Consider the following 114,717-nt stretch of genomic DNA (forward strand, 5'->3'; position numbering starts at 1 on the left):
GGCGCGCGAGGCGCCGGACGTGGGCCTCGACCAGGCCGGTGAGCCGCTGAACCGGTCCGCCCTCACCGTCGAGCAGGAGCAGGTCCGCCTGCGGATCCTCGGTCATCCGCAGCGCGATCGCGTAGAGGATCTCCTCTTTGGAGTGGAAGTGGTTGTAGAGACTCGCACCTCGCATGCCCACGGCCTCGGCGATGTCACGCATCCCCGCGTTGGCGTACCCGTGTTCGGCGAAGTAGCGCGCCGCGGCCTCCGCGATCTCGTCCCGGCGGGTGCGTGGACGCTCCTCCGCCACCCGACCCGGGACGACCTCGGCAGCGACCGCAGTGGGGTCGTCAGCCCTGAGGGGTTCCATAGGCTCTCCTCAACTCGCGCTTGAGCAACTTGCCCTGGGCGTCGGTCGGCAGTTCGTCGACGAGATACACCGCCTTGGGCACCTTGTACGATGCCAGTTCGGATCGGCAGTGCTCGCGAATGTCCTCCGCGGACACCGAGGTACCCGCGCGGAGCACGACGAAACCGGTGACCGCCTCGGACCAGTACGGGTCGGGCAGACCCACGACCGCGGCCCGTTCCACGTCGGGATGCGCCTGCAGCACACGCTCGACCTCCTGGGAGGCGACGTTGTATCCGCCGGTCTTGATCATGTCCTTGCGCCGGTCGCGGAAGAACATGTTGCCCTCGTCGTCGATGCGCACGATGTCGCCGGTGTGGACCCAGCCGCCCTCGAGGACCTGCGCCGTCTTCTCCGGGTCCTTGAAGTACCCGAGCATGACCGACGGTGTGCGGCAGAGCAGTTCGCCTTCCTCGGCATCATTGCCGTCGGCGTCGACGACACGCACCTCGAGATGGCCGACCGGCCGGCCGATCCAGGTCGGGTCCGCACCGGGCACGTCCTCGAGCCGCTTGAACCACCCGACCGACCCCAACTGGGTGAGTTCGGACTGGCCCCAGTACGTTCCCCACACCGATTCCGGGGTGGCGGAGGCCCATGCGTCGACCGCATGCGGCGACACCTGGCCGCCGTAGGTGAGACAGCGGCGGACCGTGCCGACGGTGTCGGGCCCAAAGTCGGGGTGGTTGGCCAAGGCGATGAAGAAGGTCGGGGTCTGGGCGAGCACCGAGATCTTCTCGTCGCGGATCATCCGCAGGGACGTCGCCGGGTCGACCGCGGCCGGCAGCACGAGCGTGGCGCCCAGCAGGGTCAGGGACGTGAGCGAGCCGATCCCGGCGATCGTGTGGAAAGGCATGACGTACAGCCAGACGTCGTCGTTCTGGCAGCGCAGTCCCCACGTGTACGCCGGGGCCGTGGAGATCAGGTAGTTGCGGTGCGCGATCTCCACGCCCTTCGGCGTCGACTCGGTACCGCTGGTGTAGACGATCATGGCCAGATCGTGTTCGTCGACGTCGGCGTCGGGCTCGGCGTCCTCGGCCCGCCCGACGAGGTCGTCGAAGGAGTTCCACGAGTTCGACGCCGACTCCCCGACGACGAGGACCGAGATCCCGAGGCTGTCGGCGATCGGCCCGGCGAGCGAGGCCAGGTCGCGCTCGACAACGAGCACCGCGGGCTCCAGATGACCCAGCTGCTGGGCGATCTCCTTCTCGCGGAACATCGGGCTGACCCCGGAGTACGCCGCCCCGAGCTTCAGCGTGCCGTAGTAGGTGGCTACGGACTCGACGCGGTTGCGGCTCATCACCGCGACGCGGTCGCCGCGTCGGACACCGAGGTCGGCGAGGACGTGCGCGACCCGGTTGGCCATCCCGTTGAGCTCGCGATAGCTGGTCGACGTGCGGCCGCCGTCGGCGTCGTACGCGATGATCGCGGGCTTGCCACCCTGCGAACGTGACAGCCTGCGCAGCTGGTCACCGATGGTCGCGCGACCCAGCGGCGAGGTCTGGATCTCGGTCAAGGTGCGGTCCGAGGCCATGACGGGGGCACTCACGCGAACATCCGGTTGTCGAAGCGGTCGAGGTAGGCGATGTCCTCGACCGGGCTGCGGGTGAGCTTGCGCGGGAAGCCGTCTCGCGGGTAGCCGACGGCGATGTGCGCGGCGGTGATGTAGTCGTCCGGGATGCCGAGCAGTTCCTTGACGTCGTTCTCGGCCGCACAGAGCAGGGTCGTGAGTGCGGTGGCGACGCCCTGCTGGCGGAGCGCGAGTGTCAGGTTCTGCACACTCGGGTAGATCGACGCACCGCCGACGACACTGAGCCGGCCGAGCTCGTGATCGGTGGGGTGCAGTCCCTCCATCTCGGCGCACACCACGACGAGCGCGGGCACCTCGGCGAGGTGGTGTGCGAAGTAGTTCGCGCTCTCGATGGTCTTGGGGACGGCGCCGACCTTCTTCGATCCCTCGAGGATCGAGTTGTAGTACGGCTCCCAGAACGGCAGGTAGAGGTCGGCGAGGGCCTTCTTGGTGGCGTCGTCGCGGACCACGACCCAGCGGACGGGCTGGCGGTTGCCGCCCTGCGGGCCGAAGCGCGCGTCGTCGAACGCCTGGTAGAACACCTCGTCCTCGACCGGCTTGTCGCTGAAGTAGCGGCAGGTGCCCGTCGTGCGCATTGCCTCGCTGAGTTCCATGTCAACCTCCGTGATCACTAACCGTTGTTAGTATGACTGAGCACACAGTTCCATACCGGATCGGAGGCGTCAAGCGCCGATTGATGGGAGATCACCGGTGTTGACGGGACGGGACTAACAGTGGTTAGTTGCATCTATGACATCAGTTTCCCTCCGTCCGGAGACGCGCCCCACCACCTCGGAGATCCGTTCGGCCGTCGCCGCGGGCAACATCCCGACACTGCTGGCCGTGTTGGTGGAGATGACCGGCGATCGCCGGTGGCTGAGTGACCGATACCGTCCGACGCGCAGTCGCGGCATGGACGACAACTCCACGGGCGGGCTGCCCGAGGAGGTGCAGGCCGAGATCCACGACGCCGTCGTCGAGGCCCTGGAGAACTGGTACGAGCAGGGTTCACCCGCACGCGAACCGGCCGACGAGGAACTGGTCGCCGCCTTGATGTCCTTCACCGCCGGCGAGCCGGTGGCGCCGGAATTCGGCCCCATGATGAGTGAGATCGTGCGGGGCGACCTCCGCGGCAGCCACCTGTCGACGCTGCCCGCGGACCTCGGCACGACGATGACCGCCCTCGTCATCGGCGCGGGCGTGGCCGGGATGCTGATCTCCACCCAGCTCGCGGAGGCCGGCATCGAGCACACCGTTCTCGAGAAGAACGACGACGTCGGCGGTTCCTGGTACGAGAACCACTACCCCGGCGCCGGTGTGGACACCCCGAGCTACCTGTACTCGATCTCGTCCTTCGACCACGACTGGTCGACCCACTTCGGCAAACGCGACGAGGTCCAGGGCTACCTGCAGGCCTTCGCCGACCGCCACGCGGTGCGCGACCGCGTCCGGTTCGGCACCGAGGTCCTCTCCGCCACCTATGATTCCGCCGCCCAGCAGTGGATCGTCCGGGTCCGGGACCGGGACGGGAGTCAGAGCACCCTCACCTCGCGGATTCTCATCAGTGCCGTCGGAATCCTCAATCGCCCCAAGCTCCCCCAGCTGAGCGGCATGGACTCCTTCGCCGGCCGCATGTTCCACTCCGCCGACTGGCCCACGGAACTCGACGAGCCCGGCGCCCTGGCCGGCAAACGCGTCGCCATCGTCGGCTCCGGCGCCTCGGCGATGCAGATCGGTCCCGCCATCGCCGGCAAGGTCGGGTCGCTGACGATCTTCCAGCGGTCCCCGCAGTGGATCGCCCCCAACGACGACTACTTCGCCCCCGTCGGCGACGGCGTGCACTGGCTGATGAACAACCTGCCCGGCTACCGCGAGTGGTATCGCGCCCGGCTGTCCTGGATCTTCAACGACAAGGTCCACTCCACCCTGCACGTCGATCCCGAATGGCCCGAGCCCACCGCATCGATCAACGCCGTGAATCACGGTCACCGCGAGTTCTACCTGCGCTACATGCGCGCCGAACTGGGCGACCGCGACGACCTGATCGAGCTGTCGACACCCGACTACCCGCCCTTCGGCAAGCGGATGCTGTTGGACAACGGCTGGTTCCGCATGTTGCGGCAGCCGAACGTCGAGCTGGTGGGCCACGGCGTGGACTCCGTCACCGCCACCGGTCTCGTCGACAGCACCGGCCGGGCGCACGACTTCGACATCATCGTGTTCGCGACCGGTTTCCACAGCGACCGCTACCTGTACCCGATGGACGTCGTCGGTCGCAGCGGCAAGACGACGGTCGAGGCCTGGGGCGATCACGACGCGTACGCCTACCTCGGCATCACCGCACCCGACTTCCCCAACCTGTTCATCCTGACCGGCCCCAACACCGCACTCGGACACGGCGGAAGCTTCATCAGCATCCTCGAGTACCAGGTGCGCTACGTCTGCGACGCCATCCGCGCCATGATCGAGAACCGACTCGGCGCACTCGAGGTGCGCCGCGACGTCACCGACGAGTACAACGACGCCGTCGACCGCGCGCACGCGCAGATGGTGTGGACGCACCCGGCGATGACCAACTGGTACCGCAACCCCGAGGGTCGTGTCGTGGCGGTACTCCCGTGGCGGATCGTCGACTACTGGGCCAGGACCCGCCACGTCGATCTCGCCGACTTCCATGCGGAACCGATCAGCGCCGAAACCATCCCGGACGAGCCGCTCGATCCCTGACGGCGCGCCGCGGAGTGGCAGGACTACGGTGTCAGCCATGACCTCCGTACCGCTGATCACCCCGGATGAACTGCATGCCCGTCTCGGCGAGGGACGTCTGCGCATCGTCGACGCGACGGTTCATCTCAGCTTCGACGCCGACGGTGCGCACGTCGCCTCCGGCCGCGATTCGTACCTGCAGGGACACCTGCCCGGTGCGGTGTTCGTCGACCAGATCGCCGGGCTGTCCGATCCGGACGGCGAGGCCCCGTTCGCGGCGGCGTCGTCGGAGAAGTTCGCCGCGGCCGTCGGCGAGGCCGGCATCGGTGACGACTCGACGGTCGTCGTCTACGACACCGTCAACGGCATCTGGGCGACCCGACTGTGGTGGCAGTTCGGTCTCGAAGGATTCGACGACGTCGTGGTCCTCGACGGCGGATTCGACGCCTGGGCGAAGGCCGGACTCCCCACCGAAACAGGCGAATCAACCCATCCGGCAGCAACTTTCACCGCACGACGCCGGCCGGAACGCATCGCGTCGACCGACGAGGTCGCCGCGGCCACCGCGGATTCGTCGGTTCTGTTGGTCAACGCGCTCGACCGGGAATCGTTCTCCGGCGGTCACATCCCGAGCAGCGTCAATGTCCCGTTCGGCGAACTCGTCGACGAATCCGGCGCCCTCAGGCCGCTCGACGAGCTGCGCGGTCTGTTCACCGAGGTCGGCGCCCTCGACCCCACGGTGCGTCCGGTCACTTACTGCGGCGGCGGGATCGCCGCCACCGCAGCGGCTTTCGCTTTGCGGGCACTCGGACGGAACGACGTCGCGGTGTACGACGGATCGATGAACGCCTGGACCGCCGATCCGGCACGCCCCCTGGCATCGGCCGACTCCCGGCCATGACGTCCCCCGCGGTGACCGTCGAACTCGTCACCGATCCCGACCGGGCGGCGGCGGTCGCCGAGGTGGCCGGTGCGACCTTCCCGCTGGCCTGCCCGCCACACGCCGCCGCCGAGGACATCGCCGAGTTCATCGCGACCAACCTCGGCGAGAAGAACTTCCGCGGCTACATCACCGACCCGGACGCCGACGTGCTCGTCGCCCGGGACGGAGAGGACGGAGCGATCCTGGGCTACGCGCTGGTGCTGCACGGCGATCCGTCGGATCCCGTTGTCGCGGCGGTCGTTCCCGATCGGCCGGCGACCGAGGTGTCGAAGATGTACGTACTCCCCGACCACCATTCGCGTCCCGGCCTCAGCCCGTCACGTGGGCTGATGAACGCAGCACTCGACCGCGCCCGCGATCGCGGTAGCGCAGTGGTCTGGCTCGGTGTGAACCAGCTCAACGAACGGGCCCAGAAGTTCTACACCAAGACGGGTTTCAGCCGTGCCGGGGTGCGGACCTTCGACCTCGGCGGCAGCGTGGAACACGACTACGTGTTCACCCAGAAGCTGTAGCGGCTAATCGCCGGCGCTGAAATCTGCCCCCGTGATGCGGCCCCTGAAATCGACCCAGCACAGCTGGTCCGACGACACTATGTCAGTCGACTCACTCCACCGGGCGGTTTCCAGGGGCGCTTTTCGGAGAAGGCCGTAAGTGCCTGTCAGACGGCCGATTCGGCGAAGCGCGACAGCGCCAGCAGACGAGAGGTCGCGCGCAGGTACTTCTTGCGGTAACCGCCGGCGAGCATCTCGTCGGTGAAGATCTCGTCCAGCTTGGCGCCGGACACCGTCACCGGGATGTGCGCGTCGTAGAGGCGGTCGGCGAGCACCACCAGCCGCAGGGCGACCGACTGATCCTTGGCGGGGTGCACACCGGTGATGCACACCAGCGAGATGCCGTCGACGAGATCCTTGTACTTCGACGGGTGGAGCGTGCTCAGGTGATCGCACAGGGCGTCGAAGTCGTCGAGGGTCGCACCCTCGGTGGATTCGGCGATGTCGACCAGCTCACCCTCGGTGCGCGGGTCCGGAGCGGGCGGGAGGTCGCGGTGGCGATAGTCGGGGCCGTCGACGCGGATGGTCTCGAACACGGCGGACAGCTTGCGGATCTCGCGCAGGAAGTCCTGCGCCGCGAAGCGGCCCTCGCCGAGCTGGCCGGGCAGGGTGTTCGAGGTGGCGACGACCGACACGCCCTTCGCGGTGAGCTCGGTGAGCAGCCGGGACACCAGCATCGTGTCGCCGGGATCGTCGAGTTCGAACTCGTCGATGCACAGCACCGTGTGCTGCGAGAGCCGCTCGACGGCGTTCACGAACCCCAGCGCGCCGACCACGTGGGTCACCTCGACGAACGTCGCGAACGACTTCGGCTCCGGCATCGAGTGGTAGATCGAGGCGAGCAGGTGGGTCTTGCCGACGCCGAACCCACCGTCGAGGTACAGCCCGATCCCCTGCGAGGGCGCCTTGCGCGAGAACAGGCCCTTCTTGCCCGAGCGCGCCTTCGACGCGCGGGCGACGAAGTCGCGGGCCTTGGCCACCGCCTGGGCCTGCGACGGCTCCTTCGGATCGGGGATGTAGGAGTCGAAACTCACGTCGTCGAAGGTCGACGGAGGCACCATCTCGTCGATGAGTGCATCCGGCGAGGTCGCAGGGTTGCGATCGCAAAGTCGGGCCGCCATGTGTGGAGAGTAGCGATCCACGGAATGATGGATGCATGTTCCACCTGCAGAAAGCGACCCAGGTCACATCCGCAGATGCCGACCGGGAGGGGCCCGAGCCCCTCCTCGCGCTGGCCGAACACTATCGGTACCCCCCACGTCCGGCGGCGGGTCCCGGCGCCGCGGCACCGTTCGTCCGGGCCAACATGGTGTCCTCGATCGACGGCGCGGCAACGCACGACGGGAAGTCCGGCGGCCTCGGCGGCGACGGCGACAAGACCGTCTTCCGCGTGCTGCGCGGACTCGCCGACGTGGTCCTCGTGGGTGCCGGAACCGCGATCACCGAGGGTTATCGCCAGCCGAAACCCGACGATGCGTTCGCCGAGCTCCGGGAGGAGAACGGACAGGAACCCGCCCCCGCGCTCGCCCTGGTGTCGCGCTCGCTCTCGGTGCCGCCCGACTACCCACCGCTGAGCCACCCCGACACCGTGGTGCTCACCTGCGCGTCGGCTCCGGCGGATCGTCGCGCCGCGCTCGTCGACGCCGGCGCCACCCTCGTCGACTGCGGCGAGGACGATGTCGAGACGTCGACGCTGATCGCGACCTGCGGGGACCGTGGCCGGCCGCGGGTGCTGTGCGAGGGCGGGCCGAGCCTGCTCGGCTCGATCATCGCCGACGACCTGCTCGACGAACTGTGCCTGACGACCAGCCCCTACCTGGCCGGCGGACGTGCCGGCCGGATCGCGGTCCGCGCCGGCGACGGAGACGAGGACACGGCGGCGCTCAAGGCGATGACGCCGGCCGCGATCATCACCGACGACGACGGCTACGTCTTCACGCGCTGGTTGCGCCACGGCCGGTCGTCCATCCATTGAACCGATCACTGCACGGTCGTCGTCGGGAGTCGTTGACTACGCTCGCGGTCATGCGAAGAGCGCACGCCGTCACGGCTGTCCTGGGTGTGATCGTCGCGATCGTCGTGTCGTCGTGCGCGGTGGGCCCCGACCGCGGTCCGGAACTCATCCCCGGTGGCGGCGGCGGTGAGGGCCCGACCGCATCGTCGTCGGCTCCACCCCCGGCGCCGGCGCTGGCCGTACCGAAGACCGATCTCGAGTGGACCGACTGCGCCGCCGGCACCAGCGGACGCTACGGCATCGCCCGCCCGGCCGGGGTGACCATCGAATGTGCGGAGTTCGACTCCCCGGTCGACCGGAACAAGCCCGACGGCGAGGTCGTGAGGATCGCGGCGACCCGGGCCCGTACCGCGGCGACGCCGGCCGGCGCCCCGCCGCTCGTGCTCACCTCGGGATCGGATCTCCCGTCGTCGCGAACCCTGATGGTGATGTCCACCGGTCCGGGCCGGGCGTTCCTGGACGCCCACCCGGTGGTGGCCGTCGATCATCGCGGCATCCCCCAGAGTGGGGACCTGGACTGCATGACCCGGCTCGAGCGGAGCACGATCGCCGACAACGGCCTCACCACGCGTGGGACCACCACCCAGGCGCGCATCTCCCGCCTCGCCTCGGCCGCCTCGTCGGCCTCGGACGGGTGCACGGAGACCCTGACGCCCTACCAACTCAATTTCGGCGCACAGTTCGCCGCCGCGGACCTCGAAACACTTCGGCAGCGGTGGGGCGTCGAACACCTGGGCCTCATCGGCGTCGGCGAGGGCTCCGACGTCGTGCTGTCCTACGCCTCCCTGTACGGGGGCCGAGCGGGACGCATCATCCTCGACACCCCCGCCCCCTTCGGGGCCAACGCTCGGGACAGGGCCAACCTGCGCGCCCAGGGTGTGCAGACGGCGCTGCAGGGTTTCGCCCAGCGATGCTCCGCACTGGACGGCTGCACGCTCGGCACGAACGGTGTCGGGGTGATGACCGGGCTGCTCGCCAAGGCGCGTGCCGGACGCCTCGACGGATTGTCGGACACCACCGCACTGAACGCCATCACCACCACGCTCGCCCTCGCGGCGGACCGTCCCGACGCGTTGCTCGACCTGTCCCGCGCCATCACCGCCGCCGACCGAGGCGACACGACCGCGCTGGTCCGGCTCGCAGATCGGGCCGCGACCCTGCGGATGAGTGACGGCGCCCTGGTGTCCCGGTGCAACGACGTCACCGGCCCGGTGGGGCAGAACGAGATCCCCGGTCTCGTCGAGGCCTGGACGAAGCAGAGTCCGCTGACCGGCTCCGACAGCGCGCTGTCGCTGGTGCGCTGCAACGGCTGGGCGTCGGGCACCGCGGTGCGCCCGCCGTCATCGCTGCCCGCCGACCCGCTGATCCTCAACGGCACCCGGGACCCGGTGAACGGGGGCAACGGCGCGAGCACACTCGTCCCGCTGTTCATGAACGCCGGGGCCGAGCCGGTCACCGTCAGCTGGGACGGACTGGGCTTCTCGGTGCTGGGTCGCAGCGCCTGCGCGGCCCAGGTCGCGGCCGAGTACGTGACCAAGACGCCTCTCGGGGGGCCGACCCAGCGCGGTTGCCCCACCTGACCGGGTCCGACCCGGTGCAGCCCGGAGGGTTCTGCGGAGTGTCCGAGGCCGACCGTAGTACGGTGCGCGGGTGGCCAATCTCGACAGGTATCTGTATCCCCAGATGAGCGCGCAGCGGATCATCCCGATGATCCTGTGGCCGATCAGCCTGCTCATGGTCGTGCACCGGTCGGTGTTCCTCGGCGTCAACGGCGACCGCACCGACGATTTCAAGCCGGTGTACGCCGCGGCCTACAACTTCCTCAACAACCTGCCGGTCTACGGCGAGAACTACGCCACGGTCGACCCGCACTACCTGTACCCGCCGTCGGGCACCCTGCTGATGGCGCCGGTCGCGGTCATCGACTACGAACGCGCACGCTGGGCGTTCATCGCGGTCAGCGTCGGGGCCCTGCTGATCTGCGCCTACCTGCTGACCCGGATGTTCGGCTATGCCCTGGACTCATGGGTGATGCCGACGGTCCTGTTCGTCTTCTTCTTCACCGAAACCGTCTCGCACACACTGATCTTCACGAACTTCAACTCGTTCGTCCTGCTGGGCATGATCGCCTTCCTGATGCTGATGCGCTCACGGCACGACTGGTGGGCGGGCATCCCGATGGGTCTGACGCTGGCCGTGAAACCCGTGCTGGCGCCGCTGCTGCTGCTGCCGCTGCTCAACCGGCAGTGGCGGGTGTTCGCCTTCGCCATCGCGGTCCCCCTCGTGTTGACGGTGATCGCGTGGCCGCTGTCGGTGGATGCCGACGCCTTCATCAGCCGGACCGTCCCCTACCTCGGCGAGGCCCGCGACTACTACAACAGCTCGATCGCCGGCAACGGCGCCTACTTCGGGGTCGCACCGTGGCTGGTGCTGCTGCTGCGTGTCGCGTTCGTGCTGATGGCCGCGTTCTCGCTGTGGTTCCTGTACCGCTACTACCGCAAGACCAACGAACTGCTGTGGCTCGCGACGTCGTCGGGTGTGCTGCTGGGCACCACTTTCCTCGTCGGCTCGCTGGGCCAGGGCTACTACTCGATGCTGCTGTTCCCGCTGCTCATGACGGTGCTGCTGCCCGGATCGGCGATGCGCAACTGGCCGGCCTGGCTCGGCGTGTACGGCTGCATGACCTTCGACAGCTTCTACTCGCAGCGGTGGACGGCCTTCGGCTGGATGGTCGAGTACAACAAGGTGACCTGGGGCTGGTCCTTGCTGATGATCGCGGTGTTCTGCTCGCTGCTGTTCCGCTACCTCGACATGCGCTCCGACGGCGTCGCCGGTGAGGATGCCGTGATGCGGTCGGAGTCCGACACTCCCCCGGCGCCGGCGACGAAGTCCGACGACGAGCTGTCGTTGTCGAAGTCCGTCTAGCACAGCGTTGAGCGCGACGCTGTCGCGTCCCGCGCTACCGTGGACGACATGACCGACAGCACGCCCGAGAGCACCGCACCCGCCACGAACCCGGCGAACCTCACCGACGAGGAGTGGAAGCAGCGCCTCACCCCGGCCGAGTACCGGGTTCTGCGCCAGGCCGGCACCGAAGCACCCTTCACCGGCGAGTACACCGACACCAAGACGGTCGGCGTCTACCGCTGCCGGGCGTGCGATGCGGAGCTGTTCCGCAGCGAGCAGAAGTTCGAATCCCACTGCGGCTGGCCGTCGTTCTTCTCCCCCCTCGCCGGCGACAAGATCATCGAGGTCGAGGACAACTCGCTCGGCATGACGCGAGTCGAGGTGCTCTGCGCGAACTGCAGGAGTCACCTGGGCCATGTGTTCGCCGGTGAGGGCTACGACACCCCCACCGATCTGCGCTACTGCATCAACTCGATCAGCCTGAAGCTCGAGCCGGCCGAGTAGCACGGCACCCTCAGCTGGTGCCCTCCGCCTGAGGGCACAGCGTGGTCCTGGCCGCGATGTGGATCCGGCGATAAGCGTCGCGAAGCTCCTTCGCGTTGCCGTCGCCGGCGGCCTCATTCGGGTGGCTCGCCGACGCGCAGTCGTAGTAGCCGAAACCTGTTGCGGCGGTCTTCAGTTGCGGCGACCGCAAGATGCCGAGCCACTCGAGGTCCGTGCAGACCTGACGCGCATACCGTGCCTGCGCCCCTGGCGGGGTCGCCTCGACGAACGGGCGATGAAGCGCGAACTCGGCTTCGGCCTGCTGCTCTGGGGTGGCCGACGAGTACGCGGGTTCCGCCCGGCGGTAGTCGATTCTCGCGACCTTGTACTCATCGACGGACAGATTCGCGTGAAGTTCGGCGTCGACGCAAGGACTGGTGCCGGTACGCGCGACGTCATGGGAGCGATCAGTAGTCGAGCCGGTTCCGCCACCGCATGCAACCAGCGTCATCATCCCGATGATGACACCGAAAGCGGTGGCGGCAATGCGCACAGAGCACGCATTGCCGCCACCGAATCCCGGGTTCAGGGCAGGGCGTCGATGAGCGCCGAGACCTCGACGCGGGGCCCGGTGAAGAACGGCGTCTCCTCGCGGACGTGCATCCGCGCCTCGGTGGCGCGCAGGTCGCGCATGAGGTCGACGATCCGGTGCAGTTCGGGTGCCTCGAACGCGAGCAGCCATTCGTAGTCGCCGAGCGCGAACGACGACACCGTGTTGGCGCGCACGTCCTTGTACTCGCGGGCGGCCTTGCCGTGGTCGGCGAGCATCTTGCGACGCTCTTCGTAGGGAAGCAGGTACCACTCGTAAGACCGCACGAACGGGTACACGCAGATGTAGTTGCCCGCTTCCTCACCGGCGAGGAAGGCCGGGATGTGGCTCTTGTTGAACTCGGCGGGACGGTGCAGGGCGACGTTGCTCCACACCGGGTTGCAGGCGCGTCCCAGAACCGTCTCGCGACGGAACTTCGCGTAGGCGGCCTGGATGGACTCGACGTCGGCGGCATGCCACCAGATCATGAAGTCGGCGTCGGCGCGGAGACCCGACACGTCGTACACACCGCGGACCACGACACCGGTGTCCTCGAGAGACTTGAAGAAGTCTGCGGCATCCGATTTCGCCTGGTCACGGTCGGTGCCGAGCTCGCCGGGGCGGACAGCGAACACCGAGAACATGAGGTAACGGATCGTCGAGTTGAGTTCTGAGTAATCCAAGCGGGCCATATCTCACATGGTGCCACCGTGTCCGCCCGGACGAACAGTCAGGTCAGGTCGGTGAGCAGCGCCGCCACCGCGCATCCGGCCTGTCCGATGCAGGCCGGGACGCCGACGCCCGCATACGACGAGCCGGCGAGCACGAGACGGCGAGGGCGGGCCGCGGCGAGCCGCGCCATGGCGGCCAGGTGTCCCGGTCCGTACACGGGCAGGCCGTCGGTCCAGCGCTGCACGTACGTGTCGACGACGTGCGGCGAGGCGGGTGCCACGCCGGCGGCCCGGCAGACCTCGTCGAGGTCCTCGAGTGCCTCGGTCCGCAATCGGTCGTCGACGCCGGGTTCGTCGTCGACGCTCGGCACCGGGGCACCGAACCGGCCGAACGACGCCCGGACCGAGACGGGCGCGTCGTCGTGTGACAGATGCGCCCACTTCTGCGAACTGAGGGTGAAGGCCTTGGCGCGCAGACTTTCTCCGGTGCCGACCAGGACCCCGGAGTGATCGGGAAGCGGGGTTCCGGGGGCGAGCGCGATCGAGATCACCACCGACGACGCGCCCTGTACCGCCCGCAGCGGGGCGGCGAAGTCGGCCAGCGAACGACGCAGCAGGTGGCCGGCCATCCAGGCGGGGATCGCGAGGATCACACCGTCGTAGTCGCGGACGTCGTCGCGTGCAGGACCGCCGACGTGCAGCGTCCAGCCGGTGGCAGTCGGCTCGAGCTCACGGACGTGGGCGCAGAGCTCAGGCCGCACCGCCGCAGCCTGTTGCAGGGCGTCGAGGAGGACCCGGTAACCGCCCACGAGGGTGCCGAAGACGGGACCCGAGCCGGTGGCGTCGGCGACGAGACCGGCGACGGCGTCGGTGAGATTCGCCACACCGGCGTCGAGACGCGCGGCGAGGGCGGGCAGTGCTTCCCGGAGACCGATGTCGCCGGCGAGGCTCGAATAGACTCCGCCGAGCATGGGATCGACGCTGCGGGCGACCACCGATGGGCCGAAACGTTCGGTCACGAGGTCCCCGACCGTCGGGTCCGCGGACGGGTCCCAGTGCCAGGGGCGATCGGGTTCGGTGCGGATGAGTTCGAGGTCGGCCGGATCGGCGAGGCCGGCGACCGCGTCGGGCGTCGCGGGGATACCCATCACCGCCGGCGTCGGCAGCGGGTGAAGGCGACCGCCGGACCAGACGGCCGGTCGGCGCCCGGTCGGTGAGACGACCCGATCCCCCAGCCCGAGTTCGTCGACCAGGCCGAGAGCCTCCGGCCGCCGCACGATGAACGCCTCGGCCCCGACGTCGACGGCCTGTCCGCCGACCGTCGTGGTGTGCAGGACGCCGCCGAGCCGCTCACCCGCTTCCAGAACGTCGATACGTGCGTCGGCGCCGAGTTCGCGCCGCAGTCGGTACGCCGCCGTCAGGCCGGAGACACCTCCGCCGACGACCGCGATCCGGGGCCCGGCACTCATCAGAGGCTGTGGACCAGTTCGACCGTGCGGGTGAGGACATCCGGATCGGTACCCGGAAGCACCCCGTGGCCGAGATTGAAGATGTGGCCGACGGCGCCGGCCGCGATCGCCCGGTCACCGTCGGCGACCACGCGGCGGACCTCGCTCTCCACGACCTCCGGTCCCGCGAAGAGCAGCGTCGGGTCGAGGTTGCCCTGGACCGCCTTGCCCGGTCCCACTCGCCGTACGGCCTCGTCGAGCGGCACCCGCCAGTCGACACCGATGACGTCGGCCCCGACGTGGGCCATCGGCGCCAGCAGCTCGCCGGTCCCGACGCCGAAGTGGATGCGCGGGACCCCGTACCCGGCGACCTCCGCGAGGACACGGGCACTGTGCGGCGCCACGAAACGCTGGTAGTCGGCGGCCGACAGCATGCCCGCCCAGGAGTCGAAGAGCTGGATGGCGTCGACGCCGGCCTCGAGCTGGACCTGCAGGAAGGCGATGGTGATGTCGGCCAGGCGCGCCATCAGCTCGGCCCAGGTCTCCGGATCGCCGTGCATCATCGCCTTGGTGCGCTCGTAATTGCGGCTCGGCCCACCCTCGATGAGGTAGGAGGCGAGGGTGAACGGCGCACCGGCGAAGCCGATCAGCGCGGTGTCGCCGAGTTGGGCGAGCAACAGCTCGATGGCGTGGGAGATCGCCCCGACCGAGGCGGGCTCCAGACGCGGGATGCGCGAGACGGCCTCCGCCGACCGCACGGGTTCGGCGATCACCGGGCCGGTCCCGGCCACGATGTCGAGGTCGATCCCCGCGGCCTTGAGCGGCACGACGATGTCGGAGAACAGGATCGCGGCGTCGACGTCGTGACGGCGGACGGGCTGCATCGTGATCTCGCACACCAACTCGGCGTCGAAGCACGATTCGAGCATCCCGTGGTTCGCGCGGATCGCGCGGTACTCGGGCAGGGAACGGCCCGCCTGCCGCATGAACCACACCGGACGGCGTGACGGAGTCCCACCCGTGGCCGCGGCGACGAGCGGCAGGTGCGACCGATGGACCCGAGTACCAGTTACGTTCGACATCACCGCTTACTCTGCCATGTCGACGTTCCGCACGGATCAGGGCAGGGACTTCACCCCGCGTCCCCATTTCCGGGGGCGGTGAACCGGCGCGCCTCCGCCGCTGCCAGGCGCGACACACCTACGGTCGAACGGTGACTTCTTCGGGAGCTCCGGACGAGCCTGGTGATTTCCGCGCGGCGGTGGAGTCGCTGCATGCTGCCCGCGTCCGCCGTGAGATCGAGGTCGGGCCCATCCGCCCGCCGCAGCGCCTGGCGCCGTACAGCTACGCGGTCGGCGCCGAGGTGCGCCCGCCGGACGACCCCGACGTCGTTCCCACCGATTCCCAGGGCTCCGCGTTCGGACGACTGATCCTGCTGTACGACCCCGCCGGTCAGGACGCCTGGAACGGCACGATCCGCCTCGTCGCCTATCTGCAGGCCGAGGTCGAGGCCGCACTGGCGATGGATCCGCTGCTGCCCGAGGTGGCCTGGAGCTGGCTGTCCGACGCCCTCGGTGTGCCGGTCGGCGAGAGCAGCACCCCCGAGCACTCCGGGAACGGCCCGTCCCTCGACGGCACCGCCCGCCGCATCGAGGTGACCGCGCTCGGTGGAACCGTCACCTCCACCACGTCGGTGCGCTACGGCGACATCGCCGGACCGCCGCGCGCCCACCAGCTCGAGGTCCGCGCGTCGTGGACCGCGTTGACCGCCGAGGGTCTCAACGGACACCTCGAAGCGTTCTGCGAGGTGCTGGCATCGGCTGCCGGCCTCCCGCCGACGGGCGTGACCCGACTCGGCGCGACGTGAGCACCGTGGACACACCACCAGAGAACCCGACGCCGGAGGACGAGGCTCCCGAGGTCGAGCCGCTGCTCGCGCCCGCCGGCGGTGTCCCGCCGGTGCTGTCGACCGCGGCGGAGTTCGCCGACGCGGCGCGAGCACTCGCGGCGGGCGAGGGCCCCATCGCCGTCGACACCGAACGCGCCTCCGGCTACCGCTATTCGCAGCGTGCGTATCTGATCCAGATCAAACGACGCGGTGCCGGCAGCTTCCTGCTCGACCCCATCGCCGATCCCGGGGCCCTCGCCCCGGTGATCGACGCATTGCGCGGTCCCGAATGGGTGCTGCATGCCGCCGATCAGGACCTCCCGTGTCTGCGCGAGCTGGGTTTCGAGTGCGTCGAGCTGTACGACACCGAGTTGGCCGGTCGACTCCTCGGCCTGGCGAAGGTGAACCTGGCGGCCATGGTCGCCCAGTTCCTCGGCCTCGGCCTGCTCAAGGGTCACGGTGCGGCGGATTGGTCGCGACGGCCCCTCCCCGACGAATGGCTGAACTACGCCGCGCTCGACGTCGAGGTTCTGGTCGAGTTGCGGGACGCGATGGACGCGGCGCTGGCCGAATCCGGCAAGGACGGCTGGGCTCGTGAGGAATTCGCCTACGTCCTGTCCCGTCCGCCGGCACCGCCACGCACCGACCGATGGCGCAAGACCTCGAACATCCACACCGTGAAGTCCGCCCGCGCCCTCGCCGCGGTGCGCGAATTGTGGATGGCGCGTGAGGAATTGGCCGAACGGCGGGATGTCGCCCCGGGCCGGGTGCTGCCCGACACCGCGATCGTGAACGCCGCCACCGCCGACCCCCGGTCCAACTCGGAGCTGACCCGCCTGCCGATCTTCGGCGGTCCCCGCCAGCGACGCCAGGCCGGGATCTGGCTCAGTGCCCTCCAACGGGCCCGCGAACTGCCCGACAACGAGTTGCCGGCCCGCAAGACCAACGGCCCCGGACTGCCACCGGTGAGTCGCTGGGAACAGCGCAACCCGGAGGCCGCGGCCCGGATGCAGAAGGTGCGTCCGGCTCTCAAAGAGGTCGCCGAGAGCCGCACCCTCCCGGTGGAGAACCTCCTCGCCCCCGATGTGGTCCGCCAGCTGTGCTGGGACGGACTGCGGGAACCGGTCACCACCGAGGCGGTGGACGCGCATCTCGCCGCCGCCGGAGCCCGTCCCTGGCAGCGGCGGTTGAGCGTCGATGCGCTGACCGAGGCCCTACGCGGGGGCGGCGCGACCGAGACCGGCGACGGACCCGAATAGGCCGCGGCCGACCTGGGTAAGAGACTCCCCGACAGGCACGACCTCGCACCAGGCACGACCTCACGGAATGGGAGCACTCAGTGGCCACAGTCTCCGTCGGCATCGACTCGGACCTCGACCCCAGCGCGGCCTGGGCACTCGCCGCCAACCTCTCGCGATTCGACGAGTGGATGACCATCTTCGGCGGCTGGAAGTCCCCGGTCCCCGACACGATCGACGAGGGGACGAAGGTCTCGTCGCTGATCAAGGTGAAGGGGTTCCGGAACGTCATCCACTGGACCGTCACGCAATACGACGAGCCCAGGCTGATCGCGCTCGCCGGCAGCGGGCGCGGCGGCATCCAGATCGACCTCGCCATGAAGGTCGACGAGATCGCCGACGGTTCCTACTTCGATCTGTCCGCCGAGGTGTCCGGCGGATTGCTCAACGGACCCGTCGGAAGCCTGGTCGCCAGGGTGCTGGAGTCCGATGTGCACAAGTCGATCTCGAATCTCGCCACCCTGCGCTGAAAGCCCGGGCCGAGATCGACCGTCACCGGTCGACGCGCACGGTGGCCGCGCGGGTGATCGCGGGCGCCGAATGAGTCTCGCGGAAGATGCGCCGCTGACGTGACGCGCCGTTCCCCTCGCTCCACGTCCGGCGCAGCGCGGCGTCGACCTCCTCGCGCTGTCCCAACCGGTTCAGCGCCGGTCCGATCACGGTGACGAGCTGGGAGATCCTGGTCCAGGCGGGCATGCGCCCTCCCGTCACGGGATCGAGTGCGTCACCGTCGAGACCGTCGTGGGCCGCCTTCCAGTAGGCGGCCGCCAGCAGCATCGGATCGAGTGTGGCCGAGGCAGATTCGGTCCCGCGCTCCACGTCGTCGAGCGCGGTCATCACCGCGGCGCGGACGATCGTGGCGAAGGCCCGGGCCTCGTCCACCCGCATCTGCACATCGGCCACGCGGATCTCCACGGTCGGGAGATGATCCGACGGCCGGGCATCCCAGTAGAGCATGTGCGGGTCGAGGATCACACCGGTCGCCACCAGCAGCTCCACCAGCTCGGCGAAATGGGCCGCCGATCGCAGGTGCGGCGGCGGACCCGCGGCCGGCCATCGGGACCACAACACCGACCGCCAGCTCGCGTGACCCGAGTCGGCATCACGGTAGATCACGGAGTTGGCCGTCAGGGCGAGCAGCGCGGGCAACCACGGGCGCAGCCAGTTGCACACCGCCACGGCGGCGTCCCGGTCGGGTACGCCGACGTGGACGTGACAACCGTTGATGCCCTGTTCGTGGGCGAGCATGCCGTATCGTCCGGCCATCGCGCGATACCGGGGCGTGTCGGTCACCGGGAAGGATTCCGGGACCCGCGGCGGCAGTCCGCATGCGACGACGTCGACCCCCACGTCGTCGGCGGCCGCCGCGACGATGCTCCGCAGTCGGTACAGGTGATCGCCGATCTCCTCGGCGGTGTCGGAGGTCGGCGTGGCGATCTCGACCTGACAGGAGGTGAGCTCCAGGGCGAGGTCGAGTCCACGAGCCGAGGCCGCCGCGGCCACCTCGCGGTTGCGTGCGACGGGACGTGCCGTCTCGCGGTCGACGAGGACGAATTCCTCTTCGACACCCAGCGGCGGCAGCCCGGCCACGTGTCCTCCGATGTCAGTCCTCGGCGCGGCTCTCCGCGGGATCGGCGGGGTTCTCGAGCTGGCGTTCCAGCGCGGGACCGGCCTGCATCCCCGATACCGTCGCGGTGATCGAACGGGCGAGGTCCTGGGCGGTCAGACCGAGCTCGCCGAGGATCTCCCCGCGCGAGGCGTGCTCGATGAATGTCTGCGGGATGCCCTTGATCTGCACCGGAACCGGTACCTCGGCCGCCGAGAGTGCTCCCGCGACAGCCGATCCCACACCACCGCTGACGCATCCGTCCTCGAGGGTCACGACCAGGCGGTGACGACGGGCGACCTCGACCACCGAGGTCGCGACCGGCAGCACCCAGCGCGGGTCGATGACGGTGGCCTCGATGCCCTGCCGGGCCAGGCGCTCTGCGGTGTCGACGGCCAGGCTGCAGAAGGCGCCGACCGCGACGATGAGCACGTCGCCGGTCGCCGGACCGAGATCGTGGTCGCTGCGGTGCAGCACGTCGACACCGTCGTCGAGTCGCTCGACCGCCCGGATGTCCTCCGGCACCGCACCTTTGGGGAAACGGAGCGCGGTCGGGCCGTCGTCGACGCCGAGGGCCTCGTCGAACTCCTCGCGCAGCCGGACCGCGTCACGCGGCGCGGCCACCCGCAGGCCGGGAACCATCGCCATGAGCGACAGATCCCACATGCCGTGGTGGCTGGGCCCGTCGGGTCCGGTGATGCCCGACCGGTCGAGGACGAGGGTGACCGGTTGTCTCAACAGCGCGACGTCCATCAGCAGCTGGTCGAACGCGCGGTTGAGGAAGGTCGAGTAGATGGCCACGACCGGATGCAGGCCGCCGAGGGCGAGGCCCGCCGCCGAGGTCATCGCGTGCTGTTCGGCGATGCCGACGTCGAACATGCGGTCCGGGTAGCGCTCGCCGAACGGCGTCAGTCCGGTGGGTCCGGGCATCGCAGCGGTGATCGCGACGACATCGGGACGGTTGGCGCCGGCATCGAGGAGTGCCGCGGAGAAGACCTTGGTCCAGTCCTGCGGGGCGACGCTCGTGGGCCGGCCGGTGACCGGGTCGATGATCCCGGTGGCGTGCATCTGATCGGCCACGTGATTCTCGGCGTGGGCATAGCCCATGCCCTTGCGGGTGACGGTGTGCACGATGACCGGGCCGCCGAAGTCACGGGCATGCCGCAGAGCCGACTCGACAGCACCGATGTCGTGTCCGTCGACGGGTCCGACGTACTTGAGGCCGAGGTCGGTGAACATCGCCTGGGGCGCCAGCAGGTCCTTGAGGCCGCTCTTCACACCGTGGAGCACCGCGTAGGCGGGTTCGCCGACCACGGGCATCTGCTTGACGACGCGCCTGCTCTCGTCGAGGAACTTCTCGTAGGCGGGCTGCAGGCGCAGACCCGAGAGGTGGCTCGCCAGGCCGCCGATGGTCGGCGCGTAGGACCGGCCGTTGTCGTTGACGACGATCACGACGGGCCGGTTGCACGCGGCGATGTTGTTGATCGCCTCCCAGCACATACCGCCGGTGAGCGCACCGTCGCCGACCACCGCGACGACGGTTCGGTCCGGCTGCCCGGTCAGTTCGAAGGACTTGGCCAGGCCGTCGGCGTAGGAAAGGGCCGCCGAGGCGTGCGAGGACTCGATCCAGTCGTGTTCGGATTCCGCGCGCTCCTGGTAGCCGGTCAGGCCGCCACGCTGGCGCAGACTGTCGAACCCGTCTTTGCGGCCGGTCACGATCTTGTGGACGTAGCACTGGTGGCCGGTGTCGAAGAGGATCGGATCGTGCGGTGAGTCGAAGACACGATGGATCCCGAGGGTCAGTTCGACCACCCCGAGGTTCGGTCCGAGGTGGCCGCCGGTGGCCGCCACCTTCTCGATCAGGAACGTCCGGATCTCGGAGGCGAGAGTCTCCAACTCCGCTTCCGACAGTGACCGCAGATCGGCCGGCGAGCTGATCCGGTCGAGCACACTCATCGTTTCCTCCATCGCGCGACGCCGCCGGAGACACCCCCGGCCCATAACCCGTCAGTCTACGGAAGCATTCGGATCCACCCCGCCCCGCGGATGGTCGACCGACCCACACCGCGGGTGACGGCTCAGGCCGGCACCAGACACGCGACCGCCTCCACATGGTGTGTCAGCGGGAAAGCGTCGAAGCCGCGGACCTGCGCGACGCGATATCCGGAACGGACGAAGAGACCGAGATCACGCGCGAACCGCGCCGCATCACAGCCCACGTGCACCACCACGGCCGGTCGGGCGGCGGTGATCGCGTCGACGACGCGCTCGCCGGCACCGGTGCGCGGCGGATCGAGGACGACGATGTCGGGCGCCTCGCCGAGGGCGTGGATCCGGGCCGCCACCTCACCCCGGTGGGTGACCACGCGGTCGCCGTCGTCGGCGAAGGTCTCCGACGCGGCCGCCAGCGCACCGGCGTCGGAGTCGACGATGTGGACCTCGTCGAGGCCCGTGTCGAAGGTGTCCAGCAGCGCGCCGGCGAACACCCCCGCACCGCCGTAGAGGTCCCACGCGACCCGGGGGGCGGAGTCGAGATGTTCACCGACGAAACCGACCACCGTGTCCGCGTAGGTCTGCGGCGCGGCGCGGTGCGCCTGCCAGAATCCGGTCACCGGGATGTTCCACGAGCGGCCGCCGACGCGGTGCACCGCGAACTCGGCGCCCTCGACGACGACCTGTGCGCGGGGTCGGGAACGGCGCCGACGGTTCTGCTGAGCGCGCCGGCGGGGGTCGCCGTGACGAACCTCGGCGATCGGCGCGAGTTCGGTGATGTGACGGGTGCCGTCGGCGTCGAGGACCACCGCCAGCTCGGCGTGCGGCGTGAACCGGCGACTGGCGAGGTCGTCGACCATCCCCGCCGCCGGCTGTACGCAGACGTCGTGGATCACCGCGGAACCGCGGAACGCGCGCTGCCCGGCGCGACCACGTCCGTCGACGGCCAGCCTCGTCCGGATGCGCCAGCCGGTGTCGGCCCCGGGTAACCGGTCGACCCCGCGGGTCGCGAGGTCGGTGTCGGCGATCGTCGCCTCGTCGAGATGGCCGACCCGGCTCAGGACGTCGAGCAGCACGGCCTGCTTCAGATCGCGCGCATGCCCGGGTTCGATGTGCCCGAGGTCGCAGCATCCCGCTCCCCCGGCCGCCGCCGGGCACGCCACCGGAATCCGATGCGGCGACGGGTCGAGGATCTCCACGGCCTCGGCCCGCCAATACGAGTCGTGACGGTCGTCGGTGATCTCGGCGACCACACGCTCACCGGGGATCGCGCCGCGTACGAACAGCACCCGGCCGTCGGCACGGCCGACCGCCTCCCCGCCGTTCGCCGGACGGTCGACGGCGACCTCGACCCGGCGCGCCGGAGGCGACGGCGTCATGGGGTGCGCTCCGATTCGCCGAGGGCGCGGCGGGTCTCACCCGGCGCCCAGTACCTCTTGGTCTCCTTGCGGCGATCCGACGACGTGAGCTGCCAGGGCACCGAGGTCACCATCACCCCGGGCTCGAACAGCAGGCGCCCCTTGAGCCGCAGCGCGGACTGGTTGTGCAGGATCTGCTCCCACCAGTGTCCGACGACATACTCGGGGATGAACACGGTCACCACGTCGCGCGGCGACTCCCGGCGCACCCGCCGCACGTAGTCGATCACCGGCCGGGTGATCTCACGGTACGGGGAGGCGATGACCTTCAGCGGGACCGTGATGTCGCTGGCCTCCCACTCGGACACGAGTTTGCGGGTGTCGCGGTCGTCGACGTTCACCGTGATCGCCTCGAGGACGTCCGGTCTCGTCGCCCGGGCATAGCGCAGGGCACGCTTGGAGGCCATGTGCAGACTCGACACGAGAACGATCGAATGCGTCCGGCTGGGCAGCACGCCCTCGTCGTCGGTCTCGGCCCGATCGAGTTCACGCTGTACCGACGCGTAGTGGTGGTGGATCAGCTTCATCAGGACGAAGATCGAGACCATCGCCAGCACCGCGATCCACGCGCCCGCGGTGAATTTCGTGATCAGGACCACCACGAGGACCGTCGCCGTCATCACCAGGCCGATCGAGTTCACCACCCGCGACTGCACCATCCGGCGCCGGGCACTCGGGTCGGTCTCGGTGCGCAGCAGACGCGTCCAGTGCCGCACCATGCCGGTCTGACTCAGCGTGAACGAGACGAACACGCCGACGATGTAGAGCTGGATCAGCGCGGTCACCTGCGCGCCGAACGCGACCACGAAGATGATCGCCGCGACCGCCAGGAACAGGATGCCGTTGCTGAACGCCAGCCGGTCACCACGGGTGTGTAGCTGCCGCGGCAGATATCGATCCTGGGCCAGCACCGAACCGAGCACCGGAAAGCCGTTGAACGCGGTGTTCGCGGCCAGCAACAGGATCAGCGCCGTCACGGTCGCGACGAAGAAGAAACCGGCCGGGAACGAATCGAACACCGCGTGCGCGAGCTGCGCGATCATCGCCTTCTGCTGATAACCCTCGGGGGCGCCGACGAGGTCCTGGGCGGGATCCATCACGTACTTCGCGCCGATCTCCTGGGCGAGGAGGACGATGCCGAGCAGCAGGGTGATCGAGAAGCCACCGAGCATCAGCAGCGTGGTCGCGGCGTTGCGCGACTTGGGTTTCCGGAAGGCCGGTACGCCGTTGCTGATGGCCTCGACCCCCGTCAGCGCGGCACACCCGGAGGAGAACGATCGGGCCACGAGGAACGCCAGCGCGAGCCCAGTGAGGTTGTCCTGTTCCGCCACGATTCCGAAGTCGGCGGTCTCCGAACGGATCTCCTCGCCGAGGACGAAGATCTCGGTGAAGCCCCAGATGAGCATGCCCAGCACGCCGACGATGAAGGCATAGGTCGGGATGGCCAGCACCGCTCCGGATTCCTTGATGCCGCGCAGGTTCACCGCCGCCAGGATCACGATCGCCCCGACGCAGAACCAGACCTTGTGCTCGTTGACGAACGGAACGGCCGAACCGATGTTCTCCGCCGCCGAGGTCACCGACACCGCTACGGTCAGGACGTAGTCGACGAGCAGGGCGCTGCCGACGGTGAGGCCCGCGTTGGGTCCCAGGTTGACGGTGGCGACCTCGTAATCGCCACCACCCGACGGATATGCGTGCACGTTCTGCCGGTAGCTGGCGACCACCACCGCGAGGACCACGGCGACGGCGATCGCAACCCACGGGGTGAAGGTGAGAGCGGTGATCCCGGCGACCGAGAGGACCAGGAAGATCTCCTGTGGCGCATACGCCACGGAGCTCATCGCGTCGGAGGCGAAGACCGGGAGGGCGATGCGCTTGGGTAGCAGGGTGTGGCCCAGCTTGTCGCTGCGGAAGGGCCTGCCGAGCAGGAGTCGCTTCGTCGCAACGGACACCTTGGAGACGGTGGACACCAGGCAACCCTAGAGCGTCCGCGTCGCGGCGGGTAGGTTCGACTCGCGGCACGCACGCCGCATCGGGAGAGGAATGTCGTGCAGGTAGTCATCATGGGTTGCGGGCGGGTCGGATCGTCGCTCGCGATGGCGATGCAGAAACGCGGACACGACGTCGCGATCATCGACCGGGACCCGTCCGCCTTCTCGCGGTTGTCCGCCGACTTCGCGGGCCGCACGATCACCGGCGTGGGGTTCGACCGGGACATCCTCGTGAAGTCCGGGATCGAGCACGCCGACGCCTTCGCCGCGGTCTCCTCCGGTGACAACTCCAACATCATCGCCGCGCGGGTCGCCCGGGAGACCTTCGACGTCGAACGTGTCGTGGCACGCATCTACGACGCCAAACGCGCCGAGGTCTACGAACGGCTCGGCATCCCGACCGTCGCCACGGTGCCGTGGACGACCGAGCGGTTCGTCTCCGCGCTCGGTGAGACGGCGACGGCTGAGTGGCGTGACCCGTCGGGTTCGCTCGCGGTCGCCGAGGTCGACGTCCACGAGTCGTGGATCGGGGTCTCGGTGGGCAGGTTCCAGGAACAGACCGGTGCCCGCGTAGCCTTCCTCAACCGGGTCGGCCGACCGGTCCTGCCCGACGCCAAAACCGTTCTCCAGCAGGACGACGTGATCTATGTCGCCGTCCTGCTCGACAATCTGGTCAACGCGCGCCGAGTCGCCGCGGAACCGTTCACCCATCCCGAATCCTGAGTGACGAGGAGTCATCCGTGAAGGTCGCCATCGCCGGAGCCGGCGCGGTCGGGCGCTCGATCGCCCGCGAACTCCTGGTCAACTCGCATGACGTCACCCTGTTCGAGCGGAAGGCCGACCACGTCGACCCGGACGCGGTGCCGGGCGCGAAGTGGATTCTCGCCGACGCGTGCGAGCTCACGAAGCTCGAGGACGCGCAACTGCAGACCTTCGACGTGATGATCGCCGCGACCGGTGACGACAAGGCCAATCTGGTCGTGAGCCTGCTCGCCAAGACCGAGTTCGCGATCAACCGGGTCGTTGCCCGGGTCAACGACCCGCGCAACGAATGGCTGTTCGGCGACGACTGGGGTGTCGACGTCGCGGTCTCGACCCCGCGCCTGCTCGCCTCCCTCGTCGAGGAGGCGGTGTCGGTGGGGGATCTGGTCCGGCTCATGACCTTTCGACAGGGCCAGGCCAATCTCGTCGAACTCACCCTGCCCGCGAACACACCGGTGGCGGGCAAGCCGGTCCGCAAGCTCGAGCTACCGCGGGACGTGGCACTGGTCGCGATCCTGCGCGGCGGGCGTGTCATCGTGCCGCAGAGTGACGACCCGATCGAGGGCGGTGACGAACTGGTCTTCATCGCGCCGGCCGAGGCGGAACCCGCGCTCTACGACGCCATGCGGATCACGCGCTGACGGTCTCCTCCTCGCGGACCGCGCGGCGGACGAGCAGGACGGTCGCGAGCACCGCCAGGGCCGTCAGCGGCCATCCCATCGCGATCCGCGCGAAGGCCAGCCATCCGGTGGCGCCGAGGTCGTAGAGCTCGGACTGGGTGAGATAGCGTGCCGCGAAGACCAGTGCCCACAGGGCGGTGGCGATGTCATAGGCGCGCAGCGTCCGGCCATGCCTTCGCCAGGCGGTCCCCTGCCCGTTCACCAGATGCCAGGCGACGCCGATCAGGGGCCAGCGCACCAGGATGGAGACCACGAACAGCACCGCGTAGACGAGAGTGGTCCAGATCCCGAACAGGAAGTACCCCTTCGCGTCCCCCACGCGACTGGCGATGAACACGCAGATCGCGACGCCGAGGAGGCCGGAGATCGCCGGGGTGAGACCTTCGCGGCGGATGATCCGCACGCCGAAGACGAGGGCTGCGGCGGCGAGCGCGGCGACGATGGCGGCCCGGAGGCCGAGGAACGAGTTCACCGGTACGAACACCACGACCGGAACCGTGGAGTAGATCAGCCCGGAGACGCCGCCGATCTGTTCGAGCACCGTCGGGGTCGGGGCGGGACCCGAATCCGGTTCGACGTCGTGGCCGATGGACTCGTCACCCGGCTCGCCGGTGTCGCTCGTGGGTGTCACTCGTCGTCGCTGCCCTGCAGCTCGTAGTAGGGGTTGTAGATCACCTTGTGACCGTCCTGCAGGGCGAGACGTCCCCGCACGGTCACCTTGCGGCCGGGTTCGATACCCGCGATGCGATTGCGGCCCAGCCACTTGAGCATGACGATGTCGGAGCCGTCGAAGAACTCCGCCTTCACGCCGGCCTTGGCCGCGCGTGAACACGTCTCCACCGCACGCAGCTCACCGTGCATGGTGACCTCCTCGCCGCGAGTGCAGTCCGACGCGCGTTGTGCGCCCGTCGCCTTCGACTCCTCCGCGATTCGCTCCGCTTCGACGTTCCCGAGATCTTCGGTGAGTCGGCGGGTCAGACGCTTGAGATAACCAGCAGTGGTGGGCATCCCAACCTCCCAATGGATTTCAGCCGGGCACCAGGCTTTCGCGTCAGCGTCCGTGGCCACCGAACGATTGATCGGTGACTGTCCGCCAGCGTAGACCCGGCATCGGCCGGTGACAACGTGGACGACCGGGGCTCACCCGCAGTCCCGGGACACCCTAGGGGATGATCTCCAGGTGCCCTGCATCCGGATGAACTTTTGATGCCCCACATGGACCGTCCGTCCACACGAACACCCACCGCGCTGGTGGTGATTCCCGGGACCGGCTCCGATGCCGACCACGTCACACGTGCCTTCGGTCACGCCGCGGCGATGCTCGGAGTCGAGCTCGTGGCGCTCGAGCCGACGCCGGATCTGGTCGCCGGCCATCGGCGTGGTCTCGAACGTGCGGCCGTCGAACACGACTCGGTTCTGGTCGGCGGGGTGTCGATCGGCGCCGCCATCGCCCTCGAATGGGCACTCGCCGACACCGGCGACCGATGTGCGGGCGTGTTCGCGGCCCTGCCCGCCTGGAGCGGCGACGCCGATTCCGCGCTCGCCGCGGCGAGCGCACGGGCGACGGCCGATGCGATGGAACGCGACGGGCTCGACGCAACGGTCACCGCGATGGCCGCGAGCAGCCCGGACTGGCTGGCCGCCGAACTCTCCCGCTCCTGGGGACGCCTGCACCCCGAGGTCATCGGACAGCTACGCGATGCCGCGGACTACTCGGCGCCCACACCGGAGCAGATCACCCGACTCACCGTTCCACTGGCACTCGTCGCGGCCCCGGACGACGCCATCCACCCGATCGCGGTCGCCCGCACCTGGCATGACGCCGCGCCGCGTTCGGCACTGGTCGAGGTCACCCTCGAGGGGTGGGGCCGCGATCCCGCGCTCCTCGGCGACAGTTGCCTCGCCGCATACACGCGCCTGTCGAGGTGAGACCCCGTCCGCAGCGGATTCAGCGACGACGGAAGAAGCGCTGCATCGCCGAGCCCGACGACGGCGGCAGCGGGGCGTCGTCCTCGGGGTCCGGGTCGGCGGTGACCGACGGATCGTCGTGGCCGCCCGAACCGCCCTCGGCCGGGGCGTCGGTATAAGTGTTCTCGCCGTAGACCGCGGCGTGCGCCACCTGGTCCAGCGCTCCCCCGGCGACGGCCTCCGACTCGTCGTCGGAGCCGGCCACCTCGCCGGTAGGTGTCTGGGGTCCGCCCGGGGCCTCCGCGCCCGCCTCCGCCTCGGCGAAGATCTGCTGCTGGGCGGCGGCCACCTGATGGGCGAGGACCGGCGGCAGGACGATCGGAAGCGGTTCCCGCGGCGGGTGCGGATCCGAACCGCGACGCACGACGGTCTCGGCCAGCACGGCACGACTCAGGCGCGCGAGGTCCTCGGCGCTCTCCGACGGCCCGCTACCGACACAGCGCACCAGCCACCGGGGGCCGTCGACGCCGATGAAGCGATGCGTGGCGCCCTCGACCTCGGCCACGACCTCCCGGCCCCAGTGGCCGTCCTCGATGCTGGTCGTAGCGCCGCCGTCACGCAACGACTCGGCCAGTTCGCGGACCACCTCGCGCCACGTACCCGGCGACTTGGGCGCCGCGAACGCACTCACCGAGATCCGGCCGATCGGGGTGACCAGATAGACGTTCTGCGGCTGGTGCGCCTCCGACATCTCGACGGTGACCTGCCCGCCCTCGACCACCGGGACGAGCACCGACCCCAGGTCGAGGTGGGAGTTCTCCAGCTCGTGGGGTTCCGTCGCGAGGGCGTCGATGTCGTAGGGGCCCAGCGCCTGACCGACCCGCAGTTCATCCGAACCGTTCTTCGTCATCGTCTACTCCTCGTCAATCCGCGTTCCGTGTGAACAGTAATCGACGCGGCGTCGGACCGACCTCGGCGTGTCGTGCTCAGCTCAGGATGGCGTGGCCGCCGCTGGATCCGTATCCGCCGTCGCCGCGGCTGGTGTCGTCGAGTTCCTCGACCTCGACGAAATCGGGAAGCTCGACGCGCTGCACGATCAGCTGCGCGATCCGGTCACCGCGCGAGATGGTGATGGACTGCTCGGGGTCGAGGTTGATCAGGCACACCTTGATCTCCCCGCGGTAGCCCGCGTCGACGGTGCCCGGGGTGTTGACGATGGAGAGGCCGGCGCGCGCGGCCAGTCCGGAGCGCGGGTGGATCAGGCCGACGGTGCCGAACGGCAACGCGATCGCGATCCCGGTACCGACCAACTGACGTCGTCCCGCCGGCAGTTCCAGGTCGATCGCCGAGCACAGGTCCACGCCCGCATCCCCGGGATGTGCTCGGGTGGGCAACGGCAGATCGGGGTCGAGTCGACGTACCGCGATGGGCGGCAGAGGGGGAAGAGCTGTGGTCACGCACGCAGACTACGCTGGTCACCGTGACCGCACCCCAATCGCCTGACAACACCGGCGGCACGTCGGAGAATCCGGCGGCTCGCCGGGACGCTGGTTCCGCGGACCTCTTCGACGAGCGTCTCACCGTGCCGTGGTGGTGGTGGCTGGCCGCCGCCGTCGTGACCGGTGTGGTGGGCTACGAGATCCAGTTGTCCGCCCACGGCAGCAAGTGGAGCGTGATCGGCTACGTCGTCACCGCGATCCTCAGCGTCCTGGTGCTGTGGTCGATGAGCCGTACCCGCGTCCGGGTGACCGCCGACCGCGAACTCCAGGCACATCGCGCCCGCCTGCCGCGGGCCGTCGTCGCCCGCGGGGCCTCCATCCCGGCGACCGCCAAGAGTGCCGCCCTCGGCCGTCAGCTCGACCCCGCCGCCTATCTGGTGCACCGCTTCTGGGTGAAGACGATGGTCCTCGTCGTACTCGACGACCCCGACGACCCGACCCCCTACTGGCTGGTGTCCACCCGGCGCCCCGCCGAACTGCTGGCCGCCCTCGACCTCCCGGATGCCGCGGCCGACCGCCCGTCGGCAGGCGCCTGACCGATCGACCCGCACCCCCATACGACGAAGGGGCCGCGCCTGATGGCGCGGCCCCTTCGTCGTCAGGCCCTGTGGGTCAGGGAGTCGTCGTTCACTTCCGCGGGTGTCCCGCGGATCTCATGCGCAGTCGACGCAGATCAGCGAGTTGCCGTTCTCCTCCGCCAGCCGGCTGCGGTGGTAGACGAGAAAGCAGCTGGTACAAGTGAATTCGTCGGCCTGCTTCGGGACGACCCGAACCGACAGCTCTTCGCCGGAGAGGTCCGCACCGGGCAGCTCGAAGGACTCCGCGGTGTCGCTTTCATCCACGTCGACCGCCGCGGACTGCGCCTCGCTGCGGCGGGCCTTCAGTTCCTCGAGCGAGTCTTCGTTGAGGTCCTCGGCCTCGGTGCGTCGTGGCGCATCGTAATCAGTAGCCATTGTGTGCCTTACTTGTTCAGAGAGTGAGGGGGCGCTCTCGGTTCCGGCTCGTGGCCGTCACCTGAGGGTGTGCGCACGACTCCGCCGGGATTGTCTTGCCGGTGGGGTCACTACAACGTCGTCTCGAGCACGATTCGTACCCAAGAATCCGGCGTATTGTGTGACTTCGGTCACGATTTGATGTCGGCTGCACCCCGAGGCTGGAAGCGCGGGCGCCCGAAGAATAGACCATGCCCGGTCAATCGTCAATGTGGCAACGCGAACTCGTCCGGAATCTCGCGATTCAGGCAGGTCGGACGCCTCGGAGACGGCGAGACACGGCTCCCGCGGCGAGGCTCGCACCCACCGTGGGATCGACCCTCTAGAGTGTTGCGGAGATTGCGCGGGGCGTCGCTCCCGGTGAAGTACATCCGCTCGAGCAGTGCGCCCACGGCGTGGTCGAGTGGGAAATCCCAGTGAGGAGTCGTTCCACGGTGGTCTCGAAGATTACGACCGGCTACCCGACCGACGAACAGGGCCGCCCGTATCCGCGGCGCCGGTACGCCCCGGCGATCATCACGGTGGTGGTCCTGCTGGTCCTCGGCGTCGTCGTCTGGGCGATCGTCCTCGGCGGCGACAACAGCGAATCGGTCCCCACCGCATGCAATCAGCCCACTCCGTCGACCGCGGTCGAACCCGGCGCACAACAGCCGGCCGAACCGCCCGTCCTCACCCAGGTCCCGCGCGACGAGATGCTGGAGGTCGCTCCGGCCGCACTGTCGACCTTCCAGGTCCGGGTCCTCAACGCATCCGAGGAACGGGGCGCTGCCCGGTCGGTGTCCGAGGACCTCGCGGCGCAGGGATTCACGCCGGCCGCCGACACCCCGTTCGCCGACGATCCCGTCTACGCGAACCGAGATCTCAACTGCGTGGCGCAGATCCGGTTCGGGCCCGCCGGCCGTGCCGCCGCGGCGGCGACCTGGCTCGCGTTCCCCTGCGCCCAGCTCGTCGACGACGGACGCCGTGGCACCGGGGTCGATGTCGCCCTCGGCACCTATCACTCGGGCGGCGAGCTCTCCCAGGACGCGCAGGCGGCACTCGAGGCGCTGCGGTCGGCCGACCCCAAGAACCCCGAGACCGGCGCCGATCCCGCGTTGGTGAAGGCGGTCCACTCGGCTCCGTGCTGAATCGGCCCCACCGACCCCGCTAGGTCAGCGGTTCCCGGGCCCCGGCCCCATCGAGCAGGGCGAGGAACTCGTCGGCGATCCCCGGCGCCACCGCCACGGTGATGTGCCCCTCGTCCGCGCGCGAGTCCGGTGGCGGCGTCACCACGACCGCACCCGCCTCGGCGGCGATGAGACCACCGGCCGCCCAGTCCCAGGGACTGAGACCGTGCTCGTAATGAGCGTCGACGGCGCCGGAGGCCACCATGCACAGGTCGAGTGCCGCGGCACCGATCCGCCGGATGTCCCGCACCCGCGGGAGCAGGTCCGCGACGATCCGTCCCTGCGCGCGCCGACGGTCCGCGGCATAGCCGAAACCGGTTGCCACGAGGGCGAGTTCCGCACGATCGACGGGGTTGCACCGCAGCGGTACGCGCAGGCCGTCGCCGTCGGCCACCCAGGCACCGCCACCGAGGGTGGCGCCATAGACCACCTCGCGCGCCACGTCGACGACGACACCGGCGACCGAGCGGCCGTCGACCTGCGCGGCGACCGACACCGCGTAGGCCGGGACCCCGTACATGAAGTTGACCGTGCCGTCGATGGGGTCGACCACCCAGCGCACTCCGGACGGGACGGCGCGACTCCCACCGTGCTCCTCCCCCAGGACCTCGTCGGTGGGCCGGGACTCGTGCAGGCGCTGCCGGATCAGCCGTTCGGTCTCGGTGTCGGCGACGGTGACCGGGTCGGTTTCCGTCGACTTCGTCGAGACGGGGTTCACGGCGGCCGAATCGACGGGTGCCGCGTCCGCTGTCGGCGGCGTTGTCGCACCGAACAATTCGGGTCGGCGGCGGCGCACGTGGGCGGCCGCCTCCTGCGCCACGTCCACCGCGATGGCGGCCAGTTCGTCCACCGGAATTGTCTGATCCACGTGTTCCATGTCAGCACATCGGCGGCCGGGGCCGCTCACCGGTGACGTGAAGTGCCGCATCCGGAGGATGCCGCGCGGGCGGCTGCGGGCGCCGATAGCCTGGTGTCGATCACCGCCGGCCCGGAAGGGGACTCCGCCATGACCGAAACGCCCGCCACCGACGATTCGCCGTCACCCACTCATCTGGGCTTCGGCGTCGACGTCGGCGGCTCCGGAATCAAGGGCGGCATCGTCGATCTCGACTCCGGTGAACTCGTCGGCGATCGATTCAAGGTGCTCACCCCGCAGCCGGCCACCCCGGAGGCGGTCGCAGCCGCCGTCGCCGAGGTCGTCGCCCATTTCGACTGGGCGGGTCCCGTCGGCATCACCCTGCCGGGCGTGGTCACCGAGGGCATCATGCGGACCGCCGCCAACATCGACAAGGGGTGGATCGGTACCGACGTCTACGAACTGTTCAGCCGGCACCTCGGGGGTCGCGCGGTGTCGGTGCTCAACGACGCCGACGCGGCCGGGATGGCGGAGGACGCCTACGGCGCCGGCAAAGGTGTCGACGGCGTGGTGATGTTGCTGACGTTCGGCACCGGCATCGGGTCGGCGATCCTCATCAACGGCAACCTCGTGCCCAACACCGAGCTGGGCCATATGCAGGTCGGCAAGAAAGAGGCCGAGCACCAGGCGTCCTCGCGGATCAAGGAGGAGAAGGGTTGGTCCTACGAGAAGTGGACCGAGAAGGTCTCCGACGTGCTGAAGGCCTACGAGGCACTGTTCTGGCCCAAGGTGTTCATCGCCGGCGGCGGCATCAGCCGCAAGGCCGACAAGTGGATCCCGCTGCTCACCAACCAGACCCCGGTCGTGGCGGCCACGCTGTTGAACACCGCCGGGATCGTCGGCGCGGCGATGGCCGTCTCACAAGGCCTCAAAACCTAGGCCGCGCCTGGATTGACCAGGGCTTTGTCACATCGGACCGGCCGATGTCGTTACAATGGTCGTCACCGGTCATCTGAACCGAGAAACCAAGCCCTTGTCCACGGCGGCTCGTGCTGCCGTGTCACGTCTCACAAGACTCGACAAAGACACCGCAGAAGAGAAGTTCGAAAGGTTGTACGTGGCAGCCATCAAGACCCGCCAGGGGGACGCCGAGGCCGACGAGACCCAGTCGACCACCGCCTCGACCGAAGCCCCGGCCAAGCGGACCGCCAAGAAGGCTGCGAAGAAGACCGCTGCCCGTAAGGCGCCTGCGAAGAAGGCAGCAGCGAAGAAGGCCACCAAGAAGGCAGCCCCCAAGAAGGCTGCCAAGAAGGCCACCTCCGCCGAGGGTGTGGACAACACCGACGCCGAGCCCGACGATCCGGACTCGATCGACGACATCGACGGTCCCGACGCCGATCTCGAGGACGTGGAGATCGACGACGACCTCGAGGTCGACGACGAGGACGACGCCGAAGACTCCGACGACGAGGACGAGGAAGCCGAAACGGCACCCGCCGGCGCCAAGACCCCGGCCAAGGAGTCGGCGAAGACCGAACCCGCCGCCAAGTCCGGCGACTTCGTCTGGGACGAAGAGGAGTCGGAGGCACTTCGCCAGGCCCGCAAGGACGCCGAGCTCACCGCGTCGGCCGACAGCGTGCGTGCCTACCTCAAGCAGATCGGCAAGGTCGCCCTCCTCAACGCCGAGGAAGAGGTCGAGCTGGCCAAGCGCATCGAAGCCGGCCTGTTCGCCACCGAACGTCTTCGCCGCATGATGGACTCCGGCGAGAAGATCAGCACCGCGCAGAAGCGCGACCTGAACTGGATCTCCCGTGACGGCAACCGTGCGAAGAACCACCTGCTCGAGGCCAACCTCCGACTGGTCGTCTCGCTCGCCAAGCGCTACACCGGCCGCGGCATGGCGTTCCTGGATCTCATCCAGGAGGGCAACCTCGGTCTGATCCGCGCGGTCGAGAAGTTCGACTACACAAAGGGTTACAAGTTCTCGACCTACGCCACGTGGTGGATCCGCCAGGCCATCACCCGCGCGATGGCCGACCAGGCCCGCACCATCCGCATCCCGGTGCACATGGTCGAGGTCATCAACAAGCTGGGCCGGATCCAGCGTGAACTCCTCCAGGACCTCGGCCGCGAGCCGACGCCCGAGGAGCTCGCCAAGGAGATGGACATCACCCCGGAGAAGGTGCTGGAGATCCAGCAGTACGCCCGGGAGCCCATCTCTCTCGACCAGACCATCGGCGACGAAGGCGACAGCCAGCTCGGCGACTTCATCGAGGACTCCGAGGCAGTCGTCGCGGTCGACGCGGTGAGCTTCACTCTCCTCCAGGACCAGCTGCAGTCGGTGCTCGAGACGCTCTCCGAGCGCGAGGCGGGTGTCGTGCGTCTGCGCTTCGGTCTCACCGACGGCCAGCCGCGCACCCTCGACGAGATCGGCCAGGTCTACGGCGTCACGCGTGAGCGCATCCGCCAGATCGAGTCGAAGACGATGTCCAAGCTGCGCCACCCGTCGCGGTCGCAGGTCCTCCGGGACTACCTGGACTAGTCACGCACTCTCCGTCGCCCCCGTTGCCGTCACTCGGCGACGGGGGCGAACGCGTTGTCGGGGCCGAATTCCGGGTTCGCAGATCGAGCAGGGCATGTCGACTTCTGTCAAGGGTTGTACGCGGAGAGATTCCGAGACGGGCCGACAGATTCTGTTTCCGCAGGTTGCTGCGTACGCTGACCCGGTGCCGTATGCGTTGACGTCGTCCGGGAGCAGCCCCCATGGTCCCCTCTCGGCGAGTGGTCCCCTTCTGGTGACCCGCCCCGCCGTCGATCTGCTGCGGGTGGCCTCGATGCTGTGTCGCTGATGCGACCGACCCCACCCGGGACCGTCCTGTCCCCACCCGTCATCGCGAGCCCTTCGTGCGCTCGTCCCAGCCTCGGCGCGCCCTGACCGCGTGCCAGCCCCGAAAGATCCTCCATGAGAACGATTGTCCTGATCGGCCTCGTCGGCCTCGCCGCCCAACTCGTCGACGGCAGCCTCGGTATGGCCTACGGCGTCACCACCACCACGCTGCTCCTCGCGATCGGCACCAACCCGGCCGCGGCGTCGGCCACCGTCCACCTCGCCGAGATCGGCACCACGCTGGTGTCCGGTGTCTCCCACTGGAAGTTCGGCAACGTCGACTGGCGCGTGGTCCGCCGCATCGCCATCCCGGGTGCCATCGGCGCCTTCCTCGGTGCGACGATTCTCGCCAATCTGTCGACCGAGGCGGCCGCACCCCTCATGGCCGTCATCCTGCTGCTGCTCGGGCTCTACATCCTGATCCGTTTCACCTTCCAGGGCATCCCCCGACACAACCTCGGCAAGCCGCTGCGCAAGCGCTTCCTGAGCCCGCTGGGCTTCGTCGCCGGCTTCGTCGACGCCACCGGTGGCGGCGGCTGGGGGCCGGTCGGTACCCCGGCGATCCTGGCCAGTGGCCGGCTCGAGCCCCGCAAGGTGATCGGTTCGATCGACACCAGTGAGTTCATCATCGCCGTCGCTGCCAGCCTCGGCTTCCTGTTCAGCCTCGGCTCCCAGGGCATCAACTTCGCGTGGGTCGGTGCCATTCTCGTCGGCGGTGTCATCGCGGCCCCGATCGCCGCCTGGCTGGTCCGCCACATCCCGCCGCGCCTGCTCGGCGCCTCGGTCGGCGGCCTCATCGTCCTGACCAACACGCGCAGCCTGCTCAAGAGCGACTTCATCGACGCCCCCGGCGGTGTGCGGAACATCTTCTATGTCGTCATCGCCGTCGGGTGGGCGGCCGCCTTCGCCTACTCGCTCCGCGAATACCTGCGCGACCGCGAGAACGAGTCCTCCGACGCGATCACCCACTTCCGCGAGGAGCAGGAGGTGGCGCTCGTCGGCGCCGACACCGATGCGCAGGTGCCGGATGCGGACTCCGATGTCGCCGGCTCCCAGTCGCCGACCCCAGCCGGCTGACAGCAGCCTGAAACGGTTTCCGGCAGACGTTGTCACATTGTTGCCCGAGGTAAACGGTGAGTGACGACACACCGATGGCACCTGCCGGAACAATACGAACCCGCCGAACGTCTGACAGAGTGAGGTTGACGCATCGCCCGGATGTGTCGGCTCGAAGGGAAGGCGACCGGACACCGGCGCCGGACCGGGACGGAGGAACCATGACTGACATCGCCACCACAGCCCCGATCTACCTGCCGCTCACCGCCGCCGATCGCTGTGATCGCTGCGGCGCAGCAGCCAAGGTACGTGCCGTCCTGCCCAAGGGCGGCGAGCTTCTCTTCTGCCGTCATCACTTCAACGAGCACGAAGCGCGCCTGGTGGAGCTCAGCGCCACCGTGGTCGAAGCCGCGGGCGAACTGGTCTGACACTCGTCATGGCCTGACGGGCGACAGCCACAGACGAAGAAGAACCCGGCCGGATCATCCGGCCGGGTTCTCTCGTGTTCGGGTCCGGTGCCGGTCAGCGCCACGTCCGCAGAGCGGCAATGCGTTCCTTGAGCTGCTCGGCGCTGGCCATCGCCGTCGGCGGACCACCCAACCTGGTTCGGAGCTCGTTGTGCACCATGCCGTGCGGCTTGCCGGTGCGGTGATGGTGCATGGCGACCAGGGTGTTGAGTTCCTTGCGCAGCGCGTGCAGGTTCTCCCCGGTGGTGCCGGGACCGCGCCCGGGCTCCGGTTGTTCGGACGCGGACTCCGCCGCGGGGGCCGACGTCCGGGACACGACCTGCTCGGCCTGACGCTTCTGCAGGAGTGCCCGCACCTGATCGGCGTCGAGGAGCCCCGGCAGGCCGAGATAGTCCGATTCCTCGTCGCTGCCGGCGAAGGTCGCCGTGCCGAACGACGCGCCGTCGAAGATGACCTGGTCGAGTTCGGCGTCGGCGTGCAGCGACTGGAACGCCGGCTCGTCCTCCCCCGGTTCGTCCTTCTGTTTGTTCGCATCGATCAACAGCTGATCGTCGAGACCGTCGCTCTCGCGGTGCGGCTTGCCGAGGACGTGGTCGCGCTGGGCCTCCATCTGGCTCGCGAGGTCGAGCAGCACCGGGACGGACGGCAGGAACACGCTCGCGGTCTCGCCGGGGCGCCGCGACCGCACGAATCGACCGATCGCCTGCGCGAAGAACAGCGGCGTCGACGAGCTGGTGGCGTAGACGCCGACCGCGAGCCGCGGCACGTCGACGCCCTCGGACACCATGCGCACCGCGATCATCCACTCGTCCTTCGACGCGGAGAACTCAGCGATCCGCGACGACGACTTGGGGTCGTCGGAGAGGACCAGGGTCGGCTGCTTGCCGGTGATGGCGGTAAGCAGTTCGGCATAGTCGCGGGCGGTCGACTGGTCGGTCGCGATGACCAGACCGCCGGCGTCGGGCATGCCGCTGGCACGCAGCTGGCCGAGTCGGGTGTGAGCGGCGGTGAGGACCGCGGGGATCCAGTCGCCGTGGGGATCCAGGGCGGTCCGCCAGGCCCGGGCGGTGTGCTCGGCCGACAGCGGCTCACCAAGCCGAGCGGTGAACTCCTCACCGGCGCTGGTCCGCCAGCTCGCCTCACCCGAGTACGCGAGGAACACCACCGGACGGACGACGCCGTCCTTCAGGGCGTCGGCGTAGCCGTAGGTGTGGTCGGCCTTGGAACGCTGGTTTCCGCCGGGTTCGGGCTCGTAGACGACGAACGGGATCGGCGAGTCGTCGGAGCGGAACGGCGTACCGGTGAGCAGCAGTCGGCGTTCGGCGTCGTCGAAGGCCTCGCGGATCGCTTCGCCCCACGACTTGGCGTCGCCGCCGTGGTGGATCTCGTCGAGGATCACGAGGGTCCGCCGGTTCTCGGTGCGGACCCGGTGCTTGGTCGGGTGTGCCGCGACCTGGGCGTAGGTGAGGACCACGCCGTGGTAGTCGGAGCTGGTCTGACCGGCCGAGTTGGAGAAACGCGAATCCAGTGCGATACCCACGCGCGCGGCCGCCTCCGCCCACTGGTGCTTGAGGTGCTCGGTCGGCGCGACGACGGTGATCTGCTCGACGGTGCGGTCGTCGAGCAACTCGCGGGCGACCCGTAGACCGAACGTCGTCTTACCGGCACCGGGGGTCGCCACCGCGAGGAAGTCCTTCGGCTTGCGCGTCAGGTACTTGGTGAGTGCACGGCGCTGCCACGCACGCAGCTGAGGCCGGTTGGGGGCCGCGGCATCGGTCCCGGCGCTGGTGGAGGGTTCGGCTGACGTCACGTGTGTGCTGCTCCTGACGGCGTACGGATTCCCTACCGGGCATGAAATGACCCCTCGCGTTGGGAGGACCCGCGCCGAAGGGGACCCGGCAATCGTACCGCCGGGGCCGCCCCGCCCCCGCATCGCGACACCCCCTCGTCGCGGCTCGCCGACAGCCGCGTGCGCATCCCCGCGTGGTCACTCCGAACGACGCGCCTGGTGACCCGGGTACCCTTCCGGGCCCTTGATCGGGGATATTGAACTCATCACAACGCGAAAGAGGAACCCGGTACCGCTGGCCGGCGACGCGACGTCGCCGGTGGCTGCCGTGTGTCCGAATCCGTCGAACGCCGTGACCGCGCCGCTCGACGCCGGTCAACGCGACACCAGTCCACTCGACACCACGTTTCGGACTCCTCGCCGGCCCGCCCCGTTCGTCGGGGACACCTCGGCGTCCGGCGACACCGCTCCTGCATCACGAGACGTCCCCGTCATGCCCGAATCCCCCAGGACGACGACCGGAGCGGAGAAGCGGGCGGAGCCCGAGGACGCCGAGAAGGAGGCGAAGCCCGAAGGCGTCGACGAACCCGTCCCCGCGAGCCGCGCGAAGGCGCCCGACTCCGACGGCACCGAGGACGAACCCGGCCCCCCGGTACTACCCAACATCCACCGGGTGGTGTGGCGCACGATCGTGAAATCCTGGGACGACGGGATCATCGGTTGGGCGGCGCAGGCCGCGTTCTGGCAGGCGCTCTCCCTGCCCCCGCTACTGCTCGGGCTCCTCGGCTCGGTCGGTTACGTCGCGGGCTGGTTCGGTCCCGGCACCGTCGACATCGTCTACGACCGCATCATCGAATTCGCGCAGCGCACCTTCACCGAGACCGTCGTCGACGACCTGATCACCCCGACCGTCGACAGCGTGCTGGGCCGGGGCCGCATCGGACTCATGTCGGTGGGTTTCATCCTGTCGCTGTGGGCGGGCTCCTCGGCGATGTCGTGCTTCATCGCCTCGATCGCGAAGGCGCACGACCAGCACGAGGTCCGACATCCGGTGTGGCAGCGCTTCTTCGCGCTGTTCCTCTATGTCGGCTTCCTCTTCGTGGCGGTCTTCCTGCTGCCGCTGGTCGCCCTCGGACCGAACTATCTGCGGGCCATCGTGCCCGCGTCCTGGGGATCGTTCGTGACCACACTCATCGACTACGGCTACTTCCCGTTCGTCGCCGTCCTGCTGCTGTTCGTCCTCACGACGCTCTACCACCTGGCACTGCCCAATCCGCTCCCGTGGCACCGGCTCATCGGCGGCGCGATCGTCGCGGGCGTCTTCTTCTGGGTCGCCAGCTACGTCTTGCGCATCTACCTGACGAAGATCACCGAGGCCGGCGTGTCCTACGGTGCGCTGGCGACGCCCATCGCCTTCCTGCTGTTCACCTTCTCGCTCGGCTTCGGCATCGTCATCGGCGCCGAGTTCAACGCGGCGGTGCAGCAGTTCTGGCCGGCCAAGGCGTCCACGACGACCCAGGTCCGGCATTGGGTCAACTCGCAGACCTCCGACATCACCGGTCAGCTCAAGACGATCCCCGACCGGCTGTCGTCGGGACCGATCCGCCGGCCCACGCGTGACCGCGGGAGCGACTGACCGGTCCCGGCGCCCGCTCGGCTATTTGCGCAGTTTGGCGTAGATCTTCTTGCACTTCGGGCACACCGGCGAACCCGGCTTGGCCGCCCGGGTCACCGGGAAGGTCTCGCCGCAGAGCGCGACCACGTGGCTGCCCATCACGGCGCTCTCCGCGATCTTGTCCTTCTTGACGTAGTGGAAGAACTTGGGCCGGTCGTCGTCACTGCTGTCGGTGGCGTCGGCTTCGGACCGCTCGTCGGTCTCGGTGTCGGTCCACTCGTCGAGATCGGGGCGTTCGATGGTTTCAGTTGCCATTGCTCTATTGTGCGTCACCGGGGCACCCGGGGCACAGAGAGGCCGCTGCGCATCCGGCACAGGGCGGCGCCCGGGCCCGGAATCCGTGAGTGCAAAGAGCAACCGAAAGTGGGACAGTGGAGAGGGTGTTCGAACAAAGGGATTCCATGGGCGCGAACGGCAATGAGCCGCACGGCCACCACGAGGACTCGAAGCGCTTCGGCAGGTCGGAACATCCGGCCGTGCCCGCCGAGACCTTCCTGATCACCGACGCCCAGGACTCCCTCGAGGCGCAGCAGAAGGCCCGTGTCCGCAAGTACCTGATCATGATGGCGTTCCGCGTCCCCGCGCTGATCATCGCCGGCGTCGCCTACTCGCTCACCGGTTCGGGGCTTCTTGCGCTGGCCATCGTCGCCGTCTCCATCCCGCTGCCCTGGATGGCGGTGCTCATCGCCAACGACCGGCCGCCGCGCAAGCGGGGGGAGGTACCTCTCTACAAGTACGGCGCCGATCATCACGTCGTCGGCCCTCCCGCCCTCTCGCGCACCGAACAGCAACTCCCCCACCGCACCGTCGACGGTCACGTGGTCGACCCCGACGACGACTGAGTCACCGTCGATCCCGACGACCGACGGGGCGGGACCGCAGCGGGTTCCCCCGCGGCCCGACATCTCAGCAACTTCTCAGCCGTCCCTGCGAATCGGTGAAAGTCTTCGCAGGTCACCAAGCCTCCTCCGGGTTTGCGACGAATCACTTTCGGGAACTATCGCCAACGCATGGACGTTGGACCCAGTGAACGTATTCAAGTCAGGAGGCCGCATGTCACGCTCGACAGTTGCACGTTCGACCCCGACCACAGGTTTCGCGGATCCGTCCGCCCCGGGCACCCGCCCGGCGATGACGGAACAGGATCTCGACGCCCAGTCGCCCGCCGCGGACCTCGTCCGCGTCTACCTCAACGGGATCGGACGCACCGCTCTCCTCAACGCAGAGCAGGAGGTCGAACTCGCCAAGCAGATCGAGGCCGGCCTCTACGCCAAGCACGTCCTGGCAACCAAGAAGCGCCTCTCGGCAACCAAGAAGCGCGACCTGGCGACCATCGTCCGCGAGGGTGAGGCCGCACGGTCCCATCTGCTCGAGGCGAATCTCCGTCTCGTCGTCTCGCTGGCCAAGCGCTACACCGGTCGCGGAATGCCGCTCCTCGACCTCATCCAGGAGGGCAACCTGGGTCTGATCCGCGCCATGGAGAAGTTCGACTACGCGAAGGGCTTCAAGTTCTCGACCTACGCGACGTGGTGGATCCGCCAGGCGATCACCCGCGGCATGGCCGACCAGAGCCGCACCATCCGGCTCCCCGTCCATCTCGTCGAGCAGGTGAACAAGCTCGCCCGCATCAAGCGGGAGCTTCATCAGCAGCTCGGTCGCGAGGCCACCGACGATGAACTGGCCAGCGAGTCGGGCATCCCGGCCGAGAAGATCGCCGATCTGCTCGACCACAGCCGCGACCCGGTGAGCCTGGACATGCCGGTCGGCAGCGACGAGGAGGCCCCGCTCGGCGACTTCATCGAGGACGCCGAGGCCACTTCCGCCGAGAACGCCGTCATCGCCGGTCTGCTGCACTCGGACATCCGTGCGGTACTGGCGACCCTGGACGAGCGCGAACAGCAGGTCATCCGGATGCGCTACGGCCTCGATGACGGTCAGCCGCGCACCCTCGATCAGATCGGCCGCATGTTCGGGCTGTCGCGCGAGCGCGTGCGACAGATCGAGCGCGAGGTCATGGGCAAGCTCCGCGCCGGCGATCGTGCCGAGCGTCTGCGCGCCTACGCCAGCTGACGTCCTCTGGTTCGAGAGCCTCCTAGCTCAACCGCCTCGGTCCGGTGTCCCGCCTGTCGGGCACCGGGCCGACGCGTATCTGGGCATTGAGTACCGATGCGCCGTCCACCGAGACGAGGATGGGGTCGCACAGCACCTCGCGCACCTCGGGGATGTCGTCGACCAGGGTGGAGATCCGCAGGAGCAGGTCGACGAGCGCCTCCTTGTCGGCTGGCTCCTCACCGCGGTAGCCGTTGAGGAGCGGCGCCGATCGCGGCTCGTCGATCAGTTCTCGCGCGTCGAGTTCGGCGAGCGGGATCGCGCGATACCCGTGATCGCCCAGCAGGTCGAAGGTCCGTCCCGACAGCCCGAACGAGATCACCGAACCGAAGGACTCGTCGTCGCGGACTCGGATGACCGTGCCGACGCCCTTCGGTGCCATCTTCTGGACGTGGAGGACGTGGTCGCCGGTCAGCTCGCTCAGCTCGGCGAAGGCGTTCACGACGGCGGTCGCGTCGGGCAGGTCGAGCCGGGCGCCCTCGCGGTCGAGACGTCCCCGCCACTTCGACGAGGTCGCCTTCACCGCGACCGGGAAGCCGAGTTCGCGGGCCGCCGCCGACGCCTCGTGCATCGTCGTGACCTCACGGAACGGGACGACCGAGATGCCGTACCACCGCAGCAGCCTCGCCGACTCGACCTGGCCGAGAAGACGGTCCGACGACGAGCCGTCGGAGTCCATCGCCTCGCGGACGTACATGCGGGCCGCCTCCGGATCGGTGCCCTCGGCCCGATGGACGACCGACTCCGGCCGCATCCGCCACTTGGCGTACTGCCAGGCGCGCGCGAGAGCTGCTGCGGCGCGCTCCGGGCTGGCATAGGACGGGATGGAGCCGCGTTCGGGCAGACCGTTCGGGCCGGGTTTCGTGAGGCCCGGCGGGATACCCTCGACGGCGAGGAACGTGGTGACGATCGGTTTGGCACCGTCGGCACCGGGGGTGTTGGCCGCGGCCATGAGCGCGCGGGCGTGCCAGTCGGCGTCGACGGCCACCGGCGGCACGAAGACGACGACGATCGCGTCGACGCCGGTGTCGGTCATTGCCGCCGACACGGCGTCCTCGAACAGTTCCTCCGTCGCCCCCGCGCCGAGATCGATGTTGTCGACCACCTCCAGGCCGCCGTTGCGGGCCTGGTCGGCGGCGAGGCTGCCCAACACCGACGAGTTGCCGATGATGCGGACGCGGGGTCCGCGCGGCAGCGGCTGATAGGCGAACAACGCCGCGCAGTCGAACAGTTCGGGGATCGTGTCGACCTGGATGACACCGGCCTGCTCGAGCATCATGCGCGCGATCTGGTCGTCGAAGTTGGCCGCGGACCGGGCCGCGCGCACCGGGCTCATCGCTCCCCTGCCCGACTTCACCGCCACGATCGGCTTGGCCCGCGACACCCGGCGGGAGATGCGGGAGAACTTCCGCGGGTTACCGAAGCTCTCGAGGTAGAGCAGGATCACATCGGTCGAGGCGTCGCTGTCCCAGTACTGCAGCAGGTCGTTGCCGGAGACGTCCGCGCGATTCCCGGCGGAGACGAAGGTCGACAACCCGATCTGGCGCCGGGCGGCGGTGTCGAGGATCGCGATGCCCAATGCGCCGGACTGGCAGAAGAACCCGACCCGGCCGGCGGCGGGGATGCGCGGCGCGAGCGTGGCGTTCAGCGCGATACCGGCGTCGTTGTTGGCCACGCCCAGCGCGTTCGGGCCGACGAGCCGCATGCCGTGTTCGCGGACCTGCGCGACGAGGCGTCGCTCGTTCTCCAGACCCTCCTCCTCGCCGGAGTCACCGAAACCGGACGACACGACGACGAGGGTCCGCACGCCCTTCACCAGGCAGTCGTCGAGGACGTCGTTGACCCGGGACGCCGGGACCGCGACCACCGCGAGGTCCACCGGATCCGGGATGTCGCGCACCGTCTCGTAGGCGCGGATGCCGCGCACCGACGGCGGACGTTCGTGAGTGCGCCGCCGGTTCGGCGACGTCGGGCGGCCCGGGCGCTGTGACCCGGGGCTCGGCGGTTCCTCCTCGACTCGGGCGGGCCCGTTCACCGGGAAGACCGGACCGGTGAACCCCCCGGCGATGATGTTGGCCAGCAGCGCGTTTCCGACCTTGTTCGGGTCGGTCGACGCGCCGATCACCGCGACCGAGGTCGGGCGCAGCAGGTTCGCGACGCTGCGGGCTTCCGACGCGTTCTCGCGGGCGTTGCGCACCGACAGCAGTGCCTCGGTGGGGTCGATCAGGAACTCCACATGCACCGTCGAGCCGTCGAAGCTGCGGGCCAGCTGGTAGCCGGCGTCCCGGAACACGGCGACCATGTTCGGGTTCTCGCTGAGCACCTCGGCCTCGAAGCGGGTGAAACCGTTCTCGGCCGCGGCGCCGGCGAGATGTTCGAGCAGGACCGGTCCGAGGCCGCGGCCCTGGTGTTCGTCGGCGACGACGAAGGCGACCTCGGCCGACTCCGGCTTGCCGTCGAAGGCGAGCCCCTCGTAGATGCCGACGGCGATGATCTCGCCACCGAGCACCGCCACGATCGCGACGCGCTGCTGGTGGTCGACGGTCGTCATCCGCGCCACCTCACGGGGCGGCAGGGTGGGCGTCGGACCGAAGTACCGCATGTAGCGGGTTCGTTCGGAGAGCTTGGAATGGAAGGCGACGATCCGGTCGGCGTCGTCGGGCACGATGGGCCGCAGGTGCACGACACCGCCGTCGGAGGCCAGCACGTCGGCTATCCAGTGCCGCGGATAGTCCCAGGCGCCACGGGGTTCGGGCTGATCGGCCAACGCCTGCGGCGCGGTCGTGGAGTGTTCTGGGGTGGACGACACGTCCTGATCAGTCACGGGGATCCTCCGGGTCGAGACCGTGCAGAGGGTACACCGCGCGGCGGGTCGCGAGGATGGCGCGATCGGTCTGTCGCTGTGCCGTCGCGCTCACCCCCTCGGGCGGCTCCTGGCCGGCGTCGCCGTCCCACGGCTGATAATCGACGTCACCGCCGTCACCCATCACCCCGACCGGCGGCCGGGCGTAGTCGGAATGCACCTGCGTCGAGATCTGTTCGGCTGTGGCGCACCAGGATTCGTCGATGGTCGCGGTGACGTCCACCTCGCGGTCGAGCGCCACGCCCAGCAGGTGGGTCCAGCTGCGCGGCACCACGTTGACCACGCCGTATCCGCCGCCGCCGACCGCGATCCAGCGCCCCTCGCAGTACTTGTCGGCGAGCTCACGCATCGCGATCATCGCCGCGCGCTGACCGTCGACGGTGAGCGACAGGTCGGTGAGCGGGTCGGCGCGATGACTGTCGGCGCCGCACTGGCTGACGATGATCTGCGGTTTGAACCCGGCGATCAGCGACGGCACGACGGCGTGGAAGGCCCGCAGCCACAGCCGATCCTCGGTGTTGGGCATCAGCGCGAGGTTGACCGCACTCCCCTGCGCGTCGCCGTCGCCGACCTCGGTCGGCCAGCCGGTCCCCGGCCACAGCGTCGCCGGATGCTGGTGCAGCGAGACCGTCATCACCCGCGGATCCGCCGCGAACTCCACCTGGACGCCGTCGCCGTGATGGGCGTCGACGTCGATGTAGGCGATCCGGTCGAATCCCTTGTCCAGCAGATATCTGATCGCGATCGCGCAGTCGTTGTAGATGCAGAAGCCCGCGGCGCGTGCCCGCATCGCGTGATGCATGCCGCCGCCGATGTTGACCGCGCGGGTCGCAGCGCCGGAGGCCACGGTCTGCGCGGCGGCGAGGGTGCCGCCGACGAGGAGCCGGGCGGCCTCGTGCATCCCGGCGAACACCGGGTTGTCGGCGTCGCCGAGTCCGAACAGCCGCTCGAGGAGCGGACCGGACAGCGACGCGGTGCCGGAACCCACCGCGCGGACGGCGTCGATGTAGTCGCGGCTGTGCACCACGGTGAGCGCGTCGTCGTCGATGGCCTGCGGCGGGACGGTCTCGACGTCGTCGAGCACGCCGAGGCTCTGGGCGAGGGTCATCGTCAGCGCGAGCCTCACGGGGTTCATCGGGTGGGTGTGGGCCCACCGGTAGGACAGGAAGTCCTCGCTCCAGATGACGGCCGTCGCAGAAGTGTCGGTCACACGTTCAGGCTAGTGGTTCAACTCGCGGCCGGGTGAGCGATGTCGGTTCGACCACACGTGCGTACCGTCAGGGTCGTGGTGACGAGACGACGGCCCCTGAGAGGGCGGTCACCGTGGGTAAACAGGGTAATCTTGGCGGGGACGAAAGGGATTGGGCACAGTGAACGATCTGGTTGACACCACCGAGATGTATCTGCGGACGATCTACGACCTCGAGGAAGAGGGGATCGTGCCGCTGCGGGCGCGCATCGCCGAGCGCCTCGACCAAAGCGGTCCGACCGTGTCCCAGACCGTTGCCCGGATGGAGCGCGACGGACTTCTGCGCGTCGCGGGCGACCGCCACCTCGAGCTGACCGAGCGCGGCCGTTCGCTGGCCGTCGCGGTGATGCGCAAGCATCGCCTCGCCGAGCGGCTCCTGGTCGATGTGATCGGCATGCCCTGGGATCAGGTCCACGAGGAGGCCTGCCGCTGGGAGCACGTCATGAGCGAGAACGTCGAACGTCGTCTGCTCGCCGTGCTCGAGTACCCGACGACCTCGCCCTACGGCAACCCGATCCCGGGTCTGGAACTGCTCGGCGTCGAGGTGCCCACTACCGACGACGGCGCGACCCGTCTCGCAGATCTGCCCGCCGGCGACACCGTGGCCGTCATCGTGCGGCGCCTGTCGGAGCACGCACAGTCCGACGTGGGTCTCATCTCGCAGCTGCGGGAGGCCGGGGTGGTGCCGAATGCCCGGGTGACGGTGACCAACTCCGCGGGCATCATCACGATCAACACGCCCGGGCACGAGGGTCTGGAGCTCTCCCCGGACATGGCGCACTCGGTGTTCGTCGAGAAGGTCGTCGAGAAGGTCTGAGGCAGTGAAGGTCTGAGGCAGTAGAAGTCTGAGGCAGTGAAGGTCTGAGGCCGTCACATCCGGAGATCACCCGGCGGCGCGCCGGGTGATCTCCGGCATCCGCACCCCGAGCGCCAGGGCGGTGGCGTACGAACCGTCGATCATCTCCCACAGTTTGCCGGGTCGGACTCCCGAGCGCAGGCAGCCGTCGAGGAGTCCGGCGAGCTTCGCGTCCGGGTCGGATTCGAGGGCGACGTCGAGTGCGACGCCCGCGTAGGCCCCTTCCCCACCGATGTAGTGCAGGTGCGCGAGCAGGGTCGCGGCCCCGGCCCGTCCGGGCCCGGCGAGTCGCCGGGTGAGTTCCCGCCAGACCAGCTCAGCGTCCTCCCGTAGGTCGGTGACCGCGAGGACGAGCAGCGCATCGCGGGTGCGGGGTCGTACGACGGCCTGTTCCAGCAGCGCGACCTCGGTGCAGTCCAGCGACTCCCCGGCGTCGGCGATCGAGTCCATCACCAGGTCCAGCAGGTGTGCGTCGGACAGCGACCCGACCGGGAGGACCCGACAGTCGTCGCAGTCCGGGCCCGGCCGTGAGGCGCTGCATTCGCCGTCGACGGGTTCGAGCATCGCCCGCATCTCCGACCGGCGCGGCAGGATTCGACGGCCCGATTTCACGGCCTCGGCGATGGCGGTCGGACAGGTCTGCGGATCGTCGAGAACTCCACCGTGGTCGTCGACGACGTCGATCGACCACGCCTGCCCGTCGGGACACCAGATGACCGACCACGGCGCCCCGGGATCGAACGCGGCCACCGCGAATCCGGCAGCGACGCCCCCGATCGCGCCGAAGTGCCGGTCGGCGATCGCGAGCACCCGCCGATATTGCGCACTGTCGGCCGGAAAACGGTCGTCGGCGACTATCGCCACGACCTCCTCGGCGCCATAGGAATCTGTGATCGACCCGAGGCCGGCCAGCACCGTGGACAGCTCGGGTGTCGGGTTCCCGGTGTCGTCGAGGGCCAGGTCGTGTCGCATGGTGGCCGAGATCCCACGGTCGGGCGCGAAGGCGACGACGATGATCGAGCGCTCCGGCAGGAAGCCGAGCAGCGCCGGGATCGCCGTGAGCAGCGTCGTCGGATCGATGGGGTCACGGTAGAGGCGCGAGGACGCCGAGAATCTGGGCATGCACGAGAGCATCTGTCGTGCCCGGCCCCCACGACGGCGAGCCGGGAGACCTGTGGACAACCTCCGCGGCCCGTCCACAGGCCGGCGGGTCTCAGCCGAAGGCCGCCGACACCGCCTTCGTGAACAGCTCGTCGAGCGCCGCCGAATCCTCTGCGGGTACCGGACCTGCTGCGGGCCAACGATATTCGGCATACACGCGAACCCCGTCGCGCTCGCCGATCAGGGCGAGCGAGCTGGTGGTCACCGGCGCGGTACCACCACCGGTGACGATCGTGCGACGGATGGTCGCGGTCGCGACGCCGTCGGGTGCCGGCGGTGCGGGCAGGACCTCAGTGGTCACTGTCGACGACGCACCGAAGGTCGTCGTGGTCAGTTCCGGGCATTTCTCGGCGCGGCCCACGACCTCGGCGAGCGACGTGTCGACGTGTGCGACGACGGTGGTCAGGGTCGATCGTTCCGCGGTCCCGGGACCGAGAAGGGCGACCGCGCCGTCGGCGGACACCGGTGAGGGTGCGCACTCGGCCGGTGACACCTCGGTGTTGCTCCCCTGTCCGGGTGCCGGACCACCGGTGACGTCGGCGAGCGCGTTGGCCACCGCCTGAGGCGGGATCGGGCTCGCCGGACCACCCGGGAAATCCGAGGCGGCCACCGACCTCGACGACAGGTCCGGATTCGACGACTGGGCGTCGCCCTGGATCGAGCACGCCGACAGGACGCCACCGGCGAGAACGGTGCAGGCAGCGGCCAGCACGAACACGCGCAGGCGGCGGCCACAAGACGTACGGGGCGTAACGGTTGCCGGGGTCACAGCGATCTACTGTGCCACCGCGACCGCTCACCCACGCGGGTGACACACCCAATTCGGGAATCCCCGGCGCGACGATGTCGTTGCACTGTTGGTGTTTCGCCGGATGCCCGTGCTCACCCGCGACCCCGGTGCGAGACAATGAGACATATGACGAGAATCCAGCCGTGCTGTGCCACGGCTGCCACGTACAAGGAGGGATGACGTGGACGAGCAACCTGCGCGGAACGACGCGCTGTACGAACTCGCCTTTCCCGCTCCGCAGGTCACCCGTGCCGATGGCACGGGCCCGGTTCTGATCCATGCGCTCGAGGGGTTCGCCGACGCCGGCCACGCCGTCGCGCTGGCGGCCACCCATCTCCGGGACAGCCTGGAGTCGGAACTGGTCGCGACGTTCTCCTCCGACGAACTGATGGACTACCGCTCCCGGCGCCCGACGATCTCGTTCAGCGGGGAGACCTTCACCGAGGTCGAGATGCCGGCACTGACGCTGCACGCGATCCGCGACAACGCGGGCAAGGGCTTCCTGCTGTTGGCGGGCGCCGAACCCGACCTGCGCTGGGAACAGTTCGTCGACGCGGTGCGCCGCCTGTCCGACCGACTCGGAGTCACGGATGTCATCGGTCTCAACGCGATCCCGATGGCGGTGCCGCATACGCGCCCGCCGTCGATCACCGCACACGGCAGCGACCCCGACGCCCTGGGGAACCTCCCCCGCTGGGGTTCGGCGATGAAGCTGCCGGCCAGTGCCTCGATGCTGCTCGAACTGCGGATGAGCGAGCACGACTACCGAGCCTCGGGCCTGTCGGTCCACGTGCCGCACTACCTGGCGCAGACCAACTACCCGGCCGCGTCCGCGCGACTGCTCGGCGCAGTCGCCGAGCTGGCCGGTCTGGACCTGCCGCTCGCCGCGCTGGAGAGCGCCGCCGCGAAGGTGCGCGCACAGGTGGACACCGAGGTCGAGGGCAACAGCGAGATCGAGTCGGTCGTCACCGCACTGGAGACCCAGTACGACACCTTCACGCAGGCCGCCGAGGAGCGCGCGTCGCTGTTGGCCGCCGAGGAGTCGCTGCCCAGCGGTGACGAGCTCGGTGCCGAACTCGAACGATTCCTCGCCGAACAGGCCGCCGAGCAGAGTTCGAAGGACGACGAGCCCGGAGACGAGGGACCGCAATCGTCGATCTGACCGCGAGCGCGGCGGCCCTGGCGCCCGTCGACGACGAGGACCAGGCGCTCGACACCTACACGCAGTGGTGGACCGATCGCGGCCTCGACCTGTACGAGCACCAGGAAGAGGCACTGCTCGAGCTGCTCGCCGGCAGCCACGTCATCCTGGCGACCCCGACCGGCTCGGGGAAGTCGCTCGTGGCCGCCGGCGCCCTGTATTTCGCGCGCTGCCGGGGTGAGCGCGCCTTCTACACCGCGCCGATCAAGGCCCTCGTCAGCGAGAAGTTCTTCGAGCTGTGCGCGATGTTCGGTGCCGACCAGGTCGGCCTGCTGACCGGTGACGCGACGGTCAACCCGGACGCGCCGATCATCTGCGCCACCGCCGAGATCGTCGCGAACCTCGCCCTAGCGGCCGGTGGCGACAGCGACATCGGCACGCTCGTCGCCGACGAGTTCCACTATTACGGTGAGCCCGACCGTGGCTGGGCGTGGCAGGTGCCGCTCATCGAGCTGCCCTCCACCCAGTTCCTGCTGATGTCGGCGACGCTCGGCGACGTCTCCTTCTTCGTCGACGACCTCACCCGCCGCACCGGCCGGGACACGGTCGAGGTCACCGGCGCCCAGCGTCCCGTGCCCCTCGAACACGACTATGCGATGACGCCCATCCACGAGACGATCGCCGATCTCGTCGAGCGCGGACGTGCACCGATCTACGTGGTGCACTTCACCCAGGCCGCTGCCGTCGAACGCGCGCAGGCATTGCTGAGCGTCAAGATCTGCGACAAGGAGCAGAAGGCCGCGATCGCCGAGGCCATCGGCGACTTCCGGTTCTCCACCGGCTTCGGCAACACCTTGTCGAAGCTGCTGCGCTCGGGCATCGGCGTCCATCACGCCGGGATGCTCCCCCGATACCGGCGGCTCGTCGAACGTCTTGCGCAGCAGGGACTGCTGAAGGTCATCGCCGGCACCGACACCCTCGGCGTGGGCATCAACGTGCCGATCCGGACGGTGTTGTTCGCCGGGCTGAGCAAATACGACGGCCGTCGCGTCCGCCGCCTCCGGGCGCGGGAGTTCCATCAGATCGCGGGCCGCGCCGGCCGGGCCGGCTTCGACACCGTCGGCTATGTGGTGGCCCAGGCACCCGAGCACGACGTGGAGAACGCCCGCGCCGTCGCCAAGGCCGGCGACGATCCCAAGAAGCTGCGGAAGCTGGTGCGCCGCAAGCCTCCCGAAGGCTTCGTATCCTGGGGTGAGAAGACCTTCACCCAGCTGATCGACGCACCCGACGAGCCGTTGCGGTCGCATTTCCAGATGACCACCGCGATGCTGCTCGAGGTCCTGGGTCGGCCCGGCGATTGTTTCGCCGCCGTCCGGCACCTGCTCGAGGACAACCACGAACCGCGTGATCGTCAACTGCGCCACATCAAGCACACCATCGAGTTGTACCGCGGTCTGCGCGATGCCGGGATCGTCGTGCAGCTCGACGCCCCCGATGAGACCGGACGGCACATCGCGATGAGCGTGGACATGCCGGAGAACTTCGCGCTGACCAATCCGCTGTCGGCCTTCGCGATGGCCACGTTCGAGATCCTCGACCCGGAGTCCTCCACGTACGCACTGGATGTGATCTCGATTCTCGAGTCGACGCTGGAGAACCCGCGGCCGTTGCTGCTGGCCCAGCGCAAGGTGGCCCGGGACGCGGCGATCGCCGAGATGAAGGCCGACGGGATCGAGTACGAGGAACGGATGTCGCGCCTGGAGGACATCTCCTGGCCGCAACCCCTCTTCGAGGAGATCTTCGGCGCGTTCGAGATCTATCGGCGCGGCCACCCCTGGGTGGCGTCGTTCCCGCCCAACCCGAAGTCGGTACTCCGCGAGATGCTGGAGAAGGCCATGACCTTCACCGAGCTGATCTCCGCGTACGGGCTGGCCCGGAGCGAGGGCGTCGTGCTGCGTTACCTGTCCGACTGCTATCGGGTTCTGCGCCAAGGTGTTCCGACCAGCGCCGTGACGCCGGAGATCGAACAGATCGTCGTCGACCTCGGCACCATGGTCCGCGAGGTCGATTCGAGCCTCGTCGACGAGTGGGAGGCACTCGCCGCCGAGGCTGCGGAGGCCTGACCGCCTAGACCGACGTGACGGCGCCCGTCTCGGCGACGAGCTCACCGATGATCGACCCGAGTTCCCGATACGACTCGTCGTGGCGTGCGGACCGCCGGAACACCAGCCCGATCCGGCGCCCCGGACGCGGCGAGGCGAACGTGGCGATCGCCAGGTCCCCCGATGCGGTCTCCGAGGCGACCGCGGTCTGCGGGATGAGGGTCACCCCGAGACCGCCGACGACGCAGTGCACGGCCGTCGTCAGCGACGCCGCGCGGGTCTGTCCCAGATCAGGACGCACACCCGCGAGCGCGCACACCTCCAGCGCCTGGTCCCGCAGGCAATGCCCCTCGTCGAGGAGCAGCAACGGCAGGTCGGCCAGGGCGCTGGGATCCACTCGGCGCTTTCCGGCGAGAGCGTGCCCGGCCGGCAGGGCGAGGACGAAATCCTCAGTGTAGAGCGGCACCTCGACGATCCCTGGGATCTCGAGCGGCAGCGCGAGGAGCGCCACGTCGAGCGTCCCGCCCCGCAGTTGCTCGACGAGACGGGCGGTCTGCTCCTCGACGACTCGAGGGCGCAGGTCGGGAAGTCTCTCACCGAGACCGCGCAGCACGGCCGGCAGCACATAGGGCGCGACGGTCGGGATGACACCGAGACGGATCGTCCCGTGCAACGGCCGTCCGGCACCCGCGGCCGCCGCCGTGAACTCGTCGACGGCGTCGACGGCCGCGATCGCCCGCGGCAGCAGTTCCTCTCCGTCCGGGGTCAGCAGGACGCGGCGCGTGGTGCGCTCCACGAGCGTCACCCCGAGGCCCGCCTCGAGCGCCGACAAGGCCTGCGAGAGCGAGGGCTGACTCACGCCCAAATCCGTTGCGGCGGCACCGAAGTGTCTGCGCTGGGCCAGGGCGACGAAGGCGCGCAGTCCGGCGACGGTCGGCTGATAAGTTTTATCGGGCATGGCTATCAGTGTAGTGCTACTAATCACGTTTCGCTTTCGCGCAAAATCCGGCACGATGGTACTCGTACGTCGCGAAATTCGTTCGCGCGCAGTTTCCGTACACTCACTCACTCAGCTGAAGGAGCGATACATGGCCCTGCTCACCATCGGTGACCAGTTCCCCGCCTACAACCTCACCGCCGTGATCGGCGGCGACCTCAGCAAGGTCAACGCCCAGCAGCCCGATGACTACTTCACCACCGTCACCTCCGACGACCACCCCGGTCAGTGGCGCGTCGTCTTCTTCTGGCCCAAGGACTTCACGTTCGTGTGCCCGACGGAGATCGCCGCATTCGGCAAGCTGAACGACGAGTTCGCCGATCGCGACACCCAGGTGCTCGGCGCCTCGGTCGACAACGAGTTCGTCCACTTCCAGTGGCGTGCACAGCACGAGGACCTGAAGACCCTCCCCTTCCCGATGATGAGCGACCTCAAGCGCGAACTGGCCACCGCTGCAGGCGTTCTCAACGCCGACGGGGTCGCCGACCGCGCCACCTTCATCGTCGATCCGAACAACGAGATCCAGTTCGTGTCGGTCACCGCGGGCTCGGTGGGACGCAACGTCGACGAGGTCCTTCGTGTCCTCGACGCCCTGCAGTCCGACGAGTTGTGCGCCTGCAACTGGAAGAAGGGCGACCCGACGATCAACGCCGGCGAGCTCATGTCCTCGGGCGTCTAGAGGGGATCAGATGAGTATCGACAACCTCAAGGAAGCCCTTCCGGAGTACGCGAAGGACCTCAAGCTCAACCTGGGCTCGATCAGCCGGACCACCGCGCTGAATGAAGAGCAGCTGTGGGGCACGCTGCTGTCGACCGCCGCCGCCACCAAGAACGCCAAGGTGCTCAGCGAGATCGCCGACGAGGCCGCCGACATCCTGTCGGCCGAGGCGTACAACGCCGCCCTGGGCGCCGCGTCGATCATGGGCATGAACAACGTGTTCTACCGTGGCCGCGGCTTTCTCGACGGCAAGTACGACGACCTGCGTCCCGGCCTGCGGATGAACATCATCGGCAACCCGGGCGTGGACAAGGCCGCATTCGAGCTGTGGTCGTTCGCCGTATCCTCGGTCAACGGCTGCGGGCACTGCGTCGCCGCCCACGAGAACACCCTGCGCGAGGCCGGCGTCGACCGGGAGGCGATCTTCGAAGCCCTCAAGGTCGCCTCGATCGTGACCGGCGTGGCCCAGGCCATCGCCACCACCGAGGTGCTCGCGAACGCCTGATAGCGCGTCCAGACAACAAGGCCCGGTTATCGATTCGGTAACCGGGCCTTGTTGTATCCACTGCCGCGCGGGCGGCCCCTCTGCTGCCTGAGGCGCGAGCGAAGCGAGCCACGAAGGCCCTGGCGAGATGCGTCCGAAATCCTCACCAGCCCTTCGAGGCTCGTCGCTTACGCTCCTCGCACCTCAGGGAGCGAGGGGTCGGGTCGCTACTTTCGGATCAGGGGGCGCTTGTGCTCAGCTCAGCGCGGCCCGCATACGGTCGGCGAGTTCGCCGACCTCGTCGGTCGTCATCACGAAGGCCGGCGAGATCTGCAGCGCGCCCTGTCCCGCGGCGCGCGTGCTGACACCGTGCTCACGCAGCTTCACCACCGCCGCCGGAGCCGATGCCGGGTCGGCGAGCTGGACCGCGGTGACCGCACCGAGGCCGGTGCGCACCTCGGCGACCGAATCGAGGTCGGCCAGCGGGGACAACGCCGTGGCGAGATCCCCCTCGAGCCGCGTCGCCTCCGCGAGCAGGTTCTCGCGGCGGATGATCTCGAGATTGGCCAGCGCGGCGGCCGCCGCGGCGGCGTGACCGCCGTAGGTGTAGCCGTGGCGCCACCAGACGCCGCCGGCGAAGAACGGTTCGGCGACGCGCGGCGCGATGAAGACCGCACCCATCGGCACATAGCCCGAGGTGAGGCCCTTGGCAGTGGTGATCATGTCCGGCTGCAGGTCGAAGCGCGCCGAGGCGAACCACGAGTCGCCGGCGATACGACCGAAGCCGGTGACGACCTCGTCGACGACGAACAGGACGTCGTGGTCGCGGCAGATCGCGCGAACCTCGTCCAGGTATCCGGCCGGCGGCAGGTAGATGCCACCGGCACCGATGATCGGCTCGCAGAAGAACGCGGCGATGTTGTCCGCACCGACCCGCTCGATGAGGCCGAGCAGGCTCTTCGCGTCATCCCAGTCGACGTTCTGCACGTCGTGCATGAGCTCGCCGTAGCCGTCGTGATTGAGGGGGATGCCCGCCAGCGACGTACCGGCGACGTGCATGCCGTGATACGCCTTCGTGCGGCTGACGACGACGCGCTTGCCGGGCTTGCCCTGCTCCACCCAGTACCGGCGGGCGAGCTTGACCGCGGTGTCGATCGAGTCGCTGCCGCCCGAGGTGAAGAAGATCTTGGAACCGGGCACCGGTGCGATCGCGGCCAGCTCGTCGGCGAGCTGCAGCGTGACGTCGCTCGCGATGTCCCCGAAGTTGGAATAGTGCGCGATGGTGCCGAGCTGACGCGCCACCGCGTCGGCGATCTCGGTGCGGCCGTGGCCCACGTTGGTGAACCAGAGACCGGCCGTCGCGTCGAGATAGGACTTGCCGTCGCGGTCCCAGATGCGGGTTCCCTCACCCTTGGTCACGACGAACGGGCCACTCGCGGTCACCGCACCCATGTCGGCGAAACCGTGCCACAGAGCGCCAGGAGTATCGGACAGTGCCCTCGAAGAATCAGCCATGGCCCCCATGATGCCGGGCGAGGTGAACACCCCCGGCAGCGACCCATATCCTGGAGACATCATGTCGGTCGAGTCCCCAGATCCAGCCCCGCGAGATCCTCAGCCCGGCATCTCCCGATCCCAGCTGTTGCGCTCGCTCGACGAGGTGGGGATCCTCGACGCTCACCGACTCCGCCGCCGGGTCGACAAGCTGGGCCGCACCCCCGACCCACGCAAGTGGGAGCAGCTCGTCGCCGACGTGGCCAAGGCACGCAACCGCCTCGAACGGCGCCGGGCAGGCGTGCCGGTGCTGCGCTTCCCGGACGAACTCCCCGTGTCGGCAGCTCGTGAGGAGATCGCCGACGCCATCCGGGACCATCAGGTCGTGGTGGTGGCCGGCGAGACCGGCTCGGGTAAGACAACACAGCTACCGAAGATCTGCCTCGAACTCGGGCGCGGCATCCGCGGCACGATCGGGCACACCCAGCCGCGTCGTATCGCGGCGAGCTCGGTGGCCAAACGCATCGCCGACGAGACCGACACCGAACTCGGTGACGCGGTCGGCTACTCGGTCCGGTTCACCGACCGTTCGGGGGCCGACACCCTGATCCGCGTGATGACCGACGGCATCCTGCTCCGCGAGATCGCCACCGATCCGATGCTGCGGCGCTACGACACGCTGATCATCGACGAAGCCCACGAGCGCAGCCTCAACATCGACTTCATCCTCGGCTATCTGCGCCGGCTGCTGCCGCAACGACCGGACCTGAAGGTGATCATCACCTCGGCCACCATCGAACCCGCCCGTTTCGCACGGCATTTCAGCACACCCGACGCCTCGGTGCCGGTCATCGAGGTGTCCGGTCGCACCTACCCCGTCGAGATCCGTTACCGGCCCCTGAGCCTCCAGGAACGCCCGGACAGCGGCGACGACACCGGGGGCGGCGAGCACGCCGACCTCGACCAGATCCAGGGCATCGACGCCGCGATCGACGAGTTGTGGGCCGGCGGCCGGGGCGACATCCTGGTGTTCCTACCCACCGAGCGCGACATCCGCGAGACCGCGGATGCGTTGCGGCGCCGCACCGGAACCGGCCGCGATGGCGGTGCGGAGATCGTCCCGCTGTTCGCACGTCTGTCGATCGCCGACCAACAGAAGGTCTTCGCTCCGTCGAACGGTCGACGGATCGTCCTGGCCACCAATGTCGCCGAGACATCGGTCACGGTGCCCGGCATCCGCTACGTCATCGACACCGGCACCGCTCGCATCAGCCGGTACTCGACCCGCACCAAGGTGAATCGTCTTCCCATCGAACCGGTCTCGCAGGCCAGCGCCCGCCAGCGCGCCGGCCGATGCGGTCGCGTCGCGCCGGGTGTCTGTATCCGGCTCTACAGCGAGAACGACTTCGACTCGCGGCCGGCGTTCACCGACCCGGAGATCCTGCGCACCAACCTGGCCGCGGTCATCCTGCAGATGACCTCGCTCAAACTCGGTGAGATCGCGGATTTCCCGTTCGTCCAGCCGCCCGACGAGCGCGCGATCCGCGACGGTATGGGCGTGCTGACCGAACTCGGCGCGATCACCGTGAGCCGCGAAGGCGGCCCGCCGCGCCTCACCCCCGTCGGCCGTTCGATGTCGCGGATACCGGTCGACCCGCGGATCGCCCGCATGCTGATCGCGGGTCGCGAACTCGGCTGCCTCGACCACCTGCTGGTCATCGCGTCCGCGATGTCGCTGCCCGATCCGCGCGAACGGCCGGCCGAACATCGCGAGGCGGCCGACGCCTCCCATCGTCGATTCGTCGTGCCGCAGTCGGACTTCCTGTCCTACGTCGAACTGTGGCGATACCTGGACGAACAGCGCAAGGAGTTGTCCGGCAGCAGGTTCCGGCGGATGTGCGAGCGGGAGTTCCTGCACTTCCTGCGCATCCGGGAGTGGCGGGACCTGCACCGTCAGCTCACCGAGATCGTCAAGGATCTCGACTGGCCCGTGCGTCCGGCCGGCGAGGAGTTGCCGCAGGTCGACGCCGATGCCGTCCACCGCGCGATCCTGTCGGGTCTGCTCAGCAACATCGCGGTCCGCAACACCGAGGGTCGTGAATTCACCGGGGCGCGGAACACGACGCTCATGATCTTCCCGGCGTCGCCGCTGGCCAAGAAACCGCCGGCGTTCATCATGGCCGCGGAGGTCCTGGAGACCTCCCGGCTGTTCGCGCACACGGTCGCCGGGATCGATCCGTTGTGGGCGGAGAAACTGGCCGGGGATCTGGTCAAACGCACGCACAGCGAGCCGCACTGGTCGTCGAAACGTGGCGCCGCGATGGCGTACGAGCGGGTCACCCTCTACGGCGTCACCCTCGTCGCCCGTCGCCGCGTCGACTACGGTCCCATCGACCCGGTCGTCTCGCGCGAGCTGTTCATCCGCCATGCCCTCGTCGAGGGAGACTGGCGTACCCAGCACCCGTTCTTCGAACGCAACCGCGCCCTCCTCGAGGCCGCCGCCGACGTCGAGAACCGTAGGCGCGAACGCGGACTCGTGATCACCGAGGATCAGCTCTTCGAGTTCTACGACAACCGGGTCGGCGCCGAGGTCACCTCCGCACGTCACTTCGACACGTGGTGGAAGAAGGCACGGCGCAGCGATCCTGCCCTTCTGGACCTCAAGCCCGAGGATGTCACGGCAACCGCCGAGGCCGCACCGACCGACTATCCGGGTGCGTGGCAGCAGGGCGACACCCGACTCGAGCTCCGCTACCGGTTCGAACCCGGCGCACCCGATGACGGTGTCACCGTGATCATCCCGCGCGCACTGCTGCCCCACGTCCGGTCGGCGGGCTTCGACTGGTCCGTGCCCGGGATGCGGTCGGAACTGGCCACCGCACTGGTGAAATCGCTGCCCAAGAGGTTGCGCAAGTCGATGTCCCCCGCCCAGCGGTTCGCCGACCTGGCGCTGGCCCGTCTCACGCCTCGCAGCGAACCGCTCGCGGTCGGGCTCGCCCGCGAACTCACCACGATCACCCAGATGACGGTCACCGCCGCCGATTTCGACCTCGACCGGATTCCCCTCCATCTGCGGATGCATTTCGCGGTCGCCGACGACGACGGACGGATCACCGCGCGTGCCGACTCGATCGACGAGCTTCAGCGTGCGACGACGCCCGCGGCGTCGAAGACGGTGAAACGCACGCTGTATCGCAGCTGGACCGACGACGGCATCGGCACTCTCGCCGCGCAGCGGACCGTCGACATCGCCGGTCAGCGCCTCACCAGGTACCCGACCGTCGACGCGATCACCGACGACGCCGGACGTACACGCGGGGTGGTCGTGATCGACGCGGTGTCGGAGCAGGCCCGAGATCGCCTGGCGGAGAGGGGGATCGTCGCGCTCCTCGACCTGGCGATCCCGCCACTGCACCGGCGCGTGGCGAGTTCGCTCGGCGCCGCCGGCCGGCTGGCGTTGAGCCAGAGTCCCTATGCGGATCTCGATACATTGCTGGCCGACTGCACACGCCGGGCGATCCGCGACGTCGTCGCCGGCCTTCACGCCGGGACCGCGTCCGCCGTGCGTTCACCCGAGGCGTTTCGCACCCTGACGGAGAAGATCCGTCCACGGATCACCGAGTCGGCTCCGGAGTATTTCTCTCTCGCGGTGGAGTCGCTCGGCTCGGTGGCGCCGGTACGCGCCGCGATCGACCGTCATGCGGGTTCGCTCGCCGCCGACGACGTCGCCGAACAACTCGACAACCTCGTCTTCGACGGATTCGTGGCCGCCACTCCGCGACATCATCTGGAGAACGTGCCGCGCTACCTCGCGGCCGCCGAGGCACGGTTGACGGCACTCCCGGCTTCCGCCGCGCGAGATCAGGCCGGAGTCGCCGTGATCGACCGCGTGACCGAACGGTGGGCGCAGCGGCTGGCCCAGGTACCCGAACACCGGAAAGCGCACGTCAACGACGAGGCGCAGTGGCTCGTCGAGGAGCTGCGGGTCGGATTGTTCGCCGAACGGCTGGGCACCGCGTTCCCGGTGTCGGAGAAGCGGGTCCTACGAACTCTTGACCGACTCGGCTGAAGCGGCCCGGAGGTCGTCGATCTCGCGCTGGAAGTCCTCGAGGGAGTCGAAGGACCGGTACACCGACGCGAAGCGCAGGTAGGCGACCTCGTCGAGGTCCCGCAGCGGCTTCAGGATCGCGAGTCCCACCTCATTGCTGGGGATCTCGGCCGAACCACTGGCGCGGACGGTGTCCTCGACCTGCTGGGCGAGCTGGGCGAGAGCGTCCTCGGCGACGTGGCGCCCCTGGCATGCGCGCCGGACACCTCGCATCACCTTCTCGCGACTGAACGGTTCGGTGACGCCGTTGCGTTTCACCACCGAGAGGACCGCACTCTCCACGGTCGAGAAGCGTCGCCCACACTCCACGCAGGAGCGGCGGCGCCGGATGGCCTGCCCCTCATCAGCGACACGCGAGTCGATGACCTTGGTGTCGTCGTTCTTGCAGAAGGGGCAGCGCATCGTATCCTCACGCAGGTCACGGGACGCTCTGATGCAGCCGCGCCGCATGCCGGGCCGGTGCTCGGCTGGTCCCTGTGGCATCGAGGATACCGCCCGGCCTCAGTGGTACCGGGGGGTGAGGAGCGGCTGGCCGACGCGCAGCCCGCTCGACGCGAGGTCATTCAGCTGGATGATCTCGTCGACGACGGCCTCACGCGGCATCTCGGGGGCGACCCGCGAGGCGATCGTGCTCAGCGAGTCACCCGACCGAACGTGCACGACCTCGGTGCCGACCGCGGCAGGCGTGACCGACGCGGCGTAGTTCTGGCCGACGACCGCGATGACCCACACGGCCAGGGCGAGCGCGACGCCGGCGAGGACAGCGGTCGCCGTGCGGCGACGCCGGCGGATGACGGCCGCGGGAGCCGCCTCGGCGGGACGCCACGCCGGGACCACCGGTCCACGACCGCGCATACCCACCGGCGACGCGCACTGGGTGGACGCGACGCGGCGGACCCGGACCGCCGATTCCGGCACCGGACGGTTGTCGACGGGCCGCCGGGCGTCTCCCCGACGTGTCGGGCGCGGACGCTCCAGGACGTCGCCGCGGACGGGACCGCCGTGCCGGGCGGGGTCGTGCCGGGCGGGGTCGAGGTGGACGGGGTCGATGAGAGTGGCGGTGCGCATGGTGCCCTCCGTGTATCCGGTCGAACGGTGTTCGTGAGTGGGACCGCGTCGTCCCGGTCGAACTGTTCGAATGTCGATCATCCGTTCGATGAACTGATGTTCGATTTGTAGCACGGCACTCCGACAATTGTCTCGCGACACGTCGAACAAATGTTTGATGCGGTCGGCGTTCTCGGCTAGGCTCGTCGAAAGACAAGCGATCTACCAGCACGTTCGGAATCGAGAGGAACCCGATCATGAGCGATGACGGCGGTAAGCGCACCGGAGCGCGGGGCGCCGACGAGCCCGTCACCCCGGCGGACATGGCGGCTGCCGAGGCGTCGCTGACGCCGCGGCAGCGCGGAGTTCTCGAGGTGATCCGCAAATCCGTGCGAGAACGCGGTTACCCGCCGAGCATCCGCGAGATCGGTGACGAGGTGGGTCTCACCTCGACCTCCTCGGTCGCCCATCAGCTGCGGACGCTCGAACGCAAGGGCCTTCTCAAACGTGATGCCAACCGTCCGCGGGCGGTGAACATCGCGCCGAGCGAACCCCCGACGCCGACCTCGCCGACCGGCGGAGCACTGCCCGAACCCACTTTCGTACCGGTGCTCGGCCGGATCGCCGCAGGCGGACCGATCCTCGCCGAGGAAGCCGTCGAGGACGTGTTCCCACTCCCCCGGGAGCTCGTCGGCGAGGGATCGCTGTTCCTGCTGAAGGTCGTCGGCGAGTCGATGATCGACGCCGCGATCTGCGACGGCGACTGGGTCGTCGTCCGCCAGCAGAACGTGGCCGACAACGGCGACATCGTGGCCGCGATGATCGACGGCGAGGCCACGGTCAAGACCTTCAAACGCCAGAAGGGTCATGTCTGGCTGATGCCGCACAACGAGTTGTTCGACCCGATCCCGGGCGACGAGGCCGTCATCCTCGGCAAGGTCGTCACCGTGATGAGGCGAGTCTGACCTCGTCACTGTCGAGTACCGCGGCGACCGCCGCGCGAGCTGCAGCCGGATCGGTGGCGGCCAGCGCGGCCGCCGCCGCGTTTTCGCAGGTTGCCAGGGTGACCGCGCCGAGCCGGGCGCCGACCGCGGGCGCCGCGACGGGAGCGCTCGACAACGAGGTCACCCCGAGTCCGACCAGCACGCAGGCGAGATGCGGATCGGCCGCGGCCTCTCCGCAGACGCCCACCGGTTTGCCCTGATCACGTCCGGCCCGGGCGACCGTTGCGACGAGATGCAGCACGGCCGGCTGCCACGGATCGGTCAGCGATGCGAGCTCGGCGGACATTCGGTCAGCGGCCATCGTGTACTGCGTGAGGTCATTGGTGCCGATCGAGACGAAGTCCACCTCGGCCAGGATCGCCGGGGCCAGGATCGCCGCGGCGGGAACCTCGATCATCACACCGGCGACGAGTCCACGCTCGCGCACCTGCGCGGCGAATGTCGCCGCCTCGGCGGGTGAGGCGATCATCGGGGCCATGACCCACGGCTGCGCGTCGGCCTCCAGCGCCGCCCGGGCGATCGCGTCGAGCTGGCGCGCGCGGATCTCGGGGTGCGCCAAGGCGATTCGATCGCCGCGCACACCGAGTGCCGGGTTGGCCTCGTCGGGATGGGTCACGAAGCGCAGCGGCTTGTCCGAGCCGGCGTCGAGGGTGCGGATGACCACCTTGCGGCCGTCGAAAGCGTCCAGCACCTCGCGATAGATGCCCGCCTGCTCGTCGACCGAAGGCTCCTCGGCGCGCTCGAGGAAGGCCAATTCGGTACGGAACAGTCCGACACCCTCCACCGGGTGATCGGTTGCTGCGCGGGCCGACGACCCGTCGGCGACGTTGGCCAGGATCGCCACCTCCACCCCGTCGCCGGTGCGACCCGGACCCGACCATCCGGCGACGCGAGCGGCGTGACGCCGATACTCCTCGACTCGGGCTCGCGCGGCGGTGTCATCGGGGTCGACGGCGATCTCACCCGTGGTGCCGTCGACGAGGATCGCCGTACCCGCATCGATCCCGACGAGTCCGGACACCGCGACGACGCACGGGATGCCGAGCTGACGGGCGATGATCGCGGTGTGGCTGGTGGGCCCACCCAGTCGCGTCACGAGGGCAATCGTGGTGGTGGGGTCGAGGCCGGCCGTGTCGGCGGGTGCGAGGTCGTCGGCCAGCAGGATCGAGGGCACCTCCGGCGTGGACAACCCGGGTTCGGGCAGTCCCAGGAGCTCGGCGAGCACGCGGTCGCGGACGTCGTTGAGGTCCGTGACCCGCTCGGCCATCAGGCCGCCCAGCTTGGTGAACACCGCGGCGAACTGTTCGGTGGCGGCAACGGCGGCCGACGGTGCCGGCGTACCCCTGGCGATCAGGGCCGACGCCGCACCGATCCAGCCGCGGTCTTCCGCGAGTCCGGCGGTGGCGGCGAGTACTTCCGCGGCGACGCCGGTGTTCTGCGACGCGCGCTCACGGAGTCGCGCGGCGACGACGCCTGCCGCCGCAGTGAATCGTGCGACCTCCTCCGGGCGCTGGTCCTCGGAGATCTCGACACCGGCGCCGAGCGCCTCCGCACTGTGGTCGGGACGGCGTCCCGGCCACAGTGCGGGTCCATGAGCCACACCACCGACGACCGGCGTCCCCGTCAGAATCTGCGTCATGTGACCACGGTTACAAATTTGGCTTGACTTGTCAACATAAAAAGGCGTAAACACAGTTACTACAACATTCAAAGCCACATATTCCCACATTTCGCGGTGGCCGAGTGAGCAGGAACGATCAGAACGGAGCCGGTGTGTACGCCGAGGAGAGACAGCAGGCCATCGCCGAGGAGGTTCGCGTCGCAGGGCGCGCCTCGGTCGCCGAGCTCGCCGCGAAGTTCGACGTGACCAGCGAGACGGTTCGGCGCGACCTGGCCGTTCTCGAACGCGGCGGGCACCTGCAGCGCGTCCACGGCGGTGCCGTCCGCCCCGAGGTGATGCGGGTGATCGGTGAACTCGGCATCGCCGAACGGGAGACCGAACAGATCGAGGAGAAGGCCGCCATCGGCCGCGCCGCCCTCCGTTTCCTGCCGCCCGACGGCGGATCGGTGCTCTTCGACGCCGGCACCACCACGTTCCGTGCCGCGGAGGTCATGCCGCGGGACCGCGATCTGACGCTGATCACCAACAGCCTGCCGATCGCCGGGTTGCTCGCCGGCCGCCATGCGGACGGTCTGCACGCCCTGGGCGGTCGCGTCCGCGGACTCACCCAGGCCACGGTGGGCGCCGAGACGGTCGCCGCACTGGGACGGCTGCGCGTGACGACCGCATTCATCGGCACCAACGGCCTCAGCGAAGCGCACGGTCTGTCGACGCCCGACCCCGACGAGGCGGCGGTGAAGGCGGCGATGGTTGCCGCGGCCCGACGCGTCGTCGTCCTCGCCGACAGTTCGAAGATGGAGCGCGAGGAGCTGTCGGGATTCGCCGGCATCGACGACATCGACGTCCTGATCACCGACTCCGGTATCGATCCGAGGTTCTCGGCCGCCCTGTCCGCCCGCGGCGTCGAGGTCGTGATCGCATGATCCTCACCGTCACAGCCAATCCCAGCGTCGACCGCACCCTCGAACTCGACACCCCGCTCCGGCGCGGCGAGGTCCAGCGAGCCGGTGTGGTCCGCGCCCAACCGGGCGGCAAGGGCGTCAACGTGGCCCGCACCGTCGCCGCCGCCGGACTACCGACCCGGGCACTGCTCCCGGCGCGTGCGGGCGACCCGCTGCTCGCCGCCCTCGACGAGCTCGGACTCCCCTACGACGCGGTCCCCGTGGACGGCGAGGTGCGCTCGAACGTGACCATTGCCGAAGCCGACGGCACCACCACCAAGATCAATGCCCCGGGCGTCAGCCTGACGGCGGCTCAACTGGCCGCGCTGAGCGCACTGATCCGCACCTACGCGGACGGCGCGGACTGGGTCACGCTGTGCGGATCACTGCCGCCCGGCGTACCGGAGGACTGGTATCGGACCGTCGCCGACGCCCTGGTCACCGCCGGTTGCCGCGTGGCGGTGGACACCTCGGGAGCACCGCTGCGTGCGGCCGCCGCCGGACGAGTCGACCTGATCAAGCCGAACGAGGACGAACTCGCCGAACTCACCGGCACCGATCCGGCAGAGTTGCGGGAATCGCTCTCCCGCAACGACCTCCGTCCCATCGTCGCCGCGTCCACGGCGCTCGTCGAGCAGATCGGCGGCGCCGTGCTGGCCACGCTCGGGGCACGGGGCGCGGTCCTCGCCACCGCGGCGGGCGTCTGGTGCGCGACGCCGCCACCCACCGTTCCGCGCAGCACCGTCGGCGCGGGTGATTCCTCCCTCGCCGGATTCCTCGTCGCGCAGACGCGTGGCGCGTCGGCTCCCGACTGTCTGCGGTCCGCCGTCGCCTACGGTTCGGCCGCCGCCGCACTGGCGGGCACCTCCTCCCCCACCCCCCACCACCTCGACCTGTCCGGGGTCACGGTCACGGAACTCTCCGGGGCCGCCCCGATGAACTGAACCGAATCCCCCACCGGGCACCCGACCACTCCGCCCCTCTCCATGCCGAAGGACATCCCATGACCGAGCAGATCATCACCGCCCAGACGGTGAGTCTCGACGTCGACGCCGGTGCAGACCCCGCCGCCGTCATCACCACCCTCGCCGACGCCCTGGCCGCTGCCGGACGGACCACCGACCCCGCCGATCTGGCCCGCGCGGCACTCGAGCGGGAAGCCAAGTCGGCCACCGGGCTCCCCGGCGGCATCGCCATCCCTCACGCGCGCACCGCATCGGTGACGACGGCGAGCCTTGCCATGGCGCGACTGTCGCGCCAGGTCGACTTCGGGGCACCCGACGGGCCGGCCGACCTCGTCTTCCTCATCGCCGCCCCCGAGGGCGGTGCGGCGGCGCACATGAAAGTGCTGAGCTCCCTGGCGCGTTCGCTGGTCCGCCCCGACTTCGTCGCGTCCCTCCGCGCCGCCGAGAACGACGAACGCATCATCGAACTGGTCACCGAGGCCATCGATCCCGACGCCAAGAAGACCGAGACCACGACCGCAACCACTTCCCCGGCAGCGCCGATGGCGCCGGCCACGGACACCCCGGTCACCGCCCGGACGCCGGCGCAGAACCGGCCGCACATCGTCGCGATCACCGCCTGCCCCACCGGAATAGCGCACACCTACATGGCCGCGGACGCGCTCAGGTACGCCGCGGACCGTGCCGATGTCGACTTCGCGGTGGAGACCCAGGGCTCGTCGGCCACCACGCCGTTCGACCCCGAGGTCATCGCGAACGCGGACGCCGTCATCTTCGCCACCGACATCGGGGTGAAGGGCAAGGGTCGCTTCCACGGCAAGCCGGTGATCGCCTCGGGCGTCAAACGAGCCATCAACGAACCCGATGCGATGATCGCCGAAGCCGTTGCGGCCGGACGGAACCCGGACGCGGCGCGGGTGACCGACGACGGCGGCACCGAGGGCGCCGAGACCGGCGCGTCGTCGGGTGTCGGACTCGGTGCGCGCACTCGTCAGGCACTCATGACCGGTGTCAGCTACATGATCCCGTTCGTCGCGGCGGGCGGCCTGCTCATCGCGCTCGGCTTCCTGCTCGCCGGGTACGAGATCGCCAACAGCACCCTCGACAGCGCCGGGTCCCTGAACGACGCCGTCTACATCGCGCTCAACAACAGCGTCTGGGATCTGCCGTCCGGCGGGCTCCTGCAGTACCTCGGCGCGGTGAGTTTCGCGATCGGATCGGGGGTGATGGGACTCGCCGTCCCGGTCCTCGCCGGTTACATCTCCTTCGCCATCGCCGACCGCCCCGGCATCGCCCCCGGTTTCGTCGCGGGCATCGTGTCCCTCTCCGTCGGCGCCAGCTTCATCGGCGCACTCATCGGCGGTCTCATCGCCGGCGCCGCGTGTCTGTGGATCTCGCGGCTCCCGGTCCCGCAGTGGGCTCGCGGACTGATGCCGGTGGTCGTCATCCCACTGTTCGGCAGCATGATCGTCGGCGGACTGCTCTACATGGTGCTCGGCAAGCCGCTCGCCTGGCTGACCGAGCAGATGAACTCCGGACTGGAGAGCATGTCCGGCGGATCGGCCGTCGTCCTCGGCATCGTGCTGGGCCTGATGATGTGCTTCGACCTCGGCGGTCCGGTCAACAAGACCGCCTACCTGTTCGCAACCGCCGGTATCGCCGACGCGGCGACCGCCGGTCCCGCACAGTTCCAGATCATGGCCGCGGTGATGTGCGCCGGCATGGTCCCGCCGCTCGCCCTGGCCCTCGCCACGGTGCTGCGTCCCGGGCTGTTCACCGAACCCGAACGCGAGAACGGCAAGGCCGCCTGGCTTCTCGGCGCATCGTTCATCTCCGAGGGTGCCATCCCGTTCGCCGCGGTCGACCCGTTCCGCGTCATCCCGTCGATGATGGCCGGCGGCGCACTGTCCGGTGCGCTCATCATGGCGTTCGGTGTGGAGCTCCGCGCCCCACACGGCGGCATCTTCGTCTTCTTCGCCATGAACAACTGGGTGCTGTTCCTCGTGGCCCTCGTCGCCGGCACCGTGCTCAGCGCGGTCGCGGTGACCGCGGCGAAGCAATTCGGCAGGACCAGGGAGGTGGCAGCGGCCGACCTCGAGGCCGTGGCAGCCTGATCCCAGACCCACTCATACCCGACGTTTCATCCAGCACGACAACCGAATACCCCAGCAACACAGGAGGCACCATGCCCAGCACCACCGCCACCGTCGGATCGGCCGTCGGCCTGCACGCCCGGCCGGCCACGATCATCGCCGAGGCCGTCGCCGACTCCGGCAGCACCGTGACCCTCGAACTCGAGGGCGGCGACCCGGTCGACGCCGGTTCGGCACTGATGATCATGACCCTCGGCGCCGAGAAGGGCGCCAAGGTCGTGGTCACCGCCGAGGATCAGGCAGCGCTCGACAAGATCGTCACCCTCGTCGAGACCGATCTGGATGCCGACTGAACGGACGCCGGCTGAGCAGGTCTACACCGTGAGGTCCGCGATCTCGCCCGCGAAAGCGGCCGGGACGCGGACCTTCATGGTGGTGCCCGACTCGGTGTGCTCGGAGTCGAGGACCTCGCCCTCGCTGTGGATCCGCGAGACGATGTCGCCGCGCGAGAACGGCACCTCGATGGTGAGTTCGACGTCCTCGCGGCCCACGAACTCGCGGACCCGGTCGAACAGTTCGGGCAGTCCTTCACCTGTGCGTGCCGAGACGAAGACCGCGTCGACACCCACCGCACCGCGCAGCTCGGTGAGCCGGTTGCCGTCGATCGCGTCGATCTTGTTGATGACCAACAGTTCCGGTGGCGCCTCGACCTTCTCCTCGGCGACGATCTCGCCGATGACCTGACGGACGGCCGAGATCTGTTCCATCGGGAACGGATCCGATCCGTCGACCACATGCAGGAGGAGATCGGCGTCGACGACCTCTTCGAGCGTCGACCGGAACGCCTCGACGAGTTGGGTCGGCAGGTGGCGGACGAAACCGACGGTGTCGGTGAAGACCACGGCCCGGCCGTCGTCGAGGGTGGCGCGCCGGGTTGTCGGGTCGAGCGTCGCGAACAGCGCGTCCTGGACGAGGACACCGGCGCCGGTCATGGCGTTGACGAGACTCGACTTGCCGGCGTTGGTGTAGCCGGCGACCGTGATCGACGGGATCGACGAACGATGGCGCGCCGCACGCTTGGTGGTGCGCGCCTTCTTCATGTCGCGGATCTCGCGCCGCAGCTTGGCCATCCGCTCACGGATGCGGCGACGGTCGGTCTCGATCTTGGTCTCACCGGGACCACGCAGGCCCACGCCGCCGTTGCTGCCGGCACGGCCGCCGGCCTGGCGGGACATCGACTCACCCCAACCACGCAGGCGCGGGAGCATGTACTCCATCTGCGCGAGCGAGACCTGCGCCTTGCCCTCCCGGGATGTGGCGTGCTGGGCGAAGATGTCGAGGATCAGCGCGGTGCGGTCGATGACCTTGACCTTGACGACCTTCTCCAGCGCGGTGAGCTGCGCCGGGGTGAGCTCACCGTCGCAGATGACGGTGTCGGCGCCGGTCGAGAGGACGATCTCGCGGAGTTCGTCGGCCTTGCCGCTGCCGATGTAGGTGGCCGAGTCCGGTTTGGAACGACGCTGGATCACCGCGTCGAGGACCTGCGAGCCGGCGGTCTCGGCCAGGGCCGCGAGTTCGGTCATGTTGGCCTTGGCCGAGGCGGCGCTGCCCTCGGTCCAGACACCGACGAGGACCACCTTCTCGAGACGGAGCTGCCGGTACTCGACCTCGGTGACGTCGGTGAGTTCGGTGGAGAGTCCGGCGACGCGCTGCAGTGACGCGCGCTCGGAGAGTTGGAGTTCGCCGACCGTCGGATCGTCGTCCCGGATGTCACCGGTGCGATCGTCGAGGTCCGCTGAGGAAAGGATCTGTGCTGATGATTCGGTCATACGGGATCCATGGTCTCACGCCCGCCCCCTGCTCAGCACGTGATTATCGGCTCAGCGGTCCCAACCGGGTCGCAGGACACCGTCGGCGACCAGCATGGAGGGGCCGCGCAGGGTGGAGCCGTCGGGCCGGATGGTCACGGTGACCTCGCCGCCCGGGATGCCGATGCGCAGTTCACCGGTGTCCTGACCGCGTGCATCGAGAGCGGCCCGCGTGGCCGCGACCAGGCCCGTTCCGCAACTGCGCGTCTCGCCGACGCCGCGTTCGAAGACCCGCATCCGTGCATACAGCCGCCCGTCGACGTCCTCGACCGGCGGGGTCAGCAGCTCGACATTGGCTCCGTTCGGGAAGTCGCCCGGTTCGATGACCACTCCGGCGGCGAAGTCGACGGCCGCGAGTTCGTCGGCGGTGAGATCGGCGACCACGCACGCCAGGTGCGGGTTGCCGACGTCGACCTTGGCGCCCGGGTAGACGTCGTCGCCGATCCGCACCACCGAGGTGCCGTCGAGGCGCGCGACGCCCATCTCCACGGTGACCTCGGCGTGCACGTCGTCGAAGTGGTGGATGATCACCGGCCGCGCACCGGCGCGCGATCCCACGGTGAAGGCGTCGGTGGCGGTGAGTCCGGTGGCGCGGACGAAGTGGGCGAAGACCCGGACCCCGTTGCCGCACATCTCGGCGATCGAGCCGTCCCCGTTGCGGTAATCCATGAACCAGTCGTCGGCCGCGACCCCGTCGGGAAGGGCGGCGAGGACGCCGCGTTCGACGAGCGCACCCGTGCGCGCCACGCGCAGCAGGCCGTCGGCCCCGATGCCCCGCTGACGATCGCACAGCGCCGCGACCATCTCGGTGTCGAGGGCCAGTTCGGCGGCCGGGTCGGCGAGCACGACGAAATCGTTCTGGGTGCCGTGCCCCTTCACGAAGCGCAGACCGGTCTGGTGGGAACTCACGCGCCCCAGACTACTTGTCACGCAGAGCGTCAGCTGCCGGTGATCTCACACGGCGGCGGCCGCGAGGGCGCGGTCGGCGAGATCGGGGGCGGCGGCGTCGAGCCACACGGCGCGGTGATCGCGCCGGAACCAGGACCGCTGCCTGCGCACGTACCGGCGGGTGCCGATGAAGGTGAGTTCCTCGGCCTGCGCCATGTCGTACTCGCCGTCGAGTGCCGCGAGGACCTGTTTGTACCCGATGGCCTGCGACGCCGTGCGGCCCTCCCGCAGTCCGGCGGCGCACAGGGCCTCGACCTCGTCGGTCAGACCGGTCTCGAACATCAGCCGGGTACGCCGCGCGATCCGGTCGTCGAGTTCGGCGGTCTCCCGGTCGAGCGCGAGAATCGTGGTACCCCAACGGGGTTCACCGATCGTCGGCTGCGATGCCGCAAAAGGCTGCCCGGTCAGTTCGACCACCTCGAGAGCACGGACGACGCGCCGACCGTCGGTGTCGAGAATGGTGGCGGCCGCCGCCGGATCGACCGAGGCGAGCAACCGGTGCATCTCGGCGACACCGCGCTCGGCGAGCATCTCCTCGTAGCGGCCGCGAACCTCGGGATCGGTCGCCGGGAACTGCCAGTTGTCGAGCAGTCCCTGGATGTACATCATCGATCCGCCGACGATCACCGGTATGCGCCCCGCGTGGAGAAGACGCTCCACGTCGGCGGAGGCAGCCTGCTGATACCGGGCGACGGTGGCCACCTCGGTCACGTCGAGGACGTCGATCTGGTGATGCACGATGCCGCGGCGGTCGGCGACGGGCACCTTGGCCGTCCCGATGTCCATGCCGCGGTACTGCTGCATGGCGTCGATGTTGATGATCTCCCCGTCCAGCCGCTCGGCCAGGTCGAGGGCGAGGTCGGATTTCCCGCACGCCGTCGGACCGACGACCATGATCGGCCGCGGCGCCGAGTGATCGCTCATGCCGGATCACCGGTGACGGTCCACGTCGCGACGACGTAGCCGACACCGAACGGCGCGTCGGCGTAGCCCGTCTTCGCGACGAGGGCGGAGCCGGAGTTCTCGACAGCGGCCGCGACGACCTGCCACGCCACCCGGCCGCCGACTCCCTCGTTGTCACAGGGTCCGGCTTCGAGTGCGGCCAGCGTTGCCGTGTCGGCGCCGCCGATCGCGGCGACGATCGCGTCGTTGAGGGCGACCGCGGAGTCCCGTCGACCACCGCCCGGCGCCTTGGGCGTCAGCGCGGTCGAGCCGTCGCCGACCACCAGGAGTCCGACCCGCTCGCGCGAATCGCCCAGCAGCGCGGCGAGATCCGCACCGATCGCGGCGCACTCACGAGGCGTCGTCTCCCGGCCGACGATGAACGCGGTCGTCGGGCCCAGCGACGCCGACTCGCGCAGCCAGGCACCGATCAGCCCCGACAGGCTCATCCGGGGGCCGGTCTCGGCGTCCGGCCCGACACCGCTCAGGCTCACCCGGAGATCGACCCCGAACCGGGCGAAACTGCCCGATTCCGCCTCGTCGACCGGCCCGGTCATCGGCTCGTCGGTCGCACCGACCACGACCCACCTGTCGATCCCGGTCGCCGCGGCGTCGGCGAGGGCATCACCGACCGCCGATCGCACGGGTTCGGTGTCGAACGCCGACGGACCGGTCAACTCGGGTACCAGCAACGGGGCACTCGGTACGAAGACGACGGCCGCAAGCACACCACGACGCTAGTCGAACCGGGCGCGGCCGCCGACGGCCGAACCCCGACACGGATGTCGGCAAGTCGGCACGCACGCCACATGCACGCGCCTGAACTGCTTGAATGGATCCGTACTGTCGGCTGTCGCCGCGGCGTTACGATGCCCGGCGAGAACCGACCCAGCGACCGGCAGCCGTGACGCGCGGCACCAATGAGCGGCAGGACTTGTGCAGATGACCCACCCGACCGATCCCTCCGCGGCCACCCAGGCACCCCAGACGGGCGCGCCGGGGCCGAAGCCCGGACCCAAACCCGGCCCTCGCCCCAAGCCGGGCCCGCGGCCGGGAGCCCACGAACCTGTCGTTCCGCACATCAGCGCCGGCGACCCGCACCGCTACGGCCGGATCGACTCCTCGGGTGTGGTCTGGCTCAAGACCGCCGACGGTGAACGCGAGATCGGCCAGTGGCAGGCCGGCACGATCGAAGAGGGTCTCGCCCACTTCGCGCGCCGTTTCGACGATCTCGCCACCGAGGTCGAGATCCTCGAGGAACGCCTCAGCGCACGCTCGGGTGATCCGCGCAAGGCGCAGGCGGCGGCCAAGCACCTGCTCGACGATCTGCCCAACGCTCATGTCATCGGCGACGTCGCCGCGCTGCAGCGGCGGCTGGAGGCGATCGTGGGCAGCGCCGACGAGGTCGCCGAGTCGCTGCGCGCCGAGCGCGAGAAGACCCGCGCCGCCGCCATCGCCCGCAAGGAGACCCTCGCCACCGAGGCCGAACAGATCGGCGCCGAGGCCACCAACTGGAAGAGCGCCGGCGACCGGCTCCGCGAGATCCTCGACGAGTGGAAGGCGATCAAGGGCATCGATCGCAAGACCGACGACGTCCTGTGGAAGCGCTACGCGAAGGCACGCGATGCCTTCAATCGCCGCCGCGGTGCGCACTTCGCCGAACTCGACCGCGAACGAGCGGGCGCCAAGGAACGAAAAGAGGCGCTGATCGCCCGCGCCGAGGAACTGTCCTCGTCGACCGAATGGGGACCCACCTCGGCGAAGTTCCGCGAACTCCTGGGTGAGTGGAAGGCCGCCGGCCGCGCCCCCCGCGACACCGACGAAGCCCTGTGGCAGCGATTCAAGGCCGCCCAGGACGTCTTCTTCAACGCCCGCAACGCCGCGACCTCCGAACGCGACGCCGAGTTCACCGCCAATGCGACCGCCAAGATCGCGCTGCTCGACGCCGCCGAGCGCGCCATCAACCCGTCCGCCGACCTGGACGGCGCACGCCGTGAGTTCCGGGCGTTCCGAGACAAGTGGGATGAGATCGGCAAGGTGCCGCGCGATCAGATGCACTCGCTGGAGGCACGCGCGCGTGCTCTCGAGAAGCGCATCCGCGACGCCGAGGACGCGCAGTGGCAGCGCACCGACCCCGAGGCCCAGGCACGTGCCGCACAGTTCGCGGATCGCGCCGCACAGTTCGAGGAGCAGGCCCGCAAGGCAGCCGAACGCGGCAAGGACCGCGATGCGGCGTCACTGCGGGAACAGGCCGCACAGTGGCGCGAGTGGGCCGTGGCCGCCCAGAGCGCCGTGACCGACCGCTGACCCTTCGAGACGGCCCTCCGCAGGCTCCGGGCCTCCTCAGGGAGCGGAGCTTACGGCCCTCCGCAGGCTCCGGGCCTCCTCAGGGAGCGGAGCTTGCGGAGCCGATCGTTCAGGACTGGTCGTCGGGGTCCTTGCGGTAGAGCGCGGAGGCGTAGGCCTCCTGCTCGGCGGCCTGCCTGCGACGCTCGGCCTCCATCGCCAGGTGGTAGGACGAACGCGCCCACACCACGCGCGACCAGTGGAAGGTGAGGACGAAGACCGCGATCCAGCCGAGGATCAGACCGACGCCCACACCCGACGGGGGTTCGACGCCACCGACGCCGGGGGTGTTGCGCGACCACCACGCGAGCATGCCCGCCACGCAGGCGATCGCGCAGCCGCACAACGCGATCCACGCCAGAACCCATCGGCGGGTCAGCAGCGCGAGCATCGACATCGCGATGCCGAAGATCGCCACCAGGTAGACGAAGATCTTCGACACGATGGTGACTCGTTCGGCCGCTGCCTCGGGTGTCAAGGACAGCACCTCGAGACCGGTCACGGAGCCCGTGTGCGGCAGGACCAGCGACACCATGGCGAGCAACACGGCGACGGCCACGACGACCGCGCGGGCTCCGGGGTCGATCTCACCGGCCACACGACGCTCCGCCTTGCGGAGATCGCTCTCATACTCCTTGAACGGATCCTCGGACATCGTCATCGCCTCACTTTGTTTCTATCTCGAGTTCGTGCACGCTCAGCCACCGCACGCGCTGCCGCATCCGGCGTCGGCGGTCGCGGGTGCGAGCTCGGGGGGACCAACAGTCGGCAGACCGAGGCCCACCCCGACGGGCGCAGTGGTCGGCGTGCGGCTCTGCTCGTAGGCGTCGCCGGCGCGCGTGCGGCGGTGCGAAAGCACCCCGGCGTCGGCGATCAGGTGGTGCGGCGCGGCCGCGGTCACGACGGTGTGGACCACGTCGCCGGGACGGATACCGGAGGCGACGTCGCCGGGCGCGAAGTGCACCAGACGTCCGTCACGCGCGCGACCGGTCATGCGCCGGGTCTTGGCGGACTTGCGTCCCTCGTCGGCGACGACGAGCAGCTCCACCTCGGTGCCGGTCAGGGATTCGTTCTCGGACAGGCAGATCCGCTCCTGCAGGGCGATGAGGCGTTGGTAGCGCTCGCCGACGACCTCGGCCGGCACCTGGTCGGGCATCGTCGCGGCCGGCGTCCCGGGACGCGGCGAGTACTGGAAGGTGAAAGCGCTGGAGAACCGCGCACGTTCGACGACGTCGAGGGTCGCCTGGAAGTCCTCCTCGGTCTCCCCCGGGAACCCGACGATGATGTCGGTGGTGATCGCCGCATGCGGCATCGCCTCACGGACCTTGTCGAGGATGCCGAGGAATCTGGTCTGGCGGTAGCTGCGTCGCATGGCGCGCAGGATGCGATCGGAGCCGGATTGCAGCGGCATGTGCAGCTGCGGGCACACGTTGGGGGTCTGCGCCATCGCCTCGATCACGTCGTCGGTGAACTCGGCCGGATGCGGCGAGGTGAAGCGGACCCGCTCGAGCCCCTCGATGGTCCCGCAGGCCCGCAGCAACTCGGCGAAGGCGCCGCGGTTGCGGGGCTGGTCGGGATCGGCGAAGGACATGCCGTAGGCGTTGACGTTCTGACCGAGCAGGGTCACCTCGACGACGCCCTGGTCGACGAGCGCCTGGACCTCGGCCAGTACGTCACCGGGTCGTCGGTCGACCTCCTTGCCGCGCAGCGACGGCACGATGCAGAAGGTGCACGTGTTGTTGCAGCCCACCGACACCGACACCCATCCGGAGTAGGCCGAGTCGCGCTTCGCGGGCAGCGTCGAGGGGAATCGTTCGAGGGAGTCGAGGATCTCGACCTGCGCTTCCGCGTTGTGACGGGCACGGTCGAGCAGCGCCGGCAGCGAGCCGATGTTGTGGGTGCCGAACACGACGTCGACCCACGGCGCCTTGGCGACGACGGTGTCCTTGTCCTTCTGCGCGAGGCATCCACCGACGGCGATCTGCATGCCCGGACGGCTGGACTTCACCGGCGCGAGATGCGACAGGTTGCCGTAGAGCTTGTTGTCGGCGTTCTCGCGGATCGCGCAGGTGTTGAAGACGACCAGATCGGCGTCGTCGTCCTCGGCCGCACGGACGTATCCCGCGTCCTCGAGAAGACCGGAGATGCGTTCGGAGTCGTGGACGTTCATCTGGCAGCCATAGGTACGGACCTGATAGCTGCGGGGTGACTGGGCTGATGCAGCCTCGTCAGGCCGATCCGACAACTCGATACTCACTCCTACCAGGGTACGGGGCCCACGCAAATCGCCGATTCGGCGTCACCTGCGCGACTCGATGGCACGTATTTGGTTAGGGTTCACGAATGACCGTTTCGCCGAGCAAGTCCGCGGGCCCAGGGTCCCAGCCGATGATCGCGATGCGCGGGGTGCAGAAGCACTTCGGTTCGCTGCACGTACTCAAGGACATCGACCTCGAGGTTCCCGCCGGACAGGTGGTGGTGGTCCTCGGTCCATCCGGGTCGGGCAAGTCGACGCTGTGCCGGACCATCAACCGGCTCGAGCCGATCGATGAGGGCGAGATCCGGGTCGAGGGTCAGGTCCTGCCGGCCGAGGGCAAGGACCTCGCGCGACTGCGCGCCGATGTCGGCATGGTGTTCCAGTCCTTCAACCTGTTCTCGCACAAGACGATTCTCGAGAATGTGACCCTCGCACCGACGAAGGTGCGCAAGAAGTCCAAGGCCGACGCGGACAAGCGCGCACTCGAACTGCTCGAGCGGGTCGGCATCGCGAGCCAGAAGGACAAGTACCCGGCCCAGCTGTCCGGGGGCCAGCAGCAGCGCGTCGCCATCGCCCGCTCCCTCGCGATGGACCCGAAGATCATGCTGTTCGACGAGCCGACGTCGGCGCTCGACCCGGAGATGGTCAACGAGGTGCTCGACGTGATGGTCTCCCTGGCCAAGGAGGGCATGACGATGCTGGTCGTCACCCATGAGATGGGCTTTGCCCGCAAGGCCGCCGACCGGGTGATCTTCATGGCCGACGGCGCGATCATCGAGGACTCCGAACCCGACACCTTCTTCACCGCCCCCAAGACCGACCGAGCGCGCGACTTCCTCGGCAAGATCCTGGGGCACTGAGATGCGGATGAGCCACACCACACCACACACACATCAACACTTGTCCCGATGGCGTCGTGCCGGCCTGCTTCTCGCGGTCGGGGCACTGCTGACCGGACTGCTGTCGGCCTGCGGGAGCACCGAGCCCCGCAGCCTGCTGAACTCGATCCGCGACGGTTCGGTGGTCCTGGGCGTCAAGTTCGACCAGCCGGGACTCGGGCTCTACGAGCCGAACGGCAACGTCACCGGCTTCGACGCGTCGGTCGCCACGTATGTGGTCAATTCCATAGCCGACGACCTCGGCGTGGACCACCCGGAGATCACCTGGCGGGAAACGCCGTCGGCCCGTCGCGAGGCGATGATCGACAACGGCGAGGTCGACCTCATCGCCGCCACCTATTCGATCAACGCGAGCCGCTCCAAGAAGGTGTCGTTCGGCGGCCCCTACCTACAGACCTATCAGGGTCTGATGGTGCGCGCCGACGACAACTCGATCGACGAACTCACCGACCTGGACAAGGGCAAGAAGCTCTGTTCGGTCACCGGCTCGACATCGGCGCAGAACGTGAAGGCCCAGCTGCCGACGGTCCAGCTGCAGGAGTACGACTCCTACTCGGCGTGTGTCGAGGCGCTGCGCCGAGACAAGGTCGACGCCCTGACGACCGACGAGGCGATCCTCGCCGGTTACGCCAACTTCTGGAAGGACGAGTTCAAGCTCGTCGAGATGACCTACCTCAAGGACGCGTGCGTGAAGGACGCCTTGAAAACGGCCGGCAGTCCGTTCTCGACCGAGCGCTACGGCGTCGGTGTCGCTCTCGGCGACAAAGCCGCCGTGGATGCGATCAACAAGGCCCTCGACGCCATGCTGACCCCGGCCGGGAGCTCTGATGCCGGCCTCGGGGAGTCACCATGGAACGCCGACCTGCGCGAAGCTCTCGGCAACGAGTACGTGGACGAGATCATCGCCCGCGCGGATCGTCCCGGGTCGAAGTTCCCCTACAAACCCGACCCCGGTGACCTCGAATTCCTCGATTCACCATCCAAGCCGTGCCCGCCCGGACTCGAGTGAGAGGAACCATCGATGAATGACGCCTCTCTGTGGGAGAGCATGGGTCCTCAGCTGTGGCCCGCCTTCTGGGTGACCATCCAGCTGACCTTCTACTCGGCGATCGGCTCGCTGGTGTGGGGCACGACCCTCGCCGCGATGCGGGTCTCCCCCGTCCCGGTGATGCGCGGTTTCGCCGGGGTCTACGTGAACGTGGTCCGCAACACCCCGCTGACGCTCGTCGTGCTGTTCTGCGCAATCGGTCTCTACCAGAATCTGGGCCTGACCTTCGCGCCGACGATCAAGTCCAACAACTTCTGGCTCGCGGTGCTCGCGTTCGTCCTCTACACGTCGACCTTCGTCTGCGAGACGCTCCGGTCCGGCTTCAACACCGTGCCCCTGGGACAGGCTGAGGCGGCCCGGTCGCTGGGTCTGTCGTTCACCCAGGTGTTCGGGGTCATCGTGTTGCCGCAGGCGATCCGATCGGTCATCGGCCCGCTGGGCAGCGTCCTGATCGCGCTCACCAAGAACACCACGGTCGCCTCGGTCATCGGTGTCGCCGAGGCCGCGGCTCTCATGAAGACCGAGATCGAGACCTTCTCCGACCAGCTGTTCGTGATCTTCGGCGTCATCGCCGTGGGCTTCATGATCATCACCCTCACCGAGGGGGCCGTCTTCGGCTACCTCGCCAAGCGACTGGCGGTGAAACGATGAGCGCCGAATCGACTGTCCTGTACGACGCACCCGGACCACGCGCACGAGCCCGGAATCGCCTGACGGCGATCCTGTTCATCGCGGTCCTCGCGGCGATCGCGATCTACGTGATCTCCGTACTCGCCGCCAACGAACAGTTCACCGGCGAGAAGTGGAGCCCGTTCGTCACCTGGTCCACCTGGACCGGCTACATCCTGCCCGGCCTGTGGCGCACTCTGGCGGCGGCCGCCGTCTCGATCGTGTTCTCGCTGATCCTCGGCGCCGTCCTCGGCATCGGCCGGCTGTCGGATCATCGCTGGGTACGGGCCGTCTCGGGCGTGTTCGTCGAGGTCTTCCGTGCGATCCCGGTCCTGATCCTGATGGTGTTCACCTGGTTCCTGTTCGCCATCTACGGCATATTCCCGTCGTCGATGCTGGCGTTCGCCGCGGTGGTCACCGGGCTGACGCTCTACAACGGGTCGGTGATGGCCGAGATCCTGCGCTCCGGCATCAACTCGCTGCCGAAGGGCCAGACCGAGGCATCCATGTCGCTCGGTCTGCGCAAGAGCCAGATGATGCGCATCGTGCTGCTCCCCCAGGCGATCACCGCGATGATGCCGGCGCTGATCTCGCAGATGGTGGTGGCACTCAAGGACAGTGCGCTCGGCTACATCATCGGCTACTCGGAGGTCGTGCGCAGCGGCCTGCTGTCGGCCTCCCGCTACGGCAACTACATCCCGGCGCTGATCGTGGTGGCGATCATCATGATCGTCATCAACTTCGGCCTCTCGAACCTCGCGACCTACGTCGAGCGACGTGTGCGTCAGGGTCGGCGGTCGGCCGCCGAGCCGGCCGACCCGGAGAAGACCGAACTGGCCGCGTCGGAGAACCTGCTCTGAAGCGTGCCGTCGGAGTGACGGGGAGAGGCCTCAGGCGTCCTCCAGTGCGCCGAGCGCCTCCCCCACCACGTCGAAGGCCAGCGACTGCGAATAGCCGCGCCGGACAAGGAAACCGACCAGACGACGCAGGGTCTTCTCTCGTTCGGCACGATCGGCGACAACGCGTTCGGCGACCGACGGCGTCAGCTTCCGTGCGACGAGTCCGGCCGCGATCTCGCGTTCGTCGTCGGGATCGATCTCGGCGAGGGTCTCGGCGATGATCGACTCGGAGATTCCCTTGGTCCGGAGCTCATGACGCAGCGCCACGCGTCCCTTTCCGGAGTTCAGGTGGCGGGAGCGTACCCACTCGGCGGCGAAGTCGGTGTCGTCGAGCAACTGGTGCTTGTCGAGTCGCGCCATCACCTCGTCGACGGTGTCCGTGTCGAACCCCTTGCGGGTCAACCGCTCCCGCATCTCGTGCCGTGAACGCGCACGGACCCCGAGCAGTCGCAGTGCAGAGTCCCATGCGCTGGGGCCTCGCCGGTCGGGGTTGTCATCCCGACGCGTGCGCGTCCGTTCGGGGTCCGTCGGTTCGGGGCTTGATGCCTCGTTCATATCGGATCAGGCGGAGCCGATCAGAATTCGACCGGTGCCGGGGCGATGTCGTCGGCGTCGACGGTCGCGCCGATGCCGAGCTTCTCCTTGATCTTCTTCTCGATCTCGTCGCGGATGTCGACGTTCTCGAGCAGGAATTTGCGGGCATTCTCCTTGCCCTGGCCGAGCTGATCGCCCTCGTAGGTGAACCACGAGCCCGACTTACGGATGAAGCCCTCGGCCACACCCATGTCGATCAGTGAGCCCTCCTTGCTGATGCCCTGCCCGTAGAGGATGTCGAACTCGGCCTGCTTGAACGGCGGCGCGACCTTGTTCTTGACGACCTTCACGCGGGTACGGTTACCCACCGCATCGGTGCCGTCCTTCAGGGTCTCGATACGGCGGACATCCAGGCGCACCGACGAGTAGAACTTGAGAGCCTTACCGCCCGTCGTGGTCTCGGGGGAACCGAACATCACGCCGATCTTCTCGCGCAACTGGTTGATGAAGATCGCGGTGGTCTTCGACTGGTTCAGCGCGGAGGTCATCTTGCGCAACGCCTGGCTCATCAGGCGGGCCTGCAGACCGACGTGGCTGTCGCCCATCTCACCCTCGATCTCGGCCTTGGGCACGAGTGCGGCGACCGAGTCGATGACCAGGATGTCGAGCGCGCCGGAGCGGATCAGCATGTCGGCGATCTCGAGCGCCTGCTCACCGGTGTCGGGCTGCGACACGAGCAGGGCGTCGGTGTCGACGCCGAGCTTGGCGGCGTAATCGGGATCCAGCGCATGCTCGGCGTCGATGAACGCGGCGATACCGCCCAGGGCCTGGGCGTTGGCGACGGCGTGCAGCGCGACCGTGGTCTTACCCGAGGATTCCGGACCGTAGATCTCGACGACGCGGCCGCGGGGCAGACCGCCGATACCGAGGGCGACGTCGAGTGCGATCGAACCGGTCGGGATGATCTCGATCGGCTGGCGGGTCTCCTCGCCCAGGCGCATCACCGAGCCCTTGCCGAAGTTCTTGTCGATCTGGGCGAGGGCCAGATCGAGGGCCTTCTCACGGTCTTGAGGCGCAGGTGCCATGGGAGTTCTCCTCGGTTGTGAGCCGGATTTCCGGCGGGTGGTCGGTGCGGTCCGGGCGTTCATGTCTGAAAGGTATCGCGTGGGTCCGACAAGTCTCGGTGGCCCTCCCCGGGCCCGACACTGCTTCCCGATCCCCATATCTCAGACGCGGCGGCGGTCCGTACGGTTCCGTCTGATCACCAGGATGAACGAACAGGTGTTCGATGGCAAGTGTGACACGCGGGGTATGTCACCAACGCCGTCGCGGTACGTCGAAGTCGCGGCAGATGGCGACCCAGACGTCGCGCGGGTCGACCCCGTCGTCGATCGCCTGCGCCCCGGTGCGTCCACCGAATTCGGTGAGCACGTGGTCGACCAGAATCGAATCCGCCCTGGACACACCGAATTCGGTGGTCATCAGTTCGTTGAACTCGGTCAGGCGCACGGCCCCACCCTACGGAACGCGGCACGGTCCAGGACGGCGTGGGCCACCGCCACCGGGTCGACGGTGTCGGCACCGCTCGCCCCGATCCGCCGTGCGCTCCGGGCGTACTCCGGGTCGTCGAGAACGGTGCGGACGGCATCGGCGACGGCCTCGACCGTCAGCGGGCGGACCAATCGGCCGGCACCCGCGCGCCGGAGACGGTTCGCCAGCTCCCACTGGTCGCCGCCGCCGGGCACCGCGACGACCGGAACCCCGGCGCTCATCGCCTTGGCCAGGATCCCGTGGCCGGAGCCGCAGATCAGTACCTGCGCGTCGGCCAGCACCTCGTCCTGCCGTCCCAGCCCTGCGGTGATCGGGGCCGGGGCATCGCCGAAGCGGGCGAGATCCGCGGTGGACGGACGATGCAGCCCGGAGACCACCACCCGGACACGACGGCCCAGAACCCGCTCGGACAGCGCCTCGAGGACCACACCGACCATGTCGGGGGCGCCGGTCTGCGCCGTCGACGGGGCGAGCACCACCAGCGGTGCATCGCCGTCGGGACGGTCGAAGAGGTCGTCGGTGGGTTCCCACAGGAGTGGACCGATGAGATGGGTGTCGGCCGGCCAGTCGGGCCGCGGCACCTCGAGCCCCGGCAGCGTCGCCACGAATCGCGCGCACGGACCACCGTCGTGCGCCGGGAGACCGATCGACAGCCGTGCCGCAGCACGCTGCCGTTCGCCTTTGCGGATGGAGGTCGCGGTCGCGGCACGCATCAGCGTGTCCCGAACGCGACCGCGGATGCCGGTTCCCGGGGCGAGCCCCGAACCGATCGGCGGCAGGCCGCGAGACGGCAGGTACAGCGGGTGCGGCGACAGCTCGATCCACGGAAGGCCCCGGAGCTGCGCGGCCCATCCCCCGCAGACCGTGATGACGTCGGAGACGACGAGGTCGGCACCGGACTCCGCCAGCAGGGGCGCGAGCAGATCGGCCATGCGTGCCGCGCGGGCGCTGAGTTTGTCCCCGGCGTCGGCGTCGTCATCGTCGTCCGTGGCCGCGAGACCCGGGAGCTCGGCGATGTCGATGCCACGGCGACGCGCGGCGGCCGACCAGTTCAGTCCGGTGTGGACAGTGGTCCGATGCCCGGCCGCGGCGAACCGCTCGGCGAGGGCGAACGCCGGAAAGGCATGTCCCGCATCGGAACCCGCGACAAGTGCAACATGCACGTGCCGCGGATCAGTTCTGCGCGGGCGGCTCGGTGGTCGGCGGGGTGGCCTGCGTCGCCGGCTGACCCTTCTGCAACGGTGGTGCGGTGGCGCCCGCGGACGGCAGGGCATCGCCGCGCATGCTGGCGCGGATCTGCTCCAGGCGCGAATGACCGGCCATCTGGATGCCCGCCTGCTCGACCTCCTGCATGCGGCCCTGGACCGAGTTCTTGGCCAGCTCGGCCGAACCGAGGGCGTTGGCGTAGCGGCGCTCGATCTTCTCGCGGACCTGGTCGAGGCTCGGGGTGTTGCCGGGCACCGACAACTCGCTCATCTGGTTGAGCGATGCGCTGACCTGCTCCTGCATCTTGGCCTGCTCGAGCTGGCTGAGCAGCTTGGAACGCTCGGCGAGTTTCTGCTGGAGGATCATCGCGTTGCGCTCGACGGCCTTCTTGGCCTGGTCGGCGGCCTGAAGCGACTGGTCGTGCAGGGACTTGAGGTCCTCGACGCTCTGCTCGGCGGTCACCAGCTGCGCCGCGAACGCCTCGGCGGCGTTCGTGTACTCGGTGGCCTTCTGGGTGTCGCCGGCGGCAGCGGCCTGATCGGCCAGCGTCAGTGCCTGGCGGGTGTTGGCCTGCAGACGCTCGATGTCCTCGAGCTGCCGGTTGAGCTTCATCTCGAGCTGTCGCTGGTTGCCGATGACCGAGGCGGCCTGCTGCGACAACGCCTGGTGCTGACGCTGGGCATCTTCGATCGCCTGCTGGATCTGGACCTTCGGGTCGGCGTGTTCGTCGATCTTCGCGTTGCCGAGTGCCGTCAGGTACCGCCACAACTTCACGAACGGGTTCGCCATGCTCTACGTCACTCCATTCAGGGGTTTGAGAGAACTGTGCAGACCAATTTAGTGGCTGCGGGTTCCCGATAGTGCCGCAGCACTCAAATGGTCATTCGGACGACGTGGATCAGGCGGCCGCGAGCGCCGTCGCGTCCCGGCGTCCGGCGGGTGCGGGGATGACCACCTTGGTCGCGGTGAGACCGGCCTCGGCGACCTCGGGGGTCATGGTCTCGGCCGGACGCATCGCGTTCCCGACGTCGAGGAGGAGGTCGGCGATCTCCACGTCGAGTGCATCGCAGATGGCCGCGAGCAGTTCGCTCGAGGCCTCTTTCTGGCCGCGCTCGACCTCGGAGAGGTAGCCCAGGCTCACGCGTGCACCGGTGGACACCTCACGCAGGGTCCGGCCTTGCTGCGTGCGGACCCGACGCAGGCTGTCGCCGAGCGCCTCACGTAAGAGCATCGCCATCGAGTCTCCTCTCCCTGTCCACTCCTCGGCCAACGCCTCACGCAGCCGGATCGTTCCCCGGCCGCGGTTCCACCGACAGTAGTCGAACTCAGCGCCCTGCGCCGGTTCCTCCCACGGCCCGTCGCGTCTGCGGTGCCGGCTCCGGATCGGGGGTGCCGGTGCGGGAACCGCCGCCGGACCTGACCTTGATCGCCTGCCAGGTGTAGTCGAGGCCGGTGTAGATGGTGACGACCACCGCGAGACCCATCACGATGCCGGCGGCGATGTCCCATCCGCCGCCGAGGGGCGCCAGGTACAGGCCGATGGCGACCGCCTGCAGCAGCGTCTTGAGTTTTCCGCCGCGACTGGCGGGGATGACCTTGTGCCGCAGCACCCAGAAGCGCAGCGCGGTGACCCACAGTTCGCGCGCGATGATGACCGCGGTGACCCACCAGGGCAGGATGCCGAGGATCGAGAGTCCGACGAGCGCACCACCGATCAGGGCCTTGTCCGCGATCGGGTCGGCCATCTTGCCGAAGTCGGTGATCAGTCCGCGCGCGCGGGCGATGCGGCCGTCGTACCGATCGGTCAGGGCCGCGACGGCGAAGACGACCGTCGCCACCGTGCGCCACAGCGTGGATTCTCCGGACTCGAGGAACAGCACCGTCAGGAACACCGGAACCAGGAGGATCCGGAAGACGGTCAGGGCGTTCGCGATGTTGACGACCGGGACCGGGTCGACGGGATCGGTGATGTGGTCCGGCCCGCGGCCCACATTTGCGATACCTTTTTCGTCGACGGCCCGCCGAATGCGATCGGTCATGAGCACACCCCCGAGCGCGGACAGGTTCCGCGATACACGGGAATTCTCGTACTCACACCCCACAGGGTATCGGTCCACGCCCCGCGGAAGGTCACCCGGGCCGCTACGCGCCCCGACATCACCGTGGGGCGCACGCCCTCACAGGACTAAGGTGAGTTCCCATGTCCCCCGTCTCCCCGGAGCCCGCCCAACCCGAGTCCGCGGCGGATCCCGTTGCGCCCGAACCGACTACTCGGGACATCGCCGTCCGGCGCGCGCGTACGTCGGACGTACCGCGCATCAAGGAACTGATCGACAAGTACGCGGGCAGGATCCTCCTGGAGAAGAACCTCGTCACCCTCTACGAGTCGGTCCAGGAGTTCTGGGTCGCCGAACTCGACGGGCTGGTCGTGGGATGTGGTGCGCTCCACGTACTGTGGGCCGATCTCGGCGAGGTTCGCACGGTCGCGGTCGATCCCGTGTTCTCCGGACGTGGCATCGGGCACAAGATCGTCGGCCGGCTGATGGAGATCGCCCGCGAACTCGAACTGGCCCGCGTCTTCGTGCTGACCTTCGAGACGAGCTTCTTCGCCAAGCACGGCTTCCGCGAGATCGAGGGCACCCCGGTCACGCGCGAGGTGTTCGAGGAGATGTGCCGTTCGTACGACACCGGTGTCGCGGAGTTCCTCGACCTGAGTTACGTCAAACCCAACACCCTGGGGAACACCAGGATGCTGGCCACCATCACCCGGGAGTGAACCGATGCCCTATTTCGCCGTCCAGTACACCTACCGTCCGGCCAAGGCCGCGCTCCGCGACCAGCACCGGCCGCTTCATCGGCAGTGGCTCGGCGAGGAGAACAAGGCGGGCAACGTGCTCATCGCGGGACCGTACCCGGACGGGTCGGGCGCGCTGATCATCATCAGCGCGGCCGACCTCGAGGCCGCCGAGGCGTTCTTCGCCAACGACCCGTTCCAGGCGCACGAGGCCGTCGACGCCGTCCGGATCGACGAGTGGACCCAGGTCTTCGGACCGTTCTGACCCCTGCCGCTAACTCTTCGACACAGCTGACCTGCTCCTGACCAGGCTTGCGACGGTGGTGATCACCAGGACACCGACGATCACCGACAACGACACCGGCGTCGAGATCTCCGGGACGCTCACATGCTCACCGCCGTTGACGAACGGCAGGGTGTTCTCGTGCAGCGCGTGCAGGACGAGCTTCGCACCGATGAACGCGAGGATGATCGACAGGCCGATCGACAGGTACACCAGCCGGTCGAGCAGCCCGCCGAGCAGGAAGTACAGCTGACGCAGGCCCATCAGCGCGAAGGCGTTGGCGGTGAACACCAGGTACGGCTCCTGGGTCAGGCCGTAGATCGCCGGGATCGAGTCGAGGGCGAAGAGCACGTCGGTGAACCCGATGACGATGAGGACCATCAGCATCGGCGTCGCGAGACGCTTGCCGTTGACGCGGGTGAACAGCTTGTCGCGGTCGTAGGAGTCGTGCGTGCGCAGGAATCGCTTGACGAACCGCTCGAGACGACTCTCCCGCTGTTCCTCGTGCTCCACGGGGTCGTCGCTCTCGCGGACGAGTTTGACGGCGGTGAAGATCAGGAACGCGCCGAACAGGTAGAACACCCAGCTGTAGGCGTTGATCGCGGCGGCGCCGACGGCGATGAAGATGCCGCGCATGCCCAGCGCCATGACGATGCCGAGCAGCAGCACCTTCTGCTGATACTCACGGGGCACCGCGAATTTCGCCATGATGATGACGAACACGAACAGGTTGTCCACCGAGAGCGCCTTCTCGGTCACGTAGCCGGCGAAGTACTCGCCGCCGAACGTCGATCCCCACTTCCACCAGACGAACAGCCCGAACACGATGGCGAGCGCGATGTACACCGCCGACCAGATGCCCGATTCCTTGAGCGACGGGGCGTGCGGCACGCGCACGTGGGAGAAGAAGTCGAACACGAACAATCCGAGGATCACCACGCAGGTGATCAGCCACACGGATACAGAGACATCCACGGTATTCCTCCAGCAGGCAGCATCAGCTGACGAGCCAGAGGTCTCTCCCGCCGAGATGGCGGCCGACGCTCCGGGCCAGGGTTGCGACGATGATCGGCATCATCGCGGGCCCTGACCGTATTGACGGAGACGCCGCGTCGGGGATACTCCCCTCATGGATCTGCCGTCACTTTAGTACAGGCGGTAGTAGTTCCGCAGAAACCTCAGGTCAGAGAGTTCTTCAGTCGCCCGATCCGTCTGTTTCGTCTCCACCGCCGGTGATCGAGGCGATCACGCCCGCGAGATCGTCGGGCTTGACGAGCACCTCACGCGCCTTGGAACCCTCGCTGGGTCCGACGACGCCGCGGGTCTCCATGAGGTCCATCAGGCGCCCCGCCTTCGCGAAGCCGACCCGCAGCTTGCGCTGCAGCATCGACGTCGACCCGAACTGGCTGGAGACGACGAGTTCGATCGCCTGCAGCAGGTCGTCGAGGTCGTTGCCGATGTCGCTGTCGATGTCCTTCTTCTCGCCGGCCTTCGCCGCGGTGACACCCTCGGTGTACTCCGGCTCGGCCTGCTCCTTGGTGAAGTCGACGACGGCCGCGATCTCCTCGTCGGAGATGTAGGCGCCCTGCATGCGGATCGGCTTGTTGGCACCCATCGGCAGGAACAGGCCGTCACCCATGCCGATGAGCTTCTCGGCGCCCGGCTGATCGAGGATGACGCGCGAGTCGGTCAGCGACGACGTGGCGAACGCCAGGCGCGACGGCACGTTGGTCTTGATCAGACCGGTGACGACGTCGACCGACGGACGCTGCGTCGCGAGGACCAGGTGGATGCCGGCGGCGCGCGCCTTCTGCGTGATGCGGACGATCGCCTCTTCCACGTCGCGCGGCGCGGTCATCATCAGGTCCGCGAGCTCGTCGACGATGGCGAGGATGTACGGGTACGGCTTGTACACCCGCTCGCTGCCGAGCGGAGTGGTGATCTCGCCGGAGCGCACCTTCGCGTTGAAGTCGTCGATGTGACGCACCCGCGACGCCTTCATGTCCTGGTAGCGCTGCTCCATCTCCTCCACCAGCCATGCGAGGGCGGCGGCCGCCTTCTTGGGCTGGGTGATGATGGGGGTGATCAGGTGCGGGATGCCCTCGTAAGGCGTGAGTTCCACCATCTTCGGGTCGATGAGGATCATCCGGACCTGCTCCGGGGTGGCGCGGCTCAGCAGCGACACCAGCATGGAGTTGACGAAGCTCGACTTACCGGAGCCGGTCGAACCGGCGACGAGCAGGTGCGGCATCTTCGCCAGGTTCGCGCTGACGAAGTCGCCCTCGATGTCCTTGCCCAGACCGATCACGAGCGGATGCTTGTCCTTGCGGGTCGACGACGCGCTGAGGACGTCGGCCAGGCGGACCATCTCACGATCGGCGTTGGGTACCTCGATACCGACCGCGGACTTGCCCGGGATCGGCGCGAGCAGGCGGACGTTGTCGGTGGCCGCGGCGTAGGCGATGTTGCGCTGGAGCGCGGTGATCTTCTCGACCTTCACGCCCGGTCCCAGCTCGACCTCGTACCGGGTGACCGTCGGTCCGCGCGTGTAGCCGGTGACCGCGGCATCGATCTTGAACTGTTCGAGGACACCGGTCATCCGGTCGATCATCTCGTCGTTGGCGCTGGTGCCGGCCTTCGGCGGGTCGCCTTCGAGCAGCAGATGCGGGGGCGGCAGCAGGTAGTCGCCCTCGGCAGCCGGGACCGCCGGTGAGAAGGCCTCCTCGTCGTCGAGGTCGGGTTCGGGCTCGGGTGCCGGTTTCGGCGCCGGTTTGGGTGCCGGACGCGCGGCGGGCGCCGTGCGGCGAGCAGCCGGACGGGCCGGGGGGTCGATCACCTCGGTCATCTGCTCGTCGGGGGCGTTGTCCCCGAACGGCTCGGTGAACGCATCGGCGAAGCTCTCGGTGACCGCGTCTTCGATCGGTTCCTCGGCGACCTTGGCCGGCTTGCGCCGCGACCGGCTCGAGGGCCGCGACGGGGTCTCGTCGGGCGGGTAGTTGTCGTACGGGTTCGACGAGTACGAGCGACGGGTCGCCCGGGAGCCGTAGGTGTCCGCGTCATCGTCGTCGGCATCGTCCGCCGCGGGATCCCCGAAATCGGGATCCTCGTAGTTCTCCGCGTCCTCGTCCCAGTCGAGGTCGCCCTCCCACGGCGCGCCGTCGGCACCGGACACCCCCAGGCCGAGGTATCCGGCGGCGGCGTCGACGACTTCGCGCACGGTCCGGCCACTGAGGATCAGCACACCGAAGGCCATGCACAGCAACAGGATCGGGACGGACACCCAGGCGGTGACCCCCGCGGTGAGCGGCGTGCCGATGGCGAAACCGACGAAGCCCGCCGCCGCCGAACGGCCCGGCAGATCCAGCGGCGCACCGGCGATCAGATGCATGATGCCGAGCAGGGGAAGCACGACGAGGGAGCCACCGCCGAGGTAGCGCCCACGGCGTTCGGGTGCGGCCGGACGCCGCATCAGCATGATCGCGACCACGACGAGCGCGACCGGCATCACGACGGCCGCGGACCCGACGATCGCGCGGATCAACGCCTCGAAGAATGCACCGACCGGCCCGGCGGCGCCGAACCACACACTGGCCGCGAACAGGAGCCCCAACCCGAGCAGGCCGAGCGCGACGCCGTCCCGGCGATGACTGTGTCCCTGACCGCGCGGACCCACCACGTCCGCGTCGACATCGTCGTACTCGGCGTCGTCACCGTCGACGGCATCCAGATCGAAATCGTCGTCGTCGAACGGACGCGACTCGGTCCGCGGTCCGCGGCCGACTCCGGAACCCACGCGGGCCGCGCTGCCGACACCACGAGCGAACAGTGACCAGCCGGCTCCGATCCCCTTCCCCACCGCGGAGGCGCCGGCGGCGGCGACCGAACGGCGGTGCAGATCGACCGATTCGGCGGAGGCCGACGTGTTCCGGCGGCGCGGCGTCGCGGTGGCGGACTGCCGTGCGCGGGACTTGCCGCTGCCGGTGGATCGGTTCGACGCGCGCGACGATCCGGCTTTGCCCGCGCCGGAGCGGGTGGAACCGGAGCGTGTCCCGGCCGACTTGCTCGCGCCCGAACGTGCCGCCGAACCCGTCGACCGTCCGGCACTTTTCGCACCCGACCGTGTGCCGGATGCCCGCGACCCAGACGCGGACGTGCGCGTACCCGTGCTTGCCTTCGAAGCCATACCGACAGACTAGTCGGCAGAGTTCACTTCAGTCACATGGGCAACACTGATAACGGCGCCGTGTCGAAGTTGTTACCCGGTCGCATCGGGACACGCCCTAGAGGCCGTGAGAACTCTCACGAACCGCGGCGATCGCGTCCGCATCGCCGTCGAAGCTCACGGCGACGGGTGCCCGTCCGAACGCGAACAGGACGAGTTCACCGATCGACCCGGTGACCACGACGTCCTTCCCGGAGCCGACGGTCAGCAGGTCCTCACCGGCGGTCGTACGGAGGGTGACGCGTGCGGGGATCTTCTTGAGCGTCATCCTGCCCATCGAGGTGGCCGGACCGCGCAGCTCGGCCTCGAGCTCGGGTGACAGCATCCGCGGCGTCCAGCGGCCCTTCGGGTCCGCTCCCCCGCGCAGCACGTCCTCGTGGTGGACGAACATCTCGGCGAGATTGGCGAACCGGTCGACGAGCTTGAACGGTGAGTAGACCGGCGGACCCGAGGCGAGTTCGTCGAGCAACTCGTCGAAGTCCCGTCGGGCGGCCTTGCTCCGCACCTTCTCGGTGTATCCGGCGAACGCCGGGATCAGGATGCCCGGCCCGGTGTCGGGGCGTCGTTCGCGAACGACGAGATGAGCCAACAGATCGCGGGTGGTCCAGCCCTCACAGAGGGTGGGCGCGTCCGGGCCCACCTTCTTCAGGGTCTCGACGAGAGCCGCTCGTTCCTCCTGTGCACCTGTCACCCCGTCCACAGTAGCGAGCGTTTCCGATACGGTCGTACCGTTCAGTCGGCTCCCACCGCGAGAACCGTCGGCACGATCATCGGGCGGCGGCGGTAGGCCTCGGAGACCCACCGGCCCACGGCGCGCCGAATCCCCTGCGCGATGCGATGCGCGTCGCTCACCCCCTCGGCGGCCAGGGAGTCGAGAACCTGGTTGACCAGGTCGGCGGCCGCCTTCAGCGCATCCGGGTCGTCGGAGAAGCCACGGCCGGAGACCTCCGGCGAGCTGACCGCGCGCCCCGTCGTCGCATCGATCGCGACGGTGATCGCGATGAAACCGCCCTCGCCGAGCACGAGACGCTCCGACAGGGTCGACTCGCCGACGTCACCGACCGACAGTCCGTCGACGTAGACGTGTCCGACCGGCACGCGACCGACGATCTCGGCCCGGCCGTCGACGAGGTCGACCACGACGCCGTCCTCGGCCAGCACGACCTGATCCTCGGACACACCGGTCGCGACCGCGAGCGCGGCGTTCGCACGCAGGTGGCGCCATTCACCGTGCACCGGCATCACATTCGACGGCCGCACCGCGTTGTACAGGTAGAGCAGCTCACCCGCCGAGGCGTGGCCGGACACGTGGACCTTGGCGCTCTGCTGGGTGATGACGGTGGCACCGCGCTTGGCCAGGCCGTTGACGACGGCGAAGACCGAGTTCTCGTTGCCCGGGATCAGCGACGAGGCCAGCACGACCAGGTCATCGGCGCGGATGTTGATCTGGCGGTGCTCGCCCCGCGCCATCCGCGACAACGCCGACAGCGGCTCACCCTGCGAACCGGTCGAGATCAGCACGATGCGATGGTCGGGAAGCGTTGCGGCGGTGTCGAGGTCGACGACCACCCCGTCCGGCACCGACAGGTAGCCGAGGTCCTGCGCGATCTGCATGTTGCGCACCATCGACCGGCCGACGAAGCAGACGCGCCGGTTGTGGGTGTGCGCGACGTCGATGATCTGCTGGATGCGGTGCACGTGGCTGGCGAAGGACGCGACGATGACGCGTTGCCTGGCCTTGCCGATGACCTGGTCGAGCACACCACCGATCTCACGTTCGGGGGTGACGAAGCCGGGGACCTCGGCATTGGTCGAGTCGACGAGGAACAGGTCGACGCCCTCGTCACCGAGACGGCTGAACCCGGCGAGGTCGGTGAGACGACCGTCGAGGGGCAGCTGGTCGAGCTTGATGTCGCCGGTGTGCAGGGCGAGACCTGCCGGCGTGCGGATCGCGAGCGCGATGGCGTCCGGGATCGAGTGGTTGACCGCGAAGTACTCGCAGTCGAACGGACCGTGGGTGGTCCGCTCCCCCTCGGTGACCTGAACGAGCTTGGGCCGCAGGCGATGTTCCCGACACTTGGCCTCGACGAGGGCGAGGGTGAACTTCGACCCGACGACGGGGATGTCGCTGCGCAGCCGCAGCAGGAACGGGATCGCGCCGATGTGGTCCTCGTGCCCGTGGGTGAGGATCACCGCGTCGACGTCGTCCATGCGGTCCTCGATGTAGCGGAAGTCCGGCAGGATCAGGTCGACGCCGGGCTGCTGGTCCTCGGGGAACAGCACGCCGCAGTCGACGATCAGGAGGCGGCCGTCGTACTCGAAGACGGTCATGTTGCGGCCGATCTCGCCGATGCCGCCGAGTGCGACGATCCGGAGTCCGCCCTTGGGCAGGCGCCGCGGGGTGCCGAGACGATCGACCGGTGCCGGGGTCGCCGGCTCGTTCCGACGACCACGCGCGTCGCCGCCGCGTTCGTGGCGACCGCGCCGGGCACCGGACGACGAACCGGACCGCTGCCGGGAGGCATGCTTCGGTGCAGACTCGGACTTTGGGGCGGACTCGGACTTCGGGGCGCGAGCCGGTGCCGGGTCGGGCGCGGTCGTGGCCGGGACGGAGTCCACCGGGACGGCTTCCACGGGGGTCGGCTCCGCGGACACCGGCGGAGTGGCGGGCGGTCCGGCCTTGCGGGAGGCGGCGCGGCGACGGGTGCGCGCCGGCCGCGCTTCGGGCCCGCCGTTGTCGCTGCCGGTGTTGTCGGTCATCAGGCGAGAACACCTGCCGCACGAAGATCCACGATCAGCTCCTCGATCTGGGGCCCGGTGGCGGGCACCTGGGGCAGACGCGGATCGCCCACCTCGAGTCCGAGAATGCGCAGCGCCGCCTTCACCATCGTGACACCTCCGAGGCGTCCCATCGCGTTGACGAGCGGAAGCATCGACGTGTTGAGCGTCCTCGCCGTCGCGAGATCACCCTTCTCGACCGCGATCTGCATCTCGCGCAAGCGATCCGGCACCAGGTGCCCGATGACGCTGACAAATCCGGTGGCGCCGATCGACAGCCACGGGAGGTTCAGTGCGTCCTCACCCGAGAGGTATTCGAGCTTGGTGGTGGCGATGAGGCCGGCGGCCGAGTGCAGGTCGCCCTTGGCGTCCTTGACGCCGCGGATGTTCGGGTGTTCGGCGAGCGCGAGCATCGTCTCGTTGGCGATGGGCACGATCGAGCGCGGCGGGATGTCGTAGAGCAGCACGGGAAGTGCGGTGGCGTCGGCGACCGTCCGGAAGTGCGCGAGGATGCCGGACTGCGGCGGCTTGGAGTAGTACGGGGTCACCACGAGCAGGCCGTGGGCACCGACCTTCTCCGACTCGATCGCGAACCGCACACTCTCGGCGGTGTCGTAGCTACCCGCCCCCTGGGTGATCCGGGCGCGGTCGCCGACGGCGTCCAGCACGACGCGCAACAGATCGAGCTTCTCGGGCACGGTGGTGGTCGGCGATTCGCCGGTGGTGCCGGACACGACGAGTCCGTCGCACCCCTTCGACACGAGGTGGTCGGCCAGGACGGCGGCCTTGTCCAGATCGAGACTTCCGTCGGGACGGAAGGGGGTCACCATCGCCACCACGTTCGTCCCGAAGGGATGCTCGTGCAGCGGTTCCTGGACTGCGTTCATGGTGCTCAAGGCTACCGCCTCCGTATCCGTGACGGGCCTCACCCTTCCAGCACGAACGGTGAGGTCGCGACCTCGGTGCCGTCGGCGAGCGTGCCGATCTCGAAATCGCCGAAGACGGTGGGAGCCACCTGCATCAATTGCCGCAGGCACTCGACCGCGAGCTGGCGGATCTCGACGTCGGCGTGCTCGGTGGCGCGCATGCCGACGAAGTGCCGCCACGCACGGTAGTTGCCGGTCACGACGATCTTGGTCTCGGTGGCGTTGGGCAGCACCGACCGTGCCGCCTGACGTGCCTGCTTGCGACGCAGGATCGCGTTGGGCACGTCGGCGAACTTCGCCTCCAGCGCGGCGAGGAGTTCGGTGTACGCCTCACGACTCGCATCGGTGGCGGCCGTGAAGAGTTCCTCGAGGTGTTCGTCGCCGACGATCGCGGGCGGCGCGACGACGTTGGAGTCGTGTTCGGGCACGAACCGCTGCGACAGCTGCGAATAGGAGAAGTGCCGGTGCCGGATCAGCTCATGGGTGCAGGAGCGCGAGATCCCGCTGATGTAGAAGGTGACCGACGCGTGTTCGAGCAGCGACAGGTGCCCCACCTCGAGGATGTGCCGGAGGTATCCGGCATTGGTGGCGGTGCGCGGGTTCGGCTTGTCCCAGCTCTGGTAGCAGGCGCGGCCGGCGAACTCGACGAGCGCCTCACCGCCCTCGGCGTCCGTGCTCCACGGCACGTCCTCCGGTGGGGTGAACTGGGTCATGGCGACCATCTGCACCTTCAGCGGCACCAATTCGGACACGCAGTCCCCTCCATTCGACGTTTGTGTGCCCCGATTGTCCCCCACCGCCCCGAAGGGCTCGGATTCGGCCTGACGTCGCGGGCCACGGTGGGTAAGGTCCCTGTGTGTCCACCCGACATGAGTCCACCCGACGGACTTTCCTGCGGACCGGTGCAGTCGTCACCGGGGCCGCACTCACCCTGCCCGCCGTCTCCGACCCCGGCCCCGCTGAGGCTGCTCCGCCGCGGGCCTTCGCCCACGGCGTGGCGTCCGGCGACCCGCTGCCCGACGCGGTCATCCTGTGGACCCGGATCACCCAGTCCGCCGCCTCGACGCCGGGTTCCGGTGTGGGACAACCATGTTCGGTGCGATGGGAGATCGCGCGCGACGCGGGCTTCGGTGCGGTCGTCGGATCGGGTGTCGTGCAGACCTCGGCCGAGCGGGACTTCACCGTCAAGGTCGACGCCACCGGGCTGAGTCCGCGGACGACGTACCACTACCGGTTCACCGTGACGTCCGGACCGGTCGCCGGGGCGACGTCGCCGATCGGTACGGCCCGCACCGCACCCGCCACCGGCGCCGACGTGGCACGAATCCGCTTCGGCGTCGTGTCCTGCGCCAACTGGGAGGCCGGGTATTTCGCCGCCTACCGGCACCTGAACAACCAGCCGGACCTCGACGCCGTGGTGCACCTGGGCGATTACTACTACGAGTACCAAACCGGCCGGTACACCGGTAAGACCGGCGCGGTCCGGATCCACGACCCGCGTCACGAGATCCGAACGCTGCGTGACTACCGGACCCGTCACGGTCAGTACAAGACCGATCCCGACCTCGCCGCGCTGCACCGGTCGACGCCGTTCATCTGCATCTGGGACGACCACGAGTCGTCGAACGACAGCTGGCGCGAGGGTGCCGAGAATCACCAGCCCGGCGAAGGGTCGTGGCAGGTTCGACGCGCCGCCGCCCTGCGCGCCTACTCCGAGTGGATGCCGATCCGCCCCGGCGTCGACCCGCAAGGCCGACATCTGTTCCGCCGCTTGCGGTTCGGGAAACTTCTCGAGCTGTCGATGCTGGATCTGCGCTCCTACCGCGACCTCCAGGTGAGCGCGGTGTCGTCACGGATCGACGCGCCGTCCCGCACGATGCTGGGTCGGGCTCAGATGTCCTGGCTGACCAACGGCCTCACATCGTCGGAGACGCGGTGGAAGATCGTCGGCAACCCGGTCATGATCTCCCCGGTACTGATCCCGCCACTCGATCCGCAGACCACCGGGGCGGTCACCGAACTGCTCGGGATACCGGAGGAGGGCATCCCCTACAACGCGGATCAATGGGACGGCTACGCCGCCGACCGTCGGCGCCTCCTCGACTCGATCAGGAACAACGGCGTCGACAACGTCGTGTTCATCACCGGGGACATCCACTCGTCGTGGGCATGCGACATCCCGGTGGACGTCGCGAACTATCCCGGTGCCGGGACCGTCGCGACGGAACTGGTCGGGACGTCGGTGACGTCGACCAACATCGACGAGATGTTCAACGTGCCGGAGAACACCGCCGGTCCGACGATCGCGGCCGCGTTCAGTGCGGCCAATCACCACATCCGCTACTGCGAGCTGGACTCGCACGGATACTCGGTGCTGACCGTCACGCCGTCCGCCACCCAGATGGACTGGTATTTCCTGAACGACAAGACCGATCCGCGGTCGGGCCAGTTCTACGCGAAGTCCTTTCGGGTGCGCAGCGGGACGCAGCGGGTCCAACCCGTCGGGCGCCCCGCCGTGTGACCTACGTGCTCTGATCCAGGATCGCCGACAGTTTGGCGTGGGTGTCGGGCCAGCCGTGGACGGCGATCGAGGTGATGCCGAGTGCCTTGACGGGGTAGTCGTTGCCGCCCTCGTCGAGACGGTCGCCGAAGAACAGGATGTCGGAGGTGGTCAGGCCGAGGATGTCCATCAGCTTCAGCGCGCCGTACGCCTTGTCGATGCCCTTCTTGGTGACGTCGACCGACGTCGAACCACCGCTGCGCACCTCGAGGTCGGGCAGCCGCTCGGCGGCATATGCCCGCAGCGACTCCTTCTTCGCGCCGTCGGGATCCCAGGCGGCCTTGGCGTCGACCGGGGCCTTCTGCCCGAGCGCGCTGAAGGTGATCTGGCTGCCGCGGTCCTCGAGGATGTCGCCCCAGGTCTCGCTCTCCCACAGTCCCAGTTCCTTGGCGCCGGTCTCGAGGACGTCGAGCGTGCGCTTCTTCTCGTCGTCGCTGAGGTACTCCGCGTAGACGGTCTCCCACTCGCCGCCGTCCCAGCGGACGTACTGGGTGCCGCAGGTGGGCATCAGGTGGAGGTTGCCCACCGAGTCGAAGGTGCCGAGGCGCGCGAGAACCTGCTTCTCGAACTGGGTGAAGTTGCCGCCGGAGATGATGCAACCGAGGCTGACCTCGAGCATCCGGTGCAGCAGGTCCACCATCTGGTCGTCGAGCGGGCTCTTCGACGCTGCGAGGGTGTCGTCGAGGTCGAACATCACCAAGCGGTAGTCGTTGCCTTCATACGACACGGTCATCGTCGCATCTCTCCTTCAGGTCGTCCCCGTCATGTTTCTTCGATCTCCCGGTGCTCAGCATCCCATCACCGCTCGCAGATCGCGCGCGAGGTCACCCTTCACGCCGACCGTCACGTCGTCCAGGTCGAGCCAGCCCGCGAATCTCCGCAGGTCGGCGGCCAATCGCTCGGCGACGACGCGGCGATCGTGGCCGGGCTCACCGAAGGCGGCGAGTACCAACAGGGTTCGGGATCTCCGGTCGGTCTTGAGGTCGACGCGTGCGGCGAGGTCGGTGCCCAACAGGTAGGGCAACACGTAGTAGCCGTGCACCCGTTTGTGTTCGGGGACGTAGATCTCGATGCGGTAGTGGAAGTCGAAGAGTCGCTGCGCACGTGGGCGGAAGAACACGAGGGGGTCGAACGGCGACAGGATCGCCGAGGTGTCGATGCGTCGCGGCATGGACGCGCCGTCGGCGAGGTAGGCGGGATCACGCCACCCGTCGACCGAGACCTCGTGCAGCACACCCGCTTCGACGAGGTCGGCGACGGCCGGCCGGGCATCCGCCGGTTTGATGCGGTAGTAGTCGGCGAGGTCGGTGACGGTCGCGACCCCGAGCGAGCGTGCGGCTCGGGCGACGAGCTCGCGTTGCGCCTGCGCACGATCAGGTCGCACCGCTGCGACGTCGGCGCCGACGACACGGTCGGTGAGATCGTAGTGGCGTACGAAGTTGCCGTTCCGCACGGCCGACAGGTCGCCGGCGGCGAACATCGCCTCGCACAGGTGCTTGACCTCGCCGCGCTGCCACCAGCTCCCGGCCGTTCCGGGTTCACGTTCGATGCCGAGTTCCGCCTCGATGGTGCGCGGCGTCGCGGCACCGATCCCTTCGATCACACCCCGTACGTCGTCGGCGAGACTCCGGTTGCGACGCATGACCTCCCGGGTGTGCCGATAGCGGCCATCGGCGAATTCGTCCATCCGCCAACGGAACAGCGGCCAGTCCTCGACCGGGATGAGCGCGGCCTCGTGCGCCCAGTACTCGACCAGACGGCGTCGGCCCCGCACCGGCTGCCAGGCAGCGCGATGCAGGAGGTCGGGATCGTAGGGACCCAGCCGGCTGTAGAGCGGCATGAAGTGCGCCCGCGCAACGATGTTGACGGAGTCCATCTGGAGCAGACCGGTCCGTCCGACAACCCTCTTGAGGTGCGCCATCGTCGGCGCGCCCGACGGTGAGCGATCGGTGAATCCCTGTGCGGCCAGCGCGGTTCGACGCGCCTGGGCCGCGGACAACCGTTCCGTCGCCATCAGCCCCGTGCCTCAGACTCTGCCGTCGCGTGTGTAGTCGATGAAGCGGTAGCGAAGGCCGGTCGAGGACGTCTGCCACTCCCCCTTGTCGGCGACCGTCCACTCCGGTCCGATCTCCGGCGCGAATGCATCGGCACCCGGAACATCGACGTCGATCTCGGTGACGCACAGATCCGTCGCGAATGACAGTGCGGCCCGGTAGATCTCACCACCGCCGATGACCCCGACGGTGTCTCCGTCGGCCAGCATCAACGCCTCGTCGACGGATCGGGCCACCACCGCACCGTCGGCGGACCAGTTCGGGTTCCGCGTCACCACGATGTTGGTGCGACCGGGCAGGGGCCGGAACTTCGGCGGCAGTGAATCCCAGGTCTTGCGACCCATGATGACCGGGTTGCCCAGGGTCTTCTCCTTGAAGCGCGCCATGTCCTCGGGGACGCGCCACGGGATGGTGTTGTCCCGCCCGATCGCGGCCCCGGCACCCGCGACCTCGTGCCCCTGCGCCCAGACGAGCCGGACACGGGGCCTCACACCGCCACCGGCGCCTTGATCCCCGGATGCGACTGGTAGCCGACGATCTCGATGTCCTCGTACTCGTAGTCGAAGATCGAATCACGCTTGCGCAGTTCGAGTTTCGGGTACGGATAGGGCTCGCGCGAGAGCTGCAGGTTCACCTGGTCGACGTGATTGTCGTAGATGTGGCAGTCGCCACCCGTCCACACGAACTCGCCGACCTCGAGGCCAGCCTGCTGCGCCATCATGTGGGTCAGCAGCGCGTACGACGCGATGTTGAACGGCACCCCGAGGAACAGGTCGGCGGACCGCTGATAGAGCTGGCAGGAGAGCTTGCCGTCGGCGACGTAGAACTGGAAGAACGCGTGGCACGGCGGCAGCGCCATCTGCGGGATCTCGCCCACGTTCCATGCGGACACGATGTTGCGTCGCGAATCGGGATTGGTCTTGAGCGTCTCGAGGGCCGCGGAGATCTGGTCGATCTGCTCGCCCGACGGCGTCGGCCAGCTGCGCCACTGGACGCCGTAGATCGGTCCGAGGTCACCGTTCTCGTCGGCCCACTCGTCCCAGATGGTGACGCCGCGTTCCTGGAGCCAGCGTACGTTGGAGTCGCCGCGCAGGAACCAGAGCAGTTCGTAGATGATCGACTTGAGGTGGACCTTCTTGGTGGTGATCAGCGGGAACCCCTCGGCCAGGTCGTAGCGCAGCTGATGACCGAAGAGGCTCTTTGTGCCTGTGCCGGTGCGATCCGCCTTCGGGGTACCCGTCTCGAGCACGAGGCGCAGGAGGTCCTCGTACGGAGTGGGGATCGTCCCGGTCGATGAGATGTCGCGGATGGCCGTGCTCACGGGTGTCAGTGTAGGCAAAGGTGCCGACACGTCGCCGGGCGCACGACACGCGCCCTCCACCTACTGTGGCTGCTGTGACGGATGTGACCTCGCGGGTATTCTCCTCCCGTGGCCACTCGCAGCACGACCCGCGCCAATCGCTATGCGAAGCGACGCCGCAAGCGTGTCGCCGCCCGCGACAACGACCTCACCGACACCCAGTGGCTCGCACTCCAGGAGGCCTGGGGCGGGTGCGCGTACTGCGGCGCGGCCGGGGTGGCTCTCCAGCGCGACTGCATGCTCGCGATCTCCCGCGGCGGGCGCTACACCGTCGCCAACGTCGTGCCGTGTTGCGGCTCGTGCAACGCGAGCAAGTGCAATTCCGAGGTCACCACCTGGATGCGCCGCAAGAAGCTCGACGAGAAGGCGTTCCTGGTGCGTCAGTACGAGGTGAGCCGGCTCCTCGCCGACGTCGAATAGCCGAAGAATCGTCACCGGCCGGACCGCGAAGTGTTCCGCGGAACACTCTGATGGCGCACACTGGGACCATCGCGGCAAAGGAGAGACGACGATGAGCTTCGAGACCTCGGTGGGTACACGCGGCGGCCGATCGCCGAAGGGACCGTTCGTCCGCGTCGTGAACAAGATCGTCGCCCCGATGATCCGCCGGAAGGGGCAGTTCGGCGGCATGAACGCCCTCGTGCTGACAACCGTCGGCCGGAAGAGCGGACAGGAACGGGCCAACCCGCTCGCCTGGTTCCCCGGACCCGACGGCAGTTGGCTGATCGTGGCGTCGGCCAACGGCGCCGCCAACAACCCCGGCTGGTATCACAACCTCAAGGCGCATCCCGACAAGGCGCGGATCGAGGTGGACGGCAAGACCGTCCAGGTCCGCGCCGAGCAACTCCACGGCGACGAACGCGCACAGGCCTGGAAGCAGATCAGCGAGAACGAACGCTTCGCCGGCTACCAGGAGAAGACCGACCGGCAGCTGCCGGTCATCAAACTCACCGCCCGATAGGCTTCTCGACCATCGATCGCCCCGTCCCCGGGGTCAAGAGGTCCTCCACGACCTCGACGACGTGGGGTGTACGAGTCGCGATTCCCATGAGCCGCCCGGCGGTCGCCGCGGAGACGACGACGGTGTCGGCACCCGAGCGTCGTAGCAGCGACACGTTCTGCGCGTCCCGGACCACGCCCGCGATCTTAGCTCCAGTACTGAGTTGTCGAGCGGTGAGTGTGATCAAGACGGCCGTCGCATCGCTGTGAACAGCGATCAGGACGGCGCGCGCCGCGTCGACCTCGGCCAGCCTGAGGACCTCCCTCCGCGTGGCGTCTCCACGAACGGCCACCACGCCGACCGACTCGGCGGCGTCCAGCGCATTCGGGTCGCTGTCGACCACGACGATGCTCGCCGTGTCCACGCCGGCGTCGATGAGTGCGCGGGCCGCACTGCGACCCTTGGTGCCGAAACCGACGATCACGTGGTGGTCGTGCAGATGGCGCCTCCACCGCTGGATCCGCCATGCACGACGTGACCGTTCGGTCAGCACCTCGAGCGTCGTCCCGATCAGCACCACCAGGAACAGGACTCGCAGTGGGGTGATCACGAACACGTTGACCGCTCGGGCTCCCGGCGTCATCGGGGCGATGTCGCCGTACCCGGTCGTCGACAGCGACACGGTGACGTAGTACAGACAGTCCAGGAGGGTGAGTGGAGCCTCCAGCGAGTGGCTGTAGGCATCCCGGTCGACGTAGACCACCACCGTCGCGACCGAGATGACACCGAGTGCGATGGCCACCCTAATCGCGATCGCACGGACCGGGTGCCGGGTGTGTTCCGGAACGTTGATCACGCCGAGTCCGGCCTGCTGCATGTCAGCGCTCCCGCTGGTAGAGGTCCGGGACCCCGTCGTGGTCATCGTCCCGCGTCTCTTCGCGAGTGACACTGCGGTAGTGGCGATTCCGCAGCCGAAGGAGGATCGCGGCCAGGGATGCGGAGATCAGCGAGCCGGCCAGTACCCCGATCTTCACCAGCTCGTCGCGCTCGGTGCCCGATTCATAGGCGAGGTCGCCGATGAGGAGCGACACCGTGAATCCGATGCCGGCCAGCATCGCGACGCCGACCACGTCGATCCACCGCACATCGGCATCGAGCGATGCACGGGTGAAGGTTGCCAACAGTGCGCTGGTGCCGACGATCCCCACCACCTTTCCTACGACGAGTCCGCAGACGATGCCCAGCGCGATGGGATCACCGAGGGCGTCGCGGAGACCGTCGAGCCCGCCGATGGCGACACCTGCCGCGAAGAATGCGAACACCGGGACCGCGAAACCTGCTGAGATGGGCCTGATCCGGTGCTCTAGGTGTTCGGCGGGCCCCGCCTCCCCCGGGTTGGCCGAATCCCGACGCAGCACCGGAACGGTGAATCCGAGCAGGACCCCCGCGACGGTTGCGTGAACTCCCGACTCGTGGACGAACGCCCACGTCAGCACCGCGAGTGGCAGCAGAACCCACCAGGCACGAACTCCGCGCTGCACGCAGAACGCGAACCCCGCGAGTGGCACGAGCGCCAGCGCGAGGACCGAACCGTTGATGGTGTCGCTGTAGAACACCGCGATGACGGTGATCGCGAGCAGGTCGTCGACCACCGCCAGCGTCAGCAGGAAAGTGCGCAGGGCTGCGGGTAGATGTGTGGAGATCACCGCCAGTACCGCGACCGCGAACGCGATGTCGGTGGCCGTCGGGATCGCCCACCCCTGTATCGCTCCGTCACCGGCTCGTGCGGTGAATGCGACGAAAATGACGGCCGGAACCGCCATGCCACCGACGGCGGCTACCACCGGCAGCGCGGCCCGCGCGGGGTCCCGCAGGTCGCCGGCGACGAATTCCCGCTTCAGCTCCAGGCCGACGATGAAAAAGAAGATCGCCAGGAGTCCGTCGGCTGCCCAGGTCGCGAGCGAGAGGTCGAGGTGCAGACCGAGGGCGTCGGTACCGATCTGACGATCGGCGAGATCGAAGTACGCCGATGACCACGGGGAGTTCGCCCACACCAATGCGGCGACGGTGGCAACGAGGAGCAGCATCCCGCCGACGGTCTCCTTACGAAGGATGTCGGTGACACGGGACGTCTCCGGCCAGGAGCCACGGGCGAAAAGGCGAGGTTTCGGTTCAGGGTGCTGGAGTGAGTGCATCGGCGTCCTCGGTGGTTCGGCAACGTACGCGTCTCCACCGACCGCGGATCACGACCGACGACAAACACGCAGCCGACCAGACTTCCCGGCACTCCGGGACCAAGCCTAGCAGTGGGCCGGTCCGATCCGGGGCAAACGTGCCAGGATCAGGCCGCCGCCGGCGTGACCGACGTCTGCCGTTCCCGCCATTCCCACACCGCGTAGATCACCTCGGTCGCATACTCGAGGTCGAGCTTGCCGCCACCGACCGGCACCGTCGCGTCAGCCGCGACCCGCCCGTCCGGTCGCCACAGTCCCGGAGCGCGTATCCCTGGGCTCACCTCGATCACCGAACCACCCGGCGTGTGAAACGAAAAACGTTGCGCCCCATGACCGGTGATGCTGAACTCACCCCGATGCAACGCACGGTGACAGCTCCCACACAACAGAATCAGATTGTCCAGCTCGGTCTCCCCACCGGCCGACCAGAACACCACATGATGGGCGTGCAGATGCCGTGTGCGTTCGCATCCGGGCATCTGACAGCACCGATCGCGCAGGAACAACGCCCTGACCAGGGCCTTGTTCGGGGTTCGCTTCTTACGCCCCAATCCCAGCAACGCCAACTTTCCCGGCCTCCCAGGAACCTTGGCGGACAACACTTCCCGAACCGTGGACCCGCAGGATGCTTCCTCCACCTCTGGCTCGGACAGCGCGGGACCGTCGTCCAGATGTGCATGCTCCCCCCCATCAGCGGCATGGATCAAGATCTCCGCACCCGGCGCGAGATCGGGCATCGCGATCCCGTCATGCACCATGTCCGCCATCGCCACCACCGCCGGCGCCAGATTCGACGGCACCTGCCGCCACAGGTCCCGACGGTTCGCCGGCTTTCCCTCCGAATCTCGTTCACCGGATTCTGTCTCCAGCTCACCCGAAGTGTTCCGCGGAACACTCTCCCGCACGGGCAGATCCGCATCCTCGGCGGTGCGAGTCCGCTCATATTCCGCGCGTACCGTCCCCGCGAGGAAACGTGCGCCGTCCAACGGCGAAAAGGTCAGCGACACCGACAACGAACCGTCGAGATTCCACTTCCACCGACCCCACGACTCCGCCGGCGGCACCAGTTCACCACAATCACTATGGCCGCGATCGATGTGGCTCATCGCACGCACTGCCCTCTCCAATTGCGACGCGGTGCATGATGACGCCAGGTTCACCAACTCCTTCTCTCTCATCGGGGTCGCCACCCGCGTCAATGCCCGCACCTTCGAATACGTCAGCCGCCCTTCACCGAAGGCTCGTCGGATCAATGGCAACTCGCGCAATGACTTGGCCACCCGTACCTGCTCATGCGCCGTCCGCTGCGCAATCCCCGCCTTCCAGGAAAGCCATTGTGCCAGTGAATGAATCCCCGGCCCTCTCCACGACTCCCGCTCATCCAACTCCGCCACCAGAGACAGGAACTCAGCAGTGAGAGCCGTGATCTGCGCGGCATAACCGAGTACCCGAACCTCGAGCACCTCATCCGGCAACGACTTCGGATCCGCTCCATCGAACATCGACGACACACCCTCGGCACGTAACGCGGTAACAGACATCCCGACCCCCCAGCCAGTTCGAACAGATATACGAACAAGCTACCGACGACCACCGACAGATCCGCAGGTCACGGAGTGTTCCGCGGAACACTTAGGCTGCCCACTCCTCAAGCTCACCCCTCACTCTGCCTGCAGCGTCGCCCCCAGCAGCCATTAGGCAATGCCACCTGCAAGGCGGTGCCTGCCTGATAAGGCCATAACCGACGGTGCCCACCGTGTACGCGCTATACATCAACGGCCTCGCAACACGCGCGATCGTCAACGTCATCGAAACTGAAAATGAGCGACGGCCATCAGCGTTAGTTGTACTGACCCGCCAGGTTGGGTACGCGGTCGGCGGGTGAGTCGCCTCTGAGTGCGGTGTGGCCGCGTTCGGGATTGTAGATGCGCAGGAACTCGTCGAAGGCGGCCACGCGTTCGGTCTCGCTGTTGTAGGGGCGGGCGTAGGCCCATTCCTCTTGCAGTGTGCGGTTGAATCGTTCCACCTTGCCGTTGGTTTGCGGCCGGTACGGTCGTGTCCATTTGTGTGTGATCCCGTTGTCGGCCAATCGTTTCCGGAACATTCTGGACCGGTAACAGGACCCGTTGTCGGTCATCACCCGTGTGGTCGTGACGCCGATCGAGGCAAAGTGGGCCAAGGCACGGGTCATGAACGCGGTCGCGGTTTCCTTCTTCTCATCAGCGAGGATCTCCGAATAGGCGTATCGGGAGTGATCATCGACGGCGTGGTGCAGGTAGGCGTATCCCAGGTTGGGGCGGCCATGCACGGTGCGGGGCCGGGACGGATCGCGATGGGCACTGGAATTGCGGCCGCCTCGGGCGCGGCCGTGCACGCGGTGCCCACCACCGTCGGGGATCCTGCCCAGCTTCTTGATGTCGACGTGGATCAAGTCCCCGGCAGCTTCGCGTTCATACCGGCGAACCTCACGTCGTCGTGCACGCACCGGTGCTCCGGTGGCCGGGTCGGTCCACGACAACCGCACACACTGGTACCGGGTGAGGATGCGGTGGACTGTGGACACGTTCAACCCCAGGTGGAACCCGATCCGAGCTGGTCCCCAACGGCGCGACACGCGTAACCCCACCACCCGGCGTTCCCGGCGACGGGTGGTGCGATGCGGGCATGAGCGGGGCCGGCTTGAGCGGTCAACCATCCCTGCGGGCCCGTGGTCGCGGTAGCGGTCGGCCCACCGTTCGGCGCGTGGTCACCGAGACATTGAAACGGTCCGCGGCACGCCGCAGCGGCCACCCATCCTCGACAACACACCGAGCCAGACGCAGCCGGCCAGTCGGGGACAACGGTGAATTACGGTGAGACATGAAGACCTCCGGGTTGAGGAGCGGTTCTTAGACAGCTCCACACCTCACTCGGAGGTCTTCCCTATGTCACGCCGACTCGCCGAACCCCGTACCTAACGTCCCGGGTCAGTACAGTAGTACAGCCCAGTTACGTTGGTGTGTGCCGGAAGCTGTCGGCTCCAACTGGCGGTAACGAGAGGGAAGGTATGCAGCGTGATTCGGTTGGGGTGCTCCTGCAACGCCATCGACTGAACTTCGTCGATGGGCTGTCTGAACTCGACGAACTCAGGTACTGACGGGGCTCAAGAAACTTCCCCAGGTGTGCTCACTGAAATTCCCCACCCGTGGGCGGCTCCTACTGTAGCGTCCGTCGGGTTGGTGCGGTGGCGGTGCGCTGGTTTTGGGTGCGGGCGTGGTGGTCGCGTAGCCGGTAGGAATCGCCGTCGAGTTTGAGCACGACGGAGCGGTGTAGCAGTCGGTCGAGCATGGCGGCGGCGACGGTGGTGTCGCCGAGGACTTCACCCCATTCGGCGACTGACCGGTTGGTGGTGATCACGATGCTTGTCTTCAAATATCGTTGTGCCACAACTTGAAACAGCGCTGACGCGGCTTCGGCCGGTAGCGGCAGGTATCCGAGTTCGTCGATCACCAGCAGGGTGGGACCGGCGAAGAATCGCATGCAGGTGGCCCAGCGGCCCTCGATGGCGGCTTTGTGGCAGCGGGCGGCCAGATCCGCGGCGGTGGTCACATACGTGCGGTAGCCGGCGTGCACCGCGGCATGCGCCAGCCCGACGGCGAGGTGGGTTTTGCCGGTGCCGGGCGGTCCGATGAGCAGCACGTTGGTGGCCGATTCGAGGTAGGCGCAAGTGCCCAGTTCGCGGATCAATGCTCGGTCGACTCCGGGGGCGGCGTCGTAGTCAAACCCGTCCAGGGTGGCGGGGGTGGGCAGGCAGGCGAACCGCAGCCGCCCGGCCAGGCGGCGGGCCTCGGTGGCATCGACCTCGATGCCGAGGAGGTGCTCGAGGGTGTAGGTCATCGTCCACTCCTGCTCGGCGGCGGTCTGCAGCACCTGCGGTAGGGCTTGCGCGGCGGAGTCGAGTTTGAGTGCGGCGAGATGCCCACGTAGCTGCTGATACACCGAGACCGCCGATTGTGACTGCGGTGCATCACTGTTCGGATTGGAGGTGGTGGTGGTTTCGTCGGTCTTGTTGGTCATGGGAGTTGGGTCCTGTTCTGTGCGGCGCGTTCGTACACGCTCAGATCGATCACCGACGCCTCGGTCGGTGTGGCGGGGTGGGCGGTTGCGCGGCGCAGCGCTTCTGCAGCTTGTCGGGCGGTCTGGCCGGGTGGGATGCGTTCCTTGCGGCGATGCGGTCGGCGACTCGATGAGGCGCCGGCCTGGGCCAGGGTGTCCAAGGCGACGACATGGCCGTGGTCACGCACTTGGGCTCCCGAGCCGGCAGTGGCCAGGCGGTGGCGGGCGATCACGATGCCCGAGTCGGTGGCGATGTCGATATGCCCGTCACCGAGACGCTCACTGACGTGCACGTCGCTCATCGCCAACTCCGGGGGCACCGAGTACTGGTTGCCCTTCCATGCCGCCAGCGCCTGGCGAGACACTTTCCGCACCTCGGTGACCGTCGTCGGGTACGGAGCTGCTGGCGGGGCGCTCAGGGGTTCGCGTTTGGCGATGGTGGCCACGTTCGAGCGCCCATCTTTGGTTCGGCGCACCCGAACATCCGAGCGGGTCCGGCAGAACGTGTCGCAACTGGTCTGGGCTTGCTCGACGGTCAGCTCGTCAGGAAGTGTGCGCCACCAGCGTTGCGCGGCAATGTGATTGGACTTCTCCACCACACCCTTGCGGTTCCCGCGCCGGGGTGGGCACACGGCCACCGAGACGCCGTAATGCTTGGCGACGCCGGCGAACTCGGCGGTCAACGCGCCGGTTGCCGGGTGACACACCGTGGCCATCCGGTCGAACCGCCACGACTTGGTGACCCCACCCAAGCGGCGGGTGATGCGGTCGATACCGGCGATCACCTGCGGGCGGGTCATATCCGGTGCCAGATAGCCACGCCACCGCCCCGAATGCGACAGTGACCCGACCAGCAGGAATGCGGTCGAACCCCAACCCCACTGCGCTGGAGGATTCGGCAACTCCACCCAATCCCATTGTGTCTCTTCACCCGGCGGGTGTTCGATGATCGCATTCGCCCGTTCGGTGACCTGCGCGCAGTCCGCACACTTCGGTCGCAGACCGCGAGTCCGGATCTGGCGGGTCAGGGTCTGATACGACTGGGTGTAGCCGAGGTCCTCGAGTTCATCGCACAACGTGCGTGACCACAGATGCGGGTCCTCGTCGAGTCGGGCCCGGACATAGTCGAGGTAGGGGTCGAACGGATCAACCGCCGGCCTCTTGCGCTGGCCCGGGGTGCGCTCACCGTTGAGGTAGGCCCGGATCGTCTTTCTATCGTGGCCGGTGTGGCGGGCGATCGCCGAGATCGTCCACCCCCGGTTGTGCAGTGCATGTACTTCCACATCGTTCTCCCGTGTCAACATGAAAGCGGGCCTCCCGAGGTTGCTGGTGAGTGGTCAGAGACCATCAGCATCACGGGAGGCCCGCCTACTCTGGCGGAGCCACACGGGTGGGGAATTCAGATGAGCATCACTGGGGAATTTCGATGAGCGCCGTCAGTACTGCCTCTCGTAGGTCTGACGGCACCTGATAGCGATGAATCTGCTCGGCCGTACGGTGCCATTGCCCCGCCAGAACGTCCCGAAAAAGTGGGAGGGCGTTCCGGCGGTACTCGGGCACCTCTTGCCCTTCGCCATATCCATGTAGCTCGCGGCCAGCCCATTCGCGGAGCGCATCCGACCCGGTGCGCGCCCCGAGCATCAAACACTCACGCAGCAGATCAGCCAGCGAGTACGAACCATCTATACAGTGCTCACTCAACGCAACGAGCAGCCCCTCATCACTCATCGCTCTGCCCCGCCTGCGTGACGGGTGGAACTTGGTGTCATGCAGCGATTATCGCAGCCGGTACCGTGTTCGAACAGGTCGCCGTCGAGCGTGAGATCGCGGCGCGACTGATCGCCGACGCCCCCGCCGGTCCGGCACCGGCCGATCTGGTGAGCGCGGTCGGCCACCTAGAGGCCGAACTCACCAAGGTTGGTTGGGGTTACGCCCGGCCGTATGCCGAGGCGTATTGGCGACATGGCGGCCCCGCCGACGTCGAGCATGCTGCGCCGGGTGCTCACCGCATCCGGCCGTGAGGACGACAAGATCGTCCGCGAGAGCGGTGACCCGCGACCGGCCGACGTCCCGCGCCTGATCTCGAACTGCGGGGGCTCGATCTCCGGTCTCGCGCGTCACTTGTTCATCAACGGCACCGCGACTCGGGCCGACGTCGACAAAGCGCTGTGGCTCCCCGGCGACGAACCGGAGGCGCGTCAGTTTGCGTTGGCCGGCATTAGGAGTGGTGCGCGGCCCGGCTCGTTCACGGTCAAACTCGCACTGCCCTGAGCGGCCGCGACCGGGAGCGGCCACTTACCCAAAGTCCGCCCACCCCAGCATCTCCCGATACAAGACCTCATTCCCGGTCGCATCTGGCATCGGACGTGGATCGTCCGCCCAACAGCCCAGCACTGGGTGCTGCACCGTTGTAATCGTCGCCAGAGTCTTATTGCGGATGAGGAAATGTGAGAACTTCTCGACGTATCGGAGCGTTTCTTTGAACAACGTGGTCGCCAGTGTCGCTAGATCAGCGGCATATGAACGTGGTTCAAAGGGATTTGAGGACTGCGCGTTCCAAACTCCTAAGCGGTCTAGTTGGTCCTGGTTCAGTGGTGTGCTACCCGGATCAAACTCAGCGAGGCCGTCCAGAGTCACCGCCACCGTTGTCGACGAACCATAGCCCCGAGATAGCTGGTGCTGCGTATCGAGGGGCAGCGCATGGATACGGTTCCGTAGCTGACCGATGACCCGCGCATACGCCCCGAGCGCTTCGAGTTCCGATGTGTCGGTCGGTTCGAACTTCTCGATCACCGAACGCAATTCGACCGTCGAGGTGAGCGAACCACGCGGCTTGTCCGGATTCAGACTCGTGTCGAACAGCGTTTGGGTCACACGAGCGTATCTGTCCATCGCCGCACAGAGATACAGCAAGATTCGGTCGAATGCCTCGGCGGTGGTCTCGGCAGTATCCGACCGCTGCATCTCAGATGAGCTGCCGTTACTGAGTGCAGCGAGGAGATTGTCGACTGCTCGCGCTGCACGGCTGAGGCGCAGCGCTATCGCGGCCATGGACTCGACGAGATCAGAGTCACGTCCCATCGTTGCCATCAGGCGTATCGCGGTGAGATGCGGCACCGAAGCGTCGATCCCGGCGAGGTAAAGGTCGGCAACGGATGTGGCGTTGCACTTCCGGACAAACGTACCTCCCCCCTGCAATCCGCCCTTCGCCGATTCCAGCACGTGGCTTCCTGTGCTGCGAAGGTAATGACCAAACAGAGGTAGCAGCTGATCGGGGGTGACACTGATGACCGAGTCATTGTCGGCCACTTCGTCGCGTAGGGCGGTGGCAGACATCGTCACGATGACGTCTACCCCAACGGCACCGGCCGCCGCCGCCAGTGCCGACGCTCTGTGCCGGTCGGCAAGACTCAGGCCGTCGTCGTCCGAATATGCCTTGCGCGCTGCTTCATCGAGCTGCGCGTAGATGCTGAAGAAGTTCCCCGAAGTCCACAGCCAACGCTCGCCGTCTCGATAACCGGAGATGCCAACAGTGGATGCGTCGGCGAACTTCGGGGCGTCCTCCACGGTGGTGAATGTGAAGTCGTACCACTCGCTAGAGCCGAGGGCGCGAAGCCACCCTATCGGTTCGCCAGCATCGTTCTGGACCATCAAAATCGGCTCAACCTCTTCGTCCCGACCGACAACCCTTAAGAGTTCCGCAGTCGGTTCTGGCAATGTCTGGACGTCAATGCCGACGCGCATCTTGCGAGTATTTGGCTGGATCGGGAACAGCGGCTGTGCGTCGCGCTGAGCCCCAGTCGTCTTTGCCGGAGGTCGAACGTATCGCATATAGCGGAAGCGCGGGATGTCGTCAGGCACTGTCAGAGTCATGGCACACAGATACACCGTGCCCCTGACACGCTGGCGCGTTTGGGAGCGATTTGAACCGACCGGCGGACCGAGGGTGAACGACACACCGCCCCGGCGGGAGATCGGACACCGGGAGCGGTGTGGGTGGTAACGGCGATGGCCTCGACACCCACCCGCGACGATACGGGCGGTGTGGGCTGCGACAGCAGATACGCTCTGCGCATGAGTGAGAGCAAGAGTGCGCGCCTGCCGGACCTGGACAAGATCAAGCGCGCCTTCGAGATTCGAGACGAGCTGCGAGACCTTCTCGAGGAACTGCTCACTGCCAATAAGAAGTACTCGCGGCGCAGCAACATGTCTGAGGCGTCGGCACCCACCGTGTGGGCCGAGTGGATGCTCGATGAAGTCCCCAACTACACGAGGTCGTCGCTGCTCATGGGCGATGTTATCCACAACCTCAGAGCCGCAATGGACCACGCGGTCTGGGCTATCACGCCGTCACGGATTCAGGCGAACAACCCACGCGAGGTGGAGTTCCCCCTTAGACCTTCCGAGGCGTCGTTCGAGAAGTGGATTGGCAAACGCAAGAAATGGTACGGCCCGACCGTCACCAAGGTGTTCGAGTCCCAACAGCCATACCACGCAGGCACTGACAAATTGCACCCACTGCACGTGGAGAAATTGTCAAGACCTGTGGATCGGGGTGTTTCAGGCGACCTCCGTTCCGGTGCGCTCGTCACCGTTTGAAGGCGGTTGCGGTGGGGTGATGTCGGTGGGCCGTTCGAGCAGTTTGCCTTTGTGGAAGACCGCGCCGGCACGGACCAGGGCGACCAGATGCGGGGCGTTGACGGCCCGCCAGCGGGCTTGTGCGGCGTCTATCAGCTTGGAGGCCATGGCAATCCCGGCCGCGCGTGATCCAGGCCCCTTGGTGACCTTGGTCCGAAGTCGCACCGTGGCGAAAGTGCTTTCGATCGGGTTGGTCGTGCGCAGGTGAATCCAATGCTCGGCCGGGTACTTGTAGAACTCAAGCAGGGTGTCAAGGTCGTCGGTGATCTTGGCGACGGCCTTGGGGTATTTGGCGCCGAAGTCGACCTCGAATGCCTTGACCGCGACCTGTGCCTTGTCGATGTCCTCGGCGTTGTAGATATCCTTGATCGCCGCCAACGCCGACGGATGTGCCGACTTAGGCAGTGCGGCAAGGACATTGGCCTGCTTGTGAAACCAGCACCGCTGCTCACGGGTCGCTGGGAACACTTCGCGGACCGCCTTCCAGAACCCGAGGGCGCCATCGCCCACGGCCAGCACCGGGGCAGTCATCCCGCGGCGTTTGCAGTCGCGTAGCAGGTCGGCCCACGACTCGGTGGACTCCCGATACCCGTCGGTGATCGCCACCAGCTCCTTGCGGCCATCAGTACGCACGCCAATCATCACCAGCAGGCACAGTTTGGTCTGCTCCAGGCGCACCTTGAGGTGGATGCCGTCGACCCACAGGTAGACGTAGTCGGTACCGGACAGATCACGGCGCCCGAACGCCGCGGCTTCGTCCTGCCACTGCGCGGTCAGCCGGGTGATCGTCGAGGCCGACAACCCCGCACCCGAGCCGAGGAACTGCTCCAACGCCGCAGTGAAGTCGCCGCTGGACAGCCCATGCAGGTACAGCAGCGGCAACACCTCACTCATCTGCGGAGACTTACGTGCCCACGCCGGCAGGATCGCCGAGGAAAACCGCTGCCGCACACCGGTATCGGGGTCCACGCGGCGGTCGTTGACCCGCGGCGCCTTCACCTTGACCGCGCCGGCCGCGGTCAGCACCTCACGCGGCTGGTGGTAGCCGTTGCGGACCACCAACCGATGGCCGTCCTCATCGAGCTGGTCGGCGAACTGGGCCACGTAGGCGGCGACCTCGGCTTTGAGTGCTGCAGCCAGCATCTGCCGGGCGCCGTCGCGGACGATCTCGTCCAATAACGACCGACCGGCACCGCCGGTGCTTTCAGTGGCCTCGGTGGCATCGTGAACTACGGTGAGCATGGGCGTACCTTCCCGAACCAGCGCGCCAACGCCGGCTCATGATCGGACCTTCGGATATTCAGATCATCCTCGGGAAGGTGCGCCCACTTTCAACGCCCCCTCACCGAGGGTCATCCACAGGTTCTGATCATTGCTCCTGCACGTGCTCCAGCACCTCTCAAACACAGACAAGCATCGACTGCTGAACGTGGTGGCCAACAACGCGGTTCGGATGGCCGAGGTGCGCGTATCACCGCCACCGCCCGGCGGCGTGAAGTCGAGCGTGTACGAGGGAATCGTTGAGGCGGGTGGAGTCCTCGCGCGTGTCGAGTTCGCACGACCCGCCGATGGGGGTGCTGTCGACCTAATCCCGGTGTTCGCGTTCGAGCAGGTCTTTCACTACGTTGACCCCACCGGCGCAGAGCGCTGGTTACAGCTCGGCGAGGCGATGAACGCCGTGTGCCCGGCGGCCGTCGAAGCAGTCGGCTTCGTGGTCTCCGCCCACGAGAAGGACCTCGACGACGGATGGCAGCCGCAGTGACGCACTGCTACCCCATCAACCCGGCGGCGACGGTCGCCCCCAGCTCCCAGCACGCCTCCAGCACCGCCTTATCCGGCCTGTTCGACGCGATGACGTACTCGGCGGCCTTCTCCCACCCGAGACCGGCGGTGATCCGGTCGACGGCGTTCACCGCACCCTCGGCCCCCTCATTGCTATGCAGGTACAGCCCAAACGGGCGGCCCCGCGTCGAGTCGAGGATCTGGTAGTACGAACAATCGAAGGCGTGCTTGAGAGCACCTGAAATCGAGCCGAGGTTCGCCGGGCTGCCGAGCACGTACCCGTCCGCGTCGAGGAAGTCACTCGTTGACACCGACAGTGCTGCGCGGCGCACCACCTCGACGCCCTCGATCTCCGGGTCGGTGGCACCCGACACCACAGCCTCGAACATCTCCTGGCAATGAGGTGACGGCGTGTGGTGGACGATCAGTAGTCTCTTGTCCGCCATCAGGACCTCCCCGCAAACGCGAGCAACCGATCTGCGGCGCTCAAAGACGCCGGCGCGATCGGCGCCTCGAAGAGTCCGGCCGCACGCAATTCCTCGATGACCGGTCCGGCGTCGGTGAGGACGTAGTCGACGAGTCTGTCCGACGGCGCCCAGGCCGCGTCGATGCCCACGCACAGATCGTGAGAGTGCAACGCCAGCTCCATGATCCGCATCACCAGGAGCTGACGGCCCGGTCGGCGCCCGGCGCGATGATCGACATCGACGTCGAGGTCGGCGGAGCCGACGGCGGCACGGAAGGCGTTCTCACTACGCCAGAATTCAGCGATCGGATCACCGGCCTCGAGGTAGTCGACGTCGCGCGTCGACAGAGTGTCGGCGGCGCTCGCACCCTTGAGCAGCATCGAGTAGCGGTAGCCGCCGCCGATGAGGTGGTTGATCAGGTCCCTATTGGTCCATCCCGCGCAACCACTTGCGTCGCGCAGCCTCTCG

Annotated in this window: 109 protein-coding genes and 1 pseudogene (2 of these 110 cut by a window edge); 47 read left to right on the forward strand and 63 right to left on the reverse strand. The window is 68.3% G+C overall.

All coding sequences use genetic code 11. The features are described from left to right. The 3 genes in view from GAA2_RS13230 to GAA2_RS13240 are tightly spaced (at most 11 nt apart) and all read right to left on the reverse strand, a layout consistent with a single transcriptional unit that may run on beyond the window. Positions 1–352: the 5' portion of a TetR/AcrR family transcriptional regulator gene (locus tag GAA2_RS13230; RefSeq protein WP_024498543.1), read on the reverse strand. Its footprint begins 296 nt before the window's first position; 352 of the gene's 648 nt are visible here — the first part of the coding sequence; the start codon lies at positions 350–352; the stop codon falls past the left edge of the window. Further along, positions 333–1,925, reverse strand: coding sequence for a class I adenylate-forming enzyme family protein (locus GAA2_RS13235; RefSeq protein WP_191835006.1), 1,593 nt, complete (start codon positions 1,923–1,925; stop codon positions 333–335). Before GAA2_RS13235 ends, GAA2_RS13230 begins: the two co-directional genes overlap by 20 nt. A gap of 11 nt (positions 1,926–1,936) precedes the next feature. Beyond that, positions 1,937–2,575, reverse strand: a complete 639-nt coding sequence (locus GAA2_RS13240) for a nitroreductase family protein (protein WP_006436524.1) — start codon at positions 2,573–2,575, stop codon at positions 1,937–1,939. 136 nt (positions 2,576–2,711) lie between these two features. Here GAA2_RS13240 and GAA2_RS13245 point away from each other — a divergent pair, with 136 nt between their 5' ends. From GAA2_RS13245 to GAA2_RS13255, 3 genes are read left to right on the forward strand one after another with little or no spacing between them, the layout of a single operon-like run. Then, positions 2,712–4,688 carry a flavin-containing monooxygenase gene (locus GAA2_RS13245; RefSeq protein WP_024498541.1) on the forward strand — a complete coding sequence of 659 codons (1,977 nt, stop codon included), beginning with the start codon at positions 2,712–2,714 and terminating at the stop codon, positions 4,686–4,688. A gap of 37 nt (positions 4,689–4,725) precedes the next feature. Continuing rightward, complete coding sequence (locus GAA2_RS13250) at positions 4,726–5,568, forward strand: sulfurtransferase (protein WP_024498540.1); 843 nt, start codon at positions 4,726–4,728, stop codon at positions 5,566–5,568. After that, positions 5,565–6,122 carry a GNAT family N-acetyltransferase gene (locus GAA2_RS13255; protein ID WP_024498539.1) on the forward strand — a complete coding sequence of 186 codons (558 nt, stop codon included), beginning with the start codon at positions 5,565–5,567 and terminating at the stop codon, positions 6,120–6,122. The genes GAA2_RS13250 and GAA2_RS13255 overlap by 4 nt, the downstream gene beginning before the upstream one ends. A gap of 146 nt (positions 6,123–6,268) precedes the next feature. Here GAA2_RS13255 and zapE read toward each other — a convergent pair whose 3' ends face one another. After that, complete coding sequence (zapE, locus tag GAA2_RS13260; RefSeq protein ID WP_024498538.1) at positions 6,269–7,282, reverse strand: cell division protein ZapE; 1,014 nt, start codon at positions 7,280–7,282, stop codon at positions 6,269–6,271. A 35-nt stretch (positions 7,283–7,317) separates the two neighbouring features. On the opposite strand from zapE, the gene GAA2_RS13265 reads away from it, so the two are divergent. From GAA2_RS13265 to msrB, 4 genes are all read left to right on the forward strand, one after another. After that, positions 7,318–8,136 (forward strand): dihydrofolate reductase family protein, encoded by an 819-nt coding sequence (locus GAA2_RS13265; protein ID WP_024498537.1) that lies wholly within the window; start codon positions 7,318–7,320, stop codon positions 8,134–8,136. A gap of 50 nt (positions 8,137–8,186) precedes the next feature. Continuing rightward, complete coding sequence (locus GAA2_RS13270) at positions 8,187–9,755, forward strand: alpha/beta hydrolase (RefSeq protein ID WP_236577607.1); 1,569 nt, start codon at positions 8,187–8,189, stop codon at positions 9,753–9,755. A gap of 70 nt (positions 9,756–9,825) precedes the next feature. Then, a complete protein-coding gene (locus GAA2_RS13275) occupies positions 9,826–11,100 on the forward strand; it encodes a glycosyltransferase family 87 protein (protein ID WP_024498535.1) in 1,275 nt (424 codons plus the stop codon). Between the two features lie 48 nt (positions 11,101–11,148). Further along, positions 11,149–11,586 carry a peptide-methionine (R)-S-oxide reductase MsrB gene (msrB, locus tag GAA2_RS13280; RefSeq protein ID WP_024498534.1) on the forward strand — a complete coding sequence of 146 codons (438 nt, stop codon included), beginning with the start codon at positions 11,149–11,151 and terminating at the stop codon, positions 11,584–11,586. 10 nt (positions 11,587–11,596) lie between these two features. Here the strand turns inward: msrB and GAA2_RS13285 are convergent, their stop codons facing one another. Genes GAA2_RS13285 through hemE form a run of 4 tightly spaced genes read right to left on the reverse strand, consistent with a single transcriptional unit; the run spans position 11,597 to position 15,355 of the window. Further along, positions 11,597–12,118, reverse strand: a complete 522-nt coding sequence (locus GAA2_RS13285) for a hypothetical protein (protein WP_024498533.1) — start codon at positions 12,116–12,118, stop codon at positions 11,597–11,599. Positions 12,119–12,150: 32 nt separating this feature from the next. Continuing rightward, on the reverse strand, positions 12,151–12,846 hold the full coding sequence (hemQ, locus tag GAA2_RS13290; protein WP_191834401.1) for a hydrogen peroxide-dependent heme synthase: 696 nt from the start codon (positions 12,844–12,846) through the stop codon (positions 12,151–12,153). 38 nt (positions 12,847–12,884) lie between these two features. After that, complete coding sequence (locus GAA2_RS13295; RefSeq protein WP_191834402.1) at positions 12,885–14,294, reverse strand: FAD-dependent oxidoreductase; 1,410 nt, start codon at positions 14,292–14,294, stop codon at positions 12,885–12,887. Continuing rightward, positions 14,294–15,355 (reverse strand): uroporphyrinogen decarboxylase, encoded by a 1,062-nt coding sequence (gene hemE / locus GAA2_RS13300; protein ID WP_006436512.1) that lies wholly within the window; start codon positions 15,353–15,355, stop codon positions 14,294–14,296. Before hemE ends, GAA2_RS13295 begins: the two co-directional genes overlap by 1 nt. 131 nt (positions 15,356–15,486) lie before the next feature. Between hemE and GAA2_RS13305 the strand changes: the two genes are divergently transcribed. The 3 genes from GAA2_RS13305 (at position 15,487) to GAA2_RS13315 (ending at position 17,929) form a co-directional block, all read left to right on the forward strand. Further along, a complete protein-coding gene (locus GAA2_RS13305) occupies positions 15,487–16,140 on the forward strand; it encodes a DUF3000 domain-containing protein (protein ID WP_191834403.1) in 654 nt (217 codons plus the stop codon). A 5-nt stretch (positions 16,141–16,145) separates the two neighbouring features. After that, the gene (locus tag GAA2_RS13310) at positions 16,146–17,420 is read left to right on the forward strand and encodes an HRDC domain-containing protein (RefSeq protein WP_191834404.1); all 1,275 of its coding nucleotides are present in this window, start codon (positions 16,146–16,148) and stop codon (positions 17,418–17,420) included. An 80-nt stretch (positions 17,421–17,500) separates the two neighbouring features. Continuing rightward, a complete protein-coding gene (locus tag GAA2_RS13315; protein WP_024498528.1) occupies positions 17,501–17,929 on the forward strand; it encodes an SRPBCC family protein in 429 nt (142 codons plus the stop codon). Between the two features lie 22 nt (positions 17,930–17,951). On the opposite strand, the gene GAA2_RS13320 is transcribed toward GAA2_RS13315, so the two are convergent. From GAA2_RS13320 to GAA2_RS13335, 4 genes are all read right to left on the reverse strand, one after another. After that, entirely contained in the window at positions 17,952–19,049 is a 1,098-nt protein-coding gene (locus GAA2_RS13320) for a glutamate--cysteine ligase (protein ID WP_159404843.1), read from the reverse strand. A 13-nt stretch (positions 19,050–19,062) separates the two neighbouring features. After that, positions 19,063–21,021 (reverse strand): 1-deoxy-D-xylulose-5-phosphate synthase, encoded by a 1,959-nt coding sequence (gene dxs, locus GAA2_RS13325; protein WP_159404842.1) that lies wholly within the window; start codon positions 21,019–21,021, stop codon positions 19,063–19,065. A gap of 122 nt (positions 21,022–21,143) precedes the next feature. Then, positions 21,144–22,436 carry a class I SAM-dependent RNA methyltransferase gene (locus tag GAA2_RS13330; protein ID WP_191834405.1) on the reverse strand — a complete coding sequence of 431 codons (1,293 nt, stop codon included), beginning with the start codon at positions 22,434–22,436 and terminating at the stop codon, positions 21,144–21,146. After that, the gene (locus GAA2_RS13335) at positions 22,433–24,448 is read right to left on the reverse strand and encodes an APC family permease (RefSeq protein WP_191834406.1); all 2,016 of its coding nucleotides are present in this window, start codon (positions 24,446–24,448) and stop codon (positions 22,433–22,435) included. Before GAA2_RS13335 ends, GAA2_RS13330 begins: the two co-directional genes overlap by 4 nt. Before the next feature lie 78 nt (positions 24,449–24,526). On the opposite strand from GAA2_RS13335, the gene GAA2_RS13340 reads away from it, so the two are divergent. Both GAA2_RS13340 and GAA2_RS13345 read left to right on the forward strand, forming a co-directional pair. Continuing rightward, complete coding sequence (locus GAA2_RS13340; RefSeq protein ID WP_006436504.1) at positions 24,527–25,192, forward strand: potassium channel family protein; 666 nt, start codon at positions 24,527–24,529, stop codon at positions 25,190–25,192. Positions 25,193–25,209: 17 nt separating this feature from the next. Then, positions 25,210–25,872: a potassium channel family protein gene (locus GAA2_RS13345; RefSeq protein WP_006436503.1), complete on the forward strand. Its 663-nt coding sequence runs from the start codon at positions 25,210–25,212 to the stop codon at positions 25,870–25,872. On the opposite strand, the gene GAA2_RS13350 is transcribed toward GAA2_RS13345, so the two are convergent. Together GAA2_RS13350 and GAA2_RS13355 are read right to left on the reverse strand one after the other, a co-directional pair. Continuing rightward, positions 25,862–26,542, reverse strand: a complete 681-nt coding sequence (locus tag GAA2_RS13350; protein WP_024498523.1) for a DUF3159 domain-containing protein — start codon at positions 26,540–26,542, stop codon at positions 25,862–25,864. The two genes, GAA2_RS13345 and GAA2_RS13350, sit on opposite strands and share 11 nt — an antisense overlap. Next, positions 26,539–26,919, reverse strand: coding sequence for an OB-fold nucleic acid binding domain-containing protein (locus GAA2_RS13355; protein WP_006436501.1), 381 nt, complete (start codon positions 26,917–26,919; stop codon positions 26,539–26,541). Before GAA2_RS13355 ends, GAA2_RS13350 begins: the two co-directional genes overlap by 4 nt. Before the next feature lie 198 nt (positions 26,920–27,117). Between GAA2_RS13355 and GAA2_RS13360 the strand changes: the two genes are divergently transcribed. Then, on the forward strand, positions 27,118–27,840 hold the full coding sequence (locus tag GAA2_RS13360; protein ID WP_024498522.1) for an alpha/beta hydrolase: 723 nt from the start codon (positions 27,118–27,120) through the stop codon (positions 27,838–27,840). A 19-nt stretch (positions 27,841–27,859) separates the two neighbouring features. On the opposite strand, the gene GAA2_RS13365 is transcribed toward GAA2_RS13360, so the two are convergent. Further along, the gene (locus GAA2_RS13365) at positions 27,860–28,729 is read right to left on the reverse strand and encodes a DUF3710 domain-containing protein (RefSeq protein ID WP_024498521.1); all 870 of its coding nucleotides are present in this window, start codon (positions 28,727–28,729) and stop codon (positions 27,860–27,862) included. Positions 28,730–28,805: 76 nt separating this feature from the next. Then, positions 28,806–29,276 carry a dUTP diphosphatase gene (gene dut, locus GAA2_RS13370; protein ID WP_024498520.1) on the reverse strand — a complete coding sequence of 157 codons (471 nt, stop codon included), beginning with the start codon at positions 29,274–29,276 and terminating at the stop codon, positions 28,806–28,808. A 23-nt stretch (positions 29,277–29,299) separates the two neighbouring features. On the opposite strand from dut, the gene GAA2_RS13375 reads away from it, so the two are divergent. After that, positions 29,300–29,854, forward strand: a complete 555-nt coding sequence (locus GAA2_RS13375) for a DUF3093 domain-containing protein (RefSeq protein ID WP_024498519.1) — start codon at positions 29,300–29,302, stop codon at positions 29,852–29,854. 117 nt (positions 29,855–29,971) lie between these two features. Here GAA2_RS13375 and GAA2_RS13380 read toward each other — a convergent pair whose 3' ends face one another. Beyond that, a complete protein-coding gene (locus GAA2_RS13380; protein ID WP_006436496.1) occupies positions 29,972–30,271 on the reverse strand; it encodes a DUF4193 domain-containing protein in 300 nt (99 codons plus the stop codon). A gap of 473 nt (positions 30,272–30,744) precedes the next feature. Here GAA2_RS13380 and cei point away from each other — a divergent pair, with 473 nt between their 5' ends. Then, on the forward strand, positions 30,745–31,437 hold the full coding sequence (cei, locus tag GAA2_RS13385; protein ID WP_159404841.1) for an envelope integrity protein Cei: 693 nt from the start codon (positions 30,745–30,747) through the stop codon (positions 31,435–31,437). A gap of 19 nt (positions 31,438–31,456) precedes the next feature. On the opposite strand, the gene GAA2_RS13390 is transcribed toward cei, so the two are convergent. Further along, positions 31,457–32,353, reverse strand: a complete 897-nt coding sequence (locus GAA2_RS13390) for an inositol monophosphatase family protein (RefSeq protein WP_024498517.1) — start codon at positions 32,351–32,353, stop codon at positions 31,457–31,459. A gap of 129 nt (positions 32,354–32,482) precedes the next feature. Here GAA2_RS13390 and ppgK point away from each other — a divergent pair, with 129 nt between their 5' ends. From ppgK to GAA2_RS13410, 4 genes are all read left to right on the forward strand, one after another. Further along, positions 32,483–33,271 carry a polyphosphate--glucose phosphotransferase gene (gene ppgK / locus GAA2_RS13395; RefSeq protein WP_024498516.1) on the forward strand — a complete coding sequence of 263 codons (789 nt, stop codon included), beginning with the start codon at positions 32,483–32,485 and terminating at the stop codon, positions 33,269–33,271. A gap of 55 nt (positions 33,272–33,326) precedes the next feature. After that, complete coding sequence (locus GAA2_RS13400) at positions 33,327–34,874, forward strand: RNA polymerase sigma factor (protein WP_081712414.1); 1,548 nt, start codon at positions 33,327–33,329, stop codon at positions 34,872–34,874. 420 nt (positions 34,875–35,294) lie between these two features. Beyond that, complete coding sequence (locus GAA2_RS13405) at positions 35,295–36,296, forward strand: sulfite exporter TauE/SafE family protein (protein ID WP_024498514.1); 1,002 nt, start codon at positions 35,295–35,297, stop codon at positions 36,294–36,296. Positions 36,297–36,496: 200 nt separating this feature from the next. Further along, entirely contained in the window at positions 36,497–36,703 is a 207-nt protein-coding gene (locus GAA2_RS13410) for a hypothetical protein (RefSeq protein WP_006436490.1), read from the forward strand. 94 nt (positions 36,704–36,797) lie between these two features. On the opposite strand, the gene GAA2_RS13415 is transcribed toward GAA2_RS13410, so the two are convergent. After that, positions 36,798–38,552, reverse strand: a complete 1,755-nt coding sequence (locus GAA2_RS13415; protein ID WP_024498513.1) for a DEAD/DEAH box helicase — start codon at positions 38,550–38,552, stop codon at positions 36,798–36,800. Positions 38,553–38,850: 298 nt separating this feature from the next. Here GAA2_RS13415 and GAA2_RS13420 point away from each other — a divergent pair, with 298 nt between their 5' ends. Beyond that, positions 38,851–40,167, forward strand: coding sequence for a YihY/virulence factor BrkB family protein (locus tag GAA2_RS13420; RefSeq protein WP_024498512.1), 1,317 nt, complete (start codon positions 38,851–38,853; stop codon positions 40,165–40,167). A 21-nt stretch (positions 40,168–40,188) separates the two neighbouring features. Here the strand turns inward: GAA2_RS13420 and GAA2_RS13425 are convergent, their stop codons facing one another. Continuing rightward, positions 40,189–40,461 carry a DUF3039 domain-containing protein gene (locus GAA2_RS13425; protein WP_024498511.1) on the reverse strand — a complete coding sequence of 91 codons (273 nt, stop codon included), beginning with the start codon at positions 40,459–40,461 and terminating at the stop codon, positions 40,189–40,191. A gap of 146 nt (positions 40,462–40,607) precedes the next feature. Between GAA2_RS13425 and GAA2_RS13430 the strand changes: the two genes are divergently transcribed. Beyond that, positions 40,608–41,048, forward strand: a complete 441-nt coding sequence (locus tag GAA2_RS13430) for a DUF3099 domain-containing protein (RefSeq protein WP_024498510.1) — start codon at positions 40,608–40,610, stop codon at positions 41,046–41,048. Positions 41,049–41,337: 289 nt separating this feature from the next. Next, complete coding sequence (locus GAA2_RS13435) at positions 41,338–42,276, forward strand: sigma-70 family RNA polymerase sigma factor (protein ID WP_174324729.1); 939 nt, start codon at positions 41,338–41,340, stop codon at positions 42,274–42,276. A 22-nt stretch (positions 42,277–42,298) separates the two neighbouring features. Here the strand turns inward: GAA2_RS13435 and GAA2_RS13440 are convergent, their stop codons facing one another. Together GAA2_RS13440 and GAA2_RS13445 are read right to left on the reverse strand one after the other, a co-directional pair. Next, a complete protein-coding gene (locus tag GAA2_RS13440) occupies positions 42,299–45,139 on the reverse strand; it encodes a bifunctional GNAT family N-acetyltransferase/acetate--CoA ligase family protein (RefSeq protein ID WP_024498509.1) in 2,841 nt (946 codons plus the stop codon). Further along, on the reverse strand, positions 45,132–46,388 hold the full coding sequence (locus GAA2_RS13445; protein ID WP_024498508.1) for an acetoin utilization protein AcuC: 1,257 nt from the start codon (positions 46,386–46,388) through the stop codon (positions 45,132–45,134). The genes GAA2_RS13440 and GAA2_RS13445 overlap by 8 nt, the downstream gene beginning before the upstream one ends. A gap of 160 nt (positions 46,389–46,548) precedes the next feature. On the opposite strand from GAA2_RS13445, the gene GAA2_RS13450 reads away from it, so the two are divergent. After that, complete coding sequence (locus GAA2_RS13450; protein WP_024498507.1) at positions 46,549–47,244, forward strand: metal-dependent transcriptional regulator; 696 nt, start codon at positions 46,549–46,551, stop codon at positions 47,242–47,244. A gap of 66 nt (positions 47,245–47,310) precedes the next feature. On the opposite strand, the gene GAA2_RS13455 is transcribed toward GAA2_RS13450, so the two are convergent. Continuing rightward, entirely contained in the window at positions 47,311–48,405 is a 1,095-nt protein-coding gene (locus tag GAA2_RS13455; RefSeq protein ID WP_024498506.1) for a DUF4192 domain-containing protein, read from the reverse strand. A 91-nt stretch (positions 48,406–48,496) separates the two neighbouring features. Further along, complete coding sequence (locus GAA2_RS13460; protein ID WP_024498505.1) at positions 48,497–49,162, reverse strand: hypothetical protein; 666 nt, start codon at positions 49,160–49,162, stop codon at positions 48,497–48,499. 253 nt (positions 49,163–49,415) lie between these two features. Between GAA2_RS13460 and GAA2_RS13465 the strand changes: the two genes are divergently transcribed. Further along, entirely contained in the window at positions 49,416–50,396 is a 981-nt protein-coding gene (locus GAA2_RS13465) for a PAC2 family protein (protein WP_024498504.1), read from the forward strand. Next, positions 50,393–52,498, forward strand: a complete 2,106-nt coding sequence (locus tag GAA2_RS13470; RefSeq protein ID WP_035760358.1) for a DEAD/DEAH box helicase — start codon at positions 50,393–50,395, stop codon at positions 52,496–52,498. The genes GAA2_RS13465 and GAA2_RS13470 overlap by 4 nt, the downstream gene beginning before the upstream one ends. Before the next feature lie 4 nt (positions 52,499–52,502). On the opposite strand, the gene GAA2_RS13475 is transcribed toward GAA2_RS13470, so the two are convergent. Further along, positions 52,503–53,435 carry a hydrogen peroxide-inducible genes activator gene (locus GAA2_RS13475; protein WP_024498503.1) on the reverse strand — a complete coding sequence of 311 codons (933 nt, stop codon included), beginning with the start codon at positions 53,433–53,435 and terminating at the stop codon, positions 52,503–52,505. Between the two features lie 130 nt (positions 53,436–53,565). Here GAA2_RS13475 and GAA2_RS13480 point away from each other — a divergent pair, with 130 nt between their 5' ends. Both GAA2_RS13480 and GAA2_RS13485 read left to right on the forward strand, forming a co-directional pair. Then, entirely contained in the window at positions 53,566–54,153 is a 588-nt protein-coding gene (locus GAA2_RS13480; protein ID WP_024498502.1) for a peroxiredoxin, read from the forward strand. 10 nt (positions 54,154–54,163) lie between these two features. Beyond that, a complete protein-coding gene (locus tag GAA2_RS13485; protein WP_024498501.1) occupies positions 54,164–54,697 on the forward strand; it encodes an alkyl hydroperoxide reductase in 534 nt (177 codons plus the stop codon). A 234-nt stretch (positions 54,698–54,931) separates the two neighbouring features. Here the strand turns inward: GAA2_RS13485 and GAA2_RS13490 are convergent, their stop codons facing one another. Beyond that, the gene (locus GAA2_RS13490; protein ID WP_051349601.1) at positions 54,932–56,191 is read right to left on the reverse strand and encodes an aspartate aminotransferase family protein; all 1,260 of its coding nucleotides are present in this window, start codon (positions 56,189–56,191) and stop codon (positions 54,932–54,934) included. A 61-nt stretch (positions 56,192–56,252) separates the two neighbouring features. Between GAA2_RS13490 and hrpA the strand changes: the two genes are divergently transcribed. Then, entirely contained in the window at positions 56,253–60,239 is a 3,987-nt protein-coding gene (gene hrpA / locus GAA2_RS13495) for an ATP-dependent RNA helicase HrpA (protein ID WP_024498499.1), read from the forward strand. Here hrpA and nrdR read toward each other — a convergent pair. Both nrdR and GAA2_RS13505 read right to left on the reverse strand, forming a co-directional pair. Next, the gene (nrdR, locus tag GAA2_RS13500; RefSeq protein ID WP_006436472.1) at positions 60,213–60,680 is read right to left on the reverse strand and encodes a transcriptional regulator NrdR; all 468 of its coding nucleotides are present in this window, start codon (positions 60,678–60,680) and stop codon (positions 60,213–60,215) included. The two genes, hrpA and nrdR, sit on opposite strands and share 27 nt — an antisense overlap. Positions 60,681–60,779: 99 nt before the next feature. Beyond that, positions 60,780–61,346 carry a LysM peptidoglycan-binding domain-containing protein gene (locus GAA2_RS13505; RefSeq protein ID WP_024498497.1) on the reverse strand — a complete coding sequence of 189 codons (567 nt, stop codon included), beginning with the start codon at positions 61,344–61,346 and terminating at the stop codon, positions 60,780–60,782. A 236-nt stretch (positions 61,347–61,582) separates the two neighbouring features. Here GAA2_RS13505 and lexA point away from each other — a divergent pair, with 236 nt between their 5' ends. Continuing rightward, a complete protein-coding gene (gene lexA, locus GAA2_RS13510; protein WP_006436470.1) occupies positions 61,583–62,290 on the forward strand; it encodes a transcriptional repressor LexA in 708 nt (235 codons plus the stop codon). On the opposite strand, the gene GAA2_RS13515 is transcribed toward lexA, so the two are convergent. Further along, entirely contained in the window at positions 62,268–63,968 is a 1,701-nt protein-coding gene (locus GAA2_RS13515; protein WP_024498496.1) for a phosphoenolpyruvate--protein phosphotransferase, read from the reverse strand. The two genes, lexA and GAA2_RS13515, sit on opposite strands and share 23 nt — an antisense overlap. Before the next feature lie 134 nt (positions 63,969–64,102). Between GAA2_RS13515 and GAA2_RS13520 the strand changes: the two genes are divergently transcribed. The 4 genes from GAA2_RS13520 (at position 64,103) to GAA2_RS13535 (ending at position 68,302) form a co-directional block, all read left to right on the forward strand. After that, complete coding sequence (locus tag GAA2_RS13520) at positions 64,103–64,873, forward strand: DeoR/GlpR family DNA-binding transcription regulator (protein WP_024498495.1); 771 nt, start codon at positions 64,103–64,105, stop codon at positions 64,871–64,873. After that, on the forward strand, positions 64,870–65,835 hold the full coding sequence (gene pfkB, locus GAA2_RS13525; protein ID WP_024498494.1) for a 1-phosphofructokinase: 966 nt from the start codon (positions 64,870–64,872) through the stop codon (positions 65,833–65,835). The genes GAA2_RS13520 and pfkB overlap by 4 nt, the downstream gene beginning before the upstream one ends. A 59-nt stretch (positions 65,836–65,894) precedes the next feature. Next, positions 65,895–67,970: a fructose-specific PTS transporter subunit EIIC gene (locus tag GAA2_RS13530; RefSeq protein ID WP_024498493.1), complete on the forward strand. Its 2,076-nt coding sequence runs from the start codon at positions 65,895–65,897 to the stop codon at positions 67,968–67,970. A 71-nt stretch (positions 67,971–68,041) separates the two neighbouring features. Further along, entirely contained in the window at positions 68,042–68,302 is a 261-nt protein-coding gene (locus GAA2_RS13535) for an HPr family phosphocarrier protein (protein WP_006436465.1), read from the forward strand. Positions 68,303–68,323: 21 nt separating this feature from the next. On the opposite strand, the gene hflX is transcribed toward GAA2_RS13535, so the two are convergent. Genes hflX through GAA2_RS13555 form a run of 4 tightly spaced genes read right to left on the reverse strand, consistent with a single transcriptional unit; the run spans position 68,324 to position 72,435 of the window. Then, the gene (gene hflX / locus GAA2_RS13540) at positions 68,324–69,778 is read right to left on the reverse strand and encodes a GTPase HflX (protein ID WP_024498492.1); all 1,455 of its coding nucleotides are present in this window, start codon (positions 69,776–69,778) and stop codon (positions 68,324–68,326) included. 51 nt (positions 69,779–69,829) lie between these two features. Continuing rightward, positions 69,830–70,726: a diaminopimelate epimerase gene (gene dapF / locus GAA2_RS13545; protein ID WP_024498491.1), complete on the reverse strand. Its 897-nt coding sequence runs from the start codon at positions 70,724–70,726 to the stop codon at positions 69,830–69,832. 45 nt (positions 70,727–70,771) lie between these two features. Beyond that, positions 70,772–71,689, reverse strand: a complete 918-nt coding sequence (gene miaA, locus GAA2_RS13550; protein WP_024498490.1) for a tRNA (adenosine(37)-N6)-dimethylallyltransferase MiaA — start codon at positions 71,687–71,689, stop codon at positions 70,772–70,774. After that, a complete protein-coding gene (locus tag GAA2_RS13555; protein ID WP_024498489.1) occupies positions 71,686–72,435 on the reverse strand; it encodes a hypothetical protein in 750 nt (249 codons plus the stop codon). Before GAA2_RS13555 ends, miaA begins: the two co-directional genes overlap by 4 nt. Positions 72,436–72,649: 214 nt before the next feature. On the opposite strand from GAA2_RS13555, the gene GAA2_RS13560 reads away from it, so the two are divergent. Then, positions 72,650–74,014: a DUF349 domain-containing protein gene (locus tag GAA2_RS13560; RefSeq protein ID WP_024498488.1), complete on the forward strand. Its 1,365-nt coding sequence runs from the start codon at positions 72,650–72,652 to the stop codon at positions 74,012–74,014. A gap of 109 nt (positions 74,015–74,123) precedes the next feature. Here GAA2_RS13560 and GAA2_RS13565 read toward each other — a convergent pair whose 3' ends face one another. Further along, positions 74,124–74,714: a hypothetical protein gene (locus tag GAA2_RS13565; protein WP_096273859.1), complete on the reverse strand. Its 591-nt coding sequence runs from the start codon at positions 74,712–74,714 to the stop codon at positions 74,124–74,126. A gap of 36 nt (positions 74,715–74,750) precedes the next feature. Further along, positions 74,751–76,298, reverse strand: a complete 1,548-nt coding sequence (miaB, locus tag GAA2_RS13570; protein ID WP_024498486.1) for a tRNA (N6-isopentenyl adenosine(37)-C2)-methylthiotransferase MiaB — start codon at positions 76,296–76,298, stop codon at positions 74,751–74,753. A 143-nt stretch (positions 76,299–76,441) separates the two neighbouring features. On the opposite strand from miaB, the gene gluA reads away from it, so the two are divergent. The 4 genes from gluA to GAA2_RS13590 are packed head-to-tail and all read left to right on the forward strand — an operon-like array spanning position 76,442 to position 79,786. Beyond that, on the forward strand, positions 76,442–77,170 hold the full coding sequence (gene gluA / locus GAA2_RS13575; protein WP_024498485.1) for a glutamate ABC transporter ATP-binding protein GluA: 729 nt from the start codon (positions 76,442–76,444) through the stop codon (positions 77,168–77,170). A 7-nt stretch (positions 77,171–77,177) separates the two neighbouring features. Further along, a complete protein-coding gene (locus tag GAA2_RS13580; protein WP_236577606.1) occupies positions 77,178–78,218 on the forward strand; it encodes a glutamate ABC transporter substrate-binding protein in 1,041 nt (346 codons plus the stop codon). 12 nt (positions 78,219–78,230) lie between these two features. Next, positions 78,231–78,908 (forward strand): amino acid ABC transporter permease, encoded by a 678-nt coding sequence (locus tag GAA2_RS13585; protein ID WP_024498483.1) that lies wholly within the window; start codon positions 78,231–78,233, stop codon positions 78,906–78,908. Beyond that, on the forward strand, positions 78,905–79,786 hold the full coding sequence (locus tag GAA2_RS13590) for an amino acid ABC transporter permease (protein ID WP_024498482.1): 882 nt from the start codon (positions 78,905–78,907) through the stop codon (positions 79,784–79,786). The genes GAA2_RS13585 and GAA2_RS13590 overlap by 4 nt, the downstream gene beginning before the upstream one ends. Before the next feature lie 30 nt (positions 79,787–79,816). Here the strand turns inward: GAA2_RS13590 and GAA2_RS13595 are convergent, their stop codons facing one another. The 7 genes from GAA2_RS13595 to pgsA all read right to left on the reverse strand — a co-directional run bounded on the left by GAA2_RS13595 (position 79,817) and on the right by pgsA (position 85,155). Next, complete coding sequence (locus GAA2_RS13595; protein ID WP_024498481.1) at positions 79,817–80,380, reverse strand: regulatory protein RecX; 564 nt, start codon at positions 80,378–80,380, stop codon at positions 79,817–79,819. A 20-nt stretch (positions 80,381–80,400) separates the two neighbouring features. Beyond that, a complete protein-coding gene (gene recA / locus GAA2_RS13600; protein WP_006436452.1) occupies positions 80,401–81,444 on the reverse strand; it encodes a recombinase RecA in 1,044 nt (347 codons plus the stop codon). 229 nt (positions 81,445–81,673) lie between these two features. Beyond that, positions 81,674–81,868, reverse strand: coding sequence for a DUF3046 domain-containing protein (locus tag GAA2_RS13605; RefSeq protein WP_006436451.1), 195 nt, complete (start codon positions 81,866–81,868; stop codon positions 81,674–81,676). Further along, complete coding sequence (locus tag GAA2_RS13610; RefSeq protein ID WP_191834407.1) at positions 81,859–83,073, reverse strand: glycosyltransferase; 1,215 nt, start codon at positions 83,071–83,073, stop codon at positions 81,859–81,861. The genes GAA2_RS13605 and GAA2_RS13610 overlap by 10 nt, the downstream gene beginning before the upstream one ends. Positions 83,074–83,083: 10 nt before the next feature. Then, complete coding sequence (pspA, locus tag GAA2_RS13615; RefSeq protein WP_006436449.1) at positions 83,084–83,905, reverse strand: phage shock protein PspA; 822 nt, start codon at positions 83,903–83,905, stop codon at positions 83,084–83,086. A gap of 109 nt (positions 83,906–84,014) precedes the next feature. Beyond that, complete coding sequence (locus GAA2_RS13620) at positions 84,015–84,353, reverse strand: helix-turn-helix domain-containing protein (protein ID WP_006436448.1); 339 nt, start codon at positions 84,351–84,353, stop codon at positions 84,015–84,017. A gap of 88 nt (positions 84,354–84,441) precedes the next feature. Next, entirely contained in the window at positions 84,442–85,155 is a 714-nt protein-coding gene (gene pgsA, locus GAA2_RS13625) for a CDP-diacylglycerol--glycerol-3-phosphate 3-phosphatidyltransferase (protein WP_040004755.1), read from the reverse strand. 161 nt (positions 85,156–85,316) lie between these two features. Between pgsA and GAA2_RS13630 the strand changes: the two genes are divergently transcribed. Continuing rightward, positions 85,317–85,892: an amino-acid N-acetyltransferase gene (locus tag GAA2_RS13630; RefSeq protein WP_006436445.1), complete on the forward strand. Its 576-nt coding sequence runs from the start codon at positions 85,317–85,319 to the stop codon at positions 85,890–85,892. A gap of 4 nt (positions 85,893–85,896) precedes the next feature. Further along, entirely contained in the window at positions 85,897–86,175 is a 279-nt protein-coding gene (locus GAA2_RS13635) for a YciI family protein (protein ID WP_006436444.1), read from the forward strand. 9 nt (positions 86,176–86,184) lie between these two features. On the opposite strand, the gene GAA2_RS13640 is transcribed toward GAA2_RS13635, so the two are convergent. From GAA2_RS13640 to thyX, 6 genes are all read right to left on the reverse strand, one after another. Next, positions 86,185–87,168 (reverse strand): TerC family protein, encoded by a 984-nt coding sequence (locus tag GAA2_RS13640; protein WP_006436443.1) that lies wholly within the window; start codon positions 87,166–87,168, stop codon positions 86,185–86,187. Positions 87,169–87,388: 220 nt separating this feature from the next. Then, on the reverse strand, positions 87,389–90,376 hold the full coding sequence (locus GAA2_RS13645; RefSeq protein WP_040004746.1) for a DNA translocase FtsK: 2,988 nt from the start codon (positions 90,374–90,376) through the stop codon (positions 87,389–87,391). 97 nt (positions 90,377–90,473) lie between these two features. After that, the gene (locus GAA2_RS13650; RefSeq protein WP_040004753.1) at positions 90,474–91,106 is read right to left on the reverse strand and encodes a TIGR03085 family metal-binding protein; all 633 of its coding nucleotides are present in this window, start codon (positions 91,104–91,106) and stop codon (positions 90,474–90,476) included. A 41-nt stretch (positions 91,107–91,147) separates the two neighbouring features. Further along, entirely contained in the window at positions 91,148–93,175 is a 2,028-nt protein-coding gene (locus GAA2_RS13655) for a ribonuclease J (protein ID WP_006436439.1), read from the reverse strand. Next, positions 93,175–94,080 (reverse strand): 4-hydroxy-tetrahydrodipicolinate synthase, encoded by a 906-nt coding sequence (gene dapA / locus GAA2_RS13660; protein ID WP_040004745.1) that lies wholly within the window; start codon positions 94,078–94,080, stop codon positions 93,175–93,177. The genes GAA2_RS13655 and dapA overlap by 1 nt, the downstream gene beginning before the upstream one ends. A gap of 38 nt (positions 94,081–94,118) precedes the next feature. After that, on the reverse strand, positions 94,119–94,871 hold the full coding sequence (gene thyX / locus GAA2_RS13665; RefSeq protein ID WP_006436437.1) for an FAD-dependent thymidylate synthase: 753 nt from the start codon (positions 94,869–94,871) through the stop codon (positions 94,119–94,121). Positions 94,872–94,975: 104 nt separating this feature from the next. Between thyX and GAA2_RS13670 the strand changes: the two genes are divergently transcribed. Continuing rightward, entirely contained in the window at positions 94,976–96,640 is a 1,665-nt protein-coding gene (locus GAA2_RS13670) for an alkaline phosphatase D family protein (RefSeq protein ID WP_006436436.1), read from the forward strand. A 1-nt stretch (position 96,641) separates the two neighbouring features. Here GAA2_RS13670 and GAA2_RS13675 read toward each other — a convergent pair whose 3' ends face one another. From GAA2_RS13675 to GAA2_RS13690, 4 genes are read right to left on the reverse strand one after another with little or no spacing between them, the layout of a single operon-like run. Next, entirely contained in the window at positions 96,642–97,412 is a 771-nt protein-coding gene (locus GAA2_RS13675) for an HAD-IIB family hydrolase (RefSeq protein WP_191834408.1), read from the reverse strand. Positions 97,413–97,466: 54 nt separating this feature from the next. Beyond that, the gene (locus GAA2_RS13680) at positions 97,467–98,693 is read right to left on the reverse strand and encodes a winged helix-turn-helix domain-containing protein (protein WP_191834409.1); all 1,227 of its coding nucleotides are present in this window, start codon (positions 98,691–98,693) and stop codon (positions 97,467–97,469) included. Between the two features lie 12 nt (positions 98,694–98,705). After that, positions 98,706–99,224, reverse strand: a complete 519-nt coding sequence (locus GAA2_RS13685; protein WP_191834410.1) for a dihydrofolate reductase — start codon at positions 99,222–99,224, stop codon at positions 98,706–98,708. Further along, positions 99,221–100,054: a thymidylate synthase gene (locus GAA2_RS13690; protein ID WP_040004744.1), complete on the reverse strand. Its 834-nt coding sequence runs from the start codon at positions 100,052–100,054 to the stop codon at positions 99,221–99,223. Before GAA2_RS13690 ends, GAA2_RS13685 begins: the two co-directional genes overlap by 4 nt. A 108-nt stretch (positions 100,055–100,162) precedes the next feature. Here GAA2_RS13690 and GAA2_RS13695 point away from each other — a divergent pair, with 108 nt between their 5' ends. Then, positions 100,163–100,513 (forward strand): HNH endonuclease, encoded by a 351-nt coding sequence (locus GAA2_RS13695; protein WP_006436431.1) that lies wholly within the window; start codon positions 100,163–100,165, stop codon positions 100,511–100,513. Between the two features lie 91 nt (positions 100,514–100,604). Next, the gene (locus GAA2_RS13700; protein ID WP_191834411.1) at positions 100,605–101,054 is read left to right on the forward strand and encodes a nitroreductase family deazaflavin-dependent oxidoreductase; all 450 of its coding nucleotides are present in this window, start codon (positions 100,605–100,607) and stop codon (positions 101,052–101,054) included. Here the strand turns inward: GAA2_RS13700 and GAA2_RS13705 are convergent. From GAA2_RS13705 to GAA2_RS13735, 7 genes and pseudogenes are all read right to left on the reverse strand, one after another. Further along, positions 101,041–101,910 carry a potassium channel family protein gene (locus GAA2_RS13705; protein ID WP_191834412.1) on the reverse strand — a complete coding sequence of 290 codons (870 nt, stop codon included), beginning with the start codon at positions 101,908–101,910 and terminating at the stop codon, positions 101,041–101,043. The two genes, GAA2_RS13700 and GAA2_RS13705, sit on opposite strands and share 14 nt — an antisense overlap. 1 nt (position 101,911) lies before the next feature. Beyond that, positions 101,912–103,228, reverse strand: a complete 1,317-nt coding sequence (gene nhaA, locus GAA2_RS13710) for a Na+/H+ antiporter NhaA (RefSeq protein WP_191834413.1) — start codon at positions 103,226–103,228, stop codon at positions 101,912–101,914. Between the two features lie 146 nt (positions 103,229–103,374). After that, positions 103,375–104,769: an HNH endonuclease signature motif containing protein gene (locus GAA2_RS13715; protein ID WP_191835007.1), complete on the reverse strand. Its 1,395-nt coding sequence runs from the start codon at positions 104,767–104,769 to the stop codon at positions 103,375–103,377. Between the two features lie 338 nt (positions 104,770–105,107). After that, a pseudogene (locus GAA2_RS13720) lies at positions 105,108–106,128 on the reverse strand (IS481 family transposase). 334 nt (positions 106,129–106,462) lie between these two features. Next, a complete protein-coding gene (istB, locus tag GAA2_RS13725; protein WP_024498619.1) occupies positions 106,463–107,323 on the reverse strand; it encodes an IS21-like element helper ATPase IstB in 861 nt (286 codons plus the stop codon). Continuing rightward, the gene (locus GAA2_RS13730; protein ID WP_191834414.1) at positions 107,320–108,666 is read right to left on the reverse strand and encodes a Mu transposase domain-containing protein; all 1,347 of its coding nucleotides are present in this window, start codon (positions 108,664–108,666) and stop codon (positions 107,320–107,322) included. Before GAA2_RS13730 ends, istB begins: the two co-directional genes overlap by 4 nt. 106 nt (positions 108,667–108,772) lie before the next feature. After that, complete coding sequence (locus GAA2_RS13735; RefSeq protein WP_191834415.1) at positions 108,773–109,090, reverse strand: hypothetical protein; 318 nt, start codon at positions 109,088–109,090, stop codon at positions 108,773–108,775. A gap of 65 nt (positions 109,091–109,155) precedes the next feature. Between GAA2_RS13735 and GAA2_RS13740 the strand changes: the two genes are divergently transcribed. After that, a complete protein-coding gene (locus GAA2_RS13740) occupies positions 109,156–109,383 on the forward strand; it encodes a hypothetical protein (RefSeq protein WP_191834416.1) in 228 nt (75 codons plus the stop codon). Further along, a complete protein-coding gene (locus GAA2_RS13745) occupies positions 109,361–109,633 on the forward strand; it encodes a hypothetical protein (protein ID WP_191834417.1) in 273 nt (90 codons plus the stop codon). Before GAA2_RS13740 ends, GAA2_RS13745 begins: the two co-directional genes overlap by 23 nt. 24 nt (positions 109,634–109,657) lie before the next feature. Here GAA2_RS13745 and GAA2_RS13750 read toward each other — a convergent pair whose 3' ends face one another. Then, entirely contained in the window at positions 109,658–111,223 is a 1,566-nt protein-coding gene (locus GAA2_RS13750) for a hypothetical protein (protein WP_262410961.1), read from the reverse strand. A gap of 213 nt (positions 111,224–111,436) precedes the next feature. Between GAA2_RS13750 and GAA2_RS13755 the strand changes: the two genes are divergently transcribed. Continuing rightward, entirely contained in the window at positions 111,437–111,961 is a 525-nt protein-coding gene (locus GAA2_RS13755) for a hypothetical protein (protein ID WP_191834419.1), read from the forward strand. Here GAA2_RS13755 and GAA2_RS13760 read toward each other — a convergent pair. Next, positions 111,923–113,242, reverse strand: a complete 1,320-nt coding sequence (locus GAA2_RS13760; RefSeq protein WP_191834420.1) for an IS256 family transposase — start codon at positions 113,240–113,242, stop codon at positions 111,923–111,925. The genes GAA2_RS13755 and GAA2_RS13760 overlap by 39 nt on opposite strands. A gap of 187 nt (positions 113,243–113,429) precedes the next feature. Between GAA2_RS13760 and GAA2_RS13765 the strand changes: the two genes are divergently transcribed. Then, on the forward strand, positions 113,430–113,762 hold the full coding sequence (locus tag GAA2_RS13765) for a hypothetical protein (protein ID WP_191834421.1): 333 nt from the start codon (positions 113,430–113,432) through the stop codon (positions 113,760–113,762). Between the two features lie 7 nt (positions 113,763–113,769). On the opposite strand, the gene GAA2_RS13770 is transcribed toward GAA2_RS13765, so the two are convergent. Continuing rightward, complete coding sequence (locus GAA2_RS13770; protein ID WP_191834422.1) at positions 113,770–114,228, reverse strand: flavodoxin family protein; 459 nt, start codon at positions 114,226–114,228, stop codon at positions 113,770–113,772. Beyond that, positions 114,228–114,717, reverse strand: partial view of a maleylpyruvate isomerase N-terminal domain-containing protein gene (locus GAA2_RS13775; RefSeq protein WP_191834423.1) — the 3' portion only. Its footprint extends 71 nt past the window's final position; the window shows 490 of its 561 coding nt (coding positions 72–561); the start codon falls outside the window, past its right edge — the gene reads right to left on this strand; the stop codon is at positions 114,228–114,230. Before GAA2_RS13775 ends, GAA2_RS13770 begins: the two co-directional genes overlap by 1 nt.

It is taken from the genome of Gordonia ajococcus, from assembly GCF_012974285.1.
Lineage (GTDB): Bacteria > Actinomycetota > Actinomycetes > Mycobacteriales > Mycobacteriaceae > Gordonia > Gordonia amicalis.

Bases quoted from the DNA above. Each gene is read 5' to 3' on its own strand.
- GAA2_RS13235 (WP_191835006.1), bottom strand. From the start codon at position 1,925: ATGGCCTCGGACCGCACCTTGACCGAGATCCAGACCTCGCCGCTGGGT.
- GAA2_RS13240 (WP_006436524.1), bottom strand. From the start codon at position 2,575: ATGGAACTCAGCGAGGCAATGCGCACGACGGGCACCTGCCGCTACTTC.
- GAA2_RS13245 (WP_024498541.1), top strand. From the start codon at position 2,712: ATGACATCAGTTTCCCTCCGTCCGGAGACGCGCCCCACCACCTCGGAG.
- GAA2_RS13250 (WP_024498540.1), top strand. From the start codon at position 4,726: ATGACCTCCGTACCGCTGATCACCCCGGATGAACTGCATGCCCGTCTC.
- GAA2_RS13255 (WP_024498539.1), top strand. From the start codon at position 5,565: ATGACGTCCCCCGCGGTGACCGTCGAACTCGTCACCGATCCCGACCGG.
- zapE (WP_024498538.1), bottom strand. From the start codon at position 7,282: ATGGCGGCCCGACTTTGCGATCGCAACCCTGCGACCTCGCCGGATGCA.
- GAA2_RS13265 (WP_024498537.1), top strand. From the start codon at position 7,318: ATGTTCCACCTGCAGAAAGCGACCCAGGTCACATCCGCAGATGCCGAC.
- GAA2_RS13270 (WP_236577607.1), top strand. From the start codon at position 8,187: ATGCGAAGAGCGCACGCCGTCACGGCTGTCCTGGGTGTGATCGTCGCG.
- msrB (WP_024498534.1), top strand. From the start codon at position 11,149: ATGACCGACAGCACGCCCGAGAGCACCGCACCCGCCACGAACCCGGCG.
- hemQ (WP_191834401.1), bottom strand. From the start codon at position 12,846: ATGGCCCGCTTGGATTACTCAGAACTCAACTCGACGATCCGTTACCTC.
- GAA2_RS13295 (WP_191834402.1), bottom strand. From the start codon at position 14,294: ATGAGTGCCGGGCCCCGGATCGCGGTCGTCGGCGGAGGTGTCTCCGGC.
- hemE (WP_006436512.1), bottom strand. From the start codon at position 15,355: ATGTCGAACGTAACTGGTACTCGGGTCCATCGGTCGCACCTGCCGCTC.
- dxs (WP_159404842.1), bottom strand. From the start codon at position 21,021: ATGAGTGTGCTCGACCGGATCAGCTCGCCGGCCGATCTGCGGTCACTG.
- GAA2_RS13330 (WP_191834405.1), bottom strand. From the start codon at position 22,436: ATGACGCCGTCGCCTCCGGCGCGCCGGGTCGAGGTCGCCGTCGACCGT.
- GAA2_RS13355 (WP_006436501.1), bottom strand. From the start codon at position 26,919: ATGCCCACCACTGCTGGTTATCTCAAGCGTCTGACCCGCCGACTCACC.
- GAA2_RS13360 (WP_024498522.1), top strand. From the start codon at position 27,118: ATGCCCCACATGGACCGTCCGTCCACACGAACACCCACCGCGCTGGTG.
- GAA2_RS13365 (WP_024498521.1), bottom strand. From the start codon at position 28,729: ATGACGAAGAACGGTTCGGATGAACTGCGGGTCGGTCAGGCGCTGGGC.
- GAA2_RS13380 (WP_006436496.1), bottom strand. From the start codon at position 30,271: ATGGCTACTGATTACGATGCGCCACGACGCACCGAGGCCGAGGACCTC.
- GAA2_RS13390 (WP_024498517.1), bottom strand. From the start codon at position 32,353: ATGGAACACGTGGATCAGACAATTCCGGTGGACGAACTGGCCGCCATC.
- ppgK (WP_024498516.1), top strand. From the start codon at position 32,483: ATGACCGAAACGCCCGCCACCGACGATTCGCCGTCACCCACTCATCTG.
- GAA2_RS13400 (WP_081712414.1), top strand. From the start codon at position 33,327: ATGGTCGTCACCGGTCATCTGAACCGAGAAACCAAGCCCTTGTCCACG.
- GAA2_RS13405 (WP_024498514.1), top strand. From the start codon at position 35,295: ATGAGAACGATTGTCCTGATCGGCCTCGTCGGCCTCGCCGCCCAACTC.
- GAA2_RS13410 (WP_006436490.1), top strand. From the start codon at position 36,497: ATGACTGACATCGCCACCACAGCCCCGATCTACCTGCCGCTCACCGCC.
- GAA2_RS13425 (WP_024498511.1), bottom strand. From the start codon at position 40,461: ATGGCAACTGAAACCATCGAACGCCCCGATCTCGACGAGTGGACCGAC.
- GAA2_RS13430 (WP_024498510.1), top strand. From the start codon at position 40,608: ATGGGCGCGAACGGCAATGAGCCGCACGGCCACCACGAGGACTCGAAG.
- GAA2_RS13435 (WP_174324729.1), top strand. From the start codon at position 41,338: ATGACGGAACAGGATCTCGACGCCCAGTCGCCCGCCGCGGACCTCGTC.
- GAA2_RS13455 (WP_024498506.1), bottom strand. From the start codon at position 48,405: ATGCCCAGATTCTCGGCGTCCTCGCGCCTCTACCGTGACCCCATCGAT.
- GAA2_RS13475 (WP_024498503.1), bottom strand. From the start codon at position 53,435: ATGCCCGATAAAACTTATCAGCCGACCGTCGCCGGACTGCGCGCCTTC.
- GAA2_RS13480 (WP_024498502.1), top strand. From the start codon at position 53,566: ATGGCCCTGCTCACCATCGGTGACCAGTTCCCCGCCTACAACCTCACC.
- GAA2_RS13485 (WP_024498501.1), top strand. From the start codon at position 54,164: ATGAGTATCGACAACCTCAAGGAAGCCCTTCCGGAGTACGCGAAGGAC.
- GAA2_RS13490 (WP_051349601.1), bottom strand. From the start codon at position 56,191: ATGGCTGATTCTTCGAGGGCACTGTCCGATACTCCTGGCGCTCTGTGG.
- hrpA (WP_024498499.1), top strand. From the start codon at position 56,253: ATGTCGGTCGAGTCCCCAGATCCAGCCCCGCGAGATCCTCAGCCCGGC.
- nrdR (WP_006436472.1), bottom strand. From the start codon at position 60,680: ATGCGCTGCCCCTTCTGCAAGAACGACGACACCAAGGTCATCGACTCG.
- GAA2_RS13505 (WP_024498497.1), bottom strand. From the start codon at position 61,346: ATGCGCACCGCCACTCTCATCGACCCCGTCCACCTCGACCCCGCCCGG.
- lexA (WP_006436470.1), top strand. From the start codon at position 61,583: ATGAGCGATGACGGCGGTAAGCGCACCGGAGCGCGGGGCGCCGACGAG.
- GAA2_RS13515 (WP_024498496.1), bottom strand. From the start codon at position 63,968: ATGACGCAGATTCTGACGGGGACGCCGGTCGTCGGTGGTGTGGCTCAT.
- pfkB (WP_024498494.1), top strand. From the start codon at position 64,870: ATGATCCTCACCGTCACAGCCAATCCCAGCGTCGACCGCACCCTCGAA.
- GAA2_RS13530 (WP_024498493.1), top strand. From the start codon at position 65,895: ATGACCGAGCAGATCATCACCGCCCAGACGGTGAGTCTCGACGTCGAC.
- GAA2_RS13535 (WP_006436465.1), top strand. From the start codon at position 68,042: ATGCCCAGCACCACCGCCACCGTCGGATCGGCCGTCGGCCTGCACGCC.
- hflX (WP_024498492.1), bottom strand. From the start codon at position 69,778: ATGACCGAATCATCAGCACAGATCCTTTCCTCAGCGGACCTCGACGAT.
- miaA (WP_024498490.1), bottom strand. From the start codon at position 71,689: ATGAGCGATCACTCGGCGCCGCGGCCGATCATGGTCGTCGGTCCGACG.
- GAA2_RS13560 (WP_024498488.1), top strand. From the start codon at position 72,650: ATGACCCACCCGACCGATCCCTCCGCGGCCACCCAGGCACCCCAGACG.
- GAA2_RS13565 (WP_096273859.1), bottom strand. From the start codon at position 74,714: ATGACGATGTCCGAGGATCCGTTCAAGGAGTATGAGAGCGATCTCCGC.
- gluA (WP_024498485.1), top strand. From the start codon at position 76,442: ATGATCGCGATGCGCGGGGTGCAGAAGCACTTCGGTTCGCTGCACGTA.
- GAA2_RS13580 (WP_236577606.1), top strand. From the start codon at position 77,178: ATGAGCCACACCACACCACACACACATCAACACTTGTCCCGATGGCGT.
- GAA2_RS13585 (WP_024498483.1), top strand. From the start codon at position 78,231: ATGAATGACGCCTCTCTGTGGGAGAGCATGGGTCCTCAGCTGTGGCCC.
- GAA2_RS13590 (WP_024498482.1), top strand. From the start codon at position 78,905: ATGAGCGCCGAATCGACTGTCCTGTACGACGCACCCGGACCACGCGCA.
- GAA2_RS13595 (WP_024498481.1), bottom strand. From the start codon at position 80,380: ATGAACGAGGCATCAAGCCCCGAACCGACGGACCCCGAACGGACGCGC.
- recA (WP_006436452.1), bottom strand. From the start codon at position 81,444: ATGGCACCTGCGCCTCAAGACCGTGAGAAGGCCCTCGATCTGGCCCTC.
- pspA (WP_006436449.1), bottom strand. From the start codon at position 83,905: ATGGCGAACCCGTTCGTGAAGTTGTGGCGGTACCTGACGGCACTCGGC.
- GAA2_RS13620 (WP_006436448.1), bottom strand. From the start codon at position 84,353: ATGGCGATGCTCTTACGTGAGGCGCTCGGCGACAGCCTGCGTCGGGTC.
- pgsA (WP_040004755.1), bottom strand. From the start codon at position 85,155: ATGACCGATCGCATTCGGCGGGCCGTCGACGAAAAAGGTATCGCAAAT.
- GAA2_RS13630 (WP_006436445.1), top strand. From the start codon at position 85,317: ATGTCCCCCGTCTCCCCGGAGCCCGCCCAACCCGAGTCCGCGGCGGAT.
- GAA2_RS13635 (WP_006436444.1), top strand. From the start codon at position 85,897: ATGCCCTATTTCGCCGTCCAGTACACCTACCGTCCGGCCAAGGCCGCG.
- GAA2_RS13645 (WP_040004746.1), bottom strand. From the start codon at position 90,376: ATGGCTTCGAAGGCAAGCACGGGTACGCGCACGTCCGCGTCTGGGTCG.
- GAA2_RS13655 (WP_006436439.1), bottom strand. From the start codon at position 93,175: ATGACCGACAACACCGGCAGCGACAACGGCGGGCCCGAAGCGCGGCCG.
- dapA (WP_040004745.1), bottom strand. From the start codon at position 94,080: ATGAACGCAGTCCAGGAACCGCTGCACGAGCATCCCTTCGGGACGAAC.
- GAA2_RS13675 (WP_191834408.1), bottom strand. From the start codon at position 97,412: ATGACCGTGTCGTATGAAGGCAACGACTACCGCTTGGTGATGTTCGAC.
- GAA2_RS13680 (WP_191834409.1), bottom strand. From the start codon at position 98,693: ATGGCGACGGAACGGTTGTCCGCGGCCCAGGCGCGTCGAACCGCGCTG.
- GAA2_RS13700 (WP_191834411.1), top strand. From the start codon at position 100,605: ATGAGCTTCGAGACCTCGGTGGGTACACGCGGCGGCCGATCGCCGAAG.
- GAA2_RS13705 (WP_191834412.1), bottom strand. From the start codon at position 101,910: ATGCAGCAGGCCGGACTCGGCGTGATCAACGTTCCGGAACACACCCGG.
- nhaA (WP_191834413.1), bottom strand. From the start codon at position 103,228: ATGCACTCACTCCAGCACCCTGAACCGAAACCTCGCCTTTTCGCCCGT.
- GAA2_RS13715 (WP_191835007.1), bottom strand. From the start codon at position 104,769: ATGTTCGATGGAGCGGATCCGAAGTCGTTGCCGGATGAGGTGCTCGAG.
- istB (WP_024498619.1), bottom strand. From the start codon at position 107,323: ATGACCAACAAGACCGACGAAACCACCACCACCTCCAATCCGAACAGT.
- GAA2_RS13730 (WP_191834414.1), bottom strand. From the start codon at position 108,666: ATGTTGACACGGGAGAACGATGTGGAAGTACATGCACTGCACAACCGG.
- GAA2_RS13735 (WP_191834415.1), bottom strand. From the start codon at position 109,090: ATGAGTGATGAGGGGCTGCTCGTTGCGTTGAGTGAGCACTGTATAGAT.
- GAA2_RS13755 (WP_191834419.1), top strand. From the start codon at position 111,437: ATGAGTGAGAGCAAGAGTGCGCGCCTGCCGGACCTGGACAAGATCAAG.
- GAA2_RS13760 (WP_191834420.1), bottom strand. From the start codon at position 113,242: ATGCTCACCGTAGTTCACGATGCCACCGAGGCCACTGAAAGCACCGGC.
- GAA2_RS13770 (WP_191834422.1), bottom strand. From the start codon at position 114,228: ATGGCGGACAAGAGACTACTGATCGTCCACCACACGCCGTCACCTCAT.